Origin of the sequence: Pseudonocardia ailaonensis (assembly GCF_039531635.1) — a bacterium.
Classification (GTDB): domain Bacteria; phylum Actinomycetota; class Actinomycetes; order Mycobacteriales; family Pseudonocardiaceae; genus Pseudonocardia; species Pseudonocardia ailaonensis.
Genome location: NZ_BAAAQK010000005.1, coordinates 876,973 through 966,219, shown reverse-complemented (window position 1 = coordinate 966,219; position 89,247 = coordinate 876,973). Strand labels below are relative to the sequence as shown.

Genomic DNA, 89,247 nt, shown 5'->3' with positions numbered 1-89,247 from the left:
CGGCTCGTCCCACTCGATGTGGTGGCGGTGCAGCCAGTCCGGCGAGGCACCACCCTTCGACGCCAGCCGCTTGAGGATCACCGGCATCATCGCGTCCCGGATCACCCGCCCCACGGGCCCGGCCGCCTTCTGGCTGCTCCCCCGCTTGCCCACCTCGACGACCGCCTCCACGCGCGAGCGGCGGATCGCGTCGAAGGTCGCGAAGGCGTGCTCCACATCGGACACGTCTCGCAGGCACTTGGCCAGCACGATCGCGTCCTCCAGGGCCATGGAGGCGCCCTGCCCGGAGGCCGGCGAGGTGGCGTGCGCCGCGTCCCCGATGATCACCATGCGGTCCCGGTGCCAGTGCGGCACGGGCGGCATGTCGTAGGTGGCCCAGCCGAACAGCGGGCCGGGGGCGGCGCGGACGATGTCGCAGGCCGGCGAGTCGTCGACCGAGAGCAGGTCGATCAGCCGGGCCCGCCACTCCGCGTCCGTGATCGCCGCGAGCTCCCCCCGGCGCGGCTCGTCGCGCTGCGGCGGGTTCGCGAACCAGCCGACCCCGCCGGAGGGGCTGCGCGCCCACCCGAAGAAGCACCGCTTGCCGAACATCATCTGGAACTCGTCCGGCGGTGCGTCGACCGCGAGGTCCGGGACGTACCCACCCACGTTGAGCACCGGGACGTAGCGCGCCGCCGGGGCCGCCTGGTCGATCAGCGTGCGCACCCGGGACCGGATGCCGTCGCAGCCGATCAGCAGGTCCCCGTCGGCCGTGGTGCCGTCCGTGAAGGTGGCCCGCACCCCGGTCGCCGACGAGCTCGCGTCCGCCAGCCGCTTGCCGTAGTGGATCCGGACGCCGCGCCGGACGGCCTCGTCGCGCAGCGCCCGGTAGAGCCCGGCCCGCGGGACGAGCCGCGGGACGGTGCCGTCCGGCAGCGGATCGCCCATCGACATCACGCCGAGCTCCTTGCCCGTGCCGCTGAAGAAGCGCATCCGCAGCGTCGGGAAGCCGAGCGGCGCGACGGCCGCGTGCGCATCGATCGCCCGGAGCGCGTCCAAGCCGTTGACCTGCAGGGTCAGCCACGAGCCGAGCTCGTCCGCCCCGGTCTCCGTGCCCTCGAACACCTCCACCGCGATCCCCGCCTGCTGCAGGGCCATCGCGACCACGGGCCCCGCGACGCCCGCGCCGATCACCAGTGCCGTTCTCATCTCGTATCCTCACTCGGGACGTCAAGTATCTCGTCGATACGAGTATCTTGGTGTCACGAGATATCTGTCAAGGAGATTCGCCATGCCCGACGTCCGGGACGAGATCATGGGATCGCTGGTGCGCTTCATCGCCGGCGTGGTGATCAACAACCACGCGGTCGCCCAGAAGCTCGGCCTGGGCCCCACGGACTCCCAGTTCATGACGCTGCTCGACGTCCACGGCCCGCTCTCCCCCGGCCGCCTCGCCGAGCTCTCCGGGCTGACCTCCGGCACCGTCACGGGCGTGATCGACCGGCTCGAGAAGGCGGGCTTCGCGACGCGGGACCGGGATCCGGGCGACCGCCGCAAGGTCATCGTGCGGCGCGACGACGACGCCGTCGAGCAGCGGCTCGCCCCGCAGTACGAGGCGCACGGCCGGCACGTCCTGGACATGCTCGACCGGCGCACCCCCGAGCAGCTGGCGGTGATCGCAGAGTTCTTCCGGGAGCTAGCCCCCGAGTAGCCCCTCCAGCGCCGCGCGGGCGGCGGCGTCCCGGGCCGCGATCCGCTGCAGGTCCTCCGCGAGCGCCTGCAACCACTCGTCCACACCGATCGGTGTGCGGCTGATCACGATGCCGCGCACCACCTTCCGCAGCTCGGCCTCCAGGCCGCGCGGCCCCTCGCGCAGCTCGAGATCACGCTCGTGGCCGTGCACGACGACCGCGACCGGACGGCCCTCGCGCCCGGCCAGCCGGTCGGCGACCGAGCGCCGCACCGAGACCTCCACCATCCCGTCGGGCAGGGTGCCGGCCAGCGCGCCGGTGAGCACCCGCGCCTGCGAGGCGACGTCCGCCCGGTCCGCCCGCAGCCCGGCCGCGAGTGTGTGGACGTCCCACATCGGCGAGTCGGTCACGAGTCGCTCAGCGGAAGGACCAGCTGCGGCGTGGGGATCCGGTGGTCCGCCCGCAGCGGCCGCACCGCCGTGCCGATCGCGAAGAACTCCGTGGTGTGCCCGCCCCACCGGTGCCCGTGCGAGCGCAGCTGCACCCCGACGATGCCCTCCGCGTGCAGCTGCTCGGCCTCGGCCTGCATCCGGCTCATGGCGAGCTCGCGGGCGTCGTAGAGCGCCTCCGTGAACTGCGGGAGCTCGACGTTCTGCCCGATGTTGCCCATCGCCTGCCAGAACCGCTGGTGGGCGATGTGGTAGACGCACGACCCCATGACCATCCCCAGCGGCGCGTACCCGGCCTGCACCAGCGTCCAGAAGTCCTGGCCGGACAGGTCCGAGGTGAAGGGCTGGTCCTTGTTGTTGCGCCAGGTGTAGCCGTCCGGCGTCTTGGGCTCGTCCGCCTTCACCGCGGTGCCGACGGCGATGAACTCGGCCAGGTCCGAGCCGAACTCCTTGAACTCGATCTCGAGCCGGACACCGACGATCCCGTCCGCGCCGAGCTGGTCCGCCTCGGCCTCCATGCGGGTCATCGCGAGCTCGCGGGCGTGGTACATCGCCTGCGAGAGCATCGTGAGCTCCTGGTTCTTGTTCCACCGGCCCATCTGGAAGCCGACGTGGTAGATGCTCGAGCCCAGGACCAGCCCGAGCGGGCGGAACCCGGCCTCGCGGACCAGCAGGAACTCGTTCACCGAGAGGTCCGAGGTGAACAGGCTGGTGGCCTGGCCGGGCCGCATCTCGGCGAGCCGGCGCATCGCGTCCTCGGGGATCCGGAGCTCGGTCGGGTCGGCCGTCATGAGGTCCTCCGTACAGGCGTCAACGCAGGGGCAGGTAGGTCAGGGTGCGGCTCGGCGCCGCACGTCCGGAGTGGAAGCGGGCCACGGCGGTGCCGAACACGGTGGACTCCGCCACCAGGTCGCGGTGGTTCTCGGCGGGCTCGACCTCCCACGTCGCGAGCGCCATGTCGTCGACGATCGCGCCGTCCGCCCCGGTGCCCCGCACGTGCGCGGTGAAGCGGTGCCGGGCGTCCTCACGGACCCGGGTGACGAGCTCGGTGTGCCCGGTGACCTCGACGTTCCCCGCGCCCCACGACATCTGCTGACGGGTGGACCAGTCGACGTGCCGGATCGCGACGGAGATGCCGTAGACCAGGTCCGTGGGCATCCAGCCGGCCCGCACGAGCTTCGCGACGTCCGTGGCGGGCAGCGCGGTGGTGAACACCCGGGAAGGCCGCGTGCCGCTGCGGGCGCGCACCCCGGTGCCGAGCGCGGTGAACTCCCGCGCCCCGCCCTCCATCCGGTCCTGCACGAGCCGGATCCCGACGACGCCGTCGGCCCCGATCGCCGCGGCCTCCTGGACGAGCCGGGACATCGCGGTGCCGTAGCCGTGCTCGAGCGCCGCGACGTACGGGGCGAAGCCGGAGAACGCGGCCCGGTCCGAGGACGTGATCGTGGGGGCGGTGCCGCCGTAGCCGCCGTAGGCCCCGCCGAACGGCGACCACCCGCACCCGCGGTAGCCCTGCCAGCCGATCCGTTCGACGATGCTGCCCATCACCTCGCCGACGGGGTCGAAGCCCGCGTCCGTGAGCCCGGCGGCGGCGGGCGCGCTGAGCAGCGACGTCCAGGCACCCCCGGCCGCGGCACGGCGGACCCTCTCGGCCGCCACGGGCGGGAGCCCCCGCCCGTCCCAGTCCGCCACGCGCACCCCTTCCGCCACCCCCGAGACTAGCCCCGCACGGCGGCGCCGCGCCGCACGGAAACGCGCCGGGAGCGCTTGCGCGGCAATGCATCCGACTTGTCAGGATCGTCCCGTTGGCGAGGGATGCGGGCCGGGCCGGCCCGCGCCAGCGGCAACGACAGCTGCTCCCCCTCGGGCACGTGCGGTGGGCGCCGGTACGCCCGGACCCACGACCGCCCCCGCCAGTACCCCGGAACCTTCATGCAGGCATGACAGCACGGCCCACCGACAGTTTCCGGAGGCCTCAGACCGGCGCCGTCGTCCCCCGCACCACCAGCCGCGTCGGCAGGTCGATCGACGGCGCCCCGGCGAGCCGCCCGGCCAGCGCCTCCAGCAGCAGCTCCGCCGCCCGCGCCCCCTGCTCCCGCGCCGGCTGGGCGATCGTGGTGAGGTCCGCGAACCCCGCCGCCGCCTGGTCGTCGAACCCCACGACGGACATCCGCCCCGGCACGTCCACCCCGGCCCGCCGGAACGTGCGCAGGGCACCGAGCGCCGTCTCGTCCGACATCGCGAGCACCGCGGTGGGCAGCACCCCCCGCGCCAGCAGCACCGATGCGGCGCGTGCCCCGGCCGGTGCGTCGTGCCCGGCAGGCACGACCCACTCCTCCCGCAGCGGCAGCCCGGCCTCGGCCAACCCGTCCGCGAACCCGGCGCGGCGGGCCTCGGTGACCGCCCCGCCCGCGGCGTCGTCCGGGTCGAAGGACAGCAGGCCGATCTCCCGGTGCCCCAGCCCGACCAGGTGCCGGACGGCGGCGGCCGCACCCGCGCGGTCGTCGATCCCGACGCGCGGCGCCCCGGGGAAGGTCCCGCCCACCGCGGCCACCGGCACGTCCAGCCGCGTGAGCAGCGCGGTCTCCTCCGGGGTGAAGGACGACGCCACCACGATCAGACCGGCGACGGCCGTCTGCCGCGGCAGGCCCGCGAGCACGGCGGCGCGCCCTTCCGGATCACCCACGTTGTGCAGGAGGAACGGATAGCCGCCGGCCCGCAGCACGCGCTCGATCCCGCCGATGGCCTCCGCGAAGAACCAGGCCGAGGGGAACCGGGCGAGCACCGCGACCACCGGCCGTTCCATCGCGCCTCCGCCCGTCCCCTGTGGAAGGGTCGGCCCCCAGCCGACCCGCGAGGAGCCCCAGCATGACCGACGCCACGCCCTGGTGGCGGAGCGCCGTGATCTACCAGGTCTACATCCGCAGCTTCGCCGACGGGAACGGCGACGGGGTGGGCGACATCGCCGGCCTGCGTGCTCGCCTCGGCCACCTCGCCGACCTCGGCGTGGACGCGATCTGGATCAACCCCTGGTACCCGTCCCCGCTCCACGACGCGGGCTACGACGTGTCGGACTACCGCGCGATCGAGCCCCGCTTCGGCACCCTCGACGAGGCCGGCGCCCTGATCGCGGAGGCCCACGGCCGCGGCCTGCGGGTCATCCTCGACATCGTCCCGAACCACACCTCGAACGAGCACCCGTGGTTCCGCGAGGCGCTGGCGGGCGAGCATCGGGAGCGGTACGTCTTCCGCGACTCGGGCGACTCCCCGCCCAACGACTGGCAGGCGATGTTCGGCGGCGGCGCGTGGACCCGGCTCCCGGACGGCACGTGGTACCTGCACCTGTTCGACGTCACCCAGCCCGACCTCAACTGGGACGACGCGGACGTCCGCGCAGACTTCGCCGAGACCCTGCGCTTCTGGTTCGACCGCGGCGTCGACGGCTTCCGGATCGACGTCGCGAACTCGCTGGTCAAGGAGGAGGGCCTGCCGGACGTCGGCGAGCGGCAGCACCACGATCCCGGCCCGCACCCGCACTGGGACCGCGACGAGGTGCACGAGATCTACCGGGAGTGGCGCGGCATCGCGGACACCTACGACCCGCCGCGGGTGTTCGTCGCCGAGGCGTGGGTGCCCGAGGCGGACCGCTTCGCCCGCTACCTGCGCCCGGACGAGCTGCACACCGCCTTCAACTTCGACTTCCTCAAGGCGGCGTGGACGGCGCCGGCGCTGCGCCGGTCGATCGAGCGGACCCTGCGCGAGCACGCGGCCGTGGGCGCCCCGCCGACCTGGGTGCTGTCCAACCACGACGTCGCCCGGCACGTCTCCCGCCTGGCCCGGGACCCGGACGACGGCATCGGGACGAGCCTGGACTCGATGCTCGGCGTGCCGGCGGACCTGGAGCTCGGCACCCGCCGCGCCCGTGCCGCCGCCCTACTGATCTTCGCGCTCCCCGGCGGCGCCTACGTCTACCAGGGCGACGAGCTGGGCCTGCCGGAAGTCGAGGACCTGCCGGAGGACGTGCTCGACGACCCGACCTGGCGCCGCTCCGGGCACACCCAGCGCGGCCGCGACGGCTGCCGGGTGCCGATCCCCTGGTCCGGGAGTGCCGCGCCGTTCGGCTTCGGCCCCGAGGGCAGCACGCCGTGGCTCCCGCAGCCCACCTGGTTCGCGCGGTACACCGCGGAACGCGAGGCGGCCGATCCCGGCTCGATGCTCTCGCTCTACCGGCGCGCGCTGCGTCTGCGCCGGCAGCTGCCGGCCCTCGGCGACGGTGACCTGACCTGGCTCGACGTGCCCGAGGGTGCCCTCGGCTTCGCCCGTACACCGGGCTTCGCGCTGCTGCTCAACCTCGACGCCGCCCCGTTCGCCCTCCCCGCCCACGCCGAGGTCGTCCTGCGCTCCGGCCCGCTGTCCGACGGCCTGCTCGCCGAGGACACCGCGGTCTGGCTGTCCCTGTGAGAACGTCCGCCGCCGGCGGGGCGACAGGCGCTCACGACCCGCACTGACCTGGCCTCATCGGTACCTCGCCCGGTACCGGGCCCGGGTGCGCTCGCGCTCGGCGCGCGCGGCGGCGTCCCGGACCGCCTGGGCGTGGCCGGGCGGCCAGCCCGCCCGCCGGGCGCGGTGGTCCACCGCGTCGTGCAGCAGGAAGATCGCGAACTGGGCGGAGACGAGCCAGCCCAGCAGCAGGCCGCAGAGCCGCACCCACAGCGGCCCCGGCACGAACAGCACGATCGGCGCGGACACGATCACCAGCGGCACCGCGGTGCGCAGCAGGTGCCGGGCCACCCAGGTCCGGCAGGTGGCGTCGTCGAGCACCCAGTCCGCGAAGCGGGCGGGCAGCCGGCCGCCGACGGCGTACCAGAGCCACCACCACGGGCCGGGCCGCGCCATCGCTAGGCGCGCAGTGCGGTGAGGAAGGCCGGGACGTCGTCGTGGACCACGAAGTGCCGGGTCAGCCCCAACAGGTCGACGACCTTGTGCACCGACCGGTTGCCCTCGAGCCCCGCGAGGTGCACGCGGTCCCCGGCGCGCGTGTGGGCCCCCAGGAGCGCGCTGACCCCGGCCGAGCCGAGGTAGCTCACCGCCGCGAGATCGACGACCACGGCGCGGGCCCCGAGGATGGCCGACTGGAGGGCCTCGTGGAGCCGCCCCGCGGTGTCCGTGTCCAGCTCACCGGCCAGCCGGACGGCGACGACACCGCTTCGGAGCGTCTCGTGCCGGACCTCGAGGGCCGGTGGATCGATCTCGCCGCGTCCCGCACCGTCCCGCACGACGTGATCCTCGCCCCTCCGAACGGACAGGTCAACGGTAGCCACATCACCCGACGTGTTCGGCCCGTCGCTCCAGCGGACGCGGATCCGTCCGGAGCAGTCGTCGTCTCGGCCGGCGGCGAACCCGACCGGCGTGCTCCCGTCGATCGTCACGCCTGTCGGGGTGAGGTGCGCGCTCCGTGGACGGAGGCGGAGAGTGCCGTACCGAGACCGCGGCGGCGGTATTCCCGGAGAAGTCCCGACGTGACGTTCGCCCCTCCGCATGGAGAAACGACCGTCCGTTCCACGATGCTGGTCCGCGTACGGCCGCGGGCCCCGTCGGGCTGGGCGGAGTCCTCGACCGTCGCCCGTAACGGCGCGGTAACGGAGCGGGAGTTCCGTTGGCACGTCACGGCTCGGCCAGGAGGACCCCGATGTCCCGACGCGATCCCGCGGACGCCTGATGTCCGCCCAGCCAGACCTGCTCGCCCCGCACGACCCCGTCGGCGCGGCGGTCTCGGCGCTGCGCGCCGGACGCCCCGTCCTGGTCGCGGACGCCGGCGACCGGGAGAACGAGTACGACGTCGTCCTGCCGGCCGCCCTGGCCGAACCCCGCTGGACCGCCTGGGCCGTCCGGTACAGCTCGGGGCTGTTGTGCGCCCCGATGAGCGGCGAGCGGGCAGACGCGCTCGGCCTTCCGCCGATGGTCCGGCGCAACCAGGACCCCCGCGGCACCGCGTACACCGTGAGCGTCGACGCGGCGAGCGGGATCAGCACCGGCATCAGCGCCCGCGACCGGGCCCGTACCGCGCAGGTCCTCGCGGCCCCGGACAGCCGCCCCTCCGACCTGGTCCGGCCCGGCCACGTCCTCCCGCTGCGCGCTCGCGCGGGCGGCGTCGTCGAGCGCCCCGGACACACCGAGGCCGGCGTCGACCTGTGCCGGCTGGCCGGCCTGCCGCCCGTCGCCCTGATCGCGGAGCTGGTCACGGACAGCGGGATGGCCGGAATCGCCGACGCCGCGCTGCTCGGCGCCCAGCACGACCTCACCGTCCTCACGATCGCCGATCTCGTCGCGCACCGGCTCCGCCACGGCGACGGTGAGCGGGCCCGCGTCACCCGCGCCGCCGCGACCCGGCTGCCCACCGAGCACGGCGTGTTCGACGCGCTCGGCTACCGGGACGAGGTCACCGGCGCCGAGCACATGGCACTGCTGGGCGCCCGCACCGCGAGCCGCCCGCTCGTCGCGGTGCACCGCGAGTGCCTGCTCGGGGACGTCATGGGCAGCATGGCCTGCGACTGCGCCCGCCGGTTCGCCCAGGACGCGGCCGTGATCGCGCGGGACGGCGGCGTGCTGCTGTACCTGCGCCGCCCGGACGCCCGCGCTCTCGACCCGCACGGGCTCACCCCCGCGGACGCGGGTGCCGCCGCCGCGATGCTGGCCGAGCTCGGCCACACCGCCGTCCGGTTGCTCCCCGGCTCCGCGACCCCGGCCTCCCTGGCCGGCCCGGACCTGTCCGTGGTCGACGCCGATCGCCGGGGCCTCCTCCGCCCGGCGTGACGGGCCGAGGCCCTGCGCCCACCGAGGTCCTGTGCCCACCGAGCCGCAGTGCCCACCGAGCCGCTGCGACGGCCGAGCCGGCGTGACGAGCGAGCAGGACCTGTTCGAGCGGCTGCTAGCCCTCGACCACTCGCGCGCGGAGCCGTGGGGGCCGCTGCACGGGGTGGTCGTGGCCGCGTTCACCCTCCAGCACGACCATGAACCGCGGCCGGCCGACGATCCGGCGCTGGAGCTGCTGCGCGCCTTCGTCGAGCGCGGTCGTGAGGGGCTCGCCGCGGTCACCGCGCGCCGGCGGCGCGCCAACTCGCACCGGGGTGCCGGGCTCGCGCGGCCGACCGGCCCCCTGCTCCCGGCCCCGGCCGGCTTCGCCGTCCGCATCGGGGACGTCACGGTCGACGGCGGGTTCCCCGCAGACGGACACGCGGAACGGGTGCGGGCGTGGGCCCTCGCGACGCTGACGGCCTGGGCCGATCAGCCCACCTGACGGACGACCTCGCGGACCGTCTCGAGCACCTCGTCGGGATGGTCGAGGTGCACCGAGTGGGTGGCGCCCGGCCAGCTCCGCAGCTCGCCCCCGAAGGCGCCGGCGAGCCGCTCGTGCGCCTTCCGCACCGCGGATCCCGGCGGGCGATCGGCGGTGACGACCACGGACGGCAGCCGCGGCAGGTCGGACTCGTGCAGGTTGGCCGCGAGGGTGTCGATCCCCCCGGCCGCCTTCGCGAGCTGCACCATGTCCGCCTCGAGGGTCCGCTCCATCGCCGCGGCGCAGTCCGGGCGCAGCGCCACCTCGCGCATCTGCTTGCGGCCCAACGCGCGGAAGCCGGCGGAGGCCAGCTTCCCGGCGACCGGGAGCCGGGCGAACGCCCCCAGCGGGCCGATGGTCCGGGCCATCTGCCGGCAGCTCGCGGGGTCGTTGATCGGGGAGGCGTCGAGCAGCACGAGGCCGGCGAGGTCCTCCGGATGGTCGCGCGCGAGCAGCACCGCGACGGCACCGCCGAGGCTCTGCCCCACCACGACCACCGGCCCGAGGCCGAGCTCCGCGATCAGCGCGTGCAGGTGGGCAGAGGCCCCCGCGAGATCACCGTCCACCATGGAGCGTCCGGTGCCGGGCCGGTCGTGCACGATCACCCGGCACCCCGGGTCGGCGATCAGCCCCTCGACCAGCCCGGGGAAGAACCCGTCGCAGGTCTCGGCCCCGCCGGGCAGCAACAGGACAGCCGGCCCTGAGTCCCCCAGCACCTGCACCTCACCCGCCCCCGGCCCGGGCGTCGCTGCGGGACGCGAGCTGTGGGCGTCGTCGGTCGCCATGCCGTCGACCGTAGACACGACTCGGCCCGGGCGCCCCGTGGGACGTCCGGGCCGAGCCACCTGAACCCGTGAGTGGCGATAGTCGCTCTGGCGACTATCGCCACTCACGAGGGGTGGGTTCAGGCAGCTCTTCAGGCGGCGAGGGCCATGGCGGGGGCGGTGACCGGGGCGACCGTGCCGCGGGCCTCGATGGCGGTGAACAGGGCGTCCTCGTAGCGGGCGATGCAGGAGTCCCAGGTCAGGGTCTCGGCCTTGGCCCGGGCCTGGGCGGAGCGGGTGGCGAGCAGCTCGCGGTCGTCGGCCAGCTCCCGCAGGGCGGCGCGGAGGGTGTCGACGTCGCGGGCCGGGACGATCGTGCCGGGGCCGGCGGCCAGGTCGCGGACACCGGGCAGGTCGGACACGACCGGGACGGCGCCGGCCATCATGCCCTCCAGCACGACCAGGCCGAACGCCTCGGCCTGCGTCACGGACGGGAGGGTGACCACGTCGGCGGAGTCGTAGGCGGCGGCGAGCTCCTCGTCGGACACCCGGCCGCGGAAGGTGATGTTCGTGGCGCCGGCGGCGAGGCGCTGGTAGTCGGCGCGGTGCGGGCCGTCCCCGATCAGGGTCAGCTCCATGCCCGGCTGGGAGGCGACGGCGGGGATGAGCCACTCGAGGCCCTTGTAGGGGCGCATCTGCCCGACGAACAACACCTGCAGCGGGCCGGCGGTCTTCTTCTCCGCGAGGGGGCGCAGGTCGGTGCCCCACTCGATGACCTTCACCGGCGGCCGGCCCGAGCCGCGGGACTCGCTGTCGGCGTAGAACTGCGAGGTGGTCAGGGTCATGTCCGCGCGGCCGGACAGGATGCGGTGGAGGCGGTTGTAGACCCCGGAGAGGGTTTCGGCGCCGCGGACGGCGAGGGCGGAGTGGTGGGTGTAGACCACCGGGGTGCCGCGCCGGGCGCCGGCGAGGAGGAGGAACACATCCGACATGGTGGGGACCGGGCCGTGGAGGTTGATGACGTCGTAGTCGCGGGTCATGGCCGAGATGTGGCGCCAGTAGGCGAGCATCGCCGAGAACCGGTACTCGCCGAACGACAGCCGCGGGATCTGCACGCTGGACAGGACGTCGACGCGGTGCCCGCGGCCGCGCAGCCCGGTGGTGAGGCGGTCGACGCAGCGGGAGATCCCGGAGACGATCGGCGGCGCCTCCGAGGTGACGATCAGGACGTTGAGGCCCTCGGCGTGGGCCGAGACGGCCGGGCGGAGGGTGCCGGTGGTGGGGGTGATGGTGCGCTGGGTGCGGAGGTGGGTGAGGAAGCGGCGGGCCTCGCGCACCATCGTGAACCGGCCGGTGGTGGCGGTGGTGGTGTTCGACATCGGGGGCTCCTCGTCCGTTCCTGCTGACAGGAACAAGACTGCTGCTCAGAGCCTCTTGGAACGATCGTGTGCACCCGCCGACCGGCAGGGCTCCACCCCCGAACCCGGGTAGGGTTCACCCCCCACCCGCACGCTCCAGGAGCTCGATCTCCACAGCCCCCGCGGGCAGCCGCAGCCCCAGCTCCCGACCGGCGAGCACCGCCGTGAGCTGCAGGTTTCCCGCCCGGACGCGGTAGGCGCCGTCGGGCGGGAGCAGGTCGCCCTCCACCCGGACGCTCCGCCCGGTGCTGGTGGCGGGCACCCGGTGGGGGCGGCCCAGCACCCCCGCCGCCCCGGCGAGGTCCCCCGCCGCGACGAGCTCGCGGACCCGCGTCGACGAGCACCCCGGCAGCAGGTCCACACCGTGCGCGCGGAAGCCGTGCCGGGCTCCCAGCCGGCGCAGCAGCCGGACGTCGCCCACCCCGCGGTACCCGAAGCGGAAGTTCTCCCCCACCACCACGTCCGTGGCGCGCAGGGTGCGCACGAGGACGTCACGCGCGAACTCCACCGCCGGCGTGCGGGCCAGGCCCTCGCCGAAGGGCAGTACGAGGACGGCGTCCGCCCCGAGCTCGCGGGCGAGCTCCGCACGGCGCTCCAGGCTCACGACCGCCCGGGTGTCCCGGTGCCGCCCGGCCACCGTGGCCGGGTGCGGGTCGAAGGTCGCCAGCACCACCGGCAGCCCCCGTAGCCGCCCGAGCTCGACGGCCCGGCCGAGCAGCCGCGCGTGGCCGCGGTGCAGCCCGTCGAACACCCCGAGCGTCACCACCGAGCGGCCCCAGCTCCACGGCACCTCCGCGAGCCCACGCCAGTGGCTCACCGGATCGACGACGGGTGCGGGCACAGCGGCGTGACCTGCACCGTCATGTAGGGGAACAGCGGCAGGTTCCACAGGATCTCGTGCAGCTCGTCCGTCGACTCGACGTCGAACACGCTGACGTTCGAGTACTTCCCCACGACCCGCCAGATGTGGGGCCACTTGCCCTGCCGCTGCAGGTCCTGCGAGTACGCCTTCTCGCGCGCGATCGTGTCCGCGCGGACGTCCGGATCGAGGTCGCGCGGGATGTCGACGTCCATGGTCACGTGGAACAGCACGAGCAGGTCCTTCCGGGAGCGGGCCCGGCCCCGCCGCGGCGGGGCCGGGCAGGGGTCAGCGACGGTTCTTGAGGAACGAGACGTCGTCGTTGCCGATCAGGTCCGGGACGGTCCAGCCGTCCAGGTCGTACTCGTTCAGGCATGCCTCGGCCAGGCCCTTCATCGCGGCCGTGGTGCCCTGCGCCTCGGCCGCGAACAGCAGCTCCGCCTTCACGTTCTCGTGGTTGCCCGAGTAGTTGCGCTCGTAGAGCTCGTGGCGCCCACCGAACTCGGAGCCCACGGCGTCCCACAGCGCCTTCATGACCTTCACCCGGTCCACGGCCTCGTACCCGTTGGAGCCGCGGACGTACTTGTCCAGGTAGGGCCGCACCTCGGGCGTCTTGAAGTCGATGGAGTGCGAGTTGAGGTAGATCAGGCCCGACGCGACGTCGGACTCGATGATCTCCTTGATCCGCGGGTAGGCCTGGATCATCAGCATCCGGTACGTGAGCCCGTAGTCGAGCTTGGGCAGCAGCGCCCCGTTGGTCCACTCGTCGGGGTTGCGCGCCATGGCGTCCGCCAGCGCGTAGAACGTGTTCCGCCACCCGACGACCTCGCCCACGCGGGTCTGCACGCCGCGGAAGTCCTTGCTGCCCGTGATCTCCAGGGCCCTGAGCAGCAGCCCCGCGATGAAGTCGATCTTCGTCGCGAGCCGGATGCAGCCGTGGAAGGTGAAGCGCGGGATGAAGCCCGACACCGGGAAGAAGCCGTTGATCTTCTCGATGTCGCCGTAGAGGAACACGTTCTCCCACGGCACCAGCACCTTGTCGAAGACGAAGATGGTGTCGTTCTCGTCCATCCGCGAGGAGAGCGGGTAGTCGAACGGGCTGCCCATCACCGCGGCCTGCTGGGCGTAGCTGGTGCGGCAGATCAGCTTCACGCCCGGCGCGTCCATCGGCACCGTGCAGATGAGCGCGAACTCCTTCTTCTTGATCGGCAGCCCGTAGTGCGCGATGAAGTTGTAGTTCGTGATCGCCGAGCCGGTGGCGACGACCTTGGCGCCGGAGACGATCAGCCCGGCGTCGGTCTCCTTCTCCACCTTCATGAACACGTCGCCGACCTCGTCCGGCGGCAGGTTGCGGTCCACCGGCGGGTTGATGATCGCGTGGTTCCAGTACAGGACCTTCTCCTGCGACTCCTTGTACCACCGCTTCGCGTTGTCCTCGAACGGCGCGTAGAACTCCGAGTTCGCGCCCAGCGTCCCCAGGAAGCTGGCCTTGTAGTCGGGCGAGCGGCCCATCCAGCCGTAGGACATCCGCGCCCAGGTCTGGATCGCCTCACGGTCCGCGAGCAGGTCGTCGACCGAGTGCGGGGACCGGAAGAACGGGTGCGTGACGCCGCCGTTGCCGGTGTCCGTCGGGACCGTCAGCCTGTCGCGGGTCTCGGGCGCGTGCAACGCGTCGTAGAGCCGGGCAGTCATCCGCACCGGGTTGCGGAACGCCGGGTGCGTGGTCACGTCCTTCACACGCTCGCCGTAGACCCACACCTCGCGACCGTCCTGGATGGACGCGATGTACTCGTCGCCGGTCATGGGGGCGGTGGCGGTGGGAGCGGGACGGTCCTGCTGGATGGTCATGATGTCCTTCCGGGTCAGGCGATCTTGAGGAACGTCGATTGCGCGTCGAACCAGCCGGCCTCGGGGCTGTCGAGGGAGCCGGTCCAGTGGGTCCCGGTCTCGACCGGGCCGATCTCGCGGAAGGCGCCGCAGTAGAACAGCAGCGGCTCCGCGTCGGTGACGTCGATGTGCTCGACCTCCCCGACCACGATCAGGTGGTCCCCGCCGTCGTAGGTCCGCCAGGGACGGCAGGAGTACACGGCGGCGGAGCCGACGAGCACGGGCGCGGTGGGGCCCTCGGCCCACTCCGGCCCCGGGTCGGCGGGGCGCCCGGCGAAGTGCCAGGCCGTGTCGACCTGGCCGGCGCCGAGCACGTTCACCGCGAACGGCGAGCCCTCCAGGTAGCCGCACGCGCGCGACTTGCGGGTCAGCGTGACCTGGCACAGCGCGGGCTCGAGCGAGACCGCGGTGAACGCGTTGACGGTCGCCCCGTGCGGGGTCCCCTCGTCGTTGCGGCAGGTCACGACGGTGACGCCGGTGGCGAACCGGCCGAAGGCGTTGCGCAGGTCCCGGGCTGGGACGGTCATGCCTCGCACCTCCCTGTGCGCTGTACGCTCTGCGTACTTGATGAACGCTGTGCGTTCAATGTCGACGAGAGTGCCCGACGGCGGGCGCGGGGTCAACCCCCGACCGGGGCCGTGCGGAAGGATGGGGGCGTGGCGGTGGAGGGCGGCGAGCGCGACTACGTGCAGAGCCTCGAGCGGGGCTTCGCGGTGCTGCTCGCCTTCGACGAGACCCGCACCGAACCCACGCTGGCCGAGCTCGCCACGGCCACGGGGCTCTCCCGGCCCGCCGTGCGGCGGCTGCTGCTCACGCTGCAGCGGCTCGGCTACGTGGCCAACGACGGCACCCGCTGGCGGCTGACCCCGCGCGTGCTCACCATCGGGCAGCACTACACCGCGTCGAGCGCGCTGATCGAGACCGCGCAGCCGCACCTGCTGCGGCTGGCCGAGCTCACCGGCGAGTCCGCCTCACTCGCCGAGCTCGACGAGTTCGACGCCGTCTACGTCGCCCGGGTCCCGGTGCGCCGCATCATGACCATCAACGTCGCCGTCGGCACCCGCGTCCCGGCCCATGCGACGTCCATGGGCCGGGTCCTGCTCGCCTGGTCCGGCCCCGCGCGGATCACCCGGTACCTCGAGGAGGCGCCGTTGCGCCCCTTGACCTCCCGCACCGTGACCGATCCCGCCGACCTCCGGATGGCGCTCTCCGAGGTGCGCGACCGCGGCTACTCCGTGGTCGACGGCGAGCTGGAGGACGGCCTGCTCTCGGCGTCGGCGCCGGTGCGGGACCGCTCGGGCGCGGTCGTCGCGGCCCTGGCCTCGTCGACGTCGGCGGGCCGGCTCGCGCCGGAGAAGCTCCGCAGCGACACGGTGCCCGTGCTGCGCGAGATCGCCGACGCGCTCTCGACGGAGCTCGGCTACGTGCCGCGTGCGGCGTCCGTCGAGCGCGACGGCTTCTTCTAGAGAACGTCCTTCAGGACAGGCCACTCCGGGATCTCGCCGATCCCCGAGGGCTCCCGGATGTTCTTGACGCGCGTGAACTCCAGCAGGCTCTCGATCGAGTGCTCCCGCCCGTACCCGGAGTCCTTGAAGCCGCCGAAGGGCGTCCCGAGCAGAGCGCGGTTGAAGTTGTTGAGCAGCACCACTCCTGCGTCGATCCGCCGGGCCATCCGGCGGGCCCGGGGGTGGTCGCCGGTGTAGACGGCGGCGAGCAGGCCGTACGGGGTGTCGTTGGCCAGCGCCACGGCCTCGTCCTCCGTCGCGAACGGCAGGACGGCGGTGACCGGCCCGAACAGCTCGTCGCGCGCGATCGCCATGTCCGGGGTGACCCCGGCGAACAGCGTCGGCGCCACCCAGTAGCCCCCCGCGAGCGCGGGATCGGAAGGGACCGGGGCCTCGGCGACACAGCGTGCCCCCTCGGCGAGCGCCTGCGCGATCCCCGCCTGCACCTTGTCCCGGTGCGCCGCGGTCACCATCGGCCCGACGTGTGAGCCGTCGTCCAGCCCCGGCCCCACGCGGAGCCGCCGCACCGCGTCCCCGACGCGGGACACGAACTCGTCGTGCACCCCCTCCTGGACGAGCAGCCGGGACGCGGCGGTGCACGCCTCGCCCCCGTTGAAGAAGGCCCCCTCGACGGCGCCGCGCACCGCCGAGCCGAGGTCCGCGTCGTCGAACACCACGAAGGGGTTCTTGCCGCCCAGCTCCAGCACCGCGGGCGTCAGGCCCTCCGCGGCCAGCTTCAGCACGGCCCGTCCGGTCGCGGTGGAGCCCGTGAACGACAGGTGCTCGACGCCCGGGTGCCCGGCCAGCACGGCCCCGGTCTCCGCCCCTCCGGGCACGACCTGCAGCACATCCGGCGGCAGCACCGTGGCGAGCAGCTCGACGATCCGCATGATCGTCAGCGGGTCCTGCTCGGGCGGCTTGAGCAGCACGCAGTTTCCCGCGGCCAGCGCGGGCGCGCTCTTGCCGGCGGTGTGGATCGGCGGCCAGTTGAACGGGATGATCCCCGCGACCACCCCGTAGGGCTCGTGGACGGTGTGCGCGACAACGGGTCCGAGGTCGATCGCCGCGCCCGGCAGCTTGTCCGCCAGCCCGCCGAAGAAGGCGAACGAGCTGTGGCAGAACCGCAGGTCGAAGTCGCGCGAGATGTGCCGGGGCTTGCCCATCTCCAGCGACTCGAGCTCGGCGAGCTCGTCGACGTGCGCCTCGATCACCCGGGAGCACTCGCCCAGCAGCGCGCCCCGCTCCCGCGCCCCCACCTCACGCCAGACGGCGTAGGCCGCCCGGGCCCGCCGGACGGCGGCGTCCACCTCCACCACGCCGCCGCCCTGCACGGTCGCGATCTCCCGACCGGTCGCGGGATCGTGGACGGCGAAGGGCTGCTCCCCCGACCAGGGCCCCGTCAGGGCCGGCAGAACGGTCATGCGAACGCCGGGATGACCTTCTCGCCGAACAGCTTGATCGAGGCGAGCGCCTTCTCGTGCGTCGGGCCGGTGGGGTGCCGGAAGCGCATCACGAAGTAGTCCGAGTCGAGCTCGGTGTGCCAGCGCTCGATCTCGGAGATGCAGTGCTCGGGCGAGCCGATGATGAAGCGGTCCGGCGCGACCTTGTCGAAGGTGAACTCGTCGACGGACTTGATGTCCGCGACCCACGGGTCGGCGAGCGGGCTGTAGCCGCCGGCCTCGAAGTAGAACTTGTGCGACATCATCAGGTGCTCGGTGTACTCCTCGAGCGCCTGCTCGGTCGAGGGCGCGACCCAGCACTCGCGCAGCACCGCGACCCGCGGCCGGTTGCCGTTCTTGGCCGCGGACTTGCGGTAGATCTCGCCGAACATCTGGAACGTGGGGAGCGTGTTGATCACGTCCGTGACCCACGCGTCGCCGAGCCGCCCGGCGCGGCGCAGGCCCTGCGGCGTCCAGGCGCCCAGCCACACCGGCGGCCGCGGCTGCTGCACCGGCTTCGGGGTCACGCGCATGTTCTGGAAGTGGAACACCTCGCCGTCGAAGTCCAGGTTGTCCTGGGTCCAGGCCTCCTGCAGGAACCGGACGGTGTCCTCCATCAGCGCGCCGCGCTGGCTGACGTCGACGCCGAACGCCGCCAGGTCCTCGCTCACGTAGCTCGCGCCGAGTCCGAGGATGAGCCGCCCGTTCGAGATCACGTCGAGCAGCGCGGTGTCCTCGGTGAGCCGGATCGGGTTGTAGAGGGGGGCGAGGGCGACGCAGCTGCCGACCTTGAGCGTGGTGGTCTCGCGCGCGACACCGGCGGACACCATGAGCGGGTTCGGGAAGTAGCCGTCGGCCTGCTGGTGGTGCTCGGTGATCAGGCAGGAGTCGAAGCCGACCGACTCGGCCATCTTCGCCTCGGCCACGATCTCGTTGTAGACCCGGGCCATGTCCCGCCCGTCCGGCCAGTCCTCGGTGATGGGGAAGATGCCGAACTGGATCCGGGCCATGACCACTCCTTCTGCCGCACTGCAGGGCGAGTCCGGTCAGGACGGTAGGCGGCCTGTGACGGGCGTCTCTATGGGTCAGGGCACAGGCTTGCCGTGACGGCGTTGTGGTCCGTCACAATCCCAGCAGCGCCGCCGCCGTTCCGCCCAGGATCGCGTCGACCTCGTCCTCCGCCAGCCCGGCACCCCGCACCATCGCGACGATGTCCGGGTCCCCCATGTCGTACGGGTAGTCCGTGCCGACGACGACGTGGTCCGCCCCCATCGTCTCGACGAGGAACCGCAGGTGGGCGGCGTCGTAGACCAGCGCGTCGACGTAGCAGCGGCGCAGGTAGTGCGAGGGCGGGTGGTCCGGGATCCGGTGCCGCCCCTCCGGTCGCACGGCCCAGGAGTGGTCCATGCGCGAGGAGTAGAAGGGCAGGTAGCCGCCCCCGTGGACGAAGCACAGCCGCAGGTCCGGGAGCTCCTCCAGCAGCCCGGAATGGATCATGCGCGTGGCCGCGACGGTGGTGTCCAGGGGGTTCCCGACGACGTTCGTCAGGTAGTAGTCCGTCAGCCTGGCCCCGTCGGTGAAGCCGTGCGGGTGCAGCAGGACCGGCATGCCGAGATCGGCCGCGGCGCCGAAGAACGGCCGGAAACGGGGATCGTCGAGATCGAGGCCGTTGACGTTCGTGCAGATCTCCACGCCGCGCATGTCGAGCTGGGACCGGCAGTGCTCCAGCTCGGCCACCGCCGCGTCGACATCCTGGAGCGGCACCGTGGCGAGCGCGACGAACCGGTCCGGATGATCACTCGCCAGCGCGGCGAGGTGGTCGTTCTGCATCCGGGCGAGCCGGCGGCCCAGCGCGGGATCCGTCCAGTAGTAGAACTGCGGCGGCGCCGCGGTGATGGCCTGCACGTCGATCCCGGCCCGGTCCATGTCCTCGATCCGGACGGCGGGATCGGTGAGCCGAGGGGCGAGCGAGGCGAACTGCGTGGCGTTGTACGCCGCCGTCTCCGGGCCGCTGAACAGCGTGAACGGGTCCAGGTGCGCCGGTGCGGGGCCGTCGAGCAGCCGCTCGCAGGCCGGCGTCGCCACGTGCGCGTGCAGGTCGGTCACCCTCACGTGGCGAGCACGTCCTCGATCAGGAAGGCGAGCTGGATCCGCAGCAGCGCCTGGGGGTCCCGCAGGTTCACGTCGAGCAGCTCCTCGATCCGGTGCAGCCGGTAGCTGATCGTGTTGGGGTGCACGATGAGCGACTCCGCGGTGGTGGTCGCCGTGCAGCCGCAGCGGAGGAAGGCCCGCAGGGTCTCGACGAGCGCGGCGTCGCGCTGGACGTCGTAGGCGCGGAGGGGGTCGAGCATCCCCTGCATGAACTCGATCAGCTCCTCCGGCCGCTCCACCTGCAGCAACAGCCGGTAGACGCCGAGCTCGCCGAGCGCGACGACGCGGTCCGTGCGGCCGGCGCGCTGGGTGAGGTTCAGCGCGCCCGCGGCGAGCCGGTAGGCCTCGGCGTAGTCGGTCACCGCGTGGCAGGCGCGGCCCAGCCCGACCGACACGGTGCCGGCGGTGCACGCGGTGCAGTGCCCGCGCAGGCGTTCGGCGATCTCGCGGGCGTCCGGCAGGCCGTCGCCCTCGGGCCAGAGCACGATCACGTCCCCGCCACGGGCGGCGACCAGTGCCTCCGCCGAGGTCGCGTTGACGACGTGCTGGACCTGGGTGAGCAGCCCGGTCGCCTGCCCCCCGGGATCGGGCCGGAGCACCAGCAGGGTGTGCGGCGCGCCGAGGTCCACCCCGAGCTGGCGACCTCTCGACACGGTGGCGGCCGGATCGGCAGGGGTCGTCAGCAGGTCGTCGAGGAACTCCCGCGACAGCCGCCACTCGACCTCCTGGGCGGTGCGCAGCTTGGAGACCGCCAGCGCGATCACGCTCGCCCCGCGCTCCAGCACGCGCCGCTGCCAGGCGGCGCCGGGTTCCCGGACGTCGAACGCCCAGACCCGCCCGGCCGGCTCCCCGGCGAGCACGATCGGCGCGACCAGCCCGGTGCCGTCCTCCACCTCGACCGCCCGGTAGTCCTCCGCCACCCGGGCCCCCGGCGGGGCCGTGCCCGTCGGCTGCCGGCTGGTCGTCGACGCCGCCAGCGGGTGCCCGGCGGCGTCCTCGACCAGCACGTCCGCACCGAGCTCCCGCGCCAGGTACTCGCTGATCCGCCCGAGCGGTTCGCCGGCGAGCAGCAGCCGGACGAGCGTGCCGTGCACGGCCTCGGCCCGCTGCTCGACGCGGTGCTCCTCCTCCAGGGTCGCCACCCGCGCCCGCAGCCGCGTGCGCTCGGCCCGGCCGCGTTCGCGGCGGATCGCCGCCTCCATCGTCAGCGCGGCCTGGTTGGCGAAGGTCTCCATGAGGACGACCTCGTCCGCGGTGAAGGCCCGCGGCACCCTGCTGTAGCAGCTCACCACGCCGAGGACGCCCCCGACGCCGGTCAGCGGCAGCGCGAGGATCCCCCGGTAGCCCTCGCGCACGGCCGAGGCCTCCCACTCCGTGCAGGTCGGGTCGGCACAGATGTCGGTGAGCGCGACCGGCCGCTGCGAGCGGTAGGCGCGGCTCGACGGGCCCTCCGCGGTGGCGCCCGGCGTGATCCGGGGCGGGCGCTCGGCGTTCACGCGGCTCACGTAGTCCGCGGACAGCCCGTACGAGCCCATGATCACCAGGTGCCGTCCGGACTCGTCCGGCAGCAGGACCGAGCAGAAGTCGTAGCCGGTCAGGTGCACGACGGTGCCGGCCACCAGGCTGCCGAGCTCGGCCGGGACCAGCCCGCGGTTCACCGCCCTGGACAGCTCCGCGGCGGCGTCGAGCCAGGCCCGGAGATCGTGGGTGGTCCCGATGTGCTCGTTCGTCAGCGCGGTCATCGGCGAACCCCACCCTCGTCGGTGTGGGGGAAGTCTAGGGCGCGCGTCCAGCCCCCTGGCTGTGTTCGCCCACAACGACCTGCCCCGGACGTTGCCGCTCGCCCCATGGAAAGCGCCTTCGCGGCGCTCCTACCCTCGCTCTGCTCGCACACCTCGACGAGGAGGCCTCCGTGGTCAAGGTCATGGTGCAGCTCTACCCGGTCATCCCCGCCACGCGGACCGAACGGGAGGAGCAGCGGCCGATGGGCCGCAACCGGGAGCGCTACCAGCAGCTGCTCGGCGAGTGGCACGACATCGTCCGCGCCGCCGACCGGATGGGCATCTGGGGCATGGCGACGGTCGAGCACCACTTCCACTCCGAGGGCTACGAGGTGGGCCCCAGCCCGGGTCTGCTCGACGCCTACTGGGCCGCGATCACGAAGAACGTCCGGGTGGGCCAGCTCGGCTACGTCATGAGCGCCCAGAACCCGATCCGGGTCGCCGAGGACACCGCGATCCTGGACCATCTCTCGGGCGGCCGGACCTTCGTCGGCTTCGCCCGCGGCTACCAGTCGCGCTGGACCAACATCCTCGGCCAGCACCTCGGCACCCGTGCCACGCTCTCGCCGAGCGGCTCGCCCGAGGAGAAGATGGCGCTGCTGTCGGAGGCCGAGCGCGCCGGCCGGTTCGCCGACGACAAGGTCAACCGCGAGATCTTCGAGGAGCAGGTCGATCTCGTCCTCAAGGCCTGGGACAACGACAGCATCGAGGCCAAGGGACGCTGGCAGATCCCCTACCCCTACGAGGACGGCATCGACTGGACGATGACGGCGACGAAGGAGATCGGCGCCCACGGGGAGATGGACGAGCAGAACAGGATCCGCCGGATCAGCGTCGTCCCCGCCCCGCTGACCCCGGAGCACCCGCCGATCTTCGTGTCCAGCAATGCGAGCCGCGAGACGATCGAGTACTGCGGCCCGCGCGGCTTCATCCCGACCTACTTCTCGCGGATCGAGCGCGCGTCGGAGTACGGGCAGGCCTATGTGGACTCTGCGGCGGCCGCCGGCCGGAACTACGCGCTGGGCCAGAACCAGGCGCTCGTCCGCTGGGGCAACATCGCGCCGACCATGGAGCAGGCCCGGCAGAACGTGATCGACTGGGACGTCGACGTGTTCCGGGACCTCTACGGCGGCACCACGCCGATGGTGTTCGACGAGGCCAACCCCGTCGACTCGGTGCTCAACAGCGGCCTGTGGATCATCGGCTCGCCCGACGACGTCCGCGAGCAGTATGTCGACCAGTGGAAGCGGCTGCCCGCCGAGTACGTGGTGCTGATCTACCACTTCGCCCAGCAGCCCGCGGAGAGCGTCATCGAGAACCTCGAGATGTTCATGGAGCACGTGAAGCCCGCGCTCGACGAGATCACCTCGTCCTACGGCGGCTGACATGACCACCACCGAGGGCTTCGTCGGTGAGGCGACGATCCGGGACTACATCGCGCGGTTCTCCAACTGGGGCCGCTGGGGTGCGGACGACGAGCTGGGCACGCTCAACTTCGTCGGTCCGGCGCAGCTGAAGGCCGCCGCCGGCCTGGTCAGGCAGGGCAAGGTCGTCTCCATGGCCCTGCCGTACGACGGCGCCGGCCCGCAGACCGGCGGCTTCCGCGCCAACCCGCTCAACCTCATGACGGCCACCGGCACGGACTACTGCAACGGCGACCAGGACCCACTCCCCGGCAGCTGGGGGCCGGCCCGCGGTTTCGGCTACGCCGACGACGTCGTCGTCATGCCCAACCAGGCCGGCACCCAGTGGGACGGCCTGTCGCACATCTTCTTCGAGGGAAAGATGTACCCCGGCGTCGACGCGAGCCGGGTGACCGCGAAGGGCGCCCAGCACTGCGGCATCCAGTCGCTGAAGAACCAGTTCGTGATGCGCGGCGTGCTGCTCGACGTCGCCCGCCACCAGGGTGTCGACGCGCTGGAGCCCGGCTACGCGATCGGGCCGGAGGATCTCGACGGGACCGCCGCGGCACAGGGCGTCGAGATCCGCTCGGGCGACTGCATCGTGATCCGCACCGGCTTCCTCGGCGCCCGCCGCGGGAACTGGGGCGACTACTCCGGGGGCGCCGCGCCCGGCATGTCGCTCCACAGCGCGCCCTGGCTGTACGAGCACGAGATCGCGGCGATGGCCGCCGACACGTGGGGGCTCGAGGTGCGCCCCAACCAGATCGAGCTGTTCCAGCCGCTGCACGTGATCGCCCTGGTGCACATGGGGATGCCCTTCGGCGAGGTGTGGGACACCGAGGCGATCGCCGCGGACTGCGCGGCCGACGGCGTGTACGAGTTCCTGCTCTCCGCCACCGCCCTGCCCATCACCGGCGCCTGCGGCACGCCGCTCAACCCGGTCGCGGTGAAGTAGTGGACTACCGGCTCACCGACGCCCAGCGCGAGTGGCGGGCGCGGGCGCGGGCCTTCGCCACCGAGGTGGTCGCGCCCCGCGCCGCGGCCCTGGACGCCCAGGTCGACCCGGCGGCGGCGTTCTCGTGGGAGATCGTGGAGGCGGCGGACGAGCGCGGGCTCCGGCTCGCACCGCTGCCGCCGGAGCACGGCGGCGCGGGCACGGACTTCCTCACCAACGCCGTGATGCTGGAGGAGATCGCCGCCGCGGACATGGGCATCGCCGTGGTGCTGGCCCAGACCTGGAAGTTCGCCCAGCTGCTGATGGAGCTGGGCACGCCGGACCAGCGGGACCGCTGGCTGCCGCGGCTGGCGAAGAACCCGCGCGGGCTCATGGCGGCCTCGTTCACCGAACCGGAGGCGGGCTCGGACAACGTGCTCACCTACGCGGGTGTCGACGGCGGCATGCAGACCTCCGCGACCAAGGTGGACGGCGGCTGGGTCCTGCGCGGCAAGAAGCACTACATCTCGAACTCCAACCGCGCGGACGTCCTGCTGCCCTTCGCCCGCACGGACCCGAACGCCCCGGTGAAGGACGGGTGCAGCGCGTTCATCGTCGCCGGCGACCATCCCGGGGTCCGGTTCGGCGTGGTGCACGACAAGATGGGCGAGCGCCTCGCGAACAACTCGGAGATCTTCTACGAGGACACCTTCGTGCCCGAGGAGGACCTGCTCGGGGCCGAGAACTCGATCCTGAGCGACGTCGCGCGGCTGCTGCGCGGCTCCAACGCCTACGCCGGGATCTGCACGATCGGCGTCGCCCGCACCGCGTTGACCAGGGCGATCAAGCGGGCGAAGGTGCGAGTGCAGGGCGGGAGGCCGATCATCGAGCACAGCGTGGTCGCCGCCGAGCTCGGCGACCTGTGGGCGAAGCTGGAGGCCGCACGGACGTACGTCTACCGCGCGGCCTGGGCTTCCGATCACGCCGATCCGTTCGACCCCAAGATGGCGGCGGCGCCGAAACTGGTGGCGTCGGAGGTGGCGTTCGAGGTGACCCGGCACTCGCTGGAGATCTTCGGCGGCTCCGGGGTGATGCGCGAGGTCGGCATGGAGAAGCTCCTGCGCGACGCGACGATCTTCCTGCACTCGGATGGCACCAACACGATCATGCGCAAGAAGATCGCCGCCGATCTCGCCGCGCGGACGGACGAGCAGCTCGACCTGTTGTGGGACTGGTGATGCGGGCGGCCGTCCTGTCCGCCTTCGACTCCCCGGTCCGGCTCACCGATGTCCCCCCACCGGTGGCCGGACCGGGCGAGGTGGTGCTCGACGTCGCGGTCTGCGGCGTCGGGCTCACCCTGGAGCGCGCCCGCACCGGGGCGCTCGGCGGCAGTACGCCGCGCGTGGTCGGCCACGAGATCGGCGGCACGGTCGCCGCGCTCGGCCCCGGCGTCACGGGCTGGGCCGTCGGGGACCGGGTGACCACCTCGTTCTACCTCGTCTGCGGGCGCTGCCGGTGGTGCGCCGGCGGCCGGGAGACGTTGTGCGACAACTGGGGCGGGTTCATCGGCGTGCACGTCGACGGCGGGCTCGCCGAGCAGGTCGCGCTGCCGGCGCACGGCCTCGTCCAGGTTCCCGACGAGGTGGCCCTCGACGACGCCGCGATCGCCGCGGACGCCATCGCCACCCCGTACCACGTGCTCACCGCCCGCGCCCCGGTCCGCGCCGGCCGGACCGTCGCGGTGATCGGGGCCGGGGGCGGGGTGGGGATCCATGTGGCCGGGGTGGCGCGGGCGTTCGGCGCCACGGTGATCGGGATCGAGACCGATCCGACGAAGGCGGCGGGCCTGCAGAGTCATTGCGACGAGGTGCGCGAGGAGGCCGGTGACCTGCGCGCGGACGTCGTCGTCGACACCGTGGCCTCCCGCGCCAGCCTGACCGCGGCCGTCGGTGCCGCCGCGAAGGGCGGCACGGTGGTGGTCGTCGGCTTCCAGGGCGGCGTGACCGTCGAGCTGGACCCCACGCCCCTGGTGCTCGAGGAGGTCACGATCACCGGCAGCCGCTACGCGAGCCGCGCCGACCTCATGGCCACCCTGGACCTCGTCGCCCGGCGCCGGGTCACCCCCGTGATCGGCGCCCGCTTCCCGCTCTCGGACGTCGAAGGCGCCTACCGCGCCGTGCAGGACAACGCGGTCCTCGGCCGGATCGTCGTCGACATCGCCTGACACCAGAGGGAAATGCTCGCCGAGCGGGCTCTGTCCTCCGGTCTGCGAGCCCGGATCGGCCGGCGAGGCGGGCAGTGGCGATCGCTCAGGGCGCGACCGCGGCGCGGACGCAGTCCCGCAGCAGCTCCCGGCGGCGCGCGTGCTCGGACTCCGGTTCCTCCGGGTACGCCGCGTACATCGGGCTGACCGGGGACCACGCCAGGGACATCGCGATCACCATGCTCAGCAGTGCCGCGGGCTCCCCCGCCCGCACCAGCCCGGCCCCCTGCGCGGCGGCGAGGGCGGCGAGCTTCGGCGCGTCCTGATGGTCGGGATCGTCGACGAGGTGCCCGGCGGGCCTGCGCTCGAGGCGGGCCCACGTCGCGAGGCGCACCATCTCCGGCCGCACCAGATAGTCGTCGTAGAGACCGACGGCCCAGCCCGCGAGATCCCCGGCGTCGAACGGCACGACCTCGGTGAGCTGCTGGACGGACTCGGCGAACACCTCGTCGAACAGGCCGTCCTTGCTGCCGAAGTAGCCGTAGAGCTGGGCCTTGTTGGTGCGGGCCCGCTGCACGATCCGCTCCACCCGCGCGCCCGCGATCCCGTGCTCCGCGAACTCCCCCACCGCCGCGTCGAGGATCCGCCGGCGCGTGGCGACCCCGCGGGACGTCGACGGCGCGAGAACCATCACGCCACCGTAGCGGACAGAACAGTCGGTTTGCCGTACGCTCCGAACAGACCGAACAGTCTGTTTGGAGGATCTCGATGCGCACGACGACCGGCTGGCAGAGCACGAACGGTTCCACCGACCTGCAGCGCGTCCCGCTGGAGCGGCGGGACCTCCGCAGCGAGGACATCGCGGTACGGGTGGACTACTGCGGAATCTGCCACTCCGACCTGCACGCGATCCACGGCACCACCGAGGGGACGGTCGTCCCCGGCCACGAGTTCACCGGCACCGTCACCGCCGCCGGCCCGGGCGTCACCCGGTTCGCGCCGGGCGATCCGGTGGCCGTCGGCACGATCGTCGACTCGTGCGGCGTCTGCACGATGTGCCGGGCCGGCCAGGAGAACTACTGCCACGAGTTCCCCACGCTGACCTACGGCGGCACCGACCGCGTCGACGGCAGCCGCACGCTCGGCGGCTACACCCGCGAGTACGTGCTGCGCGAGGACTTCGCCTACCCGCTCCCGGCCGGCCTCGACCCGGCGGCTGCGGCACCACTGATGTGCGCGGGCATCACCGTGTGGGAACCGTTGCGGGCGGCCGGGATCGGGCCCGGCAGCCGGGTCGCGGTGGCCGGCCTCGGCGGGCTCGGCCACCTGGCGGTGAAGCTCGCCGCCGCCCTCGGCGCGGAGGTCACCGCCCTGAGCCGCACCGCCGACAAGGCGGCGGACGCGGCGGCGCTCGGCGCCGCGGGGCTGCTCCTGACCACCGATCCCGACGCCATGGCCGCCGCCCGCGAGACCTTCGACCTGGTGGTCGACACCATCTCCGCCGAGCACGAGCTCCCGCCGCTGCTGCGGCTGCTCGCGGTCGACGGCACCCTGACCCTGCTCGGCCGGCTGGGTCCGACCCAGGTGGACATCAGGAACCTGATGGCGGGGCGCCGCAAGCTCACCTCCTCCGGCGTCGGCGGCCGGCCGAGCACCGCGGAGCTGCTGGAGTTCTGCGCCGAGCGCGGCATCACCGCGGACGTCGAGGTGCTCCCGTCCGCGCAGGTCGGCGCGGCGCTCACCCGGCTGGAGAAGGGCGACGTGCGCTACCGCTTCGTGCTGGATCTGTCCGACCTGGACTGACGGTGGTGGCGGCGACGATGGGCCGCAGTCCCGGGCCGGACGCCGCGCGGTCGCAGGCGCCCGGCCCGGATGCTCTACCCGGCGCTGCCCTTGGTGTTCCAGCCGCCGTCGACCGGGAGGATCTCGCCGGTCAGGAAGCTCGCGTCGGCGGAGAGCAGGAAGGCCGCCGCGGCGGCGATGTCCTCGGGCGTGCCGAGCCGCGGGATCAGGTGCGCCGCCACGAAGTTCTCGCGCATGCTGTCGGTGATCCCGGCGAGGATCGGGGTGTCGATCGTGCCGGGGCAGATGCAGTTGACCCGGATGCCGCGCGGGCTGTACTCCATCGCCACCTGCTGGGTCAGGCTGACCACCCCGCCCTTGGCCGCGGAGTAGGCGGCCAGGTTCTCCAGGCCCTTGAGCGCGGCCATCGAGCCGATGTTGACGATCGCGCCGCCGCCGTTGTCCAGCATCCGCGGGATCACCGCCTGCATGCCCAGCCAGACGCCCTTGAGGTCGGTGTCGATCACCAGGTTCCAGCCGGTCTCGTCCAGGTCCACGACATTGTCCGGCCCCACCGAGTTGACGACGCCGGCGATGTTGCCCAGGACGTCGATCGCGCCGAAGCCTCCGATCGCCTCGTCCGTGAGCCGCTTCCAGTCGCCGGGCTTCCGCACGTCCATCACGACGTGCGAGGCCTTACCCCCGTTGTCGACGATCTGCCGGGCCGTCGAGTCGTCCTCCTGCAGATCGCCGATCACGACGGCCGCGCCCTCCGAGGCCAGCCGCAGCGCCACGCCGCGGCCGATCCCCTGCACACCGCCGGTGACGACGGCGACCTTGCCGTCGAACCTGTTCATCGTCACTCCCACCGTTGTTGCCAAACGTCTGGTCGACTTCCGCCCCTCTCACCGTGACGTGTGCCGCCTTTGGCGTCAAGACGCGAGTGTGTAGACGACCACATGTTTGGCAACATCCCTGCCGTACTGAGGAGGCGCACCGGACTTGTGCTGCGGGACCAAGCGCCGGGACGCCGCGGGCGGTTGACTGACCGCCCCCGACCCCGGAGACGCCGATGCCGCCGCACCCGGATCCGACCGACGCGGTCCCAGCCGAACGCCCGACCCGCATCGCCGACGTCGTGGTGGTCGACCCGCGCGACGGGAGCCTGACCCCGCACCAGGACGTGCGGGTCGAGGGCGGCCGGATCACGGCCGTCGGCGCGACGAGCGGGCCCGCCGCCGACGGGGACGTCGACGGCGCGGGGCGGTTCGCCGTCCCGGGCTACACGGACATGCACGCCCATCCGCTGAACCGGCCGGATCCCGTGAACCCGTTGCGGCTCATGCTCGCCCACGGCATCACCGGCTACCGGCAGATGGCCGGGTCCGACGCGCTGCTCGCCCGCCGCCGGGCCGGGACGCTCGACCTCGGGCCCCGCACACCGCGGCTCCTCGCCCTGCCCGGTGACCTGCTGACGCCGATGAACGCCGGCACCCCGGAGGCGGCGGCCGCGGAGGTCGCGCGGCAGGCGGCGGCGGGTGCGGACTTCGTGAAGGCCGCGCTGATCACCGCGGACGTGCTGCCCGCCGCGCAGGAAGAGGCCGCGCGGCACGGCATCCCGGTGCTGGGGCACCTGCCGGCCGGGGTGGATGTCCGGGCCGCGTCGAAGGCGGGCTTCCGCTCGATCGAGCACATCGGGCCGGGGCTCGGCGTCGTCGCCGGCTGCTCGTGCGCCGAGGAGCAGGTGCGCGACGAGATCCCGCGCGGACCCCGGATCCCGCTCCCACCGGTGAAGCTCCCCTTCCTGGACCGGATCGTCGGGCGGATCGTCGCGAAGGCCGTCGTCAACCCGGCGTTGCGGACCACGCCGGCGGCGCTCGCCGCGACCCGGCACGCCCTCGACACCTTCGACGAGGAACGGGCGCGCTCACTCGCCCGGCAGTTCGCGCAGGACGGCACCTGGAACTGCCCGACCCTCATCCGGATCAAGGCGCAACAGCTCTGCGCCGCACCGGGTTTCGCGGCCGATCCCGATCTGCGGTACATGTCGCCGGGGACGCTCACCACCTGGTGGAGGACGGCCGCGAAGTTCGACGGGGCGTTCACCGCGGAGCAGCACGAGATCTTCGAGCAGCTGTGGGAGATGCAGCGGCGGCTCACCCGGATCCTCGACGAGGAGGGCGTCGGGATCCTCGCGGGCACGGACGCCGTCGGCGCCTGCTGGGTGGTCCCCGGAGCCTCGCTGTACGACGAGTTCGCACTGCTCGGCGAGGCCGGGCTGAGCCCCCTGCGGATCCTGCAGACCGCCACCTCCGAGCCCGCGAGGTTCCTCGGCCGCGAGGCGACGAGCGGGACCGTCGAGGCGGGGAAGGACGCGGACCTGACCCTGCTCGACGCCGACCCCACCGCTGCCGTCGGCAACCTGGCGACGGTCAGCGGGGTCGTGGTGCGGGGCCTGGCGCTCTCGTCCGCCGACCTGGCCGCCATGAAGGCCGAGCTCGCGGGCCGGGTGGACTGAGCCGCACCGCCACGACGCACCGCCACGACCCAGCGGCCTCAGCGCGCGAGCGCGGCGAGCCTCGGGAGCAGCCGGAGCGCGTTGTCCGTCGTCAGGTCCTCGACGGGCGCCACGGTCGCCACCTGCTCCCGGACCGCCGGCGCGGGCGTCCAGCAGAAGTCGCTGCCGTAGAGCAGCCGCTCCAGGCCGAACACCCGCTCCAGCGTCGGGACCTGGTGCGGGAAGGGCGTCCCGGCGCTGTCGAACCACAGCCCGCGCAGCTGCTCGAGCACCGGCGATCCCCCGAAGTGCCGGGCGAACAGCTCGATCCGGTCCGCGAGCAGCGGCAGTGCACCGCCGCCGTGCGGCACGATCCAGCGGATCCCCGGGTGTCGCGCGATCGCCCCGGCGAGCGCGAGATCGGCGAAGGCGCGGGCGGTGTCGAACACGAACTCCAGCATCGGCGCGGGCCGGCCCCCGGTCAGCGCCGGCGCCCCGGGCGGCGAGGTCGGGTGCACGAACACCACGGCGGCGCGGCGGTCGAGCTCCGCCCACAAGGGCTCGTTCGCGGGGTCGCCGAGGTAGCGGCCACCGGCGTGGGTCTTGACCGTCACGCCGTCGCTGCCCAGCTCGTCCAGCGCGCGGGCCGCCTCGGCGATCGCGCCGTCGACGTCCGGCAACGGGAGGGAGGCGAAGTGCCCGAAGCGGTCCGGGCGGCGCTCGCGCAGGGCCGCGCCCACCTCGTTGACCTCGCGGCTCAGCAGCCGGGCCGCCGCGTCCCCGCCGTGGAGGTCCCCGAAGTGGGTGCCGGGCGAGGAGATCGAGAGCAGCGAGACCTCGATCCCGCACTCGTCCATGAGCGCGAGGTGGGCGTCGGCCGACCAGGTGGGCCAGCCGGGCATGCCGTCGGGGTGCTCGTGGCCGGCCGCCCGGGCCGCGGCGACGTAGCGGTCGGTGAGGAAGTGGGAGTGGACGTCGATCAGGGCCATGGCGGGAGGACCTTCCGGTACGCGAGGATCAGGAGCGTGCAGGGACTCGGAGCGGAGACCCGGCGGTGATCCGCACCGCGCCGGGCCGCGAGTGGCTGGCCGGGCTGGAGCCGGCCGGCCCGGTGACCGTGGACCAGGCCGCGGGGACCGCCGCCAACACCGGCGACGCGGTGGCGCGGATCGGTGCCGGTCCGGTGTGCTGGGCGATCGAGGTCGGCCGGGAGATGGCGCTGCAGATCATCGCCGAGATCCCGGCCTTCGGCGGCGGCGAGGCACCCTTCGAGGTGCTGCGGCAGGGCACCGAGGCATCGATTGTGCGCGCGTTGCTCCTGCTCGCGGACCCCGGATCCGGGCTGCCGTCGAGCGCGGAGGAGTCGCTGGCCGGCGTCCGCGAGTTCGTGCAGCGCGGCATCTCGCTCGGCGGCCTGCTGCGCGGCATCCGCCTCGGGCACGAGGGCATGGCCCGGGCCTTCCTCGCCGCCTGCGAGGAGCGGGTCGACCGGGCCCGGCTGCCCGAGGAGATGGCGGCCACGACGAACGAGCTGTTCCGCTACGTCGACGGGTTCGCCGACTCCATGACCCAGGAGTACCTGGCCGAGTACGACCGCTGGGCGACGAGTGCGGCGGCGGCCCGCGCGCAGACGGTCCGGGCCCTGCTCGCGGGCGACGCCGTCGACGCCGCCGAGGCCTCCCGGGTGCTCGGCTACGACCTGGGCCGGACCCACCTCGGGCTGACGGCGTGGACGGAGCGCCCCGGCGCGGACTCGGCACTGCAGCTCGCGGCGGCCGAGCTGCTCCGGGCGCGCGGCGCCACGGCGACGCTCGTCGTGCCGGTCGGGTCGGGGCTGGTGTGGGCGTGGGGAGTCGTGGCGGGCTCCCCCGGACCGGCGGCCCACCCCCGTGACGACGTCCGGGCGGCGTTCGGGCTGCCGGGCGCCGGTGTCGCGGGCTTCCGCCGGACCCACGGCGAGGCCGGGCGCGCGGAGCGGCTGCGCCGGCTCGCCGGGGACGTCCGGGCGGGGAGCAGCGACTACGCGGACGTCGCGGTCGCGGCGCTGCTCGCCGCCGACCTCACCGGGGCGCGGGACTTCGTGCGGCGGGAGCTCGGCGCGCTGGTCGAGCCGAGCGCCGAGGACCTGCGCACCACGCTGCTGCAGTACCTGGAGGCCGAGCGGAGCGTGGCCGCTGTCGCGGCGGCGCTGCACATCGCGCGGGGCACGGTGACCTACCGGGTGCGCCGGGCCGAGCAGATCCTGGGACGGGACGTCGGCGAGCGGCGGCTGGCGCTGCACACCGCGCTCCTGCTCGCCGACGAGCTCGGCCACACGGTTCTCGACGGCTGAGAGAACAACGGCTGAGAGAACAACGGCTGAGGACACGGCACCTCCCGATCTGCGCGCACCCAGCCGACCAGCCGGCGCCGTCCTCCCGCTCGGTCCCCGGGACCAGCGCCGACCGGCGGATTCGGGCTGCGGGGACAACTCGGGGTGACCGCCCTCACAGCGGCTCAAACGCGCCGCCGGGTTCTGTGCTGCGGGACCAAGCGACGGGGCCCGGCCGGCCGCTCCACTGGGTGCACCCCACACCGAAGGAGCTCGACGATGAGCATCATCCTGGACCGCCCGGGCGCCACCGCCGCCTCGCGCGAGCTGCGCGCCGACCTCGTCGAACGCGCCGCGAAGCTCGTCCCGCTGCTGGCCGGCAACGCCGCCCGCACCGAGGGGGACCGCCGCGTCGTCGAGGAGAACATCACCGCGATCGCCGAGGCGGGCCTGCTCTCGATCATGCAGCCCGCCCGGTTCGGCGGCCTCGAGACCGACTTCCGCACCATGCTGGAGGTCTCCCGCGAGCTCGCCCGCGGCTGCGGCTCGACGGCCTGGGTCACCACCCTGATGAACGTCTGCAGCTGGTTCACCGGGCTCTGGCCGGCCGAGGCGCAGCAGGACGTCTGGGGCGCGGACCCGAGCACGCGGGTAGCGGGGGTGCTGGCGCCGACTGGGACCACCCGCGAGGTCGAGGGCGGGATGATCGTCAGCGGCCGCTGGGGCTGGGCCTCCGGATCGGCGCACTCGCAGTGGGCGCTCGTCGGTGTACCGCGGGGCGAGGACCAGGGCATGATCCTGATCCCGATGTCCGACATCACGATCGAGGACACCTGGTTCGTCGCCGGGATGCGCGGCACGGCGTCCAACACCCTGGTGGCCGACGAGGTGTTCGTCCCGGCCCACCGCTACGTCTCGGTGCCCGCGGCGATCACCGGGCAGCTGGATCTGCCCTTCCCGGACGAGGCGCTCTACCGCTCCGCGTTCGTGCCGGTCGCCGCGCTCGTCCTGGCCGGGCCGCAGCTCGGGCTGGCCCAGGCCGCGCTGGACCTCGTGATCGAGAAGGCGCCGCGCCGCACCATCTCGTACACGTTCTACGAGAACCAGGTCGCCGCGCCGTCGGTGCAGCTCGCGCTGGCCAAGGCCGCGTCGCTGATCGACTCCGCGCACCTGCACGCCTACCGCGCCGCCGCCGAGATCGACGAGGCCGCCGCCGCGGGCACCTACCCGGACTACGACGCCCGCGCGCTCGCCCGCATGGACACCGGCACCGCCGTGACCTGTGCCCGCGAGGCCATCCGGATCCTGATGTCCGCCCACGGCGCCTCGAGCTTCGCCGAGTCGAGCCCGCTGCAGCGGATCTGGCGCGACAGCGAGACCGCCAGCCGGCACGCCGTGGTGAACCCGGAGGTCAGTGCCGAGGTCTACGGCAAGTCACTGCTCGGCGTCCGCGGCGACGTCACCCCGCTCGTCTGAGAGAGGACACACCATGCGTTTCGGTTCCCTGCACGGCAGGCTCACCGCATTCCTGCCCGAGGGCGCGGTCGACGTCGAGAAGGCCTCCGGCGGCCGCTTCGGCGCCGATCCCCAGTCCGTGTACACGGATTGGGAGGCGTTCCGCGCCTTCACCTTCTCCGGGGAGGACGCGGTCGACTTCGATCCCGCCGACCTCGACGCGCCGGCCCCCGCGCCGGCCCAGGTCTTCGCCATCGGGCTCAACTACCGCGCGCACGCCGCCGAGTCGAAGCTCGACGTGCCCGAGCGGTTCCCGCCCGTCTTCACCAAGTTCCGCACGGCCCTCTCCGGTCCGGTCACCACGGTCGTGCTGCCGTCGGGGACCGTGGACTGGGAGGTCGAGCTGGTCGTGGTGATCGGCCGGCGCGCCGACCACGTGTCCGCCGCCGACGCGTGGGAGCACGTCGCCGGGCTCACCGTCGGCCAGGACCTCTCGGAGCGGACCTCGCAGCTCGCGGGCCCGGCACCGCAGTTCAGCCTGGGCAAGTCCTTCCGCGGCTTCGCCCCGACGGGACCGTGGATCGTCACGGTCGACGAGGTCGAGAACCCCGACGACCTGGAGCTCGGCTGCGCGGTCGACGGCGAGCAGGTCCAGCTCGGCCGCACCGCCGACCTGCTGTTCGGGGTGCCCGCCCTGATCGAGGGGCTGTCCGCCGTGACGTCCCTGCTACCCGGCGACCTGATCTTCACCGGCACCCCCGCCGGCGTCGGCATGGGCCGCACGCCGCAGCGCTTCCTGCAGCCCGGCGAGGTCCTGACCAGCCACATCGAGGACATCGGCGAGCTCACCCAGACGTTCGTGAAGGAGTGATCCCATGAGCCTGCACCGACTCGCGAGCGTGGTGATCGGCGTGCCCGATCTCGACGCCACCGCCCGCTACTACGCCGACTTCGGGCTCAGCGCCGTCCCGGGTGGGCCGGGTGAGCGCCGCTTCGCCACCCTCGACGGCGGCGAGCAGCTCACCCTGGTCGAGCGCCCGACCCGGCGGCTGGTCGCGCTGACCGTCGGCGCCGACGACCCCGACGACCTGGCCCGTGCCGCCGCCGGGCTCGACCGGCTCGGGGTGTCCGCCCATCGCGGCGGCGACCGGCTCACCACCGAGGAGCCCGCCACGGGCGTCGCGGTCGACGTCGTCGTCACCCCGCGGATCGTCCAGCCCGAGATCCCGCCGACGCCGTACAACGGGCCCGGCCGGACCGAGCGGACCGGCACCCGTGCCCCCGGGATCCTGCGCACCGAGCCGGTGCGGCCCCGCAAGCTGGGGCACGTCGTCCTCGGCTCGCCCGACGTCGGGGCCACCGAGCGGTTCTTCCTCGACGGCCTCGGCTTCCGGCTCAGCGACCGGGTCGCGGGCGCCGGCGCGTTCATGCGGTGCTCGACCGACCACCACAACGTCCTCGCCCTGGCCGCGCCGGTCGGGTTCCTGCACCACACGTCCTGGCAGGTCGACGACGTCGACGACGTGGGCCGCGGCGCCACCGCCATGCTGGAGGGCAACCCGGAGCGGCACGTCTGGGGCCTGGGCCGCCACCACGCCGGCTCGAACTTCTTCTGGTACCTCAAGGACCCGGCCGGCAACTTCAGCGAGTACTACTCGGACATGGACTGTGTGGTCGACGACCAGCTCTGGAGCCCGGAGAGCCTGGAGGGGGCGAAGGGCCTGTTCAGCTGGGGCCCGCCGCCGCCTCCCTCCTTCCTCCGCCCGGACGACCTCGCGGAGCTGATGACCGGGGCGCACCTGCCCGGCTAGCACCCCTCACCAGCACCCCATCCGCCGTACGACGGCGGTTCACCCGGGTCGGCCAGCCTCGGCGGCGACGAGCCCGCGGCCCCCGCGCGGCTCCCCGCGCAGAACGTGAGGTCGCCCGGACCATGACGGCCACGCCCAGTGATCTCCTCGCCCGGCGACGGTCCCGGCGGGCGGGGCCACCGGGGCGGGTGGTGGTCGTCGGGGCGACCGTCGGGCAGGGGCACGAGGGAGCCGCCCGGGAGCTGGCCCGGCGGCTGCGGCGGACCGGGGTGTGGGTGAAGGTGCACGACTACGTCGACGCGTTGCCCGGGCCCGTCGCCCGCACGGTGAAGGACCTCTACGCCCCGTCGGTCCGCTACACCCCGCGGTTGTTCGACGGCCTGTTCCGCGGCCTCGAGCACCCGGGCGTCCTGCGCAGCGTCACCGAGTGGGCGTGCGGCCTCGCGGCGGACCGGGTCGAGGCCTGGACCGGCGGCGCGGACGTCGTCGTCTCCACCTATCCCCTGGCCAGCCGCACCCTCGGCGAGCTGCGCCGGGCCGGACGGCTGCCGGCCACCACGGTCAGCTACCTCACCGATCCGGCCGCGCACGCCTTCTGGTGCCATCCGGAGATCGACCTGCACCTGACCGTCACGTCCGCGACCGCGCTCGACGCCCGCCGCTACGGGGTCCCGGCCCGTGCCTCCGGTCCGCTCTGCGCCCCGCGGTTCGGCGACACGGCCCGCCGCGCGGCGGTCCGCGGCGAGCTCGAGATCCCCCTCGACGCACCGTTCGTGCTGCTCAGCGCCGGCTCGCTCGGCATGGGCGACGTCCCCGAGACGGTCGAGGCGATCACCCGCCATCCCCGGGCGCACGCCGTGGTGCTCTGCGCCCGCAACACGGGGCTGCGCCGGGCGCTGGCGAGCCGCCCACGGGTCGTCGCGCTCGGCTGGCGGGACGACGTGCCCGACCTCATGGCGGCCGCGGACGTGCTGGTGCACAACGCCGGCGGGCTTTCCTTCACCGAGGCCCTGGTCGCGGGGCTCCCCGCCGTCACCTACCGGCCCATCCCCGGTCACGGCCGCGCCAACGCCGCGGTGCTGGCCGCGGCCGGCATCGCCGCCTGGCCGCGCACGCCCGACGAGCTGGCCGCGGAGATCGAGCGACTGCACGGGCGGCCCCGCGCCCAGGCGCACCCGTGGCCGCCGGACGCCGATCCCGCCGAGGTCGTCCGCGGGCTGCTGCCGGCCGCCCTGGAGAACGCGGCCTGAGGAGCCCTCAGGGCTCCGGCCAGGTCGGGCGGGTGAGCAGCTCGAGGATCTCCGCCGGCGGCCGCGACGGCGAGAAGTACCAGCCCTGGCCCACGTCGCAGCCCAGGTCGAGCAGCCGCTCCTGCTGCCGGCGGGTCTCCACGGACTCCGCCGTCACGGACAGGCCGAGGGTGTGCGCGAGCTGCACCAGGGTGCCCACGATCTCGGCGTCGACGGGCTCGTCCACCCCCGTCCCCGGCCCGCCGCTGACGAACGGCCCGGCCAGCTTGAGAGTGTGCACGGGCAGCCGCCGCAGGTAGGCGAGGTTCGAGTAGCCGGTGCCGAAGTCGTCGATGGCGATGCTGACGCCCATCGCGGCGAGCTCGTGCAACGGGGTCAGGGTGTCCTCGGTGGTGCCCATGACGTCGCTCTCGGTGAGCTCGAGCTGCAGCGACCCGGCCGGCAGGCCGCTCTCGGCGAGGATCTCGCGGACGTCGTCGACGACGCCGGGCTCGCGCAGCTGGCGTGCGGTGAGGTTGACGCTCATCAGCAGTGCCGCATCGGGTCTCGCGCGCGCCCACACCGCCGCCTGCCGGCACGAGCGCTCCAGGATCGAGCGGCCCAGCGGCACGATCAGCCCGCTCTGCTCGGCGATCGGGATGAACTCCGCGGGCCCCAGCCGCCCGCCGTCCGGGAGCTGCCAGCGCACCAGGGCCTCGACACCGATCATCCGGTGGTCCGACAGCCGCACCAGCGGCTGGTACTCCACCACGAACTCGCCGCGCGCGAACGCCTCCGGCATCCGGGCCATGATCGCGAAACGGCCGACGTCGCGGCGGTGGCGCTCGGCGTCGAACAGCGCGACGCGGTCCTGCCCGTCCGCCTTCGCCCAGTACATCGTGGTGTCCGCGGCCTTCATCAGCTCGGCCGCACCGCTGCTGGCCTGGTCGAACCGCACGACGCCCACGCTCGCCGTCACCGAGACCTCCTGCTCGCCCAACCGGACCGGGCGGCGGACGGCGGCCAGCGCGGCGCGGGCGACGTCCTCCAGCCGCTCGGGGCTGGCCGCGCGCTCGACCAGCACCACGAACTCGTCCCCGCCCATGCGGGCCACCAGGTGCCCGGTGAGCACGTGCGACAGCCGCGCGGCCACGGTGGAGATCAGCTGGTCGCCGGTGTCGTGGCCGAGGGTGTCGTTCACGGCCTTGAACCCGTCGAGGTCCAGGTAGCAGACGCCGGGCTCCCGGCCGGGCGTCCGCGCCGCCAGCGCCGCCTCCAGCCGGTCGAAGAACATCCGCCGGTTCGGCAGCCCGGTGAGCGGGTCGTGCAGGGCCTGGTGCTCCAGGCTGCGCTGCAGCCGGCGCCGCTCCGTGATGTCCTGGACCATCGCGACGACGTAGCGCGGCCTCCCCTCCTCGTCGCGGATCAGGGAGAGCACCAGATCGGTGAGGATGTCCGAGCCGTCCCGGTGCGGGTAGGTCTTCTCCATCCGCAGGTGGTCGGATCCGGTGCCCGCCACCGTGTCCCGCACCAGGTCCCAGTGGTCGTCGGGGTCGCTGGGGTGCACGAACTCCCAGAACCGCCGGCCCTCCAGCTCGTCCGGCCGGTAGCCCAGCATCTCCCCCAGGGCCCGGTTGACCTCGAGGATCACCCCGTCCACCCGGGCCACCGCCATCCCGATGGCGGCGACCTCGAACACGGACTCGAACCGCGCCTCGGCCTCCTTCCGCGCGGTGAACGCGGCGACCGTGATCTCCTGCTGCTCGTCGAGGGTGCGGGACTGCAGCGCCTGCGCGTAGCCGGCGGCCAGGGCGCCGAGCACGGAGCCGAGCGCGGCGGGGCTGCGGCCCTCGGGGAGCACGTCGCCGAGCACGGCCAGGCTCCGCTCGATCGCCTCGACCTCGGTGAAGTGCGCCTCCACCAGCCGCCTCCCGACGGCGCGGGCGACCTCGTGGTCCGGGTCCGGATCGCACAGGACGTCGAGGAGGTCCTGGGCGAGGCCGGTCAGGAAGGCGAGCATCGCCCGCGGCGTCATCCACACCAGGCTCGTGTGGGCGACGGCCTGCCGCCAGGCCACCGCCACGGTCCGCGCCCCCGGACGGGCCACGCCGGTCCCGTCAGTCCCGCCGGGCCACGGCGGCCAGGCCGGGATAGTCCTGCGGGACGTCGGCGTCGTCGCCCGGATCCGGATGCCACAGCGGCATCAGCGTGACGCCCGGCGGGACGATCGCGAGGTCCCCGAGGATCTCCTCCACCTCGGCGGCGGTCCGCAGCCGCATGGGGTTCGGCGAGTCCTCGCGGTCGTAGACCTTCCCGACCTGCCGCAGGGCGCTCCGCCCGTCGAGGCGGGCGTGGCTGACGGCGACGTGGCTGCCCGGCACGGTCGCGGCCATGTAGTCGCGCACGATCTCCCGCGGCCGGTCGGAGTCCAGGACGAAGTGCAGCACCGAGACCATGAGGACGGCGAGCGGACGGCCGAGGTCGACCAGCCCGGTCCGCACGGCGTCGTCGAGCACGGCCCGCGGTTCGCGCAGGTCCCCCGCCACGATCGTCGCGTTCGGGTCGTCCTTCAGCAGCGCGCGGCTGTGGGCGACGGCCACCGGATCGTGGTCGACGTAGACGACCCGCGCCGACGGGTCGACACCCTGGGCGACCTCGTGCACGTTCCCGACGGTCGGGATGCCCGATCCCAGGTCGAGGAACTGGTCGATGCCCAGCCCGGACAGGTGGGCGACGGCACGGCGCAGGAAGGCGCGATTGTCCCGCAGCACCGTCGGCAGGTCCGGCATGCGCTCCAGGGCCTGCCGGCCGAAGGCGCGGTCGGACTCGAAGTTGTGCGAGCCGCCGAGGTAGAAGTCGTACACCCGCGCCACGCTCGGGCGCGTGTGGTCGATCTCCTCCGACGCCCAGTCCGGCCCCTCGCCCATCCGGCACCCCCTCACCCGTCCCTGATCGTGCCCGATGCGACGGGACGGGCGCAGTGTGTCACCGGTGGGGCCTAGTTGCCGACGCCGAGTGCCCCCATGAACGCCGACGGGTAGCGGTCGCCGCGGGCCGAGCCGGGCGGCAGCGCCTCCTCGATCGCGGCGAGGTCCGCGGCGGTCAGCTCGAGGTCGGCGGCGGGCAGTGCCTCGGCCAGTCGTTCCCGCGTCCGGGCCCCGACGAGCGGCACGATGTCCGCGCCCTGCGCCGCGACCCAGGCGATCACGAGCTGGGCGACCGTGCGGCCCTTGGCCTCCGCGATCCGGCGGAGCCCCTCGACCAGGGCGAGGTTGTGCTCCAGGTTGTCCCCGGAGAACCGCGGGGAGCGGGCCCGCGCGTCCCCCGCCCTGCCCGGGACGAAGGTCCCGGAGATCAGCCCGCGGGCCAGCACGCCGTAGGCCGTGAGGCCGATGCCGAGCTCGCGCAGGGCCGGCAGGACCTCCGCCTCCACCGCCCGGGAGATCAGCGAGTACTCGATCTGCAGGTCGGCGACCGGGTGCACGGCGTGGGCCCGGCGGACGGTCGCCGCGTCGACCTCGGAGAGGCCCACGTACCGCACGTACCCGGCGTCGATCATGTCCTTGATCGCCCCGACGGTGTCCTCGATCGGCACCGCCGGGTCCAGCCGGGCGGGCCGGTAGACGTCGACGTGGTCCACGCCGAGCCGGGTCAGCGAGTACGCGAGGAAGTTCTTGACGGCGGCGGGCCGGCAGTCCTGGGTCAGCGGCGGCAGGCCGGGCCCGCCCATCCCGCCGAACTTCACCGAGAGCACGTAGCTGTCGCGGGGCCGGCCGCGCAGGGCCTCGGCGAGCAGCAGCTCGTTGTGGCCCATGGCGTAGAAGTCGCCGGTGTCGATCAGGGTGATGCCGGCGTCGAGCGCCGCGTGCACGGTCGCGATGCTCTCCCCGCGATCGGCGGGGCCGTAGGCGCCGGACATGCTCATCGCGCCCAGGCCGAGGGCGGAGACGGTGGGGCCGTGGAGGCCGAGGGTTCTCGTCTGCATGGACCCACCGTGCGCCCGTCCGCCCGGCGGCGGCAGCGGAGCGTCGATCGTGGGAGCGCCGCTCCCTGGATCGTCGCGGGCGCGGCGAGCACCATGGAGGGCATGCAGCGCGCGGAGCTCGCCGACTTCCTGCGCCGTCGGCGCGAGGGGATCCGGCCCGTCGACGTCGGGATCGCCGAGGGGCCCCGGCGCCGCGCGGCGGGCCTGCGCCGCGAGGAGGTGGCGATGCTGGCCGGGATGTCGACGGACTACGTCGTGCGTCTCGAACAGGGCCGGAGCAGCCAACCGTCGACCCAGCTGCTCGGTGCGCTCGCCCGCGCCCTGCGCCTGTCCGACGACGAGCGCGACCACCTCTTCCACCTGGCCGGGCACCAGCCGCCGCCCGCCGCCGGCACGGCGCGCCTCGCCCGCGCGGGCCTGCTGCGGATGCTCGACCTGCTCGGCGACACCCCCGCCCTCGTCGTCTCCGACCTCGGTGAGGTGCTGGCCCAGAACCGGGCCTCCCGGTTGCTGACGGGTGACCACGGCGGCGGCACCGGCGACCGTCGGTACCTGGTGTACCGCTGGTTCACCGAGCCGGAGGCCCGCGCGGTCACCCCGCCCGAGGAGCAGGAGCACCACGCCCGCCAGCAGGTGGCGGACCTGCGCGCGGCACTCGGCCGGCGGGGTACGGATGCCGAGGTCACCGGGCTCGTCGCACGGTTGCGCGAGGTGAGCGCGGACTTCCGCCGGCTCTGGGACGACCACGAGGTCGCCGTCCGCCGCGCGGACCGCAAGACCTTCCTGAACCCCCGGGTCGGCCGGATGTGCATGGACTGCGAGACGCTGCTGACCCCCGACCGCGGGCAGCTGCTCGTGGTGCTCACCCCCGCCGACGACGAGACCCGCGAGCGGCTGGAGCTGCTGCGGGTGCTCGGGGTGGAGGACTTCCCCGGGGTGCCCCTCTAGCCCGCAGCCGTGCCGCAGTTCTGGCAGAAGGGCGTGCCGCGCTGCGGGGCGCCGCAGCCCCGGCAGGGCGGGGCGTCGTAGGAGGTGCCGCAGGCGCCGCAGAACCGGCCGGTGCCCTCGGCGCCGCAGTGCCCGCAGTAGCGGGTGGGCTCGGCCGGGGCGGGGGCCGGCGGTGCGCCGTGGGCCTGGCCGCCGTAGCCCTGGGCGGCGTACTGCTCCGGATAGCTCTGGGCGCCGTACGCCGGGGCCACCTGGGGCGGGGTGCCGTACCCCTGGTCGTACGACGGCGCGCCGTAGGCGGGCGGCGCCTGGGCGGCGGCACAGTTGCGGCAGCAGTCCACGCGCTGGTCCCAGCAGAAGTGCCGGCAGACCCAGTCCGTGCAGCCCCGGCACTGCCGGAACTCCCCCGCGACGTCCTCGGACGCCTCGCGCATCCGCTGGTCGTTCGTGGTGCCGCGGGTGCTGGGCCGGTTCCACTGCGCCATCAGGCCGACGTGCTCCACGCGGCTGCCGATCTCCCCGCCGAGGATGCTGCCGCCGAGCGCGGCCAGCCGGCCGCCGAAGCCCGTGACCGAGTGGCGGAAGCGGGAACGGAAGCCGTTGCCACACCGCTGGCAGTGGAACTCGAACTGGTAGCCGTCCGTGGTGCTGCAGTCCGTGATGTTGCTCGTGAAGGGGATCAGGTCGGGCATCTGGTTCCGGTCCTCCACTCGGCTGCCTGTCCTCGCATCCGGTACTCGCCGCAACGACCCGTTTCGCTACACCCCGGGCGTCGCAAGGTGAGATCGGCCGGGTGCTCCGGCTGCGCGACGATGGTCCCCATGGACGTGCCCGGGATCTACGCGCGCTGCAGCGCGGCCTTCGGGGAGCGGGTCCACCTGGTCGGCGACCGCTGGGGCGCCGCGACCGGGCTCCCCGGCTGGGACGTCCGGGCGCTGGTGAACCACCTCGTCACCGAGGAGCGCTGGACACCCGAGCTCTTCGGAGGCGCCACGATCGACCAGGTGGGGGACCGTTTCGACGGTGACCTGCTGGGCGAGGACCCCCTCGCGACGTACGACGGGGCGGCCGCGGCCGCCCTCGCCACGATCCGGGAGCCCGGCGCGACCGAGCGCACGGTCCACCTGTCCTTCGGCGACCGGCCGGGATCCGAGTACGCGCTGCAGCTGTCGGCGGACCATCTCGTCCACGCCTGGGACCTCGCGCGCGCCCTCGGCACGGACGACATCCTCGACGAGGAGCTCGTCGCGCTCCTGCTCGACTGGTACGTCCGCGAGACCGAGGCTCTCTACCACCGGATCGCGGTCATCGGCCCCCGGATCGAGGTCCCGGCCGGCAGCGGCCCGCAGGCGGAGCTGCTGGCCCGCTTCGGCCGGGTGGGCTAGCTCACCGACGCCGAGGCCGGGCGCGCACCGTCCGCCACCTGCTGTTCCGTCCAGCCCTTGTGGGAGACGACCTTGGCGGGGTCGTCGTAGAGGTCGTACTCGGTGCTGTGCAGGCCCTCGGTCAGGCCGGTCTGCCAGTTGTGCACGACCGGGTAGGCGGGGCTGTCGTCGGCGCCGGGGGCGATCCAGCCGACCACCCGGCCCAGGTACTCGTCGGTGTCCCCTTCCGTCCAGAGGGCCCACAGGGGGTAGGGCTGCGCGGCGAAGGTCTTCTGCACCCTGTGGTTCTACCGAACGGGTTCTGCCGAACGCCCCGCGGGCTCACCGCATCCGGTCCCCGGCGAGCCGGGGGCACCGACCCGGCATATTTGTGAGCGTTCAACTGTTCTCCCGTACGATGAGGCACGACCGGGAGGAAGAGATGAGTGAGCTCGAGTTCGGACTCGACACGTTCGGCGACGTCACCGTCGACGAGCGCGGCGACCGCAAGCCCCACGCGCAGGTCATCCGCGACGTCGTCGAGGAGGCCGAGCTCGCCGAGCGCGTCGGCGTCGACGCGTTCGGGATCGGCGAGCACCACCGGGACGACTTCGCGGTCTCCGCGCCGGAGGTCGTGCTGGCGGCGATCGCGGGCCGCACGGAGAAGATCACCCTCGGCACCGCGGTGACGGTGCTCAGCTCGGACGATCCCGTCCGCGTCTTCGAGCGCTTCGCCACCCTCGACGCCGTGTCGCGGGGCCGCGCGGAGATGACGCTGGGCCGCGGGTCGTTCACGGAGTCCTTCCCGCTGTTCGGTTTCGACCTCGCGGACTACGAGGCCCTGTTCTCCGAGAAGCTGGACCTGATGGCGCGGCTGCTCGAGGAGGGGCCGGTGACGTGGGAGGGCACGATCCGCGCCGCCCTGCGCGACCAGCAGGTCTACCCGAAGACGGAGTCCGGACGGATCCCGGCCTGGGTCGGGGTCGGCGGGAGCCCGGAGTCCGTGGTCCGCGCCGCGAGCCACGATCTGCCGATGGTGCTGGCGATCATCGGGGGCGACCCGGCACGGTTCGCGCCCTTCGCCGACCTGTACCGCAAGGCCCGCGAGCAGATGGGCGCGCCGCCGCTGCCGATCGCGGTGCACGCGCCCGGCTTCGTCGCCGAGACGGACGACGAGGCGGTGGAGACGATCTTCCCGCACGCGAAGTCCATCATGGACCGGATCGGGCGCGAGCGCGGCTGGCCGCCGCTGACCCGCGCCCGCTTCGAGAGCGACGTGCTCCACGGCGCCCAGCACATCGGCTCCCCGGAGACGGTGGCGCGCAAGATCGCCCGCACGGTGAGTGCCCTGGGCATCCAGCGCTTCGACCTGAAGTACTCCAGCGGCACCCTGCCGCACAGCGAGATGATGAGGTCGATCGAGCTCTACGGCACCGTCGTCGCCCCGAGGGTGCGGGAGCTGCTCGCCTCCGAGCCGGTCGCCGTCTGAGCCCGCGTCAGACGGCCCGCATGCGGTTGTTGCGTGCGTTGTGCTCGACCTCGGCCAGGCCGAGCACCTCCAGGACCGGCGGGACGTAGTTGCCGAAGCGGCCGCGCAGGCCCTTCTTCATGCCGTACCAGCCACCGACGGGGTTGTCGGCCGAACGGCCCCAGTCCTCGACCGTGTCCGGCTTGGTCGGCTTCTGCTCGTCCGCGTTGCCCAGCGGCATCCAGTCGCCGTGGGCCTTCAGCATCGCGTGCAGGTCGTCGATGCAGCGGAGCTGGTAGCGCAGCTGCGTCGTGCCGACCTGCACGACGAGCGCGGGCGGCTCGGCCCCGGGATCACGGTAGGCCTCGTACTCGGACGACCCCGGCGGCGTCGTCAGCCGCCAGGGGTCCTCGCGCGTGCCCGTGCCCTCGACCGTGCTCATGCCTGCTCCTCGTCGCCGGTGATCGGTGGGCACGTTAGACCCGGAAGGTGACATCTCTTGTCACCTTCGTCCGGACGCGCGACCCTGCCGGGATGCGGGCGAGCCGGCTGGTCGCGATGCTGGCGATCCTGCACGCCGAGGGCCGGATCAGCGCGGCCCGGCTCGCGACCCGGCTGGAGGTCAGCCGGCGCACCGTCCTGCGGGACGTCGAGGCGCTGTCCGGGGCGGGCGTGCCGATCTACGCGACGCGCGGCGCCGGCGGCGGCATCCAGCTGCTCCCGGGCAGGTCGACGATCCCGCCCGATCTCCTGACCTGGGGGGCCGGGCCGCCGGCCCGCGCGACGATCCGGATCTCACCGGAGGGCATCCCCCTCGCCACCCTGCCGGGCCTGCGCGTCCGACCCGAGACGGATCCGGACGGCTGGTGCGAGGCCACCTTCCGGCTCGGTCCCGGACGGCGGGCCGCGGCGGACCTGCTCGCCCTCGGCCCGACCGTCGAGGTCCTGGGTCCCGAGGAGCTCCGGGCCGAGGTCGCCGGGCTGGCCCGGCGCACCGCGGCGCTCTACGCCCGGGGCACCACCTAGCGTTCCCGCAGCTCGCGGCGCAGGACCTTGCCGCTGACCGTCTTCGGGATCTCGTCGAGGATCTCGACCTGTCGCGGGTACTTGTAGGCGGCCATCCGCTCCTTCGCGAACGCGACGATCTCGGTGCCCGTGACCGCCGCCCCGGCCCGCAGCGACACGAAGGCCTTGACGGTCTCGCCGCGGTAGGAGTCCGGCACCCCGACCACGGCGGCCTCCCGCACGGCGGGATGCTCGTACAGGACGTCCTCGACCTCGCGCGGCCACACCTTGTACCCGCCCGCGTTGATCTGGTCCTTCTTGCGGTCGACGATGTAGAACCAGCCCTCGGCGTCCCGGTAGCCGACGTCGCCGGTGTGCAGGGCACGGGGCCGGGCGGGATCGCGGTGCAGCGCGCGAGCCGTCTCCTCGGGCTTGTTCCAGTACCCCGGCACCACCTGCGGGCCCTCGACCACCAGCTCGCCGACGTCGCCGACCGGGACCTCCACCCCGTCCTCGTCGACCACGCGGACGACGGTGTCGTAGACCGGGACGCCGACGGACAGTGCGCCGGACGCCTCGTCCACCGGCGCCTCCGTCCCGAACGGCACGGCGTGCGACGGCGAGGTGGTCTCGGTGAGCCCGTAGATGTTGTGGATCGTGTGCCCGAAGGCCGCCCGGAACGCCTCGACCGTGCTCGGCGGGACGGGAGCACCACCGGAGTAGATCTTCCCGAGGGTGGCGAGCTTCGCGCGCGAGGCGTCGGGCACGTTCATGAGTGCGATGTAGACGGTGATCGAGCCGACCGTGAACGTCGCCCCCTCCGCCTCGACGGTGTCCAGGGTCAACGCCGGATCGAGCCGGTACATCAGCACCAGCGGCGTGGCGGTGAGGACGGCGACCGCCAGGTGCCCGACCAGCCCGGTGACGTGGAACAACGGCGCGACGGCGAGCACGACGTCCGTCTCGTCGAGCCCGACCCAGTCCCGGTAGGTGCGGGCGTTGAACAGCAGGTTCCGGTGGGTGGTCATCGCGCCCTTGGGCGGGCCGGTGGTGCCCGAGGTGTAGGTCAGGACCGCGACGTCGTCGGCGTTCGTGGCGACGACGGGCGCGGGCCGGCCCCGGAAGCGCTCCACCAGCTCGGTCATGTCCTGCGCGCCCGGGCACTCGATCCGCGCGCTCCGCGCGAACACCCGCGGATCGTCCACGGTCTGGTACTCCAGCTCCGAGGTGGTGAGGACCGTGCGCACGGTGCTGTCCCCGCCGTCGCCGACGACGTGGGCCGCGACGTCGCGGTACAGCGACTCCAGCGTCACGAGCACGCTCGCCCCGCTGTCGCGCAGCAGCTCGGTGACCTCCCGCTCCCGGTTCATCGGGTTGATCGCGACGCTGATGCCGCCGGCCTTCCAGGTGCCCAGCTGCGCGATCACGAACTGCGGGACGTTCTGCAGGAACAGCGCCACCCGGTCGCCCGGGGTGAATCCCGCGGCGGTGATGCCGGCGGCGAAGGCGTCGCTGAGCGCGTCGAGCTCGGCGTAGGAGAGACGGCCGTCGAAGTAGCGCACCGCGTCGCCCCCGGGGTTGCGGGCGACGGCGGCGCTGAGCATGTCGAGGGCGCTCTCGAACCGGTCGTCCGGTGCACGCCCGGTGTGGAAGGCCAGCCAGGGCCTGTCGTGGTCGGTGGACAAGTGGCTCTCCTGCTCTACGAGCTGAGCTCGTCGACGAAGAAGTCGAGCTCGGGATCGGGCCCGCCGCCGTAGGGCGCGAGGTCGGTGGTGCCGGCCTCGCGGAGGACCTCGACGTCGAGGTAGACGCGGCCGGTGCGGTCCTGGGGCAGCTCGAGCAGGGCCATGGCGGCGTCGGCCATGATCTGCGGATCCCGGGACCGGTCGACGGTGTCCCCGCCGCCCAGCAGGTTCTGCACCGCCGCGGTCTTGATCGCGGTCTCCGGCCAGAGGCAGTTGGCGGCGATGCCCTCGCCGGCGAACTCGGCGGCCCAGCCCAGGGTCAGGATCGTCATGCCGAACTTGCTGAGCGCGTAGGCCGGGAACCTCCCGAGCCAGTGCGGGGCGAGGGTGATCGGCGGCGACAGCGTGATCACCCGCGCCCGATCGGACGCACGCAGGGCCGGCAACGCGGCTCTGAAGAGCAGGAACGTGCCCCGGGAGTTGATGTCCTGCATCAGGTCGTAGCGCTTGGGCGTGAGCTCCGCGGTGCCGGTGAGGTTCAGCGCGGAGGCGTTGTTGACCACCACGTCGATCCCCCCGAACCGGTCGACGGCGGCCGCGGCGGCGCGCTCCACGTCGTCCTCGTTGCGGACGTCGCCGACCACGGCGAGGCCCTGCCCGCCCGCCGCCTCGATCTCGGCGACCGCGGTGTGCACGGTCCCGGGCAGCCGCGGATCGGGCTGGTCGGTCTTCGCCAGGATCACGACGTTGGCGCCGCGACCGGCCGCCGCGACCGCGATGGCCAGCCCGATGCCCCGGCTGCCGCCGGACATCAGCAGGGTCCGGTCCTTCAGCGCACTCATCGGCCACCGACCCCCAGCCCGGCGAGGTCGCGGACGTACGCGACGGCCGTGGACGGGTCGTACGAGCGGGCGATCTGCATCTTCTCCGCCTCCAGTGATCCCTCGGCATGGGTGGCCAGCACGGCCTGGTACCCGCCGTAGTCCCGTGCGGTGAGATCCCCGACGAAGTTGAGGATCCGCAGCCGCTCCTCCGCGGGAACCGCTGCGGCGTAGTACTTCTCGAGCACCGCCCGGATCGACGGGTTCTCCCAGTCCTCGATCCCGGGCCCCGTGGCGAGCAGGCCTCCGGCGAGGTCGACGAGCGTCGCGGTGGCCTCGTGGAAGCCGTGCGCGAAGGTGTACTTGGCCATGTTCACCGCGAGCGGGTCCGGCAGCCAGACCCCTTGTGCCCCTTCGCGGGCGCGCAGGGCGGAGAGCTCGGCGAGGCCCCGGACCGTCTCGGACCAGGCGATCAGTTTGGCGATCTTGTCCCGGACGTGCCCGGCGCGGGAGATGCCGTTGGCCTCGGCCACCAGGTGCGCGGCGCCGACGATGATGTCGAGCATCGGCAGCTTGTAGTTCACCGCGGTGAAGCGGTGGTAGTCCACGAACGCGATCGCCAGCGGCCCGGCGAGCTCCGGGCGGCGCTCGAGGAAGACCCGGTCCCGTGGGACCCGGACGTCGTCGAACACGGTCAGCGACTCGAGCAGCTTGTGCCTGGAGCTCAACGGGAAGCTGAACCCGTCGCGCTCCCCCGCCGCGTAGGGCGACACGTAGAGATCGAGCCCCGGCGTGTCGACCGGGACCGCGAACGACACCGCCCAGTCCGCGTCGCCGGGGCCCATCGCCCGGGTCGGGAGGACGACGATCTCGTCCGCGTTCGCGGAGAACGAGGTGTGGGTCTTGGCCCCGCGCACCGTGATCGACTCCGCATCGGAGTCCACGATCCGCAGGTAGAGATCGGGATCGGACTGCTGCGACGGGCCGAGGACGCGGTTGCCCTTGACGTCGGTCTGGGCCACGGCGAGCGCGAGGTCCTCCTCGAGGACGCGCTGGTAGAACGCCTGTGCGCGCTCCAGCCCCGCGCCCTCGGTCGCGCGCAGGAGCGCGAACAACGCGTCCGACCCGACCTCCTTGAGCACGATCGTGCCCGCCCCGCGCCGCGACACCTCCTCGATGAGGGCGCCGCGGTCGCGGAGGTCCTCGGGGGTGCGCGGGAGGTGGTAGAAGGCCGAGTAGGTCTCGGGATCGGTGCCGGCCTCCGTGCCCTTGCGCACCGCGAGATCGGGCAGGTCCTCCGCGATGGAGTAGCAGAGGGCCGAGTGGTCGACGGCGGGTCGCAGCTCCGGGTGGGCGACGACGTCGGCCACCCGCTCCCCGCGGTAGTGGACGCGCCGGCCGTCCCGCAGACCGTCGCGGTACTGCTGCGCGGTGCGCAGAGCCATGGGATGTCCCTTCATCGGGGGTCGATGGACGCTAGAGGCGCCGGTCCGGGCCGCGGGAGTGCACGCCGGGGGACGTCGGGAAGTCCACCTTCGTGCACTGTGCAGCGGGCCGGCGGGCGCTGAGGGTGGCAGGCGACACACGCAGCGCCGCATGGGAGGTCACATGGCCAGGCTGAAGTTCGGCATCTTCCTCGCCCCCGTCCACGATCCCGGGGTGAAACCCGCCGTCGCGTTCGAGCAGGACCTGCAGCTGGTCGAGCACCTCGACGCGCTCGACTACGACGAGGCGTGGTTCGGGGAGCACCACAGCGCGGGCTCGGAGATCTACGCGTCCCCGGAGATCCTCATCGCCGCCGCGGCCCAGCGCACCCGCCGCATCAAGCTCGGCACCGGCGTCACCTCGATCAGCTACCACAACCCGCTGTGGGTGGCGGACCGCATGATCATGCTCGACCACCTCACGCGGGGCCGGACGCTGTTCGGCGTCGGTCCGGGATCGCTGCCCACCGACTCGGCGATGATCGGGCTGAACCCCACCGAGACCCGCGAGCTGCTCGAGGAGAACCTCGACATCATCCTGCGACTGTTCCGGGGTGAGACCGTCACCGCCAGGACGCGCACCCACGAGCTGGTCGACGCGCAGCTCCAGCTGGCGCCGTACTCGGATCCGCTGTTCGACATCGCGGTCGCCGCGGTCGCGTCGCCCACCGGCGCGCGGCTCGCCGGCACCCACGGGCTCGGTCTGCTGAGCATCGGGGCCACCCTGTCCGCGGACGGCTTCGACGCGCTGGCCCACCACTGGAACGTGATGGAGGAGCGTGCGCAGGCCGCGGGCACCACGGTCGACCGGTCCGGCTGGCGGCTCGTGGGCCCCTTCCACCTCGCCGAGACCGAGGAACAGGCCCGGCGCGAGGTCGCGTACGGGATCGAGCACTGGTTCCGGTACTTCCAGAAGGTCGCGGCCTTCCCGCAGATGGCGGTCTCCGGGAACGACCTCGACGAGATGATCGACTTCGTCAACGCGGCCGGGATCGGCGTCATCGGCACGGCCGACCAGGCCCGCGCCCAGGTGCAGCGCCTGGTCGACCAGGCCGGCGGCTTCGGCACGATGCTGCTGATGGGCCACGACTGGGCCGACCCGACGGCCACCCGACGGTCCTTCGAGATCTTCGCCCGGGACGTCGCCCCGCACTTCCAGGGCCAGGCCGAGCCGACGATCGCGGCGGCCCGCCGGGCCGCCGAACGGCGGGACGTGCACTCCAAGGCCCAGCTCGACGCCGTCGCCCACATGACCGCCCGCTACGAGCAGGAGAAGGTGCGATGAGCGAGCTCGCGGACCGCGTGGTGCAGGCCCTGAACACCCTCGAACCCGAGGACGGGCTGTTCGCGGCGGACGCCGTGACATGGCACTCCTTCGACGAGGTCGAGGCCCCGACGGTCCCGGACACGCTGGAGAGCGTCCGCGGGATCCGCACGGTGGTCCCGGACTTCGGGCTGGTCGAGGTCCGGACGACCCCGCTGGTGGACGGGGTGTCCTGGGCGCGCTACGCCGTCACCGGGACGCTCCCGGACGGCACGGCCTTCCGCGCCCCGGCGGCGCTCGCCGTCCACGTCGACGGATCCGGGCAGGTCACCCGGATCGAGGAGTACGTGGACACCGCCCAGCTCGCCGGGCTGTTCGCCGCGCTGAGCTGACCGGCCGGGCCCGCCAACACGTCGTACCGGTCCCGGTGCCGCGGACCCGCGCGGATCCGGCGCCGCTGCCGTCCCTCGAGCAGCGGCGCCGGGTCCGGCGGAGGAGGCGGTGCCTAGTACTCCGTGACGCCGGCGTCCGGGGACAGCTCGTGGGCCGTCATGAAGCGGGACTCGTCCGAGGCCAGGAACAGCACCGTGTTCGCGATGTCCCGCGGTTCGGCCTGCTCCAGCGGCAGAATGTTGGTGAACATCCCGCCGAGCTTCGGGTGGGCCTCGAGGGCCTCGCCGATGATGCCCAGCACGTCGCCGCCGCCCATCGGGGTCTGCACCGCGCACGGGTGCACGCTGTTGACCCTGATGTTGTGCTCGCCCAGCTCCACCGCGAACGCCTTCGCCAGGCCGCGCACCGCGAACTTGCTGGTCGTGTACGGCACGAGGAAGGGCTGCACGGTGATCCCGGCGGCCGAGCTGGTGATGATCACCGAGCCGCCGCCCGCGGCGACGAGGTGCGGCGCCCCGACCATCACGGTGTTCCAGGTGCCCGTGACGTTGACGCTCTGGTGGTACTCGAACAGCTCCGGGGTGACCCGGTCCCACATCGCCGGGACGCAGATCCCGGCGTTGGCCACCACGACGTCCAGGTGCCCGAGCTCGGCCACCGCACCGTCCACGGCGGACCTCAGGCCGCTCAGGTCACGGATGTCCACCTGCGCGGAGACGATCCGCCGGTCCAGCTTCTCGACGAGCGCCACGGTCTCGGCGAGGTCCTCCGGCGTGGAGGACGGGTACGGGACGTTCAGGTCGGCGCAGACGTCCACCGCCACGATGTCCGCGCCCTCCTCGGCGAGCCGCAGCGCGTGCGCCCGGCCCTGACCGCGCGCCGCCCCGGTGACCAGGGCGACCTTTCCCTCGACGCGTCCCATCAGGCGAGGCCCAGGCGCTTCCAGTACTCGCCGAAGCTCGGCGGGCACACGTCGGCGCCACGGGTGACCTTGCCGTCCACGAACTGGTGGACCATGACGAGGGTGAAGTCCAGGACGTCGTCGCCCTTGCGTCGGTAGGCCTGGATCCAGGCGATCACCAGGCCCTCGGGGGTCTCCTCCGTGCGGACCACCTCGTTGCGGGCCTCGTCGAGCTTCGCGAGGATGCCGAAGGCCTCGAGGAACGAGCCCTTGGTGAAGACGGTCTGGGTGCCGTCGGCCTGGAAGCCGGCCCAGGTCATGTCATCCGCGTAGAGGTCGACGAGCAGGCTCGCGTCACCCTTGTCCGCTGCGGCGAAGGCGTCGGTCAGGTTCTGGGCGTCGGACATCAGTTCTCCTTCAGGTAGCCGGCGATGATCGGCGCCGAGGCGTCGACCAGGGTCATCGGCTCGACGAGCATGTGCTGGGCGCCCACGGAGATGTCCCGCAGGCAGCGGCCCAGCACACTGGGGTTGCGGATCGAGGCGGAGCCGCCCCAGTTGTAGGCCCAGGTCACGATGTCCTGGGCGACCTTCTGCACCCAGGTCGCGGCCTGGCGCAGGCGCGCGCGGTGCTCGTCGGTGATGGTGCCCGCGGCCGCGGCGGCCTCGGCGTCGGCGTGGGCCTGGTAGACGTAGAGGCGGGCGGCCTGCAGGAGCGCGTCGTTCTCGACGAAGCCGCGGCGGAACATCTCCGAGTCGCCGACCACGGTCGGGTAGCCGGGACGCTTCTTCTCCTTGGTGATCTGCGCGATCTCCTCGAGCGCGCGCTGCGCGATACCCAGCGCGACCGGCGCGTGGCCGCCGACGCCGATACCGAGCATGCCGAGCTTGTACACGGCCTCGGGGCGCACCGGCTCGGTGGAGAAGGTGTCCATCGTGCGGGACTCGGGCACGAACAGGCCGTCGACCTTGTAGTTGTCGCTGCCGGTCGCCGCCATCCCCATGACGTCCCAGCCGCCGAGGAACTCGACCTCCTCACGCGGGACGAACGCGATCCGGCAGACCGGCATCTCGCCGTTCATCTCCGGGGTGCCGTCCTCGCCGACCACGACGAAGCCCGCGCCGATCCGCGACGCGTGGTGCGAGCCGCTGGCGAAGCCGTAGGTGCCGGTGACCTCGTAGCCGCCGTCCACGCGCTTGCCGGTGCCGGTCGGCAGGATCATCCCCGCCGTGACGGCCTTGTCCGCACCCGCGTACAGCTCCTCGGCGCCCTCGGTCGAGAAGAACCCCGCCGCGACACCGGTCGAGAAGGCGTTGGCCATGAAGGCCCAGCCGACGGACCCGTCCGCGCGGGACAGCTCCTCGACGATCTTCAGCGAGGTCACGATGCCCTCGCCGGCGCCGCCGTACTCCGTGGGTACCAGGACCCAGAACAGGCCCGCCCCGGCGAGCGCGTCCACCACGGGCTTCGTGATGGTGGCGCCGGCCTCCATCGTGTCCGCCTCGGCGTCGATGATCGGCTTGAGGCTCCGGGCCCGCGCCACGTAGTCGACCGTGCCGGCGCCGTCGGCAGCCGGCCTGGTGAGTGTCTCCGTCATGAGTGTCGGCCTCCGTTGGTCACAGCTCGCTTGACGGGGATCAGCCTGTCGAGCCGGACGGCCGGGGGAATCCGGGCAACCACGTGGTCCGCCACGTGGTCCGCGTCACGATCGGGTGGCGCCGGTCCCCGCCTGCAGGAGCGCGACGGCGACCTGGTTGCGGTTGCGCAGGTTCAGCTTCCGCAGGATGTGCTCGACGTGGCCCTCGACCGTGCGGTGGGACACCACGAGCACCTCGGCGATCTCGCGGTTCGTCCGGCCCGCCGCGAGATGGCCGGCGACCTCGCGCTCGCGGCGGGACAGCACCGCCGTCACCCCGTCGTCGCCCACCGGGCCGCCCGCGACCTGCCGGTCGAGCGCGAAGTCCATCAGTTCGGTCATGGTCATCGCGGCACCCCGGCGGACGGCCGCGTCGAACGCGGCGTTGCCCAGCTCGGAGCGGGCGCGCAGGACGAACCGCTCGCGGCGGGCCATCCACTGCGCGGAGCCGTAGAGCTGCTGGCCGAAGGCCCGCCAGAGGACCGACGCCGCGCCGATCAGCGTCGCCGAGCGGGTGGCCGAGCCCGCCCCGGCCTCCGCCCACCCCAGCACGTCCATGGCCAGCGGGGTGCCGACCGCGTCCTCGAAGTCCCGCTTGAGGGCGAGGCTCTCGCGGGCCAGCGCGACGGCGTCGGCGAAGCGTTCCTCGACCACCGCGACCAGGCCCTGGCCGACCACGGCGTAGGAGAGCATCCAGCGCTCACCCACCTGTTCGCAGCGGCCCCGGACGTCGTCGAAGTAGCGCGCGGCCTCCGCGGTGCGGCCGTCGAAGCACAGCAGGAGTCCGAGGTGGACGCGCACGGCGCAGGGCAGGTCCTCCCGGACGTCCGGGAGGGACTCGTAGCAGGCCAGCGACCTCGTCAGCAGCTCGTGGGCCGGTCCGTGGTCGCCACCGAAGAACAGGCCCAGACCCTGGGCGTCGAGGGCGAAGGCGGTGGCGGGCCGGTCGCCGGCCCGCCGGGCCAGCTCCAGGGCCTCGGCGACAACCGGATCGGCCGCGGCCTGGTAGCCCTGCATCGTCCTGACCAGGCCGAGCGTGCCGAGCACCGCGGCCCGCCGGCCCGGGTCCAGGTCCTCCCGCTCCAGGACCTTGCCCAGCCACATCGCGTGCTCCCGCGCGGAGAGCCCGCAGGCCCACAGGAACCACGGCGCGGACACCAGCGCGGCGGCCGCGTCGGACGAGACGGCGAGCGCGGTCTCCAGCGCCTTGCGGACGTTGGCCAGGTTGGCGCGCAGGCGCTCCGAGATCGCGAACTGTCCACCGCTGAACCAGGTCCGGACGGACTCCGCGACGAGCCCGCTGGCCCACCCGAGGTGCCGTTCGTGCAGTCGCTCGCTCTCCTCGTCGGTCAGCAGGCCGTGGCCGAACTCGCGGATCGTCTCGAGGATCCGGAAGCGCACCTGGCCCCTCGACTCCTCCCGCTGCAGGACCGACTTGCCCACCAGGTCGTAGAGGCAGTCGAGGACCTCGGCCGCGGGCAACGCACGGTCCGCGCACACGCTCTCGGCCGCGCGGATGTCGAAGCCACCCGCGAAGATCGACACCCGGGCCCACAGCAGCTGCTGCGGGCGGGTGCAGAGCTCGTAGCTCCAGGCCATGGCAGTCTGCAGGCTCCCGTGGCGGTCGGCGGCGCCGCGCCCCCGGCTGGAGAGCAGGTCGACGCCGTCGGTCAGCCGGTCGGCGAGCTCCTGCACCGAGAGCACCCGCAGGCGGGCGCACGCCAGCTCGATGGCGAGCGGCAGGCCGTCGAGACGCTCGCAGACCCGGCGCACGGCCTCGCGGTTCGACTCGTCGATCGCGAACCCCGGCACGATGTCGCGCGCCCGGCTCTCGAACAGCTCCACGGCGTCGCCGCTCAGCGGCCGCAGCACGCTGATCCGCTCGCCCGGCAGGTTGAGCACCTCGCGGCTGGTCGCGAGGAAGTGCACGCGGGAGGTGGCGCGCAGGACGTCGTCGACGAACCGGGCGGCGGCCTCCAGCACGTGCTCGCAGTTGTCGAGCACGATCAGGAGGTGCCGGGTGCGGACGTGCTCCACGAGCGTGTCGACGGCCGAGCGGTCCGGCCGGTCCCGGTGCCCGAGCCCCAGGTTGTCGAACACCGCCTGGGGCAGCAGCGCGGGATTGCGCAGCGACGCCAGCTCCACCACCCGGACCCCGTCGGCGAAGGCGCGGTTCAGCTCCACCGCGGTCTGCGCCGCCAGCCTGGTCTTCCCCACCCCACCGACCCCGGTCAGGGTGACGAGCCGGTGCGACCCCAGCAGGTCGCGGAGCTCCCGCAGCTCGGCGCTGCGCCCCACGAACTCCGTCGCGAACCGGGGCACCGAGCCGGTCGGGCCGGGCCTCGGCGCCGGTCCCCCGTCGTCGTCCCCGGTCAGGAGGTCGCGCTCGTGGGCGACGCGACGGGCCAGCGTGGCCCGGGACCTCGACCAGCCGATCCGCTCCCCGATCTCGGGGACCGTCAGCCCGGGCTCCGCCGTCAGCAGGGCACGGATGCGGGGCGCGTCCGTGTCCGACGCCGAGCCCGCCCGGGGACGGTGGTCGGGCGGGGGCACGTCGAAGGTCAGGGCCCGGCGGACCGTGTTGCGGGACATCCCCAGGTGGGCCGCGATCCCCTTGATCGACATGCCGTCCGCGCGGAGCCGCGTGATCTCACCCCACTCGCTGGCGTTCAACAGCTCCTCCACGCTCCATCACGAGGACCGGCCCACCTTCCCGACGTGTTTCGCGGGGCGTCAAGGAGAGCGGCCGAAACCACGCGGGCCGCTCACCCGCAGGGGGGTCAACATTGACCGGCCGGATCAGGCCGTCGCAGAGCTGACCCCTCGGGTCAGCCCGGCCGTGACCAGGGAGGCCAGCTCGGCGTACGCCTGGCTGTCCGAGAGCCCGGTGGCGGCCGCGACCTGTCGTTGCTGGATGCGGACCATCTGGGCCGCGACGAGATCGGCGACGTAGCCGGCGTGCACGCTGCGGAAGGCCCCCGCACCGACGCCCTCCTCGATCAGCTGGCCGATCCGCCGCGCGGCCGCACGGGTGTTGCGCTCGTAGACCTCGGCGGCGGGGGCGAAGGAGGCGACGTCGTCGAAGAACGCCGGACCGGCCGCCGCCAGCTCCGCCGCCACGGCCAGCAGGTACGCGCGGATGCGCTCGCCGGGCTCGGTGTCGGCGCCGGTGACGGCCTGCTCGACCCGGCCGGTCGCCTCCCGGAAGAACCGGACGACCGCGGCCCTGACCAGCTGTTCACGGCTGGCCGCGAGCGTGTAGAGGGTTCGCTTCGAGCAGCGCAGCCGCCCCGCGACCGCGTCGAGGGTCAGGTGCGCGAAGCCCTCACCGAGGATCAGCGCCAGCACGCCGTCCTCGAGCTCTTGGCGGCGGGTCTCGCCGCGGCGGACGGGGGCGCTCGTCACTCCGGCATTCTCCCACGGACGTTGTATCGGTACGCTGTCATGAACGATCGTACCGATGTGAGTACCGGAACCGGAGTGCACCGTGGCCGTCGACCGTCTCCTGCCCACCCAGGAGGCCGAGGATTTCCTCGACCTCACCCGCGATCTCGCGGACTCCGAGCTCGCCACCCGCGTCGAGGAGCACGAACGCGCGCAGACCTACCCCGAGGGCCTGTTCGCCGTGCTCGGGCAGGCCGGCCTGCTGGGCCTGCCCTACCCCGAGCAGTACGGCGGCGGCGCCCAGCCCTACGAGGTGTACCTGCAGGTCCTCGAGGAGCTGGCCGCCCGCTGGGCCGCAGTGGCCGTGGCGACGAGCGTCCACGGCCTGGCCTGCTTCCCGGTCGCGACCTACGGGACCGACGCGCAGAAGCAGCGGTGGCTGCCCGAGCTGCTCGGCGGCACGGTCGTCGGTGGGTACAGCCTGTCCGAGCCGCAGGCCGGGTCCGACGCGGCAGCGCTGACCTGCCGGGCCGTCGCCGAGCCGGGCGGCTACCGGGTCACCGGCACCAAGGCGTGGATCACCCACGGCGGCCGGGCCGACTTCTACGCGCTGTTCGCGCGGACCGGCGAGGGCAGCCGCGGGATCTCGTGCCTGCTCGCGCCCGGGCAGGCCGACGGGCTCTCCTTCGGCAGGCCCGAGGAGAAGATGGGCCTGCACGCGATCCCGACCACCACCGCGTTCTGGGACGGCGTCCTGCTCGACCCCGACAGGCTGCTCGGCAACGAGGGCCAGGGCCTGCAGATCGCGTTCAGCGCGCTGGACTCCGGACGCCTCGGCATCGCGGCCTGCGCCACCGGACTCGCCCAGTCCGCCCTGGACGCCGCCGTCGCCTACGCGAACCAGCGCACGACCTTCGGCAAGAAGATCGTCGACCACCAAGGGCTCGGGTTCCTGCTCGCGGACATGGCCGCCGCCGTGGACTCCGCCCGCGCCACCTACCTCGACGCCGCCCGTCGTCGCGACCTCGGACGGCCCTACGGACGGCAGGCCAGCGTGGCCAAACTGATCGCCACCGACGCCGCCATGAAAGTCACCACCGACGCCGTCCAGGTGTTCGGCGGCTACGGCTACACCCGCGACTTCCCCGTCGAGCGCTACATGCGCGAGGCCAAGATCATGCAGATCTTCGAGGGCACCAACCAGATCCAGCGGCTCGTCATCAGCCGCGGACTCGCCGACCGGTAGGGAACCCGTGCCGCTCGGCGGAACGTTCGCCCTCGTCACCGGTCCCGCGGCCGGGAGGTGACCCGATCGGCGCTTCGCGCCTCAGTCGACGCCGAGCTGCTCGAGGGTCCGTTGGGCGGCGTCGAGCTCCTCGCGCAGGTGCGCCACCCGCTCCTCCTGACGCCGGCGGGCCTCGGCCAGCGCCGTGGTGATCACCTCGGCGACCGCCGGCGGAAGGGCGCGGGACACCACGGCGACGTCGGCGGCCTGGATCGGCGTGGCGGGCACGACCCTCCTCGTGCCCACCAGCACCTCCACCTTCCAGTCGCCCTCGCCGGTCGAGGTCAGGCTGACCGTCAGCGCGCCCGACCGCTCGTTGCGCCTGCGCGGACGCGCCGGGGCGGGCTTCGAGGGCTGGGCCGGGGCCGGGCTCGCCACCACCTTCTCCTCCGGCGCGGGACGACCGGTGGCCGGTGTCGCGGAGGCGGGCTCCGCGGGCGGGGCGGCGCGCCGAGCGCGGACGGGCCGGACCGCGGCCGCGGGTGGGGCCTCGGTGTGGTCGGTCGCCGTCTCCGCCGGCTGCCGGGACTTCGCCGACCCGCGGGCCGGCCTGCTCCGGGTGAGCTCGCCCGGCGAGCAGAAGAGCGCGTCCCGCGAGCCCGCGGGGCGGACCTGGATGAAGTCCCCCTCCGCGAGGTCACCGACGGCCAGGACCTTGGCGGACCCACCCGCCGGCACCCCCACCGCCGCCGGGGTGAACCACACCGTCACCGTCCTGCCCGAGGACGTCTCCTCGCGCACGGCCGCCACGTCCTGCTCGGTCAACCCGCGCTGTGCCGCGGTCGAACCCTGCCCTGCCATCCGTCAGCTCCCCACTGTTCGCCGGGTGAATTCTCACCCGGAGCCCGAGGGGCCGCGCACCCTCCTCGGCCGGCCGCGCGCCTGGTGCGTGAGGGCGGCGCGGACGGCGCACCGAACTGCATCGGCCTGCACGGCTCCCGGCCGGGCCGGCGCCCTCACCGCCGGGGGCCGGGCCTCCCTCCACCGTGCCGGCGCAGCCCGTCGAGCAGGAGGGTGACGACCCCGTCGGCCTCCGCCCGCCATCCGGGGCGCGCATGGGCGGCGCCGATGCCGTGCAGCGCCATCATGACGGACCCGGCGCCCACGTCGTCGCGCACGGCGCCGGCCTCCGCGGCGGCGGCCACCAGGTCGGCGACGGCCTCCTCCAGCTCCCGGCCACCGGCGGCGAGGGTGTCCGAGCCGGAGGCCAACAGCGTTGCCAGCGTTCGCGCGAGGCCCTGATGCTCGTGGATGTGCTCGACCATGCCCCGCAGGAAGACGGCCAGCGCCTCGTCCGCGGACCGCGTGGCCAGCAGGTGCCGCGCGCGGTCGCGCAACGTGGCGATCTCGGTGTGGTACACCGCCTCGGCCAGGGCCTCGCGGGTGGGGAAGTGTCGGTAGAGCGTGCCGACACCCACCCCGGCCAGGCCCGCGAAGTCGTCGAACCGCATGTCGAAGAAACGCCCGGCGTCGAAGACCTCCCGCGCCGCGGCGATGATCGCCTCGCGGTTGCGCTGGGCGTCGGCGCGCAACGGCCTGTCGATGGTCACGCAGTCCTCCTCGGAGCTCGCCGTCCCATCGTGCCCGGTGTCGTGGCCCGGCTCGTTCCCGGGTGGAACCCCCGACTCCCGGACCGCCAGGACTCCGTCGACCCAATCACAGGCCTTCTACCAGCGACGGCCCGGCGATCCGGAGGACGCGTCACCGCGCTGTCGGCCCCAGCAGCGAGGTGCGGTAGATCGCCAGTTCGTCCGCCATGCGGAGCGGCTCGTGGAAGCCCTCGGTCGAGCAGATCTCGGCCCAGTGTTCGCGGATGTCCGCCACCGCGGGCGGGCGAGCACCGGTCCATCCCACCGCCTCGCCGACGAAGATCCGGGCGATCCGCCCGCCACCCACCGAGAACGCCTGCCCGGTGGTCGCGCAGTCGGGGCTGCACAGCCAGACGACGAGGGGGGACACGTCGTCCGGCGCCATCCGCGCGAACAGGTCGCCGAGCACGCTGGACGCACTCGTCCGGCTCCCCGACGTGTCCCCGCTCATCGGCGTCAGCGCGAGCGGGGCGACCGCATTGGCCGAGATGCCGTGCTCGGCCCCCTCGACCGCGAGCATCCTGGCGAGCCCGAGCACTCCGGCCTTGGCGGCGCCGTAGTTGGCGTGCCCCCGGTTGCCGAAGATCCCCGACGCCGACGTCGTGAGCACGATCCGGCCCGTGCCCTGCCGCTGCATGTACGGCCACGCGGCCCGGACCACGGTGAACGACCCGGTGAGGTTGACGTCGACGACCTCACGCCAGGTCTGCTCCGACATGTCGGCGACCAGGGAGTCGAGGAGGACCCCCGCGTTGGCGACGACCGCGTCGACCCGGTCGAAGGCGGCCACGGCGTGCTCGACGACAGCGGCCCCGCCCTCCCAGCTGGATACCGAGCCGCCGACCGCGATCGCCTCACCGCCCTCGGCCCGGATCTCGTCCGCGACGGTGGTGGCCCTCGCCAGGACGACGTCGTTCAGGACGACCCGGGCTCCCGCGCGTGCCAGCGCGAGGGCGTGGGAGCGGCCCAGCCCGCTGCCGGCGCCGGTCACCACGGCGACCCGGTCCTGAAGTGGCTCGGTCACGCGAGCGCCTCCTTGCATCCGTGTGTACGACGGGGTGGGGCGCCGGGAGCGACGCCCCACCGTGGCCCGACGAGGGTCAGCGGTTGGTGCAGCCCGCGTCGACCGTCATCTCGAGACCCGTGACGTACTGCGCCTCGTCCGAGGCGAGGAACAGCACCGCGTTGCTGATGTCCCGAGGCTCGACGAACTCGATCGGCAGGGAGTTCACGAAGATGCCCCCGGTCGACGGGTCGAGGCCGATGAGCTCGTCCATCCCTCCGAGGCCCGCGAGCAGCGGGGTGTTCACCCCGGTGGGGTGGACGGTGTTGACCCGGATGCACTTCTGCGCCAGCTCGTTCGCCATCGACTTCATGATCCCGACGACGCCGTGCTTCGCGGCGACGTACGGCGTCAGGAACGGCTGACCCTTGATGCCCGCCGTGGAGCTGGTCAGCACGATCGACCCGGATCCGCGGGCGAGGAGATGCGGCAGCGCCGCCACCACGGTGTTCCACGCCCCGGTGAGGCACACGTCGAGGGTGTCCTGCCAGATCGCCGGGGTCACCTTGTCCCAGGGCTGCACCGTGCAGATGCCCGCGTTGACGCTGACCACGTCCAGCCCGCCGAGCTGGTCGACGCCCTCCGCGACGGCCGCCGCCAGGGCGGCCGGATCGCGGACGTCCGCCACACGGGAGACGATCCGCCGGTCGAGCGCCTCGACCTCCTTGACCGTCTGGTCGAGGTCGGCCTCGGTGGCCATCGCGTAGCCGACGCTGTCGTAGTCGACGCACGCGTCGACGGCGATGATGTCCGCGCCCTCCTCCGCGAGCCGGACGGCGTGGCTGCGGCCCTGGCCGCGGGCCGCCCCCGTGATGAGCGCGATCTTGCCCTGTACTCGTCCTGGCATGGGTTTCTCTCCTCCTCGGTGGACGTCGATCAAAGCGCGCCGGCGCCGATCGGCGGCATGATGCACTTGAGCTCGGTGTAGTCGGAGATGCCTTCGGGGCCGCACTCGCGGCCGATGCCGGACTGGCGGTAGCCCCCGAAGGGGCCCGCCATGTCCATGTTGTGCGAGTTGACCCCCACGGTGCCGCAGAGCATCCGGCGGGCCACCTCGACGCCGCGGTCCGGGTCCGCCGTCCAGACGCTGCCCTCGAGGCCGTACCGGGTGTCGTTGGCGATGCGGACCGCCTCGTCGACGTCCGTGTACGGAATCACGCAGTACACCGGCCCGAAGATCTCCTCCTGCGCGATGCGCATCGAGTTGTCGACGCCGGTGAAGATGGTCGGCTCGATGTACCAGCCGGGCCGGTCCGGGCGGCCGCCACCGGTGGCCGCCTTGGCGCCCTCGTTCCTGCCGATGTCGAGGTAGGAGGCCACCCGGTCACGCTGGCGGCGCGAGGCGAGCGGGCCGATGAAGGTGTTCGGGTCGTTGGGGTCGCCGAAGGGCAGCGACCGGAGGGTCTCGACGATCGCCTCGGTGGCCTCGTCGTAGCGCGACGCGGGCACGAGCAGGCGCGACGGTGCGTTGCAGGCCTGGCCGTTGATGAACGCCATCGGCGGGGTCAGCGCGGGCATCGCGTCGGCCAGCACGACGTCGTCGAGCAGGATCGCGGCGCCCTTGCCACCGAGCTCGAGCGTGCAGCGCTTGACGGCCTCGGCGCAGATCGCGCCGACCCGCCTGCCCGCCGCCGTGCTGCCCGTGAGCGAGACCTTGTCGACGCCCGGGTGGGACACCAGGTACTCGCTGACCTCCCGGTCCGCGGGCACGATGTTGAGCACACCCTCGGGCAGGCCCGCCTTCCGGAACGCCTCGGCGAGGTGTCCGAAGCTCTGGGAGGCCTCCTCGGAGGGCTTGAGCACTGCGGTGCACCCGGCGACGAGCGCGGGGGCGAGCTTCATCGCGGCCACGATCTGCGGACCGTTCCAGGGCACGATCGCCGCGACCACGCCGACCGGCTCGCGCTCGATCAGCAGCTCGAGGGAGGCGTTGACCTCGTCGTAGGAGGGCCGTCGCTGCCGCCACGGGTAGTCCTCGGCCAGCGCGGAGAAGTACTCCCAGATCTGGTAGGCGCGCGGCACCTGGACCCCGATCGACTGGGCGATCGGCGATCCCATCTCCGAGGTGATGACCCGGGCGATGTCGTCGGTCCCCGCGCGCAGGTTCGCCGCGGCCTCCCGGATGATCGCGGCGCGTTCGCCAACGCTCATCCGCGGCCACGGCCCGCTGTCGAACGCGGTGCGGGCGGCCGCGACCGCGGCGTCGATGTCCGGGCGGGTCGCGGCGGCCACCCGGCCCGACTCCTGCTCGGTGTGCGGGTCGTAGGCGGTGATCCACTCGGATCCGTGGGAGGGGACCCAGTCCCCACCGATGAACAGGCGGCCATCAGAGCTCGACATCGTTGACTCTCTCCAGTGTGGACGAGGGGTTTCGGTGAGGGATGGTCGGTCAGTAGGACTTGGGGAGCTTCAGCGCACGCTCGGCGACGTAGTTGAGGATCTGCTCCTCGGTCACCGGCGTGATCCGCAGCATCCGGGCCTCGCGGAAGTAGCGCTCGACGTGGTACTCGGTGGCGTAGCCCATGCCACCGTGGTTCTGCAGGGCACGGTCCGCGGCGAAGAACGCGGCCCGCGCGGCGAGGAACTTCGCCGTGTTGGCCTCGGTGCCGCAGGGCTTGCCGCCGTCGTAGAGCCGGGCGGCGACCCGCACCATGTTCGCCGCGGCCTGCAGCTGCATGTAGGCGTCGGCGAGGGGGTGCGCGATCCCCTGGTTCTGTCCGATGGGCCGGCCGAACACCACACGGTCGCGGGCGTAGTCGGTGCCACGGCGCAGCGCGGCGATCCCCAGCCCGACGGCCTCCGCCGCGACCAGGATGCGTTCGGGGTTGAGGCCGTCGAGCAGGTTGTAGAACCCCCTGCCCTCCTCGCCGACCAGGTTCTCCCGGGGGATCGGCAGATCGTCGAAGACCACCTCGCAGCTCGCGACCGCGTTGCGGCCCATCTTCGAGATGGGCGTGATCTCGACGAAGGCGGGATCGAGGTCGGCGACGAACAGCGACAGACCGTCGACCGGGCGCGCGGTCTCCCCGAGCGCCCTGGTCCGCGCGAGCACCAGCGCCGCGGAGGACTGGAGACCTTTGGTCATCCAGACCTTCCGGCCACGCAGGACCCAGCCGTCGTCGGTCGGCACCGCGCGGGTCGTGATCCGCGTCGTGTCCGAGCCCGCGTCGGGTTCGGTGACGCTGAAGGACACGTGGATCTCACCGGAGGAGATCCGCGGCAGGTACTTCTCCCGCAGCGCGGCGGTGCCCCACTTCGTGACGGGATGGAACCCGAACATCGACAGGTGCACCGTGGAGCACCCGTTGATCCCCGCGCCGCTCGCCGCGATCTCCTGCAGCGCGAGTGCGGCGTCCTCGACGGTCGACCCTCCGCCGCCGTACTCCGGCTCGGCCATCATCCCGACGACGCCGACCTTGACCATGGCGTCGAAGAAGTCGTCCGGGAACAGGTGCTCCTGGTCGTGGCGGGACCAGTAGTCGTCGTCGAACCCGGCGCAGACCGAGCGGATCGCGCCGACGAGGTCGCGCTGGGTATCGGACAGGTCGAGCTCGAACACGGTCGTCCCTCGGAGTTCGGGCCGCACGGCGGCCGGGGTGCGGTGGAGAGGGACCGAGCAGCGCTCAGCCGGCGGCGGGCTCGAGCCCGGCCAGCAACATCCGGGCCATGCCCTCGCCGAGCTCGGTGGCGTCCATCAGGCCGTTCGGCCGGAACCACGCGTGCGACGAGTTCATCATCCCGATCACGCAGTTCGCCACGACACCGGCGGGCAGCGAGGTCCGCAGGTCGCCGGCGGCGACTCCCTCTGACACGACCTGTTTGACCAGGTCGAAGTAGCGCTGGTTCCACTCCCGGATCGTGGCGTCCCACGGTTCGGTCGCGGTCTCGGCGTCGCCGCCGAGCTTGCTGAAGTCCTCCTGCACGAAGACGTAGAGATAGGGGAAGTGTTCCTCGAACGAGCGCATCAGCAGCTCGATCAGCCGGGCCAGCTTGCTGCTCGCCGGCAGCGTCTGGGCGAGCACCTTCTCCGCGGCCTCGATGTTGGCCGTGACCGCCTCGGAGACCACGTCCCGGAACAGCTCCTCCTTGCTCCCGACGTAGTAGTACAACGAGGCGCGGGAGGTTCCGAGCTCCTCGGCGACGTCGTTCAGCGACGCCACCCGCAGCCCCTTCGCCCGGAAGACCCGGACCGCCGCCTCACGGATCTCGCCGAGCCGCTGGGTGTACGCGGGGTCGTCCGCCGCGGCCCTGGCGGCGCGCCGTCGGCCTATGTCGCTCATCACCCGTCCCTTCGCCACCGACCGACGCTAGCAGGCGCAAGCGAGCGTAAACGGGATCGTTGAACTCGTCTACCCCTCATCGCCTTCGACCTCGTCCGGTCGGCATGTCCATGATCCTGATCTGGCAATTCAGGCCGAACCCTTGTGCGTAAACGGGGTCGTTTATAGAGTCCGGACCCACGAGATCGGTCGGCACGGCGGCCGTCGATCCGGGAAGGACGAGATGAGCGAGAGCGTCGTCACACTGCGACGGGAGGGCAGAGCCCTCCGCCTGACGATCAACCGGCCGGACCAGCGCAACGCGCTGTCGAACGAGGTGTTCACCGAGCTCCGGGCGGGGCTGTCCGAGGCGAAGGCGGACCCGTCGGTCCGTGCCGTCGTCCTCGCGGGGGCGGGCGACAAGGCGTTCTGCGCGGGTGGTGACCTGCGGCAGATGGGCGAGGACGCCGACGAGCTGGCCGCCCATCGCGGTCGTGCGGGGCTCGCCGGGGTCCTCCGCGACCTGTGGGAGCTGGGCAAGCCGACCGTGGCACGGGTGCAGGGGTACGCACTCGCCGGCGGGTTCGGGCTCGCCGCGGCCTGTGACTTCCTCGTCGCCAGTGAGCGCGCGGTCTTCGGTGTCCCCGAAGCGGGTGTGGGCCTATGGCCGTACATGATCACCGTCCCGCTGCTGCAGTCGATGCCGCCCAAGGACGCCCTGCGGCTCATGCTGACCGGCCGCCGGATCGACGCCGCGGAGGGCCGCAGGCTGGGCGTGGTGAGCGACGTCGTGCCGCACGACACCCTCGACAAGGCCGTCGCCGAGCTCGTCGACGAGCTCGCCCTGGCCGCGCCACAGGCCGTCGCGCTGGGCCGGACCACCTTCTACTCGGTCCTGAACAACGACGTCGACGCCCGGTTGCGCATGCTGGAGGCCTCGCTGACCGTCAACCTCGGGTTCGGCGACGCGCGCGAGGGGATGGCGGCGTTCGTGGAGAAGCGTCGGCCGGCCTGGCAGGTGGAGTCGTGACGCACGCGGAGCACCGCCCCGCGGCCTGGGGCCGGTGGGGTGCGGACGACGAGCGCGGTGCGCTGAACCGGCTGGGCCCGCAGGCCGCCCTCCGCGGGATCGCGACCGTCCGCGAGGGACGGTCGATCCCCCTCGCCGTGCCGCTCCGGGCGGGCAAGGGGCCGATCGCCGGACGCCGACAGCCGTTGCAGCACTTCATGGTCCGCGACGGCGGCGACTACGCCGCCGGGCTCACCGAGAAGGGCTTCGGGTTCGCCGACGACTGCGTGGTGCTCTCCACCCACGGCAACACCCACCTCGACGCGCTCGCGCACGTGTGGCAGGACCACCGGATGTGGAACGGGCACTCGGCCGACCACGTGACGAGCCACGGGGCGCGGCGCTGCGCGATCGACCGCGTGGGCCCGATCGTGACCCGCGGGATCCTCGTCGACCTCGCGGCACCCGGCGGCCCCTCGGACCACGACGGGCACGCCATCTCCCTCGCCGAGCTCGTCGCCGCCGTCGGGGCCACCGGATGCACGCCCGCGGCGGGCGACGTGCTGCTCGTCCGCACCGGCTGGCTCGCGCGGTGGCGTCGCGGCGAGGCCACCGAGGCGCTCTGGGCCGGACTCGCGCCCGAGTGCGCCGAGTGGATCGACGAGCAGGGGTTCGTGCTGGTCGGGGCCGACAACATCGCCGTCGAGCAGGGGCCGTCCGCCGATCCCGCCGACACCGCGCCGCTGCACGTCGAGCTCATCCGCAACCGCGGCATCCACCTGATGGAGCTGGTGGACCTCGAGGCGCTCGCCGCCACCGGGCGCGCCGAGTTCCTGCTGATGATCGCACCGCTGCCGCTGGTCGGCGGGGTCGGCAGCCCGGTCAACCCGGTGGCCGTGCTGTGAGCGGCGTGCGGGTGTGCGAGGCCTGGCTGCGCGACGGCATCCAGGGCTGGCCGACGGTGCTCGACACCGCGGACAAGATCCGGATGCTCGAGGCGGTCGCCGCCGCCGGGGTACCGGAGATCGATGTGACCTCCTTCGTCCCGGCCCATGTCGTGCCCCAGTTCGGCGATGCCGAGGAGGTGCTGGCTGCCGTGCCGGAGCAGGTCCTCGTCCGGGTGCTGACGGTGAACGCCAAGGGCGCGCGGCGAGTCGCCGCGGCCCACGCCACGGGCCGCCGGATCGACCGCTGCGGCTTTCCCATCTCCGCCAGCGAGCCGCACAACCTCGCGAACCTGCGCCGCGACCACGCGGCGCACAAGGTGGCGGTGGCCGAGATGGTCGACGTCCTGGGCGAGGCCGGGATCGCGCCGCTGCTCGGGGTCGCCACCGCCTACGGCTGCCCGATCCAGGGCCGCGTCGAGCGCGCCGCCGTGCTGGACCTCGTCGGCTGGGGCCACGCGCTCGGGATCCGGTCGATCATGTTCGGCGACACCACCGGCATGGCCGACCCCCGCACGGTGCACGACCTGTTCACCGAGGCAGTGCGGACCTTCCCCGACGTGGAGTTCGTCGCCCACTTCCACGACAACCGCGGCTGCGGCATCGCCAACACCCTCGCCGCGATCGACGCGGGGGCCGCGACCGTCGACGCGAGCCTCGGCGGCGTGGGCGGCGAACCCGCGGCCGTCGAGCAGGGGTTCGTCGGGGAGAGCGGCAACGTCACCACCGAGGACCTCGCCGCCGTGCTCGACCGCATGGGCGTGCGCACCGGGATCGACCTGACGGCCCTGCTCCGCGCGGGCGCACTGGCCGAGGAGCTCCTCGGCCGCCCGCTGCTCAGCCGGGTCCTGCGCGCGGGACCCGTGCCCGCATGACCCGATCCGCCTGACCACCGAGGAGACCACCGTGGGCCGCATCGACCTCCGGGTCGCGGAGCACATCGCGACGATCACCCTGGACAACCCCGCCAAGCGCAACGCCGTCGACGCCCCGATGCGCGAGGGCCTGCGCGCCGCGTACGAGCGCGTCGAGCACGACGACGACATCCGGGTCGCCGTGATCCGGGGGGCCGGCGACAAGGCCTTCAGCTCCGGCGGCGACATCGACGGCTACCACCAGGTCGACGCGTTCGGGCCCGAGGGCGGCGGGGTGCCGCCGATCCCCCGCCCCTGGCCGATCTGGAAGCCCTTCATCGCCGCCATCACCGGGTACGCCGTCGGCGGCGGCTTCGCTCTCGCCCTGGCCTGCGACCTGCGGGTGGTCGGCCGGAACGCGACGATCGGCCCGTCCGGGCTGCGCCGGGGCGCGGTCCAGGGCGCGCAGCAGAGCCAGCGGCTGAGCAGGCTGGTCGGGACGAGCAAGGCACTCGAGCTGTTACTGCTGTCGAAGTACGTCAGCGGCGAGGAGGCCGCGAGCTTCGGGCTCGCCCAGGCGGTCGTCGACGACGACGCGGTCATGGACACCGCGACGGAATGGGCGCGCACGATCGCCGGGTACAGCCCGTGGGCGGTGCAGCGCACCAAGCAGCTCGTCTACGAGGGCCAGCACCTCCCGCTCGACGAGGCCTTCGCGTGGGAGGAGCAGGTCGCCGCGGAGGGCTACCGCTCGGCCGACGCGCTGGCCGGCTTCCGGGCGTTCACCGAGGGCACGGCGTCGTCGTGACGGGTCCCCTCGCGGGGACGCGGGTGGTGCACCTGGCCTCCCTCGGTCCCGGCCCCTACGCCGCGATGCTGCTCGCCGACCTCGGCGCCGACGTCGTGGTGGTCGACCGCACCGCGGCGATGACCACCTCGGTCCCGGCGGACCGCGACCCGCGCCGCCGCGGCCAGCGCAGCATCCGCCTCGACCTCACGCGGCCGGACTCCCGCGCCGTGCTCGACGAGCTCCTGACCGGCGCCGACGTGCTGATCGAGGGCATGCGCCCCGGTGCCGCCGAACGTCTCGGCCTGGGCCCGGAGCGGCTGCTCGAGCTGAACCCCGGGCTCGTCTACGCACGGATGACCGGCTGGGGCCAGGACGGGCCGCTCGCCGCACGGGCCGGGCACGACATCAACTACATCGGCCTGACCGGCGCCCTGCACGCCATGGGGGACGCGGACCGGCCGCCGCCGGTGCCGCTCAACCTGCTCGGTGACTACGCGGGTGGCGGGACCTTCCTCGTGATCGGGGTGCTCGCCGCGCTTCTCGAGCGGCGGTCGTCCGGGCGCGGGCAGGTCGTCGACGGCGCGATCGTCGACGGCGCGGGATCGCTCACGGCCGCGACCCTCGGCATGCTGGCCACCGACCGCTGGCACGCTCGCGGGACGAACGTGCTCGACGGCGGGGTCCCCTGGTACCGGACCTACCGCACCGCAGACGGTGGGTACGTCGCCGTCGGGGCGATCGAGCCGAAGTTCTACGTCGAGCTCCTCACGAGGTTGGACCTGGACCCCGCCGGCTATCCGCGGGACGAGCCCGCCACCGCGGACCGGCTCGCGCAGATCCTCACCGCCCGCTTCGCCTCCGCGGACCGCGCCCACTGGGAGTCGGTCTTCGCCGACAGCGACGCGTGCGTGACACCCGTGCTCACCTTCGCCGAGGCGACGGAGCATCCCCACCAGCGCGAGCGCGCCGGCTACCTCGACCTCGCGGGCGTCCGGCAGCCGGCCCCCGCGCCGCGGCTGTCCCGGACTCCCGCCCCGGTCCCCGCCGCGCCGCCCGGCCTCGGGGCGCACACCGACGAGCTGCTCCGCGAGCTCGGCCGGTCCGCGGCGGAGATCACCGCCCTGCACCGGGACGGGGCCGTGGCATGACCGACACGATGCCGCGCGGGGAGGTCCTGCGCGAGGTCCCCGCGGACGCGGGCGACACCCGGATGGGAGCCTTCGCCCGTGCCGTCGGCCGGGAGTCCTACGCCGACCTGTGGCGGTGGTCCGTGGACTCCCCCGCCGCCTTCTGGGGCGCGGTGATCGACTTCTTCGACCTCCGCATCTCCGGCGGCGGCCCGGTGCTCGCCGACGCCACGATGCCCGGGGCACGCTGGCTCCCCGGCGCTCGCCTGTCGTACCCCGAGCACGCCCTGCGGGCGGAGTGGACGGGTCCCGCGGTCGTCGGGCTCTCCCAGACCCGGGACCGCGTGGAGCTGAGCTTCGCCGAGCTGCGCGACCAGGTCGCCCGGTGCCGAGCGGGGCTGCTGCGCCTCGGCGTCGAGCCGGGCGACCGGATCGCCGGGTACCTGCCGCACGTCCCGGAGGCCGTCGTGGCGTTCCTCGCCGCGGCGTCCCTCGGCGCGATCTGGGTCGCGTGCCCGCCGGAGTTCGGCACCCGCGCGGTGGTCGACCGGCTCGGCCAGGTCGAGCCCGTCGTGCTGATCGCGGTCGACGGACACACCTACGGCGCCAAGGAGATCGACCGCACGGCCCAGATCGCCGGAGTCCGTGCGGCACTTCCGTCGCTGCGGGCCACGGTCACGATCCCGTACCTCCGCGGCGCGGCGGTACCCGCCGACACCCTGGCGTGGGCGGACCTGCTCGCCGACCCCGGGCCGCTCGAGTTCGCCGCGGTCCCGTTCGACCATCCCCTCTACGTCCTGTTCAGCTCGGGGACCACGGGGCTGCCGAAGGCGATCGTGCACGGACACGGCGGCATCCTGCTCGAGCACGCGAAGGCGCTCGGCCTGCACAACGACGTCCGACGCGGGGACCGCTTCCACTGGTTCTCGACCACCGGCTGGATGATGTGGAACTACGCGGTCTCCGCCCTGCTGCACGGCGCCACCGTGGTCTGCTTCGACGGGAACCCCGCGTGGCCGGGCCCCGACGCGCTCTGGGCCATGGCGGCGCGGGAACGGCTGACGTACTTCGGGGCCTCGGCCTCGTTCCTCATGGGCTGTCGCGGGGCCGAGCAGGATCCGACCGCCGGGCACGACCTCAGCAGCCTGCGCGGCATCGGGTCCACGGGATCACCGCTGCCCGCCGAGGGATACCGCTGGGTGCACGAGCGGTTCGGACCCGGTGTCCTCCTGAACTCCGCCTCCGGCGGGACGGACGTGTGCTCCGCCTTCGTCGGCGCCTCGCCGCTGCTGCCGGTCCGTGCTGGGGAGATCGCCGGTCCGATGCTCGGCTGCCGGGTGGCGGCCTTCGACGACACGGGACACCCCGTCGTCGACACGCCGGGCGAGCTGGTCCTGACCGCCCCGCTCCCGTCGATGCCGGTGGGGCTCTGGGGCGACATCGACGGCAGCCGCCTGCGTGCGGCCTACTTCGCGCGGTTCCCCGGTGTCTGGGCGCAGGGTGACTGGATCACCCTGCACGGCGACGGCGGCTGTGTGATCAGCGGACGGTCCGACTCGACGCTCAACCGCGGGGGCGTCCGCCTCGGGACCTCCGACTTCTACGCCGTCGTCGAGGACGTCGCCGGCATCGCGGACAGCCTGGTCGTGCACCTCGAGGACCCCGCGGGCGGCCCCGGCAGCCTGCTGCTGTTCGTGGTCCCCCGACCGGGCACGGTCCTCGACGACGCCCTGCGCGCCGACATCGCCGGTCGGCTCCGCAGCGAGATGTCACCCCGGCACGTACCGGACGAGATCGTCGCGCTGGCGGCCCTGCCCCGGACACTGTCGGGGAAGAAGCTCGAGACCCCGGTGAAGCGGCTGCTCGGTGGCGCCGAACCGGACGAGGTCGCCGCCCGCGAGAGCCTCGTCCACCCCGACGCCCTGGCCGCGATCCGCGAATGGCGGGACCGTCACCCCCAGCTCGGTCCCCGAACGGCCCAGCACCACAGGAGGAGCGGCCATGCCGGACAGCTACCTTGACTCCATCCCGCCCCGCGACCTCACCCTGGGACGGTTGCTGGGACGCCGGGCCGCCGAGGACCCGGACGGGGTCTTCTTCTCCTGGGCCGAGGCCACGACGACGTTCCGCGGGTTCGAGACCGACGTCGACCGGATGGCGGCCCGGCTGGTGGCCGAGGGCATCGGCGCGGGCACGCACGTGGCGGTCCTGATGGACAGCAGCCCGGACTACCTCACTCTCTGGTTCGCCCTCGCCAGGGTCGGCGCCGTCGAGATCCCGATCAACACCGCCTACCTGGGAGACGTGCTCAGCCACCAGCTGACGCTCAGTGCCGCCACGGTCTGCGTCGCGGACGCCGCGTACGCCGAGCGGATCGGGCAGGTCGCCTCCGAGCTGCCCGGACTCGAGCGGCTCTACGTCCGCGGTCGGGCCCCGGCCGTCGCCGGTCCGCCCTGTCGTGACTTCGCCGACCTGCTCACCGGGACGGCGGACGCCGCTCCCACCGTCGAGGTCGGGCACGACGAGACCGCCGGGATCATCTTCACCTCCGGCACCACCGGCCCGTCCAAGGGCGTGCTGCTGAGCCACCACTACCTCGCCGCGTACGGGACGATGTACGCGGACATCAACGGCCTGCGCCCCGACGACGTGCTGCTCAACTTCCTGCCGTTCTTCCACGTCGGCGCCAAGTTCCTGACCATCGCGACGCTGGTCTGCGGCGGCCGGATGCGCCTGCTCCCGCGGCTGAGCATCAGCACCTTCCTCGACGAGGTGAGCACCCACGGCGTCACGAACTTCGTGGCCGTCGGTGGGGTGTGCAACATGCTGCTGTCCAAGCCGCCCCGGGCGGACGACGCCCGGAGCAGCATCCGCACGATCTACGCCGTCCCGGATCCCGCCGACATCCACGAGGAGATGGAGCGCCGCTTCGGTTGCCGCATGACGACCGTCTACGGCTCCACCGAGGTGGGCCTGCCGATCTTCCGCGGGATCGACGACGACTACCGGCCGGGATCGTGCGGGCGGCAGAGCCCGTACTACGAGGTCCGGATCGTCGACGAGCAGGACAACGAGCTCCCCGTCGGTGAGCCGGGCGAGCTCGTGATCCGCCCTCGGCGCCCGTTCCTGGTCGGCTCCGGCTACATCGGCATGCCGGAGCGCACCGTGGAGGCGTGGCGCAACCTCTGGCTGCACTCGGGTGACCGCGGCCGCATCGACGCCGACGGCTGGTTCTACTTCGAGGACCGGGCGACCGACTCGCTGCGGCGGCGGGGCGAGAACATCTCGTCCTTCGAGGTCGAGACGCTGGTGACCGGCCATCCCGCCGTCGCCGAGGCGATCGCGGTGGCCGCCGCGGCCGACGTCGGCGAGGACGACGTGTGGGTGCTGGTCACCCTGCGGGACGGCATGTCCGTGGGGCCGGAGGAGCTGCTCCGCTACTGCGCCGAGAAGATGCCCTACTTCATGGTGCCCCGATACCTGGACTTCGTGGAGGACTTCCCGCGCACCCCGACCGCGAAGGTCGAGAAGTACAAGCTGCGGGCCGCGGGCCCCGGCCCGACGAGCTGGGACCGCGACGCCCACGGCTGGCGGGTCACCCGCGAGGGCCTGGTCCGCACGGTGGGTGCCGACCTCCTCGGGAGCCGATGATGCACGAACGGCACGTGCGCCGGGACCGCTCCCTGGAGGTCGAGCCACTCGGCGACGGGGTGTTCGCCTTCGAGGCCCGGCTGACCGACGCCTCGCACGGCGGCCACCACGATCCGCCCTCCGACACGGCCACGATCCACGACTTCCGGATCGTCGGCGAGGTCCGCGGGACCGATCTCGTCCTCGGCCGGCTCGAGGTGGAGGCCCTCACCCACCCGTACCCGGGCTGCCCGTTCATCCTCCCGGCCTGCGACGCGCTGGTCGGTGCGTCGCTGGCGTCGGGCTGGCGCCACGAGGTCCTCCGGCGCCTGCGGGGCCCCTCGGGCTGCACCCACGTGGTCTCCCTGCTGCTCGGCCTCACCGAGCTGACGACCCTGACCTTCTTCCTGCGCATCAACGAGTCCGTCCCCTACGGCGCCGCCCACCGCGCCGCAGGGGACTGGAACGCGGCCGGGCTCGACGCCGTCCCGGACCTCGGCGACGCCTGCCACGTCCTGACGACCGACGGCCCCGTGCTCAGCCTCGCCCGCGAACGCCGAGCCGCCCGCCCCGGGACCATCCCTCTCTCCGCAAAGGACCCCCATGTCTGATCCCGACGAGTTCGCCACCGTCGCCACCACGTGGTTGGACGCGCTGAACGCCGGATGGGCGAGCCAGGACCCGACCGAGATCTCGGCGCTGTTCGAGTCGGACGGCTACTGGAAGGACATCGTCGCGTTCACCTGGGCCTACCGGACCTTCAGCGGCACCGACGAGATCGAACGCGCCTTCAAGCTCACGCTCGGCGAGACCCGCCCCCGCAACGCGCGCCTCGCCCCCGACCGGACCGCACCCCGGTTCGTGAAGCGGTCCGGCCGACCGATGATCGAGGCCTACTTCGACTTCGACACCGAGGCCGGCCGTGGGACCGGGTTCGTCCGGCTCCCCTTCACCCCGGACGCGCCGGCCACTCCGCGGGCGTGGATCCTGCTCACCACGCTCCAGGAGCTCGCGGGCGCGCCCCTGCGGATCGGGGCGCACCGACCGACCGGTGTCGAGTTCTCGGAGAGCTTCAGCGGCGACAACTGGCTCGACCAGCGGGTCGCCCGCCGGTCCTACGAGGACCGCGATCCCGAGGTCCTGATCGTCGGGGGCGGGCAGTCCGGGCTGATCCTCGCCGCGCGGCTCGGTCTGATGGGGGTCGACGTCCTCGTCGTCGAGCGCCACGCCCGGATCGGCGACAACTGGCGGGAGCGGTACCACTCGCTGACCCTGCACAACGAGGTCTGGGCGAACTCCCTGCCCTACATGCCGTTCCCCCCGAACTGGCCCACCTTCGTGCCCAAGGACAAGCTGGCGGGCTGGCTCGAGGCCTATGCCGAGTTCATGGAGCTCAACGTCTGGACCGGCACGACGTTCGCGGGTGGCGACTACGACGAGGACTCCCGGAGCTGGACCGTGACCCTCACCCGGGCGGACGGCACCGAGCGCACCGTGCGCTGCCCGCACCTGGTCCTCGCGACCGGCGGCAGCAGCGGAGTCCCGAACATGCCCCGGCTGCCCGGGCTGGACGACTTCCGGGGCGAGGTCCTGCACTCCAGCGCCTTCGGCAGCGGCACCTCCTACACGGGCAGGAAGGCCGTCGTCTTCGGCACCGGCAACAGCGGCCACGACGTCGCGCAGGACCTGCACGCCAACGGCGCCGCGGAGGTCACGATCATCCAGCGCAGCCCGACCTGCGTGGTCAGCCTCGTCCCCAGCGGCACGATGGTCTACGCGCTCTACTCCGAGGGCCCCTCCAACGACGACATCGACCTGATCACCGCCGCCATTCCCTACCCGGTGCTGCGGGACACCTACCAGTGGCTGACCGAGCGGACCTGCGCGCTCGACGCCGAGCTGCTCGGCAGGCTCGACGCGGTCGGGTTCGAGACCGACTACGAGCCCGACCGCACCGGATTCCACATGAAGTACCTGCGCAAGGGCGGGGGCTACTACATCAACGTGGGGTGCTCGGACCTCATCGCCGAGGGCGAGATCGCCCTGCGCCACGCCCGTGACCTCGACCGGTTCGACGCCGCCGGGCTCCGCTTCGCCGACGGCAGCACCGTCGAGGCGGACGTCGTCGTGCTCGCGACCGGGTACGACAACCTGCAGGAGGGCGTCCGGCGGCTGCTCGGCGACGAGGTCGCCGAACGCGTCGGCCCCATCTGGGGCTTCGACGACCACGGCGCGATGCGCAACATGTGGATGCGCACCCCCCAACCGGGTTTCTGGGTCATGGGCGGGTCCCTGATCGACGCCCGCCTCCACTCGACGTTCCTCGCCGTGCAGATCAAGGCCGAGCTCGACGGGCTGTTCCCGGACGAGCTGCCCGTCTGAGACGCGACACCGGAGACGGAGGGAGGTGACCGACACCGTGGCGACGAACCGACCCGCTGTTCAACAAGTTGGACGATCGTCTCACTTGTCGGATACTCACCGAACGACCCCGCTGCTGGGCGGGCGACCAGCCCGAGGAGCCCCGCTCGATGACCGACCTCACCTCCGCACTCCGTCCGGTGGCGATCCTCGAATACCTGGCCGCCCACCCGGACGGAGCAGCCCTGCGGGACATCCGCGACGAGCTCGACCTCCCCCGCAGCTCCGTCTGGCTCCTCGTCCGCCAGCTCGTCGAGGGCGGCTACGTCCACCGGGTCGACGACACGCGGTTCACCGTGGGCTCTCGCCTGCTCCGGATGGGCCTGAACGTCTACCAGATCGCCAGCATGGGCGGCGACGGCCGGATGTACCTGCAGAGCCTCTCGTCCGAGACCGGCCTCGACGTCTACCTGGCCATCCGGACCGGTGACAACGTCGTCTACGCCGACCGGGTGTTCGGCGCCAACTCGGTGCAGATCCGGCACCGGCTCGGCGAACCGCGCTCACTGCACGCGAGCGCGGCGGGGAAGCTCTTCCTGGCCTTCGACGAGGACGGCCTGTGGGAACGGCGGATCGACGGCCGGACCCTCGAGTCGTTCACCCCCCACACGCTCGTCGACCACGACGCGCTGCGCGCGCAGCTCGCCGAGGCCCGCCTGCGCGGCTATGTCGACGTGCGCGACGAGGTCCTGACGAGCATCTGCAGCATCGGAGCCATGTCGTTCGACCCGGACGGCTCACCGTGGGGCGCGGTCGTCGTCTCGGCCCACGAGTCCGACCTCGGTGACCGGCACGACGAGGTGCTGGCGACCCTGCTGGAGACGGTCCGTCAGCTCACCGCGGCACGTTCGGCGATCGGCGCCGGCGCCCGCTGACCACGACCCACCGGGCGGGCCGGCTCGCACGAGCCTGCTCGCTCCCTCCACTGTGGCCTCGGAACGGCCTCGCGGGGGCTTGTTGACACGAACGCTCGACACTGCTTCAGTTCCATCCAAGATAGTGCTTGCGCGTCCAACATATTGGACAGCGTCCGCTGTCCGTCCACTCCTCACACCGGAGGCGCTCGACGATGAGCAGACCCACGCACGACCTGACCGTCCCGTCCGGAGACGATCTCCCCGAGGGCGCCACCCCGGGGAACGAGGCAGGCCCCAGCCGACGACGCGTCGTCCTCTCGGCGAGTGCGGGCACCTTCGTCGAGTACTACGACTTCGCCATCTACGGCGCGTTCGCGACCACGCTGGCGCAGGTCTTCTTCCCGCAGCAGGACCCCACGGCCGCCCTGCTCAGCACGTTCGCGGTGTTCGCGGGGGCGTTCGTCGCCCGCCCGCTCGGCGGACTGATCTGGGGCCCGCTCGGAGATCGCATCGGCCGCCAGCGCACCCTCGTCATCACGATCACGGTGATGACGATCGCCACGATCGTCATCGGCCTCATCCCCAGCCACGCGTCGATCGGAGCGCTGGCTCCCGTCCTGCTCGTGGTGATGCGTCTGGTGCAGGGCCTGTCGGCGGGCGGTGAGATGCCCGGCGCCGCGATCTTCGTCGGCGAGCACTCCCCCGCCCGGCGCCGCGGGTACCTGGCGAGCTGGCTGCAGGTGTCGAACGTGGTCGCGCTGCTGACCGGCATCCTGATCGCCGCGATCCTCACGGGGTTGCTCTCCCCCGAGGACCTCCAGTCGTGGGGATGGCGGATCCCGTTCTTCATCGCGGCCCCCCTCGGCCTGATCGGCCTCTACGTCCGGCGACGCGTCGAGGACACCCCCAGCTTCACCGCGCTGAAGGAGGCAGGTGGCACCGCCCGCAGCCCGATCCGCGACCTGTTCGCCGGGGGCCACCTCAAGCCGTTCCTGCTGGCGATGGCGCTCGCGACCCCGACCACGGTCCCCTACTACCTGCTGATGACCTACATGCCGACCTTCTTCCGGACCGGGCTGAAGTTCAGCCAGGCGCAGGGCCTGTGGGCAGTGGTGGCCGCGGGCGCCGTCCTCCTCGCCGTCATCCCCTTCGCGGGCAGGCTGTCCGACCGGATCGGGCGCAGGCGGGCCCTGATGACGGCGTGCCTCGCGTTCTTCGTCCTCACCTTCCCGGCCTGGGCCCTTCTGACGTCCGGCCATTTCGCCCTCGCCGTGCTCGGCATGATGGTGCTGTCGGTGCCGTGCGGCCTGGCGATGGGGAACCTGCTCGCCGCCGCCATCGAACAGTTCCCGACCGCGGTCCGCTACACCGGTTTCGCGCTGTCCCTGGGGGTCTCCGTCGCCCTCTTCTCCGGGACCGCGCCGTACGTCTCCGCGGCCCTCGTCAGCGGCACGGGGAGCCTGTACGCCCCCGCGTTCTACCTGGTCGGCGTGGTGTTGCTGCCGTTCCTCGCCTCCTTCGCGCTCCGGGACACCTCCCGACGGCCGCTGGCGGACTGAGCCGACCCGACACACCGGGAAGTGCCGGGCGGACCGAGTCCGCCCGGCATTTCGCCGCGCCCGGAACACGAGCGGAAATGCGCACGGAAAGCGACGGGGCCGCCGGTTGACAAGGTCGAAAATCGGACCGTAGCCTCGATCCAAGATGATGGATATGCGTCCAGCATATTAGCTATCGCGGATGGGACGTCACGATGAAGTTCGGCATCATGCACCTCTTCCAGCAGGACCCGACCACCGATCCCGTCAAGCAGGCCGGCGCGGTGATCCGGGAGTCCATCGCGCAGTGCGTCTACGCGGAGGAGCTCGGCTTCGACTCCGTCTGGCTCGCCGAGCACCACTTCAACCCGTACGGCCTCGTCGGGAGCCCGCTGATCGCCGCGGGCGCCGTCGCCGCCGCGACGGAGCGCATCCGGATCGGCACCGCGGTCCTCGTCCTGCCGTTCTACAACCCGCTGCGGCTCGCCGAGGACTGCGCGCTGGTGGACCAGATCAGCGAGGGACGCCTGGACGTCGGGTTCGGGCGCGGCTACCAGCCTGCCGAGTTCCGCAGGCTCGGCGTGCCGCAGTCCGAGGCGCGGGCCCGCACAGAAGAGGCGGTCGAGATCCTGAAGCTGGCCTGGACCCAGGACCAGTTCGACTTCCACGGGAAGTTCTGGAACATCGACGGGGCGACCATCCTGCCCAAGCCGGTCCAGGACCCGCACCCGTCCCTCTACCAGGCAGCCAGCAGCATCGACACGTTCACGATCGCGGGCGCCACGGGGAGCCGGATCCTGACCAGCCCGAACTTCACCCCGCTGCGCACCGTCAAGAAGCAGTTCGGGGCCTATGTGGATGCGCTGGTCGAGGGCGGGCACGATCCTCGGGACTTCGACCGGCCGATGCTGCAGCAGACCTACGTCGGCGACACGGCGGCGGACGCGTTCGACACCCCGCGCCCCTACGTCGACCTCATGGACCGGATGAAGCGGACGCTGCTCCCCGGCGCGAACGGTGAGGCCATCGCCGAGGGCTACGAGAGCTGGGCGCGCATCGCGGCGGGGATCGGGGACTCCGACTACAGCCAGCGCTTCTCGGAGGGTGGGATGCTCGGCACCGCCGCGGACATCCGGGAGCGGCTGACCCGGCTGCGCGACGAGGTCGGGGTCACCGAGTTCATCTGCCAGTTCAACTTCGGCGGGATGCCCGCAGACCTGGTCCGGCGCTCGATGAAGCGCTTCGCCGACGACGTCATGCCGCACTTCCAGTAGTCCCACCACCCCGAAGGGAGACGCCGATGACGCCGTCGGTCACCGCAGTGCCCGCGGACACCCGCCCGACCAGGGCCACCCGGATGGACTGGCTCTCGGGCGTGCGCGTCGCGCGGATCGGGACGTCCCGGTCGTCGGACACCGCCGCTCGCGTGCTGGAGCAGTTCGGCGCGACCGTCTCGACGGTGCCGGGTGGTGCCGACCCCCTCGCGCTGCACGGCGCGGACATCGTCCTGGTCGACCGCGTCGCAGGCCCGACGGCGCTGCCGGGCCTCGGTGAGGCTCCCGCGGCCGAGTACCTCGCGCACGTCGGGCGGCACAACCGCGCGGTCTGGGTGACCGCGACCGCGTACGGGCTCACCGGCTCCCGCGCCGATGCCGTGGGGTCGGACCTGACCCTGCTGGCGGCAGGCGGGGTCCTCGGCCACTCGCGCATTTCCGGTGACCACGCCCCCACCCTGCCGGCCGGGTCGATCGCGCTGACCCTGCTCGGGGACGTGCTCGCGCTCGCCGCCCTGCACGGCCTGCACAACCTCCGCAGCACCGGCGAGCCCGTGCACGTCGACGTCTCGGCCCAGGCAGCGGTGATCGCGACCGGGCTCTCGCTCGAGATGGCGCACGCCCTGATGGACTGCCCGGACGAGGGCGGGAGCGCCCGCTACGGCGCGCCGACGGGCTTCTTCGACTGCCGGGACGGCGCGGTCTACGTCGTCGTCCTCGAGCAGCACCAGTGGCGCGGCCTGGAGGCCTGCCTCGGCGAGGGGCTCGCCGGCATCACCACGGTGGAGGCCGCGCGCACCGCGGCCGACCGGGTCAACGCGGCCATGGCCGCGTGGGCGTCGACCCGCAGCGCCGAGGAGTGCGAACGGATCCTGCAGGAGGCGGGGGTGCCCTGCACCGCGGTGAACGACGCGGCCACGCTGCTCGCCCGGTCCGCGGAGGCGGGTCGCCCGCTGGACCTCCGACCGGACGCCGGGCCCGGCATGCCCGCGCTGCTGACCGCGAGTGGTGCGGCGACCGGGCCCGTCACTCCGGTACCGCTGTCGGACCTGCGGGTGCTCGACGCGGGGCACGTCCTCGCCGTCCCGTTGGCGTCCGCCTGGCTGGGGGCCATGGGCGCGCGGGTGACCAAGCTGGAGGACCCGGAGCGGCTCGACGTGTACCGGCGCCGGGGCCCGTTCGCCGGGGGCGTCCCCGGGCCGGACCGGAGCGCCTACTTCAACGCGATCAACTACAACAAGGAGTCCACCGACCTGACCTTCACGGACGGGGTGAGCGATCTGGACCCGACCGCCCACGACGTGATCGTGCAGAACCTGAGCCCGCGGCGGGCCCGTGCGGTCGGCGTCGACGCCGCCTCGGTCCTGGCCCGTCCCGGCCGGCGGCTCGTCGTGTCCTCCAGCGGTTTCGGCGCCCACGGCGCGTGGGCGGACTACCGCGCCTACGGGCACAACATCCATGCCTTCGCCGGTCTGGTCGCGGCGACGCGGGACGCCGAGGGCGCGATGGCGGACGTCGGCACCCCCTGGTGCGACCCGCTGACCAGCGTCGCGCTCGTCACCTGGGTCACGGCGTGGTCGCTGTCCACGGATCCCGACGCCACCGCGGTGGACCTGTCCATGGCCGAGACCATGGTCAGTCACCTCTCGGGGCTCATCGGCGTCGACGCGGAGCTCGAGTACACCCAGCCCCCCGAGGGCGCGGACCTGTGCCTGCGGGTGCGGGACGGCGGCGGTCTGCTGGCCGTGTCCCTGCGCGACGAGGCCGAGCGTGCCCGGTTGGCGGAGTTCCTCGGCGTGGCCGTGCCGAGCCCGGCGCGCCGCGGCGGGCTGGTCGACGTCCGGCCGCGGCGCGCCGACACCGACGCGGAGATCGAGCGGCGGCTGCGGGATCTCGGGCTCGCCGTGAGCCTCGTGCACACCGCGCCCGAGCTCGCCCGGGACGACTTCGTGCGCAGCACCGGCCTCTACGCCTCGGTCGAGAGCGCCGCACTGGGCCGCTACGAGGTCGTCGGGCTGCCGTGGCGGTTCGTCGATCGGCCGCGGGCCGTGCTGCGGGCGGCGCCCGAGCGGGAGGGCCGCCCGTGACCGGCACGACGGCACCCGCCCGGCACCGCGAGGTGACCTACGAACGCGGCGCGAACGGCGTCGGGTACCTCGTGCTGCGCCGCCCGGACAAGCTCAACGCCGTGCACCGCAGCATGATGGGCGACCTCACGGAGGCCTTCGCCGCCTTCCACGGCGACGACGCGGCGGCCGTGGCCGTGCTCCGCGGGGAGGGCCGGGCCTTCTGCGCGGGCGCGGACGTGGCGGCCCGCGCCGCCGCGGACGGGCCGCCGGCGCCGGGCGAGGACCTCTCCCGGCTGCCCGACCTCTTCCTCGCCCGCGACGCGGTCAAGCCGATCGTCGCCGCCGCGCACGGCCACGTCGTCGGGATGGGCCTGCGGATGGTGCTGCTCGCCGACCTCGCGCTCTGCACGGCGACCACCCGGTTCCGCGCGCCCGAGGTCGGGCAGGGCCTCGACGGCGGCCCCTACTGGTGGCTGCTCCAGGCCAGGGCGGGAGACGCCTTCGCCACCCACGCCGTCGCGACGGGACGCGAATGGTCCGGGGCGGAGGCCGAGCGGCGCGGCCTCGTCACGCGGTGCGTCGCGGAGGATGCCCTGACCACCGAGGCGGAAGGGCTCGCCGCGGCCCTCGCCGCCCAGCCGCGACGCGCGCTCACCGCGCTGGTGGACACCCGCCGACAGGCACTGCGCGACGTGGAACTCACCGCCTGGCGGGCCCGGATGCGCACCGGGACGACCCGATGAAGGGGGAGAACGTGGCGCTGGTCGAGTACCGCCCGGGCGGCCGGGTCGGGGAGATCGTCCTCAACAACCCGGCGCGAAGGAACGCGCTCTCGCCGGAGATGCTCGACGGACTCGGTGCGGCCCTCGACGGTCTGCTCGCCGACGACGCCGCCCGGGTCGGGATCGTCCGGGGCGAGGGGCCCAGCTTCTGCTCGGGCGTCGACGTCGGGGCCGGCTCCCGGTACGGCACGCTCACCGGTCCCCAGGACCATGCCCGCCTGCACCGGATGGCCTCGCTCTGGCTGCGGTTCTGGGACTCCCCGAAGCCTATCCTCGCCCAGGTCCACGGCCACTGCCTCGCCGGCGCGCTGCAGCTACCGCTGTCCTGCGACATCGTCTGCGTGGCCGACGACGCCGTGATCGGCGGACCCAAGCTCCCGATGGGCGGGGGCTGGATCGGCCCGATGCTCGCCCACCGGATCGGACCGCAGCAGGCCAAGGTGTTCGCCTTCCAGGTCGGGCGCGAGCTCACCGGCCGCGAGGCCAGGGACGCCGGGTTCGCGGCGCTGTCGGTGCCCGCCGCCGACCTGCCCGGCGAGACCCGCGCGCTCGCCGAACGCATCGCGCTGATGCCCCCGGACCTGCTGCGCATCGAGAAGGAGTCGATCAACGCCATGGCGGACGCGGCAGGATTCCGCGCCTCGGTCCTGCAGGGGATCGTGTGGGACGCGCTCGCCCACACCTCGGAGGGTGTCGCCGAGGCCCGCGCGATGATCGCGGCCAAGGGTGTGAAGGGCGCGATCGCCGAGTACGGCGGGGCACGTCCGTGAGGTCCGTCCCCGTGGCCGACGGGTTCCGGCTCCCGGAGAGCCTGCGCTGGCACGACGGTCGACTCTGGATGTCCGACATGGACGGCGGCGCGGTCCTCGTGCTCGGCACCCGGGGCCCGCAGCGGGTCCTGGACCTGCCCGCCCAGCCCAGCGGACTCGGCTGGGACCCGCGCGGCCGGCTCCTCGTGGTCTCCCAGCTCGACGCCCGTCTGCTGCGGGTCGACGGCGACAGGGCCACCCTCGTCGCCGATCTCGCGCCGGTGATGCACGCCCACGGCGGGGACGTCCGGCCCAACGACATGTGGGTCGCGCCGGACGGGACCGCCTACATCGGCAGCGCCTCCTTCCAGGTCGTCGAGGGCCGGCTCGTCGCCGACGACCGGGTCCCCACCCCGCTGGTCGCCGTGTCGCCGGCGGGCGCGGTGACCCTGCTGACCGACGAGCTCCTGTGCCCCAACGGGATCGCACCCTGCGGGCCCGACGCGATCCTCGTCGCCGAGACCCGCTCGTCACGGCTGGTCGAGGTCCGGCCGGGCAGCCCCACCGTCGTCCGGGAGCACGCACCGTGCGTCGCGGGACCGGACGGCATCGCCCTGGACCCGGCGGGCGGGGTGTGGGCGGCGTTCCCCTTCGCGGGTCGCGTCCAGCGGATCGCCCACGGCGGCGCCGTCCTCGACGAGATCGACCTCGGCCCGCGGATCCCCCTGGACTGCACCCTCGGCGGTCCCACCGGCGACACCCTCTTCGTGGCCAGCGTCGCGGAGATCGACCACCTCGGCTCCTCGCGCACCGGACGCGTCGACGCCTACGACCTCACCCACCGCCAGACGGAGGAACCATGAAGATCGGCCTGATCCACATCCCGTACGTGAGCCCGCACCGCACGAGCCGCGAGACCTTCGAGTGGTCGCTGCGGCTCGCCGTCGAGGCGGACCAGGCGGGCGTCGACGAGATGATGATCACCGAGCACGCGACCGAGGCATGGGAGCCCATCCCGAACCCCGAGCTGGTGATCGCCGCCGCGGCGCTGCAGACCGAACGGATCAGGTTCGCGCCCATGGCGCACCTGCTGCCGTACCACAACCCGGCGTCGCTGGCCCTGCAGGTCGGCTGGCTCTCGCAGATCCTGGAGGGCCGCTACTTCCTGGGCATTGGCGCAGGGGCGTACCCCAACGACGGCGTGGTGCACGGCCACAAGGACCTCGGGGAGAACCACCTGATGCTCCAGGAGGCCCTGGACATCATGCACCGGATCTGGGCCCGCGAGCCCTTCCTGTTCGAGGGCGACTACTTCCGGGCGGGCTTCCCCGAGCCGGTCCCGCAGGGCGGGCCGGACGACGAGGACCACCTGATCTCCGACTTCAGCCCCTGGGGCGGCTCGGTCGACATCGCCGTCACGGGGCTGAGCCCGGTCTCGTCGTCCATGAAGATCGCCGGCGCGAACGGCTACATCCCGGTCTCGGTGTACTCCGGTGCGGCCGCGCTCAAGGCCCACTGGGAGACCTACGCGGAGGCCGCGCGCGGAGCGGGGCTCGTACCGAACCAGCACCTGCACCACGTGTCCCATGACGTGCTCATCGCCGACACCGACAAGGAGGCGAAGCGGCTGGCCGTCGAGGGCGGGCTGGGCCAGACCTGGCAGCGCTACCTGCTGCCGCTGTTCCGGCGGATGCGCCCGGAGCGCTTCCAGGGCTTCCTCGACGCGGTCCCCGGCTCCACCCTCGCGGACGTCACCCCCGAGTGGCTCGCCGAGCACGTCTGGATCGTCGGCTCGCCCGAGACGGTGCGGGAGAAGCTGGAGGCGTTGTTCGAGGAGAGCGGCGGCTGGGGCACGCTCAACCTGCAGACCCACGACTACATCGACGACCCGAAGCCGTGGCTGGAGTCGATGCGGCGGCTGGTCGACGAGGTGGCCCCCAAGGTCGCGCTGCCCGGGACCCCGTCGTCGACGTCGCCGTCGACGGTCCGTTCCTCCTGACCACGGCCGTACCGGAGCAGGTGCGGCTCGGCCGCCCGCCCACACCACGACAGAGAGGTCGGATCATGCAGACACGCGTTCTCGGAACGGAGCTCACGGTGTCGGCCGTCGGGCTCGGCGCCATGGCGCTCTCCGAGCAGAACTACGGCCCGGTCGACGAGGCGGAAGCGGTGCGGACGCTGCACGAGGCGATCGACGGCGGCGTCACGCTCGTCGACACCGCGGAGACCTACGGTCACGACCACGCGAACGAGCTGCTCCTGGGTCGGGCGCTCGGCCACCGCCGCGACCACGTCGTGCTCTCCACCAAGTTCGGCCTGGAGTTCGACGCGCGGACGAAGTCCATCCGGGTCGCGGGCGCCCCGGACACCGTGAAGGCCTCCTGCGAGGCGTCGCTCCGGCGGCTGCGGACGGACCACATCGACCTCTACTACCAGCACCGGGTCAACCCGGCCTATCCCGTCGAGGACGTCTTCGGTGTCCTGTCCGAGCTCGTGGCCGAGGGCAAGGTCCGCTACCTCGGCATGTCGGAGCCCGGCATCGACAGCCTCCGCCGAGCCCACGCGGTGCACCCGATCACCGCTGTCCAGAACGAGTACTCGCTGTTCACCCGGGACCCGGAGACGGAGCTGCTCCCGGTACTGCGCGAGCTCGGCATCGGCCTGGTCTGTTTCGGCCCGCTCGGCCGCGGGGTCCTCACCGGCCGGTTCCGCACCGAGGAGGACTTCCCGGCGGGAGACTTCCGGCGCCTGCTACCCCGGTTCCAGGGGGAGAACCTCCGTCGCAACGTCGCGCTCGTCGACCGGCTCGGCGAGCTCGCCTCCGGCCTGGGCTGCACCAGCGTGCAGCTCGCCCTGGCCTGGCTGCTCACCCGCGGCCCCGACGTGGTGCCCATCCCCGGCATGGAGACCCGTGAGCGGCTGCGCCACAACCTGCATGCTGCCGACCTCGAGCTCGGTGCCGCGACACTGGCCGCGATCGAGGAGGTCATCCCCACCGGTGCGCTCGGTTCCCGCTACGGCGCCCGCTTCGACGAGCTCAGCAACGCCGAGTCGGCCGGCTGACGCGTGCCCGTGCCGAGCGGCCCCGCCAGGAGTGGCTCCCCGAAGCGAGGTCGGCCGTCCTCAACCGAGGTAGGTGGCGGCGAGGACGGCAGCATCCTCGAACTCGCCCGGCTCCCCCGACGCCCGCAGCCGCCCGGTCGCCATCACGTAGACGTGGTCGGCCAGAGGCAGTGAGACGGCGGCGTTCTGCTCCACCAGCAGGATCGACAGCCCTTCCGAGGCGATCTCCTTCATCCGGGCGAGCAGCTCACGGATCACGATCGGGGCGAGACCCATCGAGGGCTCGTCGAGCAGCAGGATGCCCGGCTTCGACATCAGCGCCCGACCGACGGCGAGCATCTGTTGCTCACCGCCGGACAGGGTCCCCGCCTTCTGGCTGCGTCGCTCGGCAAGGCGCGGGAAGAGCGTGTGCACGTAGTCCAGCTGGTCGGTGGTCCCCCGCGTCGTCGCGCCGAGCTCGAGGTTCTCGCGGACCGTGAGCGCGGTGAAGATCTCCCGCCCCTCCGGGACGTGGGCGATGCCGGCCTTGACGATCTCGTGCGCAGACGCCCGCGTGATGTCCTGCCCGCCCGTTCGGATGCTCCCCGCGCGGACGGGGGCGACGCCCGAGATCGCCCGCAGCGTCGAGGACTTCCCGGCGCCGTTGGGCCCCAGCAGCGCGACGATCTGCCCACGGCGCACCTGCAGCGTGAGGCCCTGGACCGCGCGCACCCGACCGTACTCGACCTGCAGGTCGGTCAGCTCCAGCACCGTGTCACGCACCGAGGTACACCTCCCGCACCCGCTGGTCGGACAGGACGACGTCCGGTGTCCCGTCCACGACGAGGCGCCCGCGGTCGAGCACCCAGATCCGCTCGCAGGCCCGCGAGACCAGGCCGACGTTGTGCTCGACGAGGACCACGGTCGTCTCCCGCCCGGTCGTGATCGCCCCGAGGATCGCCTCCAGCCGGGTGACCTCCGCCTCGTTGAGGCCCGCCCCGGGCTCGTCGAGCAGCAGCAGGCGCGGGCGCGACATGAGTGCGACCGCGATCTCGAGGTACCGCAGCTCGCCGTACGCCAGGGACTTCGCGACGACGCCCCGCCGCGACGTCATCCCGACGAGGTCGAGGACGTCCTCGGCCCGTTCCCGGAGCGCGACGTCGGCGCGGTGGTGACGGAACGGCCGGAGGAACGCGGACACCGCGGTACGGCGGTCGACGAGGTAGGCGCCCACCAGCAGGTTGTCGAGCACGGACAGGCTGTCGAACACCGAGGTGTTCTGGAAGGTGCGGAGCACTCCCCGCCGCGCAAGGCCCTCGGGTGGGGTGCCGGTGACCTCCTCGTCGTCGAGCAGCACCGCGCCCGACGACGGCCGGTGCGCACCCGAGATGAGGTTGAACAGGGTCGTCTTGCCCGCCCCGTTCGGCCCGATCAGCCCGTAGGTGCCGGCGGCCTGCATCCGCAGCGAGACACCGTCGACGGCCTGCAGGTTGCCGAAGGACTTCGAGACATCGCGCAGCTCGAGCCCGAGTGCGCCGCTCATCGCGCCTCCCCACCGGCGTCGAGCGGGCGGGTCCGCCGCGTGAGCAGGTCACGGATCGGGGCGACGAGCGACCACAAGCCGTTGGGGACGAAGACCACGCCGAGCGCGAGCACCCCCCCGAACACGAGCAGTCGCAGCGTGTCCGCCGCGCGTAGGGCTTCCGGCAGCACCACGAACAGGATCGCGCCCAGCACCGCCCCGTACACCGACCCGCGGCCACCGACGATCACGATGACGATCGCCCCGACCAGGATCGACACGGACATGTTGTCCGGGCTGACGAACCCCGAGCTGTAGGCGAGCAGCCCACCGGCCACGGCGGAGATCGCCGAGCTGACCATTGCCGCGGTCATCCGCGCCCGGAACGGGGACACTCCCTGCGCGCGAGCGAGTGCCACGTTCTCCCGGACGCACAGCCAGCTGCTCCCGACCCGCGATCGCAGGAGCCGGCGCACGACGCCGACCGTGAGGACGAGCAGTCCCAGCCCGACGAGGTAGACGATGATGTCGGAGTCGAGCTCGATACCGATGTCGCCGAAGCCGAGTACCCCGTAGGAGGGCAGGCTGATGCCGAGCGGGCCCCGGGTCAGGTCGACCGCGTTCTGCACCCAGATGAGCACGATCTGCCAGATGCCGAGACTGATCATCGCGAACTGAGGACCCTCGGTCCGTAGCCCCACGAGGCCGATGAGACCTCCGACGACCGTCCCGACGACCGCCGCCGCAGCGAGCCCGATGAAGATCGATGTCGAGTCGGCCCGGGTGCAGAGCAGCGCCACGGTGTAGGAGCCGGCCCCGAACACCAGGGCCTGCCCCATCGAGAACATGCCGGTCAGCCCGAGCTGGACGTCGTACCCGACGCCGTTGATCGCGTAGATGACGACGAGCACGAGCAGGCCGTGCACGTAGGGCGACGGCACCGCGAACGGCAGGGCGATCGCGACGACCAGCAGGAGCAGCACCCCCACGCGACCGTAGCGACCGCTGCCGCGCGGGGCGGGCGGGCGCGACGGCACGGCCTCCCCGGTGACCTGTTCGGCGGATGTCGTCACAGGGCTGCCTTCCGACGGGCCAGGCCGGCGGGCCTGATGGCGAGCACGAGCACGAGCACGAGGTAGCCGTAGGTGTCGTGGTAGGCGGTGGACAGATAGCCGCTGCCGAGGGCCTCGACGAGGCCGAGCATCAGACCGGCCCACACCG

86 protein-coding genes and 1 pseudogene (1 of these 87 only partly in view) are annotated in these 89,247 nt (G+C 73.1%); 42 read left to right on the top strand and 45 right to left on the bottom strand.

The window, feature by feature from the left end; all coding sequences use genetic code 11:
* The coding region (locus ABD324_RS13390; protein ID WP_344416098.1) for an FAD-dependent oxidoreductase at positions 1–1,188 on the bottom strand (1,188 nt) is incomplete at its 3' end.
* An 82-nt stretch (positions 1,189–1,270) separates the two neighbouring features.
* Between ABD324_RS13390 and ABD324_RS13385 the strand changes: the two genes are divergently transcribed.
* The gene (locus ABD324_RS13385) at positions 1,271–1,690 is read left to right on the top strand and encodes a MarR family winged helix-turn-helix transcriptional regulator (protein WP_344416096.1); all 420 of its coding nucleotides are present in this window, start codon (positions 1,271–1,273) and stop codon (positions 1,688–1,690) included.
* Here ABD324_RS13385 and ABD324_RS13380 read toward each other — a convergent pair.
* The 4 genes from ABD324_RS13380 to ABD324_RS13365 all read right to left on the bottom strand — a co-directional run bounded on the left by ABD324_RS13380 (position 1,676) and on the right by ABD324_RS13365 (position 4,925).
* Positions 1,676–2,080 carry a hypothetical protein gene (locus ABD324_RS13380; RefSeq protein ID WP_344416094.1) on the bottom strand — a complete coding sequence of 135 codons (405 nt, stop codon included), beginning with the start codon at positions 2,078–2,080 and terminating at the stop codon, positions 1,676–1,678. The genes ABD324_RS13385 and ABD324_RS13380 overlap by 15 nt on opposite strands.
* Complete coding sequence (locus tag ABD324_RS13375; RefSeq protein ID WP_344416092.1) at positions 2,077–2,910, bottom strand: heavy metal-binding domain-containing protein; 834 nt, start codon at positions 2,908–2,910, stop codon at positions 2,077–2,079. Before ABD324_RS13375 ends, ABD324_RS13380 begins: the two co-directional genes overlap by 4 nt.
* 19 nt (positions 2,911–2,929) lie before the next feature.
* On the bottom strand, positions 2,930–3,811 hold the full coding sequence (locus ABD324_RS13370; protein WP_344416090.1) for a heavy metal-binding domain-containing protein: 882 nt from the start codon (positions 3,809–3,811) through the stop codon (positions 2,930–2,932).
* A 283-nt stretch (positions 3,812–4,094) separates the two neighbouring features.
* Complete coding sequence (locus tag ABD324_RS13365; protein ID WP_344416087.1) at positions 4,095–4,925, bottom strand: LacI family DNA-binding transcriptional regulator; 831 nt, start codon at positions 4,923–4,925, stop codon at positions 4,095–4,097.
* A 62-nt stretch (positions 4,926–4,987) separates the two neighbouring features.
* On the opposite strand from ABD324_RS13365, the gene ABD324_RS13360 reads away from it, so the two are divergent.
* On the top strand, positions 4,988–6,580 hold the full coding sequence (locus ABD324_RS13360) for a glycoside hydrolase family 13 protein (protein ID WP_344416085.1): 1,593 nt from the start codon (positions 4,988–4,990) through the stop codon (positions 6,578–6,580).
* Positions 6,581–6,634: 54 nt separating this feature from the next.
* Here ABD324_RS13360 and ABD324_RS13355 read toward each other — a convergent pair whose 3' ends face one another.
* The gene (locus ABD324_RS13355; RefSeq protein WP_344416083.1) at positions 6,635–7,015 is read right to left on the bottom strand and encodes a DUF5313 family protein; all 381 of its coding nucleotides are present in this window, start codon (positions 7,013–7,015) and stop codon (positions 6,635–6,637) included.
* 2 nt (positions 7,016–7,017) lie between these two features.
* On the bottom strand, positions 7,018–7,395 hold the full coding sequence (locus ABD324_RS13350; RefSeq protein ID WP_344416081.1) for an STAS domain-containing protein: 378 nt from the start codon (positions 7,393–7,395) through the stop codon (positions 7,018–7,020).
* A gap of 442 nt (positions 7,396–7,837) precedes the next feature.
* On the opposite strand from ABD324_RS13350, the gene ribB reads away from it, so the two are divergent.
* A complete protein-coding gene (gene ribB, locus ABD324_RS13345) occupies positions 7,838–8,932 on the top strand; it encodes a 3,4-dihydroxy-2-butanone-4-phosphate synthase (RefSeq protein ID WP_344416079.1) in 1,095 nt (364 codons plus the stop codon).
* Between the two features lie 82 nt (positions 8,933–9,014).
* Positions 9,015–9,416 (top strand): DUF5946 family protein, encoded by a 402-nt coding sequence (locus ABD324_RS13340; protein ID WP_344416077.1) that lies wholly within the window; start codon positions 9,015–9,017, stop codon positions 9,414–9,416.
* On the opposite strand, the gene ABD324_RS13335 is transcribed toward ABD324_RS13340, so the two are convergent.
* The 6 genes from ABD324_RS13335 to ABD324_RS13310 form a co-directional block, all read right to left on the bottom strand.
* A complete protein-coding gene (locus tag ABD324_RS13335) occupies positions 9,404–10,240 on the bottom strand; it encodes an alpha/beta fold hydrolase (RefSeq protein WP_344416075.1) in 837 nt (278 codons plus the stop codon). The two genes, ABD324_RS13340 and ABD324_RS13335, sit on opposite strands and share 13 nt — an antisense overlap.
* A 131-nt stretch (positions 10,241–10,371) precedes the next feature.
* Positions 10,372–11,598 carry a glycosyltransferase family 4 protein gene (locus ABD324_RS13330; protein ID WP_344416073.1) on the bottom strand — a complete coding sequence of 409 codons (1,227 nt, stop codon included), beginning with the start codon at positions 11,596–11,598 and terminating at the stop codon, positions 10,372–10,374.
* Between the two features lie 115 nt (positions 11,599–11,713).
* Positions 11,714–12,478 carry an adenylyltransferase/cytidyltransferase family protein gene (locus tag ABD324_RS13325; RefSeq protein ID WP_344416071.1) on the bottom strand — a complete coding sequence of 255 codons (765 nt, stop codon included), beginning with the start codon at positions 12,476–12,478 and terminating at the stop codon, positions 11,714–11,716.
* Entirely contained in the window at positions 12,451–12,729 is a 279-nt protein-coding gene (catC, locus tag ABD324_RS13320) for a muconolactone Delta-isomerase (protein WP_344416069.1), read from the bottom strand. Before catC ends, ABD324_RS13325 begins: the two co-directional genes overlap by 28 nt.
* A gap of 55 nt (positions 12,730–12,784) precedes the next feature.
* Complete coding sequence (locus tag ABD324_RS13315) at positions 12,785–14,344, bottom strand: 4-hydroxyphenylacetate 3-hydroxylase family protein (protein WP_344416067.1); 1,560 nt, start codon at positions 14,342–14,344, stop codon at positions 12,785–12,787.
* Positions 14,345–14,358: 14 nt separating this feature from the next.
* Positions 14,359–14,910 carry a flavin reductase family protein gene (locus tag ABD324_RS13310; RefSeq protein WP_344416065.1) on the bottom strand — a complete coding sequence of 184 codons (552 nt, stop codon included), beginning with the start codon at positions 14,908–14,910 and terminating at the stop codon, positions 14,359–14,361.
* A gap of 129 nt (positions 14,911–15,039) precedes the next feature.
* On the opposite strand from ABD324_RS13310, the gene ABD324_RS13305 reads away from it, so the two are divergent.
* The gene (locus tag ABD324_RS13305) at positions 15,040–15,849 is read left to right on the top strand and encodes an IclR family transcriptional regulator domain-containing protein (protein WP_344416063.1); all 810 of its coding nucleotides are present in this window, start codon (positions 15,040–15,042) and stop codon (positions 15,847–15,849) included.
* On the opposite strand, the gene ABD324_RS13300 is transcribed toward ABD324_RS13305, so the two are convergent.
* The 4 genes from ABD324_RS13300 to ABD324_RS13285 form a co-directional block, all read right to left on the bottom strand.
* Positions 15,846–17,309, bottom strand: a complete 1,464-nt coding sequence (locus ABD324_RS13300) for an aldehyde dehydrogenase family protein (protein WP_344416061.1) — start codon at positions 17,307–17,309, stop codon at positions 15,846–15,848. The two genes, ABD324_RS13305 and ABD324_RS13300, sit on opposite strands and share 4 nt — an antisense overlap.
* A complete protein-coding gene (locus ABD324_RS13295; protein WP_344416059.1) occupies positions 17,306–18,337 on the bottom strand; it encodes an LLM class flavin-dependent oxidoreductase in 1,032 nt (343 codons plus the stop codon). Before ABD324_RS13295 ends, ABD324_RS13300 begins: the two co-directional genes overlap by 4 nt.
* Positions 18,338–18,449: 112 nt before the next feature.
* Complete coding sequence (locus ABD324_RS13290; RefSeq protein ID WP_344416057.1) at positions 18,450–19,439, bottom strand: amidohydrolase family protein; 990 nt, start codon at positions 19,437–19,439, stop codon at positions 18,450–18,452.
* Entirely contained in the window at positions 19,436–21,220 is a 1,785-nt protein-coding gene (locus ABD324_RS13285) for a helix-turn-helix domain-containing protein (protein ID WP_344416055.1), read from the bottom strand. The genes ABD324_RS13290 and ABD324_RS13285 overlap by 4 nt, the downstream gene beginning before the upstream one ends.
* Before the next feature lie 170 nt (positions 21,221–21,390).
* On the opposite strand from ABD324_RS13285, the gene ABD324_RS13280 reads away from it, so the two are divergent.
* The 4 genes from ABD324_RS13280 to ABD324_RS13265 are packed head-to-tail and all read left to right on the top strand — an operon-like array spanning position 21,391 to position 25,820.
* Positions 21,391–22,644, top strand: a complete 1,254-nt coding sequence (locus ABD324_RS13280) for an LLM class flavin-dependent oxidoreductase (protein ID WP_344416053.1) — start codon at positions 21,391–21,393, stop codon at positions 22,642–22,644.
* Between the two features lies 1 nt (position 22,645).
* Positions 22,646–23,617, top strand: coding sequence for a cyclase family protein (locus tag ABD324_RS13275; RefSeq protein WP_344416050.1), 972 nt, complete (start codon positions 22,646–22,648; stop codon positions 23,615–23,617).
* Entirely contained in the window at positions 23,617–24,834 is a 1,218-nt protein-coding gene (locus ABD324_RS13270) for an acyl-CoA dehydrogenase family protein (RefSeq protein WP_344416048.1), read from the top strand. Before ABD324_RS13275 ends, ABD324_RS13270 begins: the two co-directional genes overlap by 1 nt.
* Positions 24,834–25,820 carry an alcohol dehydrogenase catalytic domain-containing protein gene (locus ABD324_RS13265; RefSeq protein ID WP_344416046.1) on the top strand — a complete coding sequence of 329 codons (987 nt, stop codon included), beginning with the start codon at positions 24,834–24,836 and terminating at the stop codon, positions 25,818–25,820. Before ABD324_RS13270 ends, ABD324_RS13265 begins: the two co-directional genes overlap by 1 nt.
* A gap of 85 nt (positions 25,821–25,905) precedes the next feature.
* Here the strand turns inward: ABD324_RS13265 and ABD324_RS13260 are convergent, their stop codons facing one another.
* The gene (locus ABD324_RS13260; protein ID WP_344416044.1) at positions 25,906–26,490 is read right to left on the bottom strand and encodes a TetR/AcrR family transcriptional regulator; all 585 of its coding nucleotides are present in this window, start codon (positions 26,488–26,490) and stop codon (positions 25,906–25,908) included.
* 77 nt (positions 26,491–26,567) lie between these two features.
* On the opposite strand from ABD324_RS13260, the gene ABD324_RS13255 reads away from it, so the two are divergent.
* Positions 26,568–27,602, top strand: a complete 1,035-nt coding sequence (locus ABD324_RS13255; RefSeq protein WP_344416042.1) for an NAD(P)-dependent alcohol dehydrogenase — start codon at positions 26,568–26,570, stop codon at positions 27,600–27,602.
* Positions 27,603–27,676: 74 nt separating this feature from the next.
* Here the strand turns inward: ABD324_RS13255 and ABD324_RS13250 are convergent, their stop codons facing one another.
* Entirely contained in the window at positions 27,677–28,438 is a 762-nt protein-coding gene (locus ABD324_RS13250; RefSeq protein ID WP_344416040.1) for an SDR family NAD(P)-dependent oxidoreductase, read from the bottom strand.
* 215 nt (positions 28,439–28,653) lie between these two features.
* On the opposite strand from ABD324_RS13250, the gene ABD324_RS13245 reads away from it, so the two are divergent.
* Positions 28,654–30,099, top strand: coding sequence for an amidohydrolase family protein (locus ABD324_RS13245; RefSeq protein ID WP_344416038.1), 1,446 nt, complete (start codon positions 28,654–28,656; stop codon positions 30,097–30,099).
* A gap of 38 nt (positions 30,100–30,137) precedes the next feature.
* Here ABD324_RS13245 and ABD324_RS13240 read toward each other — a convergent pair whose 3' ends face one another.
* Positions 30,138–31,067: an amidohydrolase family protein gene (locus ABD324_RS13240; RefSeq protein ID WP_344416036.1), complete on the bottom strand. Its 930-nt coding sequence runs from the start codon at positions 31,065–31,067 to the stop codon at positions 30,138–30,140.
* A 65-nt stretch (positions 31,068–31,132) separates the two neighbouring features.
* On the opposite strand from ABD324_RS13240, the gene ABD324_RS13235 reads away from it, so the two are divergent.
* The 5 genes from ABD324_RS13235 to ABD324_RS13215 all read left to right on the top strand — a co-directional run bounded on the left by ABD324_RS13235 (position 31,133) and on the right by ABD324_RS13215 (position 36,905).
* Positions 31,133–32,410 (top strand): RsbRD N-terminal domain-containing protein, encoded by a 1,278-nt coding sequence (locus ABD324_RS13235; RefSeq protein ID WP_344416034.1) that lies wholly within the window; start codon positions 31,133–31,135, stop codon positions 32,408–32,410.
* Positions 32,411–32,668: 258 nt separating this feature from the next.
* Complete coding sequence (locus ABD324_RS13230; RefSeq protein ID WP_344416032.1) at positions 32,669–33,865, top strand: acyl-CoA dehydrogenase family protein; 1,197 nt, start codon at positions 32,669–32,671, stop codon at positions 33,863–33,865.
* Positions 33,866–33,878: 13 nt separating this feature from the next.
* Positions 33,879–34,715, top strand: coding sequence for a fumarylacetoacetate hydrolase family protein (locus ABD324_RS13225; protein WP_344416030.1), 837 nt, complete (start codon positions 33,879–33,881; stop codon positions 34,713–34,715).
* A gap of 4 nt (positions 34,716–34,719) precedes the next feature.
* Complete coding sequence (locus tag ABD324_RS13220; protein WP_344416028.1) at positions 34,720–35,655, top strand: VOC family protein; 936 nt, start codon at positions 34,720–34,722, stop codon at positions 35,653–35,655.
* 122 nt (positions 35,656–35,777) lie between these two features.
* A complete protein-coding gene (locus ABD324_RS13215; RefSeq protein ID WP_344416026.1) occupies positions 35,778–36,905 on the top strand; it encodes an MGDG synthase family glycosyltransferase in 1,128 nt (375 codons plus the stop codon).
* A 7-nt stretch (positions 36,906–36,912) separates the two neighbouring features.
* On the opposite strand, the gene ABD324_RS13210 is transcribed toward ABD324_RS13215, so the two are convergent.
* From ABD324_RS13210 to ABD324_RS13200, 3 genes are all read right to left on the bottom strand, one after another.
* Complete coding sequence (locus tag ABD324_RS13210; RefSeq protein ID WP_344416024.1) at positions 36,913–38,991, bottom strand: putative bifunctional diguanylate cyclase/phosphodiesterase; 2,079 nt, start codon at positions 38,989–38,991, stop codon at positions 36,913–36,915.
* Positions 38,992–39,001: 10 nt separating this feature from the next.
* Complete coding sequence (locus ABD324_RS13205) at positions 39,002–39,811, bottom strand: SAM-dependent methyltransferase (RefSeq protein WP_344416022.1); 810 nt, start codon at positions 39,809–39,811, stop codon at positions 39,002–39,004.
* 71 nt (positions 39,812–39,882) lie between these two features.
* Positions 39,883–40,869, bottom strand: a complete 987-nt coding sequence (locus ABD324_RS13200; RefSeq protein WP_344416020.1) for an aldo/keto reductase — start codon at positions 40,867–40,869, stop codon at positions 39,883–39,885.
* A 102-nt stretch (positions 40,870–40,971) separates the two neighbouring features.
* Between ABD324_RS13200 and ABD324_RS13195 the strand changes: the two genes are divergently transcribed.
* The gene (locus ABD324_RS13195) at positions 40,972–41,817 is read left to right on the top strand and encodes a helix-turn-helix transcriptional regulator (protein WP_344416018.1); all 846 of its coding nucleotides are present in this window, start codon (positions 40,972–40,974) and stop codon (positions 41,815–41,817) included.
* Here ABD324_RS13195 and ABD324_RS13190 read toward each other — a convergent pair.
* Positions 41,814–42,509 (bottom strand): hypothetical protein, encoded by a 696-nt coding sequence (locus ABD324_RS13190; RefSeq protein WP_344416016.1) that lies wholly within the window; start codon positions 42,507–42,509, stop codon positions 41,814–41,816. The two genes, ABD324_RS13195 and ABD324_RS13190, sit on opposite strands and share 4 nt — an antisense overlap.
* A 129-nt stretch (positions 42,510–42,638) precedes the next feature.
* Here ABD324_RS13190 and ABD324_RS13185 point away from each other — a divergent pair, with 129 nt between their 5' ends.
* Positions 42,639–43,202, top strand: a complete 564-nt coding sequence (locus ABD324_RS13185; RefSeq protein WP_344416014.1) for a TIGR03086 family metal-binding protein — start codon at positions 42,639–42,641, stop codon at positions 43,200–43,202.
* Here ABD324_RS13185 and ABD324_RS13180 read toward each other — a convergent pair.
* Positions 43,199–43,480: a hypothetical protein gene (locus tag ABD324_RS13180; protein ID WP_344416012.1), complete on the bottom strand. Its 282-nt coding sequence runs from the start codon at positions 43,478–43,480 to the stop codon at positions 43,199–43,201. The two genes, ABD324_RS13185 and ABD324_RS13180, sit on opposite strands and share 4 nt — an antisense overlap.
* Before the next feature lie 143 nt (positions 43,481–43,623).
* On the opposite strand from ABD324_RS13180, the gene ABD324_RS13175 reads away from it, so the two are divergent.
* A complete protein-coding gene (locus ABD324_RS13175; protein ID WP_344416010.1) occupies positions 43,624–44,670 on the top strand; it encodes an LLM class flavin-dependent oxidoreductase in 1,047 nt (348 codons plus the stop codon).
* A gap of 7 nt (positions 44,671–44,677) precedes the next feature.
* Here the strand turns inward: ABD324_RS13175 and ABD324_RS13170 are convergent, their stop codons facing one another.
* On the bottom strand, positions 44,678–45,091 hold the full coding sequence (locus ABD324_RS13170; RefSeq protein WP_344416008.1) for a DUF6855 family protein: 414 nt from the start codon (positions 45,089–45,091) through the stop codon (positions 44,678–44,680).
* A 92-nt stretch (positions 45,092–45,183) separates the two neighbouring features.
* Here ABD324_RS13170 and ABD324_RS13165 point away from each other — a divergent pair.
* Positions 45,184–45,384 (top strand): annotated as a pseudogene (locus tag ABD324_RS13165) (helix-turn-helix transcriptional regulator); the annotation flags it as partial.
* On the top strand, positions 45,358–45,675 hold the full coding sequence (locus tag ABD324_RS13160) for a WCX domain-containing protein (RefSeq protein WP_344416390.1): 318 nt from the start codon (positions 45,358–45,360) through the stop codon (positions 45,673–45,675). The pseudogene ABD324_RS13165 and the gene ABD324_RS13160, both read left to right, overlap by 27 nt.
* Here the strand turns inward: ABD324_RS13160 and ABD324_RS13155 are convergent.
* From ABD324_RS13155 to ABD324_RS13145, 3 genes are read right to left on the bottom strand one after another with little or no spacing between them, the layout of a single operon-like run.
* On the bottom strand, positions 45,672–47,339 hold the full coding sequence (locus ABD324_RS13155) for an AMP-binding protein (RefSeq protein ID WP_425565832.1): 1,668 nt from the start codon (positions 47,337–47,339) through the stop codon (positions 45,672–45,674). The genes ABD324_RS13160 and ABD324_RS13155 overlap by 4 nt on opposite strands.
* A gap of 14 nt (positions 47,340–47,353) precedes the next feature.
* Entirely contained in the window at positions 47,354–48,181 is an 828-nt protein-coding gene (locus ABD324_RS13150) for an SDR family oxidoreductase (protein ID WP_344416006.1), read from the bottom strand.
* A complete protein-coding gene (locus tag ABD324_RS13145) occupies positions 48,178–49,605 on the bottom strand; it encodes a 4-hydroxyphenylacetate 3-hydroxylase N-terminal domain-containing protein (protein WP_344416004.1) in 1,428 nt (475 codons plus the stop codon). Before ABD324_RS13145 ends, ABD324_RS13150 begins: the two co-directional genes overlap by 4 nt.
* 163 nt (positions 49,606–49,768) lie before the next feature.
* Here ABD324_RS13145 and ABD324_RS13140 point away from each other — a divergent pair, with 163 nt between their 5' ends.
* Both ABD324_RS13140 and ABD324_RS13135 read left to right on the top strand, forming a co-directional pair.
* Complete coding sequence (locus ABD324_RS13140; protein WP_344416002.1) at positions 49,769–50,929, top strand: LLM class flavin-dependent oxidoreductase; 1,161 nt, start codon at positions 49,769–49,771, stop codon at positions 50,927–50,929.
* A complete protein-coding gene (locus ABD324_RS13135; protein WP_344416000.1) occupies positions 50,926–51,300 on the top strand; it encodes a nuclear transport factor 2-like protein in 375 nt (124 codons plus the stop codon). Before ABD324_RS13140 ends, ABD324_RS13135 begins: the two co-directional genes overlap by 4 nt.
* Positions 51,301–51,413: 113 nt before the next feature.
* On the opposite strand, the gene ABD324_RS13130 is transcribed toward ABD324_RS13135, so the two are convergent.
* From ABD324_RS13130 to ABD324_RS13110, 5 genes are all read right to left on the bottom strand, one after another.
* On the bottom strand, positions 51,414–52,223 hold the full coding sequence (locus ABD324_RS13130; RefSeq protein ID WP_344415998.1) for a mycofactocin-coupled SDR family oxidoreductase: 810 nt from the start codon (positions 52,221–52,223) through the stop codon (positions 51,414–51,416).
* Positions 52,223–52,609 carry a nuclear transport factor 2-like protein gene (locus ABD324_RS13125; RefSeq protein ID WP_344415996.1) on the bottom strand — a complete coding sequence of 129 codons (387 nt, stop codon included), beginning with the start codon at positions 52,607–52,609 and terminating at the stop codon, positions 52,223–52,225. The genes ABD324_RS13130 and ABD324_RS13125 overlap by 1 nt, the downstream gene beginning before the upstream one ends.
* The gene (locus ABD324_RS13120) at positions 52,609–53,799 is read right to left on the bottom strand and encodes an acyl-CoA dehydrogenase family protein (protein WP_344415994.1); all 1,191 of its coding nucleotides are present in this window, start codon (positions 53,797–53,799) and stop codon (positions 52,609–52,611) included. Before ABD324_RS13120 ends, ABD324_RS13125 begins: the two co-directional genes overlap by 1 nt.
* 105 nt (positions 53,800–53,904) lie before the next feature.
* Positions 53,905–56,511, bottom strand: coding sequence for a LuxR C-terminal-related transcriptional regulator (locus ABD324_RS13115; RefSeq protein ID WP_344415992.1), 2,607 nt, complete (start codon positions 56,509–56,511; stop codon positions 53,905–53,907).
* A gap of 126 nt (positions 56,512–56,637) precedes the next feature.
* A complete protein-coding gene (locus tag ABD324_RS13110) occupies positions 56,638–57,243 on the bottom strand; it encodes a TetR/AcrR family transcriptional regulator (protein ID WP_344415990.1) in 606 nt (201 codons plus the stop codon).
* Positions 57,244–57,325: 82 nt separating this feature from the next.
* On the opposite strand from ABD324_RS13110, the gene ABD324_RS13105 reads away from it, so the two are divergent.
* On the top strand, positions 57,326–58,468 hold the full coding sequence (locus tag ABD324_RS13105) for an acyl-CoA dehydrogenase family protein (RefSeq protein WP_344415987.1): 1,143 nt from the start codon (positions 57,326–57,328) through the stop codon (positions 58,466–58,468).
* Between the two features lie 81 nt (positions 58,469–58,549).
* Here ABD324_RS13105 and ABD324_RS13100 read toward each other — a convergent pair whose 3' ends face one another.
* The 7 genes from ABD324_RS13100 to ABD324_RS13070 all read right to left on the bottom strand — a co-directional run bounded on the left by ABD324_RS13100 (position 58,550) and on the right by ABD324_RS13070 (position 65,439).
* Positions 58,550–59,308 carry a DUF6319 family protein gene (locus ABD324_RS13100; protein WP_344415985.1) on the bottom strand — a complete coding sequence of 253 codons (759 nt, stop codon included), beginning with the start codon at positions 59,306–59,308 and terminating at the stop codon, positions 58,550–58,552.
* A gap of 155 nt (positions 59,309–59,463) precedes the next feature.
* On the bottom strand, positions 59,464–60,057 hold the full coding sequence (locus ABD324_RS13095; RefSeq protein WP_344415983.1) for a TetR/AcrR family transcriptional regulator: 594 nt from the start codon (positions 60,055–60,057) through the stop codon (positions 59,464–59,466).
* Positions 60,058–60,208: 151 nt separating this feature from the next.
* A complete protein-coding gene (locus ABD324_RS13090; RefSeq protein ID WP_344415981.1) occupies positions 60,209–61,120 on the bottom strand; it encodes an SDR family NAD(P)-dependent oxidoreductase in 912 nt (303 codons plus the stop codon).
* Between the two features lie 76 nt (positions 61,121–61,196).
* Positions 61,197–62,006, bottom strand: a complete 810-nt coding sequence (locus tag ABD324_RS13085; protein WP_344415979.1) for a mycofactocin-coupled SDR family oxidoreductase — start codon at positions 62,004–62,006, stop codon at positions 61,197–61,199.
* Positions 62,007–62,035: 29 nt separating this feature from the next.
* On the bottom strand, positions 62,036–63,499 hold the full coding sequence (locus ABD324_RS13080) for an aldehyde dehydrogenase (protein ID WP_344415977.1): 1,464 nt from the start codon (positions 63,497–63,499) through the stop codon (positions 62,036–62,038).
* Positions 63,500–63,548: 49 nt separating this feature from the next.
* Positions 63,549–64,718 carry an acyl-CoA dehydrogenase family protein gene (locus tag ABD324_RS13075; protein WP_344415975.1) on the bottom strand — a complete coding sequence of 390 codons (1,170 nt, stop codon included), beginning with the start codon at positions 64,716–64,718 and terminating at the stop codon, positions 63,549–63,551.
* 64 nt (positions 64,719–64,782) lie between these two features.
* Positions 64,783–65,439 carry a TetR/AcrR family transcriptional regulator gene (locus tag ABD324_RS13070; protein WP_344415973.1) on the bottom strand — a complete coding sequence of 219 codons (657 nt, stop codon included), beginning with the start codon at positions 65,437–65,439 and terminating at the stop codon, positions 64,783–64,785.
* A gap of 223 nt (positions 65,440–65,662) precedes the next feature.
* Here ABD324_RS13070 and ABD324_RS13065 point away from each other — a divergent pair, with 223 nt between their 5' ends.
* From ABD324_RS13065 to ABD324_RS12980, 18 genes are all read left to right on the top strand, one after another.
* On the top strand, positions 65,663–66,448 hold the full coding sequence (locus ABD324_RS13065) for an enoyl-CoA hydratase/isomerase family protein (RefSeq protein WP_344415971.1): 786 nt from the start codon (positions 65,663–65,665) through the stop codon (positions 66,446–66,448).
* Entirely contained in the window at positions 66,445–67,332 is an 888-nt protein-coding gene (locus ABD324_RS13060; RefSeq protein WP_344415969.1) for a cyclase family protein, read from the top strand. The genes ABD324_RS13065 and ABD324_RS13060 overlap by 4 nt, the downstream gene beginning before the upstream one ends.
* The gene (locus ABD324_RS13055) at positions 67,329–68,246 is read left to right on the top strand and encodes a beta/alpha barrel domain-containing protein (RefSeq protein ID WP_344415967.1); all 918 of its coding nucleotides are present in this window, start codon (positions 67,329–67,331) and stop codon (positions 68,244–68,246) included. The genes ABD324_RS13060 and ABD324_RS13055 overlap by 4 nt, the downstream gene beginning before the upstream one ends.
* Before the next feature lie 31 nt (positions 68,247–68,277).
* The gene (locus ABD324_RS13050) at positions 68,278–69,033 is read left to right on the top strand and encodes an enoyl-CoA hydratase/isomerase family protein (RefSeq protein WP_344415965.1); all 756 of its coding nucleotides are present in this window, start codon (positions 68,278–68,280) and stop codon (positions 69,031–69,033) included.
* Positions 69,030–70,163, top strand: coding sequence for a CaiB/BaiF CoA transferase family protein (locus ABD324_RS13045; protein WP_344415963.1), 1,134 nt, complete (start codon positions 69,030–69,032; stop codon positions 70,161–70,163). Before ABD324_RS13050 ends, ABD324_RS13045 begins: the two co-directional genes overlap by 4 nt.
* On the top strand, positions 70,160–72,163 hold the full coding sequence (locus ABD324_RS13040) for an acetoacetate--CoA ligase (protein WP_344415961.1): 2,004 nt from the start codon (positions 70,160–70,162) through the stop codon (positions 72,161–72,163). The genes ABD324_RS13045 and ABD324_RS13040 overlap by 4 nt, the downstream gene beginning before the upstream one ends.
* Positions 72,144–73,793 carry an AMP-binding protein gene (locus tag ABD324_RS13035; protein ID WP_344415959.1) on the top strand — a complete coding sequence of 550 codons (1,650 nt, stop codon included), beginning with the start codon at positions 72,144–72,146 and terminating at the stop codon, positions 73,791–73,793. Before ABD324_RS13040 ends, ABD324_RS13035 begins: the two co-directional genes overlap by 20 nt.
* Entirely contained in the window at positions 73,793–74,383 is a 591-nt protein-coding gene (locus ABD324_RS13030) for a DUF2889 domain-containing protein (RefSeq protein ID WP_344415957.1), read from the top strand. Before ABD324_RS13035 ends, ABD324_RS13030 begins: the two co-directional genes overlap by 1 nt.
* Positions 74,376–76,154: a flavin-containing monooxygenase gene (locus tag ABD324_RS13025; RefSeq protein WP_344415955.1), complete on the top strand. Its 1,779-nt coding sequence runs from the start codon at positions 74,376–74,378 to the stop codon at positions 76,152–76,154. The genes ABD324_RS13030 and ABD324_RS13025 overlap by 8 nt, the downstream gene beginning before the upstream one ends.
* A gap of 149 nt (positions 76,155–76,303) precedes the next feature.
* Positions 76,304–77,068 (top strand): IclR family transcriptional regulator, encoded by a 765-nt coding sequence (locus ABD324_RS13020; protein ID WP_344415953.1) that lies wholly within the window; start codon positions 76,304–76,306, stop codon positions 77,066–77,068.
* A gap of 194 nt (positions 77,069–77,262) precedes the next feature.
* Positions 77,263–78,609, top strand: a complete 1,347-nt coding sequence (locus tag ABD324_RS13015) for an MFS transporter (protein ID WP_344415950.1) — start codon at positions 77,263–77,265, stop codon at positions 78,607–78,609.
* Between the two features lie 194 nt (positions 78,610–78,803).
* Entirely contained in the window at positions 78,804–79,862 is a 1,059-nt protein-coding gene (locus ABD324_RS13010) for an LLM class flavin-dependent oxidoreductase (protein WP_344415948.1), read from the top strand.
* Between the two features lie 26 nt (positions 79,863–79,888).
* Positions 79,889–81,949: a CoA transferase gene (locus ABD324_RS13005; RefSeq protein WP_344415946.1), complete on the top strand. Its 2,061-nt coding sequence runs from the start codon at positions 79,889–79,891 to the stop codon at positions 81,947–81,949.
* Positions 81,946–82,674 carry an enoyl-CoA hydratase/isomerase family protein gene (locus ABD324_RS13000; protein WP_344415943.1) on the top strand — a complete coding sequence of 243 codons (729 nt, stop codon included), beginning with the start codon at positions 81,946–81,948 and terminating at the stop codon, positions 82,672–82,674. The genes ABD324_RS13005 and ABD324_RS13000 overlap by 4 nt, the downstream gene beginning before the upstream one ends.
* Positions 82,671–83,483, top strand: coding sequence for an enoyl-CoA hydratase-related protein (locus ABD324_RS12995; RefSeq protein WP_344415941.1), 813 nt, complete (start codon positions 82,671–82,673; stop codon positions 83,481–83,483). Before ABD324_RS13000 ends, ABD324_RS12995 begins: the two co-directional genes overlap by 4 nt.
* A gap of 11 nt (positions 83,484–83,494) precedes the next feature.
* On the top strand, positions 83,495–84,325 hold the full coding sequence (locus ABD324_RS12990) for an SMP-30/gluconolactonase/LRE family protein (RefSeq protein ID WP_344415939.1): 831 nt from the start codon (positions 83,495–83,497) through the stop codon (positions 84,323–84,325).
* Positions 84,322–85,461: an LLM class flavin-dependent oxidoreductase gene (locus ABD324_RS12985; RefSeq protein WP_344415937.1), complete on the top strand. Its 1,140-nt coding sequence runs from the start codon at positions 84,322–84,324 to the stop codon at positions 85,459–85,461. Before ABD324_RS12990 ends, ABD324_RS12985 begins: the two co-directional genes overlap by 4 nt.
* A 65-nt stretch (positions 85,462–85,526) precedes the next feature.
* Positions 85,527–86,525: an aldo/keto reductase gene (locus ABD324_RS12980; protein WP_344415934.1), complete on the top strand. Its 999-nt coding sequence runs from the start codon at positions 85,527–85,529 to the stop codon at positions 86,523–86,525.
* A gap of 60 nt (positions 86,526–86,585) precedes the next feature.
* On the opposite strand, the gene ABD324_RS12975 is transcribed toward ABD324_RS12980, so the two are convergent.
* The 4 genes in view from ABD324_RS12975 to ABD324_RS12960 are tightly spaced (each overlapping or abutting the next) and all read right to left on the bottom strand, a layout consistent with a single transcriptional unit that may run on beyond the window.
* A complete protein-coding gene (locus tag ABD324_RS12975) occupies positions 86,586–87,287 on the bottom strand; it encodes an ABC transporter ATP-binding protein (protein WP_344415932.1) in 702 nt (233 codons plus the stop codon).
* Entirely contained in the window at positions 87,280–88,047 is a 768-nt protein-coding gene (locus tag ABD324_RS12970) for an ABC transporter ATP-binding protein (RefSeq protein ID WP_344415929.1), read from the bottom strand. Before ABD324_RS12970 ends, ABD324_RS12975 begins: the two co-directional genes overlap by 8 nt.
* Positions 88,044–89,099 carry a branched-chain amino acid ABC transporter permease gene (locus ABD324_RS12965; protein ID WP_344415927.1) on the bottom strand — a complete coding sequence of 352 codons (1,056 nt, stop codon included), beginning with the start codon at positions 89,097–89,099 and terminating at the stop codon, positions 88,044–88,046. Before ABD324_RS12965 ends, ABD324_RS12970 begins: the two co-directional genes overlap by 4 nt.
* Positions 89,096–89,247: the final stretch of a branched-chain amino acid ABC transporter permease gene (locus ABD324_RS12960; RefSeq protein WP_344415925.1), read on the bottom strand. 718 nt of this gene lie beyond the right edge of the window; 152 of the gene's 870 nt are visible here — the last part of the coding sequence; its start codon lies off the right edge, out of view; the stop codon is at positions 89,096–89,098. Before ABD324_RS12960 ends, ABD324_RS12965 begins: the two co-directional genes overlap by 4 nt.

Excerpts from the sequence above, each read along its gene's own strand:
- ABD324_RS13255 (WP_344416042.1), top strand. The coding sequence starts at position 26,568 with ATGCGCACGACGACCGGCTGGCAGAGCACGAACGGTTCCACCGACCTG.
- ABD324_RS13355 (WP_344416083.1), bottom strand. The coding sequence starts at position 7,015 with ATGGCGCGGCCCGGCCCGTGGTGGTGGCTCTGGTACGCCGTCGGCGGC.
- ABD324_RS13130 (WP_344415998.1), bottom strand. The coding sequence starts at position 52,223 with ATGGGACGCGTCGAGGGAAAGGTCGCCCTGGTCACCGGGGCGGCGCGC.
- ABD324_RS13010 (WP_344415948.1), top strand. The coding sequence starts at position 78,804 with ATGAAGTTCGGCATCATGCACCTCTTCCAGCAGGACCCGACCACCGAT.
- ABD324_RS13190 (WP_344416016.1), bottom strand. The coding sequence starts at position 42,509 with ATGCCCGACCTGATCCCCTTCACGAGCAACATCACGGACTGCAGCACC.
- ABD324_RS13120 (WP_344415994.1), bottom strand. The coding sequence starts at position 53,799 with ATGACGGAGACACTCACCAGGCCGGCTGCCGACGGCGCCGGCACGGTC.
- ABD324_RS13040 (WP_344415961.1), top strand. The coding sequence starts at position 70,160 with ATGACCGACACGATGCCGCGCGGGGAGGTCCTGCGCGAGGTCCCCGCG.
- ABD324_RS13015 (WP_344415950.1), top strand. The coding sequence starts at position 77,263 with ATGAGCAGACCCACGCACGACCTGACCGTCCCGTCCGGAGACGATCTC.
- ABD324_RS12985 (WP_344415937.1), top strand. The coding sequence starts at position 84,322 with ATGAAGATCGGCCTGATCCACATCCCGTACGTGAGCCCGCACCGCACG.
- ABD324_RS13360 (WP_344416085.1), top strand. The coding sequence starts at position 4,988 with ATGACCGACGCCACGCCCTGGTGGCGGAGCGCCGTGATCTACCAGGTC.
- ABD324_RS13315 (WP_344416067.1), bottom strand. The coding sequence starts at position 14,344 with ATGACCATCCAGCAGGACCGTCCCGCTCCCACCGCCACCGCCCCCATG.
- ABD324_RS13135 (WP_344416000.1), top strand. The coding sequence starts at position 50,926 with ATGAGCGAGCTCGCGGACCGCGTGGTGCAGGCCCTGAACACCCTCGAA.
- ABD324_RS13035 (WP_344415959.1), top strand. The coding sequence starts at position 72,144 with ATGCCGGACAGCTACCTTGACTCCATCCCGCCCCGCGACCTCACCCTG.
- ABD324_RS13145 (WP_344416004.1), bottom strand. The coding sequence starts at position 49,605 with ATGGCTCTGCGCACCGCGCAGCAGTACCGCGACGGTCTGCGGGACGGC.
- ABD324_RS13310 (WP_344416065.1), bottom strand. The coding sequence starts at position 14,910 with ATGACCGTCCCAGCCCGGGACCTGCGCAACGCCTTCGGCCGGTTCGCC.
- ABD324_RS13205 (WP_344416022.1), bottom strand. The coding sequence starts at position 39,811 with ATGGGCGAGGGGCCGGACTGGGCGTCGGAGGAGATCGACCACACGCGC.
- ABD324_RS13300 (WP_344416061.1), bottom strand. The coding sequence starts at position 17,309 with ATGACCGTTCTGCCGGCCCTGACGGGGCCCTGGTCGGGGGAGCAGCCC.
- ABD324_RS13375 (WP_344416092.1), bottom strand. The coding sequence starts at position 2,910 with ATGACGGCCGACCCGACCGAGCTCCGGATCCCCGAGGACGCGATGCGC.
- ABD324_RS13275 (WP_344416050.1), top strand. The coding sequence starts at position 22,646 with ATGACCACCACCGAGGGCTTCGTCGGTGAGGCGACGATCCGGGACTAC.
- ABD324_RS13330 (WP_344416073.1), bottom strand. The coding sequence starts at position 11,598 with ATGTCGAACACCACCACCGCCACCACCGGCCGGTTCACGATGGTGCGC.
- ABD324_RS13265 (WP_344416046.1), top strand. The coding sequence starts at position 24,834 with ATGCGGGCGGCCGTCCTGTCCGCCTTCGACTCCCCGGTCCGGCTCACC.
- ABD324_RS13220 (WP_344416028.1), top strand. The coding sequence starts at position 34,720 with ATGAGCCTGCACCGACTCGCGAGCGTGGTGATCGGCGTGCCCGATCTC.
- ABD324_RS13005 (WP_344415946.1), top strand. The coding sequence starts at position 79,889 with ATGACGCCGTCGGTCACCGCAGTGCCCGCGGACACCCGCCCGACCAGG.
- ABD324_RS13245 (WP_344416038.1), top strand. The coding sequence starts at position 28,654 with ATGCCGCCGCACCCGGATCCGACCGACGCGGTCCCAGCCGAACGCCCG.
- ABD324_RS13240 (WP_344416036.1), bottom strand. The coding sequence starts at position 31,067 with ATGGCCCTGATCGACGTCCACTCCCACTTCCTCACCGACCGCTACGTC.
- ABD324_RS13215 (WP_344416026.1), top strand. The coding sequence starts at position 35,778 with ATGACGGCCACGCCCAGTGATCTCCTCGCCCGGCGACGGTCCCGGCGG.
- ABD324_RS13250 (WP_344416040.1), bottom strand. The coding sequence starts at position 28,438 with ATGAACAGGTTCGACGGCAAGGTCGCCGTCGTCACCGGCGGTGTGCAG.
- ABD324_RS13175 (WP_344416010.1), top strand. The coding sequence starts at position 43,624 with ATGAGTGAGCTCGAGTTCGGACTCGACACGTTCGGCGACGTCACCGTC.
- ABD324_RS13230 (WP_344416032.1), top strand. The coding sequence starts at position 32,669 with ATGAGCATCATCCTGGACCGCCCGGGCGCCACCGCCGCCTCGCGCGAG.
- ABD324_RS13100 (WP_344415985.1), bottom strand. The coding sequence starts at position 59,308 with ATGGCAGGGCAGGGTTCGACCGCGGCACAGCGCGGGTTGACCGAGCAG.
- ABD324_RS13260 (WP_344416044.1), bottom strand. The coding sequence starts at position 26,490 with ATGGTTCTCGCGCCGTCGACGTCCCGCGGGGTCGCCACGCGCCGGCGG.
- ABD324_RS13140 (WP_344416002.1), top strand. The coding sequence starts at position 49,769 with ATGGCCAGGCTGAAGTTCGGCATCTTCCTCGCCCCCGTCCACGATCCC.
- ABD324_RS13185 (WP_344416014.1), top strand. The coding sequence starts at position 42,639 with ATGGACGTGCCCGGGATCTACGCGCGCTGCAGCGCGGCCTTCGGGGAG.
- ABD324_RS13385 (WP_344416096.1), top strand. The coding sequence starts at position 1,271 with ATGCCCGACGTCCGGGACGAGATCATGGGATCGCTGGTGCGCTTCATC.
- ABD324_RS13025 (WP_344415955.1), top strand. The coding sequence starts at position 74,376 with ATGTCTGATCCCGACGAGTTCGCCACCGTCGCCACCACGTGGTTGGAC.
- ABD324_RS13285 (WP_344416055.1), bottom strand. The coding sequence starts at position 21,220 with ATGACCGCGCTGACGAACGAGCACATCGGGACCACCCACGATCTCCGG.
- ABD324_RS13200 (WP_344416020.1), bottom strand. The coding sequence starts at position 40,869 with ATGCAGACGAGAACCCTCGGCCTCCACGGCCCCACCGTCTCCGCCCTC.
- ABD324_RS12970 (WP_344415929.1), bottom strand. The coding sequence starts at position 88,047 with ATGAGCGGCGCACTCGGGCTCGAGCTGCGCGATGTCTCGAAGTCCTTC.
- ABD324_RS12980 (WP_344415934.1), top strand. The coding sequence starts at position 85,527 with ATGCAGACACGCGTTCTCGGAACGGAGCTCACGGTGTCGGCCGTCGGG.
- ABD324_RS13080 (WP_344415977.1), bottom strand. The coding sequence starts at position 63,499 with ATGTCGAGCTCTGATGGCCGCCTGTTCATCGGTGGGGACTGGGTCCCC.
- ABD324_RS13335 (WP_344416075.1), bottom strand. The coding sequence starts at position 10,240 with ATGGCGACCGACGACGCCCACAGCTCGCGTCCCGCAGCGACGCCCGGG.
- ABD324_RS13065 (WP_344415971.1), top strand. The coding sequence starts at position 65,663 with ATGAGCGAGAGCGTCGTCACACTGCGACGGGAGGGCAGAGCCCTCCGC.
- ABD324_RS13085 (WP_344415979.1), bottom strand. The coding sequence starts at position 62,006 with ATGCCAGGACGAGTACAGGGCAAGATCGCGCTCATCACGGGGGCGGCC.
- ABD324_RS13125 (WP_344415996.1), bottom strand. The coding sequence starts at position 52,609 with ATGTCCGACGCCCAGAACCTGACCGACGCCTTCGCCGCAGCGGACAAG.
- ABD324_RS13030 (WP_344415957.1), top strand. The coding sequence starts at position 73,793 with ATGCACGAACGGCACGTGCGCCGGGACCGCTCCCTGGAGGTCGAGCCA.
- ABD324_RS13150 (WP_344416006.1), bottom strand. The coding sequence starts at position 48,181 with ATGAGTGCGCTGAAGGACCGGACCCTGCTGATGTCCGGCGGCAGCCGG.
- ABD324_RS13365 (WP_344416087.1), bottom strand. The coding sequence starts at position 4,925 with ATGGAACGGCCGGTGGTCGCGGTGCTCGCCCGGTTCCCCTCGGCCTGG.
- ABD324_RS13195 (WP_344416018.1), top strand. The coding sequence starts at position 40,972 with ATGCAGCGCGCGGAGCTCGCCGACTTCCTGCGCCGTCGGCGCGAGGGG.
- ribB (WP_344416079.1), top strand. The coding sequence starts at position 7,838 with ATGTCCGCCCAGCCAGACCTGCTCGCCCCGCACGACCCCGTCGGCGCG.
- ABD324_RS13295 (WP_344416059.1), bottom strand. The coding sequence starts at position 18,337 with ATGGCCCGGATCCAGTTCGGCATCTTCCCCATCACCGAGGACTGGCCG.
- ABD324_RS12995 (WP_344415941.1), top strand. The coding sequence starts at position 82,671 with ATGAAGGGGGAGAACGTGGCGCTGGTCGAGTACCGCCCGGGCGGCCGG.
- ABD324_RS13070 (WP_344415973.1), bottom strand. The coding sequence starts at position 65,439 with ATGAGCGACATAGGCCGACGGCGCGCCGCCAGGGCCGCGGCGGACGAC.
- ABD324_RS13170 (WP_344416008.1), bottom strand. The coding sequence starts at position 45,091 with ATGAGCACGGTCGAGGGCACGGGCACGCGCGAGGACCCCTGGCGGCTG.
- ABD324_RS13225 (WP_344416030.1), top strand. The coding sequence starts at position 33,879 with ATGCGTTTCGGTTCCCTGCACGGCAGGCTCACCGCATTCCTGCCCGAG.
- ABD324_RS13020 (WP_344415953.1), top strand. The coding sequence starts at position 76,304 with ATGACCGACCTCACCTCCGCACTCCGTCCGGTGGCGATCCTCGAATAC.